This is a genomic window from Roseburia yibonii (assembly GCF_014297335.1).
Lineage (GTDB): Bacteria > Bacillota > Clostridia > Lachnospirales > Lachnospiraceae > Roseburia_D > Roseburia_D yibonii.
This window is the reverse complement of record NZ_JACOQH010000006.1, coordinates 1-115343: the sequence shown is the minus strand read 5'-3', so window position 1 is coordinate 115343 and position 115343 is coordinate 1. Positions and strand designations below refer to the sequence as shown.

Genomic DNA, 115343 nt, shown 5'->3' with positions numbered 1-115343 from the left:
CCACTCCTTTTGCGCTTTATTTTCCTCCGTTTTTTCTTCCGGCTCTTCCTGCCGGTATTCTATGTCCTCTGCAACCATCGAGACCGTATCCTCTGTCAGCTCCGGTATCTCTGCAAATACTTTTTTTACATCTGAAAAATCAAAATGATCCGCGAGCACGATCTCGTAAATTGCATAGATTGCTTCTACCGCCTGTCTGTCCTTGTGATCCACGTTGGGCAGGATCTGTTCGATCAGATTTTGAAACTGTCTTTCCGGTTCCACATTTTCTCCACTGTGATAACAAAAATACAGCTGTCCTGTTTCCGGGCGAATCCCGATCCGCTCTGTCTGCATGCTGATATTTTCCTGCAAAAGCAGATATTCTGCCGCAAGTTCCAGGCAGGCGTCTATCTGTAACACGATTTTTTTAAGTAGCGCATAATCCACCGCTTTCTGTTTCATGTATTCATCTAACATCTGCAATCCGGTGATCTCATACCAATACTGCCATGTTCCATCCGCTTCCACCATCTTTACGGCAAAAAATCCGGGCAGCCGGTTTCTGTTCAGCATCGTCATATCATAACCACCATAAAAGGAATCCTCGATCACCATATAACTTTGCAGCAGATTTCGCTTAAAATATACTTCCATTTTTATTCCTCCAACAACTTTTTCCATCGTTTGATCTGTTTTATTTCGCCGACCGCGTCAAACTGCTGCACCTGTTCGTAATGGCATGCCGCCTCCTTTACTTCGGTATACATGGAGATCCCGGTCCGTATGGAAATGAGGATCAAAAACAGTGCAGCCGGCAAAATAAGCGCAGCTTCTATGGTATAACTTGCTCTCATACTTTTTTTCATCCCCATAACAGCATCCCCACATATGCGATCAGCAAAAAAGGTACAAAAGGAAACGTATCCTTTCTTTTTTTATGAAAAAACACGCAGCCAACCAGCGCAAAAATCCCGGCGAAAAAAAGCGCCGTAAAGAAAAGCTCCAGATTATCGGGTGCCCCAAGCAGGATGCCGGTATCGATCAAAACCAGCCCGTCCCCATATCCTATGCTTCCCTGAAAGATCCTTCCCAGAACGAGAAGCGCCATTCCGACCGCTGCGCCCCCGAGAATACTGTAAATTCCGATCGTACCACGGAGTAAATGCACCAGTATTCCCGCTATTCCGGTCACACACAGCTTGTATACTCCCACTTTTTTTCGTCTGACATCCTCAATCGAGCACACCCCAAGCAGCCCTAATGTCATACATGTTTCAATCATATCCTCTCTCCTTTCAGCTTCCTGCACATTTCTGACACGCATGATAGCCCTGTGCTTCCGAAAGCCTTATCAGATAAACCATTCTCTTTAGCCCACCGCAGGTCAGGCTTGAATGATAACGGTTTCCATAACTTGTAATGTAAACGGTGCCTCCTTCCATCCCACAGGAAGCACACCTCGTATAACGCGCTCCATCCGCATTTCTCAAACTCCCTACCATGGAATAACTCACACTCTGTATACTCAGATCCAGATAAGCGCAGTCCATGGTGGCATGATACGCATGTCCATGCGGTGTCACATAAACAAAACGATCCTGTTCCATCCCCGCATCATCTTTGCTGTACCCCGTCCATTTCCTTGTTTTTACCGACTGGACAATTCTGATTTCCTGCTTTCCGAAAAAGCCGATCGGAAGCGGAATCTCATAGGTGGTGTAAAGTTGAATATAATTTCCGGTAAAGGATGACCTCACCGCGTCCAGACTGACCGTTCCACACCCCTGGTATACCGATGCGTCGCCCGCGTCTTTTTTCGCTCCATGAAAGATCGCTTCCGCCTCCGCCAGACTTAAAAGTGTTCCTTTTTCCTCACTCTCCCAGGCAAGCACCGCCATCTTTCTTCCGGTGTACTGCAATGCTTCTTCCACCGTCTGCTGCACCATGAGCACCCGGAAAAAGAATAGGATCGTGACAAGAAGTCCGGCAAAAAGCGGAAATATCACTGCTGCCTCTATCGTAAATGACGCTTTCCCGGAGGCACAAAACGGTGCCCCTTTGGCAAAGAGAGAGCTTTTTTTCTTTTTTCGAAAAGAGGTAAAGAGACACCGCTTCGCACCTCCTTTCTCAGGTATCCAGATAGGATATTTTCTTTTCATAGGTAAACTGATATGTTTCATCACTGATATCTCCGATCCTGACAAGCCGCAAAAACAATGGTTTCGCCTCATAGCAGACAGTCACTTTCATTCTTTGTGCCATAGAATCCATGCGCAGATTCTGATTCCCGGACCAGACCCGGACATTTTTTTCGATCAGATCCATCGCACGGTAATTCAATTTCTCCTGTGTTTCAAAATAGAGCATTTTCTGCAGATAATCTTCGTAAGAGAAACCGTCTTCGCTTTCTTTTACTTTCTGTGTTCCCGAAAACGCCCCGGAAAGATTGGACAGCCCAAGTGTCCAGTTTTCCGCTGACTTGATGAGCGCTACCTTTCCTCCCGCAAGCAGCGTGCGCAGATCGAGAATGCTCTCCGCGTATGCCCATGCTACAACGATCCCCATCTTCGCCAGCTCTATGATCCCCGGATTTCCGGTGAATCCCACCAGCGCGGTCGCTGCCGCAAGTGCTTCTTCCATCTTTGCCGCATCCCCCAAAAGGTATAAAATGTTTGCCGCAAGGCGTATCGCAAGAATCCGATGTACCACACTTTCCAGATTTTCCTGATCGGAGGCTTTTCCAACCAACAGATATTCCAGTTCATAATCCAGAACACGGTTTTCATTTGACCTGGTATAACATCCAAAATGATCCTGTAAATATTTCTGATACAAAATTTTTTCGTAGAAGCCCGCATTGTAATACCCAGGACTGTTTCCCTCCTGTTTGGTCCGGTTTTCCACAGTGTCCGTCAAATTTAAAGCCTTTACCGACAGTGCATCCGGGTTTTCCACAGTCTGGGCAAGAATCGCGGATGTCTTATGCGCACTCACCGTTTCCACCGGATTCTCGACCTCCTCCAACGGCTGCACGATCTCTCCCTGCTCCTGCCTTTGTCTGTTTTCTTCTTTCTTGCGGTTGCGTTCCTCCATGATCGTCCTTTGTGCCTGATTCATCGTCTCTTCCGGATGATCCGCGCTCTCTTCCACATTATTTATCCCGGTTATCTTTTCATACAACGCTTCCGCCGCCTGATAAGGCACTTCATTTTTTACTGACTCCACCGCCTGTGAAAAGAACGCCATGCCGCCGTCATCGGTTGCAAGTTCATACTCATCGATCACACACTGTGTCACATTCATTCGATAAAAATTGGCACTTTTGTTGATCCATCCCTCCGTCTTTGGATTCAGATTTTCCTGATTTAAGGCCAGTATGCGTTCTTTCAGTTTCGTAAGATCCATAAGCTGCTCTCCGTAACCAAGATCCAGAAACAGAAGATCATACTGATCCCAGATCTCTTTCTGATATTCCGCAAACGCCGACTCGACCGACAGCATCGCATTCATATCCGCCTTTGCATCCAATCCCGGAAAACGCGCCGCTTCTAATAAGGTAAAAAGTACCGAAGCCACCAGCAGCATGACCAGTGAAACAAATATTGTCATGCTGCCGTCTCTTTTTTGATCCTTTATTCTCATACTCTCTGGGACTCTGTCGTAATGGTCTTGAATATATTATTGACCAGCACGGTGAGCTGTTCTTTAAAGATCAAAACCAGTCCGATCAAAACGACAAGGATCAGGATCACCTCCACAACGCCAACTCCGTCTTCTTCTGCCATAAATTCCTTCCATTTTTCCATGAAATTATTCCTCCTTCTTTTTTACAGTTGAAATGATATGCATGCAGGCACCAGTATGACCGCCATCACAAGCATAAGCATCAGCATCATCGGAAGCAGAAGTTTTGTCCCCGCTTCCTCACCTGCCTTTTTTGCCAGTTCCCTGCGGAGGGCATATGCCTCCTGTGCTTCCTCTTCTAACAGTCTGGTCAGTTCCTGCTGCCCCTTTCTTATGTTCTGCGTAATAATAGAAACCATTTTTCGATACTGCGTCAGACCGCACCGCTCACCAAAACGCAGATACGCGTTCCGCTCGCTGACTCCGTCCCGCATTTCATTGCAGGTAAGGAGCATCTCCTCATATACCGGATCTTCTTTCGTCAGATGCTGCTTTCTCTGCGCTTTGTATGTACCAGCGATCTTTTCCCAGGCAGACGACACTGACATTCCCGCACCGAGCAGCAGCGTAAGCTTACTTATCATCTCGGGATAACCGGCAAGCAGCAGCTTTTCTCTGCGCTCATATTCTTTTTTCTGATCTTCCCGCTCCTTCATAACCACTGCTGCCGCAGCAATAATGCCAAGAAACGCAAAGTTTACCGCATCCCGGCTTTTCTTTTCCTGCCACTTGATGGCATAGCCTTCCACCTGCTCCGGCAGCGCAATGTAATTTTGAGATGCCGTCTTTTCATTTGCCTCCGCCACTGCCGCATCCAGTTGTTTTTTTATATATTCCGTCTGCGTCAGTTTCTGTGGCAGCACTTTAAAATAGAAACTATAGACCAAAATACTGTCCTGACAGGTCATCTCAAGTTTTGCCTGCACATAAATGCCGCTCTCCGGCACCGCATCCTCTATGATCGTTCCATCCGGCTGCATCACTTCGTAATTATCAAAGCTCCACTCTGCCTGCACCAGCCCGTCGGCAAGCGTGGCAGGCAGCACAACATTTTCCCGTATTTCGTCCGTTGAATCGTTATCCCCGATAAAAATCTGTTCCGCTTCCTCTTTCGCATTTTGAAACACCTCCTCCTTCTCTTCTGCGGTGAGCTGCCGCTCTGCGATGACCGCCTGATACGGTTCTTCCTCGCTTCCCGGAAGCGTCACCTCAAGTGCCTCCGTCCGATCTCCCTGTCCGGGCGATTTTCTCTCAATGCGGTTTCCGGCGTCTAAGACCGTTTCATTTCTGGCACGGATCGCTATCACAATTCCCAGTGCCGCGATCACAAGCAGGATCACCGGTGCCCTGCGGCGGCTTCCGGTCTGCTTCTTTTTTACGGCAATGACCAGCCAGATAACCGCCATCACCGCCTCTGCTATGCAAAATACCACTTTTGCCCTCTCCTCTCTTATACTGATATATCTACAATCTTTTCCGCGATCCGCATGGCAGCCAGATACAAAGCCAGACATCCGGTCATGAACAAAATGCCGACTGCATTCCCATACAGCACCGACAGAAATCCCGGTGACGTCACATCCAGATAAAACAGGATAAAAACCGGAACCGCCTGCATGACTTTCTGCTCCAGACGTTTTGCCGCCATAACAGTCTCTATTTCCCGTTTCACCTCTATCTTGTCCGCGATCTTTCGCACTGTCGCCTTTATGATCTGTACAAAATCTCCTCCACCGCGCTTTGCAAATACCAGCACCTGGCAAAAGCTTTCCACATCCTCCATGCCGCTTCTCTTTGAAAAATCTAAAAGAAGCGGTTCCAACGGCTGATTGCATGCCGTCTTTACATTGATCTCTTTTAATTCGCGCACCATACAGGACTCGGTTCCATATAGCTGGGTCATTTCTTTTTCCGCTTCCCGGAACGCATTTTCCATGGAATATCCCGCTAACAGCGCACCTGCCACCGCCTGAAGGCTCTCTTTAAATTCCACCCCGAGCTTTTCCCTGCGTCTGCGGATGTATTCCTGTTTCTTTCTCTTTGCCAGAAACAGATACACGGGAATACATCCCGCCATCACATACACCGAGCGGTAACACAGAAACGCTATGACCGCAGTCACCGCAATACTCTCAAAAACAATAAGGATCCGCTCCTTCGCGCAAAACTGATACTTTCGATAATCCATACCCTGTCCTCTCTGTCATTCTCCGGCAAAATAAAGCTTGTCCTTGTGTTTCAGTTCCCCGGCTTTTTCCCAGACTCCTTCTACCCGGCTGTTGTCATGACCGGTTTCCCGGAACAAAAACAGCGGTTGCAGGACGATCTCCCCGTCTTTTATGCCATCCACCTCCGCGATCTCAAGTACTTTCCGGCTTCGGTCGCGCATTCTTCCAAGATGGACAAAAATATCTATTCCGGACGCGATCTGTCCGCGGATCGCCGCAAGCGGAAGCTCCATCCCCATCAACACCATGGTCTCCAGTCTGCTTAACATATCTCTCGCTGAATTGGCATGACCGGTGCTGAGGCTTCCATCGTGACCGGTATTCATCGCCTGCAGCATATCAAGCGCTTCCGCCCCACGGCATTCGCCCACGATAATTCTGTCCGGACGCATGCGCAGGGCTGTTTTTATCAGGTCGCGCATCGATACCGCATTGGTTCCCTGCGCATTCGCGTTTCTGGTCTCCAACCGCACCAGATTGGGGATCCCGGTGATCTTTAACTCGGCGGAATCCTCGATCGTGATGATACGTTCCTCCTCGGGTATAAATTCTGACAGCGCATTTAAAAATGTGGTTTTCCCGGAACCTGTTCCACCGGAAACAAAGATGTTGTATCCCGCCCGCACCAGCTTCTTCAAAAAGTCTGCCGCTTCCTCGGATATGGAATGATACGCCAGAAGCTGCCGCATACCTAACGGTTCTTTGGGAAATTTCCGGATACAGATCATGGATCCGTCGAGTGCGATCGGATGCAGAACGATGTTTACCCTGGATCCGTCCGAAAGACGTGTATCCACGATCGGGCTGGACTCATTCACCATCCGGTTGCTGTTTCCGGCGATCTGCTGAATGATATCTTCCAGCTTGTCGACGGAGGAGAACTGCTTGTCCCACTGATACAGCCCGCCCCGTTTCTCATAGAAAATCTTTTCCGGGCCATTCACCATGATCTCTGTAATCTCCTCATCTTCTAAAAGCTCCTGTAAGACATCCAGCTTGCGCAGCGAATTAAATACACGCTCCGTAAGCTTTTCCCGCTGCATCAGCGAGATCACCCTGCCGCGCCTGCTCTCTTTCATCTCTTCCTGGATGAGATCGCACAGTTCTTCATCTGCGAGATCCCGTGAAACATCCATGCGTTCCAGCACGTTTTTGCGGATCTCATCCCCCTGCTCCTTCGACATTTGCTCCTCCTTTCAGCTGCTTTCGGATATAATCACCGAATTCTCCCCATTCGAGTTCCTGCATCAGACTTTTTCCCTGTGAAATGACGCACTGCCCGGACACCGGGATAAGATGCAGACGCTCTCTTAACGCCGCGCCTCCGTATTCCTCCACGCACTGCAGGAACTGGCCGAGCCGCTGCTTCGCCCCCTGATTTTCCCTGGTCAGGCAGTAGATCTCCGCGCACTGTTCCAAAAGATCAAAGAAACCTGCAAACATGCCGCCCAGATCCCAGACGATCACATCATAGTCTGTTTCGACAAGAAGCCACACAAGCAGCGCCTGATAGTCCTCTTTTCCTGCCTCCCGCAGGATCTCTCCAAAGAAGACCGGCGGCAGATAATCCACATCCCCAAACTGATGCAGCATACTTTCAAAACGTAACCGGAGATTCTTTTCCTGTCTTCTCAGATAAAAGAGGAAATCTCCGATGTTTTCTTTATATTTTTCTTCAAAAAGCTCTTCAAACCCGGCGCACTCCATCAGGTTTAAGTACAGCACCCGCTCTTTCGCCGCGCAGATCTTCGCATAGCCCATCGCCAGATACATCTGGGAAAACTCCTGATGCGGCGAATAAAACGCCACACTCCGCTTTTCTTTTCCAAGAACGGAAACCATTTTTGTGTCATCCAGTCTTTCTCCCGCCAGCCTGCAGATCCCCCGCAGGATCTCCGGCGCTTTCTGGTATTTTAAAATACATGGATATTCCCGGTATTCCTCCGATACCATTTCATCGCCCAGAAGCGCAAATATGACACCGCCATACGAAAGGATATCGGGGGCAAAAAAATCTTCTGTCATTAAAACCACATCCACACCGGATTCCAAAAGTAATTTTTTCAGCTCCTTTTTTTGCGAGCAGACGCAGGCCTCCACCATCTCACTCTGATTTGCCTGCAAATACTCGACAAGCCTGCTGCAATAGAGTTCTTCCTCGTCACAAATTGCCGCCCTTATTTTTCTCAACACATCACCTCCAACAGATAGCACAGATATCCCATCAGGATCGGAACCGAAAAACAGATGGTATCAGCCGCATTCCGACTGCTCCGATAAGATGTAACCTGTCCTGTGTGGACCGTGCGCTTTGCGTAATCCATAAGGCTTTTCATTCTCTGCCGCAGACTTTTTTCTTTTACCATACGGAAAAGAGAAATGCCCGCGCCGAAAAGAAATGCAAGAAATACGCATCTGCACAATCCACTCATATTCAAAAAAACACCAATTACGGAAAATAATTTGATATCGCCTGCGCCAAGCGCATGCATCAGAAATAACAGATAAAATACGATAACCGGAATAGAAATATAAATGAAAAAGTATAGGATTCCCACTGCTCCGTGTTCCTTTAACTGGAAAAAAAGTCCGATTCCAATTCCGAAAAAGATCAGCCGGTTACTGATCTTTTCCGTACACAGATCCATCCACGCCGCCGCAAAAAGGATCATAAGCAGCGTAAGATATTTTAACACCTCTGTCTCATCACCTCGCTTTGATACCACGAATTATACGGTACATTTTCTTACTTGTACATGTCGTTTCGCGAAAGTTTGAAATTTTTTTATTTTTTACAGGAACTGGCAAAACGCGATCCCATAAAGCAGGGCAAAGCCTCCCGTCCCGAGACTTCCCAGTGTGATCGCGCTAAGCGGATTGATCCCGACTGCCACCGCCACTCCGTTTGCCTGTAAAAAACTGTTCAGGAAATATACGCAGACCAGTCCAACCACCATGCGCACGAAAAAATTTAAGATCATTTCTGCTTTTTTCTTCATCATTCCAATGAGCAGTACAACGACGCACATTGAAAGAATGATGACTGCTCCGTATTTTTGCTCCATATGTTGTCCGCTTCGTCTGTTTTCCCTACAATATATACGGATTTTTATGATTTATTCTTATTTTTGTATAGAATGGAGATTTTTGCTTATACTTAGTAAAAAGAGGATTTTTCCCATAAGAAAGCGGGGGATATGATTGTTTCAGTTATTGAAGAACAACCGAAAAACAGACCGGCATTATATGCTTTTATTAGATGATCTCGCCCGTACCAAGAGCGAGCTTGAAAACGCCTATGCCACTTTTGAAAATATGGTGGAACCGGATCTGATCGATGCTTCCATCTACGAAGTCAAAGCGGTGCAGATGAGATATCAGTTCTTGCTTGCCCGGGTAAAACAAATAGAGGATTCTTATACAAAGAATCCTCTGGATGCCTCCGACTGAAAGCTTTCGTTTAAATTATTTTTTCCATAAGTAATGCCCGCGTATACCTGCTCGGTGTTGTGCATAAGCGGTTCTGATGTGTCCTTTGCCGCAGCTTCGGCGAAGCCTCCGCGAAGTCCGCAAAGAACCGTCTGTGCATGTCCGATCCCGGTAAGATCCTGCTTTGCCATTGCAAGCGCAAGCTCTTCCCTGCAATATACATAGAGTGCGTATAAAGTATCCGCCGGACTGTATTTGAAATTTAAAGAGTCTTGAAGCTGTACCAGTACCCGGTCCGCATGGCGCAGACCAGCTTTAAATCCTTCCCGGTCTTCTGCCTCAAGTGCGGCTTTTGCCTCATCCAGGTAGGTCAGCATAATGTCATACATCGTAACAATCAGCGAAGTACGGTTATCCTGACTGACCCTTCTTGTAAATTCCTGTATTTTTTCTTTCTGCATTGCTCACATTCCCTCTTTACTGTAAGAGCTGTAATACCTGCTGTGGAATATCGTTCGCCTGTGCAAGCACGGACGTTCCTGCCTGCTGTAATACCTGCTGGTTTGCGTAAGTCGTCATCTCTGTCGCCATATCGATATCCTTAATACGGGAGAATGCCGCCGTCAGATCTTCATCTGTCTGTGCAAGACTGCTGCTTGAATAATCCAGACGGTTGGTGTAAGCTCCGATCTTGGAACGTGCGTCAGATACCATGGCAATCGCGTCATCTAAGGTATCCATTGCCTTATCCGGTCCAGCCATCGTTGTCACGTCAACGGTATCCAGATACAGTGTCTCGGAAGAGATCTTCGGGATACGCGCTTTGACAAGCTGATGCTCATTAGCACCGACCTGAACCTCCATGGTTCCCATGTCGGTCACTTCAAGTTTTACCGGATTGTTCTGTGTAGTATCAAAATTGTCATCCAAAAGGAAATCAATGGAAAATCCGTCTTTGTCGGTTACTTTGATGCGGTTTCCGCTTGTCGTAACGGTAGCTGTCTTTTCGAAGTTGGATCCCGGCTCTGCCGCATCATTCTTAAATACCAGTGTCACTTCCGCATCTTTACCGAATACCGGAGTTCCCGTGATCTGTGTCTCTGTAAATTCCTCGGATTCAATGTTGGTAACTTTATAGGAAATATCCAGTTTTTCCAGGCTGCCGTATGCAGCTGATGTAAATTTCACCGTTCCGTCTGCCTGAATATCCGCAACCGCGTCACCTTTTTCTGCGCAGGTACGGATCTTTTCTTTGATCGCTTCATCGGTATCGGTCGCTTCGATCGTTACTTTGTAACCATTAATATTTAATTCTGTCTCTTCGCCGTCTGCCGGTCTTAATTCTGTGACAAGATCTGCCGCGTAATCAAATTCCGCTTTCTCACCGGTTGCTGTGACATTTACCTTGTAATCGCCGGTTGCGACATAATCGGAAATATTGATCCTTCCGACATTTTTTCCATAAACTCTGGTATCCATCGTTCCATCCAACAGGGACTGTGAGTTGTATTCGGTGTCCTTGGAGATACGATCCACTTCTTCGACCAGCTTATCGATCTCTGCCTGGGATGCCTGCTTGTCCTCCTGGGTGTTCGTATCGTTTGCCGCCTGAACGGAAAGCTCACGCATTCTCTGAAGGATGCTTGTAACCTCGTTTAAGGCTCCGTCCGCCGTATTCAATGCGGATGTTGCATTCTGCGCGTTGCGGTTTGCCTGCTCGATACCATTGATCTGCTGCTGCATTTTATTTGAGATCGCAAGTCCTGCCGGATCATCCTTCGCGTTGTTGATCCTGAGTCCGGAAGATAAACGCTCAATAGAATCTGTCAGGTTGCTCTCTGTACGAAGCAGCTGACTGTTTGAAATTACTGCTGAAATATTATGATTGACTTTCATATATGCACCTCTTCATCTTCTTTGTAAGCCCCGCGTCCATGCGTTCAAGTGACAGTCCGTGTCAGATATCTATTTATTATATCGGCTCTTTTTTATTTTTCTTAATGGTTAAAGTGATTTCGCTGTTTCAAGGAATTTCCGCGCGATGGTATAAAGCGTCGTTGTCTGCACTTTGGAAAGTTCCTTTTCGCCTTCCTGCTTTACGGCTTCTTTCTGCTCAAAGTGTGTAAGATCCAGGCTCTCGCTCGTCACAAACGAGATCTCCGCCGCGGCCGCGCCTTCGGTATTCTCAGAAAGCTCCGTCTTTATCGCTTCCTGTAACGCATCTGCGTGCTCGCTTAAAAATTCTGTGGTTTCTTTTCGGTCGGAAGCAATGTAACCGGACACGGTATTTCCGGATGCCTTTAACTCCGCCGCTACTTTCCCAAGATGATCCGTCTCAAACGTGATATTGACGAGTCCCTTTTTGGCATCATCACGGATGACCCGAAGATGTACACTTGTGATCTCATTCTGGATCAGAACCGGGATCGCGTAGGTTTCATTTTTTGCAAGCATACCGCCGAGTTCGATCTGCGTGCGCATCAGCTTCATTTCTTTTACCTGCATGCTGGTCACATTCGCGTGATCCACAAGCATGGTATCCATCACACTTGCAGCCCTCTTTTCCAGTTCTTCCTCCGCTGCCTTCATCTCTTCCGGTGTCTTTACTGCTTCACCGTATTTTTCAAGCATTTCGGCTTTTGCGGCTTCGATATCCGTATCTGCCTCCCGCTCCGTTTCGGATGCAAACAGCTTTCGGAACGCACCGTTTCTGTTTTCCATGTATTCCTGCGCCGCAAGCACATTGTATACGGTATTCGGGACATCATAATCCGCAAGCATCTGGTAAACCTCGTCCGATGCCTTCATGCATGCCGCAATATCCGCCTGCTGTCCGCGCACATATCTTTCCTGTTCCTCGTCCTGTACTTCGGCTTTGGCGTTTCTGAGCTGCTCTAAAAGCTGTTCCGGTGTCAGGTCTTCCCAGCCGCTTTCTTTCACCGCAAGCCGTACCGCCTCCGGAGAGATCAGTTCCTTCGCCATCTTCGCACAGTCGGTCTGATATGCTTTTTCGATCTGCGCTGTGATCGAATTGTTGTTTCCGGTCAGCTCCGATATCGCTCCGAAATTGTCATCCACCGTAACATCCATATTCTGATGCTTTAAGGAACGCACACCGGTCAGAAGATTCCGCATCGTGACCTCGGTGCCCTGCTCGATGAGCGCTCCGATGACTGCACCGTCTGTTTTTTCCACCTGGTTTAACAGGCGGTAGATCCCGATATAGGCATCCCGCTCCTCATCAGAAATCTCATTGTTGTTTTCCAGCTTCCACAGATATTCGCTGAAGTGCTCGCTTCCGTCATCATCCAGACTGTTTTTGATCTCTTCCGCAGTACGGTTTAATTCCGTAATATCCATGTCCAGCGGATTGATGCCCTTTTTTATCATCTCGCGCACAACCGCCGGAGAAAGGTTCGCAAATGCGCGCTGTACCTGTGCGTCCGCCTCTTTCATCTGCGCGATCGACGTTTCATTGATATCAAGACGGTTATAGGCAAGAATCCGCACCGCACGCTCATTGCTCTCACTGGTCTCAAGATTTAAGTCTTCCAGAATATCATCCACATTCTGAAATGCCTTGGTGATCGAATCTCCAAGATCCCTGCGCGGTTCCGTCATAAGCGTCTCGTAACTCTCATTCGCGCGCTTTAAGCTCTGCTCTAACGCGCTTCCCGCGTCATGCAGTCCCTGAAGCGTGGACAGATCCGCGCTTTTGATACCGAGCGTATATGCCGGCATCGTCTTTAAGGATGTGACTACATCCGTCGTATCCGCAAACAGCTTCACATTCTCCGCTGTCGCTGCCGCGCCGCCCTGCTCCAGGAGATTTTTATAGTAAGTGTTTTCCACGTTTATCAGTTCTTCTACAAGTTCCGCCAACGGCACGGTGTCGATCGAAATGCCCTGCTTTAACAGGGAATAGTTTGCCTCTGCCGTCATCGCAAGCCTTGTCTCCTCCAGCTTACGCTTTGCGGTCACAAACGCGATGTCCGTATCGCTAAGATCCACCGGTATCACCGTTTCGTCTGCATTCTGCATTTCCGACCACGCAAGATTCTGGATGTTAAGCTCCAGTCCCGCTCCGACCACAGTCTTTACATCCTGATCAGTCGCGCTGTCTACCACCGCTAACGCGTCTTTTGCCCGGTCTGCCAGAGAGTATCCGGAAATCAGCATCGCGTCTTTGGGACGTTTTCCCTCCGCTACCGCATCCGTGATCGCATTTAATACTTTCTCCTGATCGAGCGGTGCGTCCATCTCTTTTAATTCTCCGAGATAGGTGAGGTTTTCCGGTGTCAGCGCTATGTCGTTTTGCAGCATAAAGTACGCATTTCCAAGTGTTTCCTCATTTACCGGAAGTCCCGCTTTTTTTATCACGTTTTCGATCTGATCCTGCATTGCGGCATAATCATCCGCCGCTTTTGCCGGTGCACTGTAGCTTGCGCTTCCACTGTACTCTGCCTTGTAAATATTTTCGATGGTCGGCGGAAGTTCGTTATCCAGCATATATTTCATCGCGCCGTCCGACAGTCCGTTGATCCCTTCGGTCTGACTTACCGCCTCCATGGACTCCGTAAGATTTTCTTCCGTCACCGGCAGATCCGCCTGTGTCAGGCTGTTTGCGATCTGCGCCGCAAGCGCCGGATTTCCGGTCATCTCCGTCAGCACTTCTTCACTCAGCCCGTCGCCCATGCAGCTTACATCTACGCCCGCCTTTGCGAGCTGCATCTTCATCTTATCGGTCTCGGTCACGATCGTCTCCACATCGGTTCCGCCCAGCGAAAATCCGTCTTTTCCGATCCCGACGCAGTCTTTTGTGGTCGCCGAATTTCCCGCAAACAGCATTTCATTTTTTATTAAGGTCGCATCCAGTGCGCCCGCCTGCGCCATCACATCGGCTATCGTTCCTTTTCCTTCCTCCGCCGGATTTCCATATGTCACCTGTGTGGTCTTTTTATCTTTCACAAAGAAATCTGAAGCCACATCGGTCCCTGCCGCTGTACCCTCAACTTTTCCCCTGATCTCTATCCCATCATTCTGGGTCACATCAAAAATACCTGATTTTTCAATTCTCATCGCTTTTATGCCTCCGCACCCTCTGCTTTTTTTGCCGAGCAGTCTACTAATATTTATGTCGGTGAAAAACGGAAAAAACTTTAGGAGATTCACGCAATTCCTGCCTAAAAAAGGAAGGCGCTTATAATTTAAGCGCCCTCCTTTAAAAAATCCTTTTTTATTTGTAGGAAAAAACTGCCACTCCATATCCCGGAAGCGGATACGCAATGGAATACTCTCTTCCGTCACATTCCGAATGCTCTGCCTTGATCGAAGCCGGTCTCTTTTCTCCCGATCCGCCAAATGCGGCATCATCACTGTTTAACACCAGCTTGTAGGTGCTTGCCTTTGGAACTCCGACCCGGTAATCTTCCCGCGCTACCGGTGTGAAATTGCATACAAACAGGAGATTGTTCTTTCCGTCCTTGCTCTTGCGCACAAAACTGAAAATACTCCGGTCGGCATCATTGGCATTGATCCACTCGAATCCGCCCCAGTCATGATCGTTTTCATACATGCACGGATTCTTTTTGTACAGATGGAGCAGTGCCTTCACAAAATCCTGCAGATGTTTGTGTCTTGGATCTTCCAGCAGATACCAGTCCAGTTCCCGCTCCTCGCTCCACTCTCTGCTCTGTCCGAAATCCTGTCCCATAAACAAAAGCTTCTTGCCCTGATGTCCTAACATAAACGCATAACCGACCATAAGGTTTTTGAATTTCTCATCCTCAAGTCCCGGCATCTTATTTAACATCGAGCATTTCAGATGTACCACTTCATCATGCGATAACACCAGGATATAGCGTTCGCTGCCGTTATAACTCATTGCGAATGTCATCTTGTTGTGGTTGCCTTTTCGGAAATACGGATCCAGTTTCATATAATCGAGGAAATCATGCATCCAACCCATATTCCACTTGTAGCTGAAATTGAGCCCGCCGTTTTCCGCCGGTCCGGTCACCATCGGCCATGCGGTGGATTCCTCCGCGATCATCACGGTTCCGTGGTTTCTGCCTGTGATCAGTGTGTTGATATGACGGAAGAACTCAACCGCCTCCAGATTTTTGTTCTCGCCAAACTGGTTTGGCACCCACTGTCCCGGCTGCTTTCCATAGTCCAGATACAGCATGGATGCCACCGCATCCACACGCAGTCCATCCACATGATAATGCTCGATCCAGAGCAGAGCGCTTCCGATCAGGAAATTTTTGACCTGTGCCTTGCCATAATCAAAAATCTTTGTTCCCCACTCCGGATGCTCGCCTTTTCTCGGATCCGCATACTCATAAAGCGGTTCGCCGTCAAAGTCCGCCAGACCGTGCGCATCTCTCGGAAAATGCGCCGGAACCCAGTCTAAGATGACACCGATCTTGTTTTTGTGCAGATAATTGATCAGGTACATAAAATCTTCCGGCGTACCGTAACGTGAAGTCGGCGCAAAATATCCGGTCACCTGATAGCCCCAGGAACCGTCGTACGGATACTCCGCGATCCCCATCAGCTCTACATGTGTATAGCCCATTTCTTTGACATATGCTGTCAGCGAATGTGCCAGATCCCGGTATGTGTAAAAGCCTTCATCTTCCCTGCCCGGATGACGCATCCAGGAACCCGGATGCACCTCATAGATCGTCATCGGCTGCGCGTAAATATCTTTCACCGCAGCCCTTGCCTTCATCCACGCATCATCCGACCATTTGAAATGCATGATATCCGCGACCGCCGACGCCGTACCCGGTCTTTTTTCCGCGTAATTGGCATACGGATCTGCCTTGTATAACTTTGTCCCATCCGACGTCACGATAAGATACTTATAAAGCTCCCCGCATTTCACTCCCGGAATAAAGCATGCGTAGATCCCGGCTTCTTCCGGTTTCAACCGCTCCATTTCATTGGCATTTTCATTCCAGCCATTGAATGTTCCTATGACGTACACCTGCGCCGCATGCGGTGCCCACACCTGAAACAGTACACCCTGCACCCCGTCTTCTTCTGCCGGATGTGCCCCCATCTGTTTGTAAATTTCATAATGTGTTCCCTGTCCGAAATAATACATATCCAGTTCTGAAAACTTACCCGTCATATAAAAACCCCCTTATCGCTTATTCGTCAAAATCTTTTTCGCGCAGTGCGATATAATCATCTTCCGTATATCTACGGGAAGTAATGATGTCAAACATTTTCTTGAATCCGACCTTTTCCGCTCTCGCAACCGCTTCATCCACGATCTCCTTTACCTCCGTGAGGTTGGTCGGCTCATCCAGTCTCTGAATATTACTGATCCGGTTATAGAGCGCGAGCGTTGCCATTTCATCAATATCGTATCCAAGCTCATTCGCGTAAACTTTCGCGAACGCAACCAGCTCATCGCTTGTAAAGATCGGGATCACGATCTTTTCCTTAAATCTCTCCGCAAATTTTTCATCTCTGCCAAGTGCCTTGCGCAGTCCCTCTTTGGTATCCTCCATGATAATGAGGATATCACTCGCGTCACTTTCCAGACAGAGGGAAAGGCGTACCGCTGTTTCCCTGGAAATATCCCCGGCGCTTTCAATGATCAGGCAGCCGCCTGCCACCTTACGCAGCAGCATCGCGATATCTTTTTGATTTAATGATTTTCCTTCGATCTTTCCGATCCGTCCGTTTGGTCTGCCTGTCTCTTTTTGCAGAGCCTTGATCAGATTGGTCGCAAGAACTGTCTTTCCGCTTCCCCGGATTCCCTGGATCAGAATATGTCCGAATCCATTTCCTTTTTTTAACGGTCGGCTGCATCCGAACAGTGCTTTCGCAACCTGTTCTTCCATCCCATTGACCGGCATGAAATAGGTAAACAGTTTCTTTATCTCCGGCGTCAGCTTTTTCGGTGCTTCTTCCGGCACTTCCTCTTCGGCCTCTTGCGGTGTTTCCTGCTCTTCTTCGTCCGGCTCTCCGTCTGCATACTCCGTCACGAGCGCCTGCTCTAACTTCTGGTGCATTCCCTCAAGATCCGGCTCGACTGTCTCGGTCTCCTCAAAGATCTCCTCCGGCACCTCATCGGTTTCCGCCGCGTCGCTTTCCGGTTCTTCGACCTCTGCTTCATCCGGCTCGTATTCGTCAGTCTCTGTTTCTTCGAAGAATGCTTCGTCGGTTTCCGTTTCATCCGGCTCGTATCCATCAGTCTCCGCCTCTTCGAAAAATATTTCATCGGCTTCTTTCGGATCAGCCTCTTCCGGTTCGGATTCCCCGGTGAGTTCTTCGGACGCCTCCGCAGCCTCTTCCATCGGCTCTTCGACCGGTTCTTCCATATGATCCTCGTTCAAGTCTTCCGGATCCTCTGTCTTTTCCGGTTCTTCGAAATCTTCATCCAAAAGATCATCATCATGGAAGAATGTGCGCTTCATGAATTCTTCCAGACTCGGGATCCGCTTCGTCGGCTGCACCATCTTTCTCTTCAACTGTTCTTCTCTGGACTCCCTGGTCTCTTCTTTTTTCTGTTTTAAGATCTCATCGAGATCTTCGGTCGTATTTTTTACTTTATCGATCTTCTGCTGCAGGATCTGGTTCATATTGGCAACGATCTGACCTGCCGCTTCCTCTTCCACCGGTGTGCCGGTCTGAAAAGAAGTATGCGCCGCCTCAAGTTCCGGAACGATATCCTTAAGCCGATCCATAATCTCTTCTGTCTCTTTTAACGCTTTCTTCCGGGCTGCCTCAAGTCTGCGCTTCTCCGCCTCCTGCATGGCAGCCTCTGCGGCGCGCTTGGTCTTTTCCCATTCACCGAGCACATCGGAAATGCTCATCTGACCGCCCGGTTCCTCGCCAAGCATTTCCTGAAAATTGATCTTTAAGGAACCATCGATCTCCTCATCCGTCTCAATATGTCCGTATTTTTTTTCCTGCCGCTCTCTTTCTTCCGGCGTTTCTTCCCTGGGCATCTGAAGATAAGGGATATCCTCGACCATCTTTTTGATATTATCCATGGTGTCAGAGACGGTCTCTTTCTCTGTCGCATCCATGATCTGCTGCATGCTCTTCGCAAGCTCTTTCTGGAGGTTCACGGTATTGAATTTTTCCGTGTTCGTTTTTACTCTCGGGATCTGCACGGTCTCCGCCACGATCTCACCGGAGGCGAGGTCTTCATCCTGACGTACCTCCATGACGCCTTCCCGCTCGATCTTTTCTCTTGTGATATTGCGGTACTTCTCCTCCTGCTGCGGAGTGAGCGGCTGATACAGCATTTTTAATTCCAGTGCTTTTTCCACATAAATGCCATCGCCAAACCAGAGCACCAGCTCATCACAGGCATCGATGCACTGGTCGCTCATGCCCGCCCGATGATAAAGCTCGGCCAGTTCAAACGCCCATTTTTCCGTGTATTCCTGCTCTTTTAATTCTTCTAATATCGCGATCTGCTCCGTAATCGGTTCGCCTTGTTCCCGGCTTAACTCATAGCGGAGCACATATTTCAAATTGTCATGCGGCGCGATCTCCACAAATTCCTCGTAGTAATCTTTGGCTTCATCAAAATTATGTGTATGTATCGCAAGCTCTGCCAGACGATAGATGATCGTTCTGCCGATCGGTGACCGGTCATATGCCATAAGAAGCACATCCCTGCTGTCCTCGTAACGCTGCATATGACTGTATATCTCACTGGCAAGCACCAGAGAATTTACGTTTTTTACTTTTCTCCAGTTGATCGTGTCCGCAATCTCTTCTGCCTTTTCGTAATCTCCCTGTCCCACCAGACTTTTCATCTCGTCCAGCTTCAATTTATATTCATATTTATCCAAAATATGTCACCTCAAAATCTGCTATTCAACCAGAAAATACCATATGGTGAAAGTACCCCTGATTATTGATTTCAGTGTAACATAACAGGTGCCTTCTGTCAAAAATATCTGCGCCCGAATCCGACAAAATTTCCGGCTTTTTCCGCGGTCTGCATCTTTCTCGTCGCTATTAAAATAAAGTGTGCGCTTACCGCACACTTTCGCGCGCGAGCGGTATGTTCAACATAAACTTCATCTCCGCGAGCTGCGCATCCCCGCGGAGCGTTTTTGAATCATAGGAAGGAATTTCCTATGATTCAAAAAAAGATGAAAGCCTTATTCGGCTTTCACCTTTTCATCCTCAGATGCCTCTTTCTTTGCCTCTTTTTCTTTATAATTCATCGCATTCGTTTTTGTGTCAATATCTACCAGCATGATGTATTCATCGGTTTTATCCGGCAGACTTCTTTTCCGCAGGAAATAATTTACAATATTGCGGACGATGTAGTAAATTACTGCAAATGTCGGCACTCCGAGGATCATTCCCGGCACTCCGAACATTCCGCCCCCGATCAGGATTGCAAACACAACCCAGAAGGAAGACAGCCCCGTGGAATTTCCGAGGATCTTCGGTCCCAAAATATTCCCGTCAAACTGCTGCAGGATGATGATAAAGATCAAAAAGTAAAGTCCCTGCAACGGATTTGCCAGTGCGATTATGATAAAACTCGGGATCGCCCCGATATACGGTCCGAAAAACGGGATCACGTTCGTCACTCCGACGATCACGGAAACCAGTACCGTATACGGCATATTCATAATAAGGAGCACCACATAACAGATCACACCGATGATCACCGAATCCAGGATCTTTCCTGTAATAAATCCGCCAAAGATCTGATTGCTCTTGCGCACGGTCCGCACAATAATATTTCCGCGCTCCGGTTTAAAGATCGCATATATGATCTTCTTTGACTGACCGATAAATTTTTCTTTTTCCATCAGTACATAGACGGAAACGATCAGTCCGATGATCGTATTGAACAACAGCTTCACCATCGAGATTACGCCGCTCGTAATGGATGCCAGATAGGTCGTCGCCTGCGGCAGGACATCGGTCTGCACCCAGTTCTCAAAGTAGCTTGCCGCCCGGTCGAGCGTATCATTCATAAACGCCGCCGTCTCCTTATCTCCCTTAAACTGCGTGTCTATCCACTTGGAAAGCTGTTCCACTTCGTCCGGCAGGGAGGTGAACATCCCCGTAATACTCTGTATGAGCTGCGGAATCACCATCATAAGAAGTCCGTACACAATCAGAACCAGGAGTAACAGCGACAACGCGATCCCGATCCCTCTTGACATTTTCCATACTTTCTTCTCGTCGTGGATCTTTTTGCTAAAAAGCGTTTTTAAATGACTTTCTAAAAACATCATGACCGGGTTCAGCAGATAGGCGACCACCAGACCGATGATGATCGGCTGCAATACCTTCATCAGCTTCCGCCAGCCGGACGCAAAACCGTTATAGCGGTAGATCAAGAAGAACACAAGGATACAGCAGCAAAATACAACAAAGACTAACAGCGCTATCATCAGATAGGACTTCAGATTGGAATCCAGTTTATCTTTTTTCTCCTGTTCCTGTGGAACTTTCTTTTCCTGCTCTGCCATGTGCTCTTCCCTCCTTTAACCTCTGTAATAATTGATGAGACATCCTTTGAGAATGATCGTTCTCTCATCCTCTGTCAGTTCACCCATCTGAAGCGTGAACGGAACCAGCTTTCCATCCTTTACCACAAATGCGTCGATCTCTGTCTTTTTCTGCTCGATCGCTTCCCGGATCTCCGGTACAAACAGATAATCTCCATTCCGGAATGGCAGTTCCCCTTCCGGGATCAGAAATGGAAGCATACCCCAGTTGATCAGGTTCGAACGATAACGCTTGGTCGCATATTCATTGGCAATGTTTGCCCATCCACCAAGTACCTTCTGACATGACGCAGCCTGCTCACGCGCAGAGCCGTCTCCCGGTTTTACCGCGAAGATCGTGCTTCCGACACCAAGATTCTCTTTTGTCACATCTGTATATTCTTTTTTGATTGTTTCAATAACCGGTGCAATTTCAGCAAATCCTTCTTCCGGATTCTTTCCTTCTTCGATCGCTTTCTGTGCTTTCTGTACTTCCTTGGCACGTCCAACGTAAGCCGGATCTTTTCTGGAAAGCGCAAATTCTGCCAGTCCAAGCGGATTGGAACGGAAAGAAGATGTCTCACCGGACGGGATCAGCTCATCTGTCGTTGTGACCGGATCGTGGATCTCGGAAACAACTTTTAATACCATATGCTCCGGAAGCGCACTCATTGCCGGCCAGTCTTTGATGTTCGGTCCAAACTGGATCTCAACCGACGGATCTGCAACTCCCTTGGAGTCAAATACACGGTTCTCATAAATGGTCTTGTCAAAGAAATATTTCGGCTTTGTATAATTTACATCCATATCTGCCGCAGAGGTAAGAATACCCTTGTTGGCCGCAGTTGCCGCGATCGAACGGGCATCCATAAGCGCAACGGAAGCCACCTGTCCGTTCTGCACCTTAGAACCTTCACGGTTCGGGAAGTTTCTGGTGGAATGACGGATGGAAAACGCGTTGTTTGCCGGTGTATCGCCGGCGCCGAAACATGGTCCGCAGAACGCAGTCTTTACGATCGCTCCGGTCTCCATCAGAGATGCCACTGCACCGTTCTTTACCAGTTCCATGTAAACCGGTGTACTTGCCGGATATACACTTAACGTAAACTCATTCGCTCCGATGGATTTTCCTTTTAAGATATCCGCCGCGTCGCAGATATTTTCAAATCCGCCGCCCGCGCATCCTGCAATGATACCCTGATCCACATAAAGTTTTCCGTCTCTTACCTTGCTCTTTAAGTCCAGTTTGACTGCCCCGTCGAAGCTGACCTCGGCGCGCTTCTCACAGTCATCCAGAATATCCATAAGGTTCGCGTTCAGTTCATCAATCGTGTAGGTGTTGCTCGGATGGAACGGCATTGCGATCATTGGCTTGATCGTGCTAAGGTCGATCTCGATCATTCCGTCATAATATGCTACTTTACCCGGATTTAACTCTTTGTATTCACCGACTCTTCCGTGAATATCATAAAACTCTTTTACTTTTTCATCGGTTCTCCAGATGGAAGACAGGCAGGTCGTCTCTGTCGTCATAACATCCACACCGATCCGGTAGTCCACGCTCAGATTGGAAACGCCCGGTCCTACAAATTCCATAACTTTATTTTTTACATATCCACGGTCAAATACTTCTCCGATGATCGCAAGCGCGATATCCTGCGGACCTACACCCTTCGCCGGTGTTCCGGTCAGATATACACCAACTACGCCCGGCATATTGATATCGTATGTCTTACTGAGCAGCTGTTTTACCAGCTCTGGTCCGCCTTCCCCGATCGCCATGGTTCCAAGTGCCCCGTAGCGGGTATGGGAATCGGATCCAAGGATCATTTTTCCACCGCCTGCAAGCATTTCGCGGGCGAACTGATGGATAACTGCCTGATGAGGCGGTACATAGACTCCGCCGTACTTCTTTGCGCAGGTCAGTCCAAACATGTGGTCATCTTCATTGATCGTTCCACCTACCGCACACAGACTGTTGTGGCAGTTGGTAAGGACGTAAGGAATCGGGAATTTTTCCAGTCCGGATGCCCGGGCTGTCTGAATAATACCGACAAATGTGATATCGTGGGATGTCAGCTTGTCAAATTTGATCTGAAGCTTTTCCATGCTGCCGGATGTGTTGTGCTCTTTTAAAATACCGTAAGCGATCGTATTTTTCGCCGCTTCACTGCTCGTTATCGTCTCACCGGTCCGGCTCTTTATGATATCCGCGGCATCTCTGCCATCTTCCACAAGCTCAGTGCCGTTCAACAAATATGCGCCTTTGTCGTATAATTTCATATTTTTCCCTCCTGAATATGTAAGCAAAATCGGCGGTAAAACGCGTCACCGCCGACATCAGTGTTCCTAGTCACACATTATATATGAACTTTTTTCACTTGACAAGTACTTTAGCACACTAATCTGTTGCATTTTGATCCTGTCTGCCGGAAATGCGCGGGAACCGTACCGACGCTGTAAAAAGGTCGCCATCCAGCCCGATCGTAAACGATCCATCCATCAGTACCGTAAGATTTTTGGCGATGGAAAGACCAAGTCCGCTTCCTTCGGTGGAACGCGATGTATCTCCGCGGATGAAACGCTCGGTCAGCTCGGTCGTATCCACATGCAGTTCCTGCTCCGAAATATTTTTTATGGAAAATTCCATCTCGGTCTCGCCCGCTTCCACCGTCACATACACTCTGGTATGCGCAAGCGCGTATTTTGCGACATTATTGTACAGATTTTCCACCACACGCCAGATACGCCTGCCATCTGCCATGATATATACCGGTTCTTTGGGCAGCTTCGTGATCGTAGTCAGATCCTTTGCCTCGAATTTTTCATTGAATTCTCCGCCGGTCTGATAGATCAGCTCCACAAAATCGATGCACTGCATATGAAGCTCGATATTGCCGGAACTGATTTTCGACGCTTCCACAAGATCCTCCGTCAGCTGCTTTAACCGCTGTGCCTTGGAATCCAGGATGTCCACATATTCACGCAGATGTTCATCCTCAATGTGCTCCATTTTTATAAGGTTTACATAATTTATGATCGAAGTCAGCGGCGTTTTGATATCATGCGATACATTGGTGATCAGATCCGCTTTCATACGCTCATTCTTGGTGTTTTCATCCACCGCGCAGTACAGTCCGTCACCGATATTGTTGACGGCGTCCGCCATCTTTTTGTTTGCCTCATAAAAACCTTCGGTATCGATCTTGAACTTGAGGTTTCCCTCTGCAATCTTATTTACCCCTTCCAAGAGCCGCATCTTCTGGATGGCATTGCGCAGCTGATAGACAAAAGCGCCCAACATAATGCCCGCCACGCAGATTAACGCAAGGAAGCTCTGATGCACAAATACCAGATACAGCAACAGAAACAATATCACGCTTCCGCCGGCAAAGCAGACAAAGATCCGTCCCGCCAGGCGGATATTTTTTATGATCTTTGTGATCCCGCAGATCAGCCAGTAAAGCAGGCTGCTCTTCCAGAGCATTTCCGCTTTTACCCGCCGCACAAGACTTAAATAGAGCGCCAGGAACACACTGTCACACACATAGGTCATGGTTCCCGCCATAATGAGCATTCCCGGTATCTTCCATTCCCCGTACACGATCTGCATCGCCGCCACCGTAGTTAAAACCACAAAAAGGAGCTGCGCCACAAAGATAACCTCTGTCTTTACACGGTCGATCCAGTACAGGCGGATCTTTGTCTCCTCTCCATCCACACGGCCTGCCGCCATGGTAATGAGCACAAGCGTCATGATAAATGAGATAATGCTGCCCGCCAGCAGAAAGATCCCTCCGATGATCCACGGATGATACTGTCCAAATTCCCGGTTGGCAGACGCAAACGAGTCCGCATACGGAAAGTCCGTATCCACCGTGATCAGAACCACCGTATTTTCTCCGACCGCTCCCGCCATATGCTCCAGCTGGTCATAAAAGTATTCTTCCATGCCATCCACATTCGTGCGCATACGCAGCGAGACATTATCGTAGTAGAAGTAGCTGCCAAAATCCTCCATGGCATTTTGTAACTCGTCCTCTACTTCTTTGTCCGTCATATTGGTATATACATCCTCAGGATCACTGGTCTCATAATCACCCGTTTTGCTGATCCAGTACCGCACGTTGGAGTCGTTTACATCATATTTGTTCAGATAACGTTTATAAAGTCCAAGATCCGTACTAATGGTATCAAGTACCTGTTCTGTCATCTGCGAGATACGTCTCGCCTCAGCCTCATCCATAGTACCATCCGAAAGACACTGGTGCAGGCTCTTCCCGGATAACGGCGTGTATTCCTCCTCCAGGATCCCGGATTCATCTTCCGAATAGCCGGCAGCCGCCCATTTTAAGAGATCTCCAAGCCGATAGTACGATCGGAATCCGGTCTGTTCCTCAATATCGTCTTCCTCCGGCTCCTTTAACGCGCCGATCCTGCCACTGGCATATGCCATAACGTCAACGGTTTTGTCTTCGTCATAGACACCGTCTTTTTCAAACTGTTCTTTCAGCGTCACATACTTGATCAGTTCCTGGGCGGTCTTTTGAAACACATCCGTATAATAACCCGAATTCACAAACGAGGTATCTAAGATATCGTTGGTATTCAACATCCTGCGGTCAAACAGCGCACTGAGCAACACAATAGAAACTACAAGCAGCACCGCAAAGATCTGCTGTAATATCACAAGCCATATTTTTGTTCCCGTGGTATACCGGAATTTTCTCATGGAGTACCTGCCTTTGTTTCGTTAATTCTTATCAATTTTGTATCCAACGCCCCAGACAACCTTCAAATAGCGCGGTTCTTTCGGATTGATCTCGATCTTTTCGCGGATGTGCCGGATATGTACCGCCACAGTGTTATCTGCGCCTATGGCATCTTCATTCCAGATATTTTCATAGATCTGATTGATCGAGAAAACTTTTCCCTGGTTTTTCATCAAAAGCAGCAAAATATTGTATTCGATCGGTGTCAGTTTCACGATCTCGCCGTCTACGGTGACTTCCTTTAACTCATCATTGATGGCAAGACCACCGACCTGATAAACCGCCTGCCCGTTTTCCGCAGCGTTTCCAAGCTTGGTGTAGCGGCGCAGCTGTGACTTCACGCGCGCCACCAGTTCTAACGGATTAAACGGTTTGGTAATATAATCGTCCGCCCCGACGTTTAACCCCAGTATCTTGTCCGTATCCTCTGATTTCGCTGATAAAATTATGATCGGAATGCTGCTCTCCTCGCGGATCTTTAAGGTCGCGCGGATACCGTCCAGTTTCGGCATCATCACATCTATGATCAAAAGATGTATCTCTTCTTCTTTTAAGATCTTTAAGGCATCCTCGCCATCATACGCGCGGAATACCTGGTAGCCTTCCTGCTGTAAATAAATCTCGATCGCTTCTACGATCTCCTTATCATCATCACATACTAAAATGTTCAATTTCTTCCCACCCTTCTCCCTCATTTTATCAGTTTTTCTTAAAAATAGCTTTTGGTAATTCTTAAGCTTTTTTTAAGATTCCTCCTTCTCCTCTAAAAGTTTCATGAACTCTTCACCGGTGATCGTCTCCTGCTCATAGAGATATTTCGCGATCTTATGAAGTTTATCCATATTGGCGGAAAGCAGTTCCCCGAGTCCTGCGAAAATGAGGATCGGCAGGATCCAGGTCAGGAGAAAGGAAAGGAGCGGGCTCATCTCTTTTTGTACAACACGGTCAAACGAGCATCCCGCGTCATATAAGCGTTCCACCAGATCCGGGTCTTCAAATGCCGCCGTCTCGTAATAATTCGGCGTCTCCTCCTTATCCTGGAAATAGATCATATCATCTTCGATCTGGACTTTGGACACTTCCTTTTTATCCACCATACTTAAGAATATTCCATAATCCACTTCTACTCCATAATACGAACTTTTCTATTTTGATTCATGTTAAATCCTGGCTTTTTATTTGTCAATGCAATTCATATTTTTATTAGAAATTTTATTTACATTTTAGATTTTGATCGGTTGACATTATTTTTTTCACATCATACAATATTAGCATCGAAAAGATTTTAACCGGAGGTTTAGGATGAAAAAACATTATACTTTTGTTCCTCTAAAAGACAACGAACTTATGCTGTTTCGCAAGGCCTTAATGAGCAGTCTGTGGTTTCGTCCCGTATTTTGTATCCTGGCACTTCTTTTCCTTGGCTGGCTCGGTTTTTCCTACCGTTTTGTATTAACGGCATCCCCGGTCTGTCTGATCTGGTATACACTTGCCGTTCTTTTTGTCCTGTCCGAAGCCTATGGCGAGATACGCAGGCTCTCCTTTATCTCCCATTTAAAGAAATCTGCCCTCCTGCCATATATCCATGCAGCCAAGGCGGATGCGTCTTTTTACAATGAGGAGATCCCAAACGGTTTTATCATTCAGACGGAGCCCGTCCGTTTTCCGGACATTACCTGGTGCCGGACGGAACTTTCACACATTTTGGAACAGTTCGCGGACAGTCTGCCTCTGCACGATTATTTAGAAGGCTGCCTCGACAGCAATGACGCTTCCCTGATCAACAAGGCGGTGATCTATACCGAGATTATAAAAGACCAGCTTGCGAGCGGCAATCACGCGATCCTTGCCACCCATGACAAACTGGTCAATTATGTAAACTATTCTGAGAAGACTTCCTAGTCTTCTCCTTTCTCATCACTCTGTTGTTGTTTCCACTTAAAATATTCCGCGTCCAGATTCACTTTGATCTCCGGCGCTTCTTTTGGCAGCTCACTCTCTTTTTCCTGATCTTTCATCAGTTCGGAAACTGCCTGCCCCAAAGCAGCCTCGGTTTCCTCTTTTGTATCGGAAACTTCTTCCCCTTCTTCTTCCAGCGGAATACCGTTTTGGATAAAGTATTCTTTGTTGATCTTGATCTCCGGCTCCGGATAAGGGCTCTTCTTTTTCTCAGTCTTTGTCCAGGTCTTTTTCTTCTGGCGTTCCTTTTCCAGCTCTTTGTTGCGTTCTTCTATAATCTGCAGATATTTTTTCGTATCCGCAAGGTCGTGCAGCTGTCCCTCAAGTTCTAACTGGTTTTCACGCACCGTATCTTTCCGCTCTTCCAGTTCATTTTTCATCTGCGCAAAGACCTCATCCATCGAATCCGAGGCATTCTGGATAATCCGCTGAATATGGTTTAATGCTTCGTTTGTATACATTACAGATGCCGCATAAACATCTTCCGCCATTTTTCCGGCGTCTTTTACGATCTTTTCGCCCTTGCGCCTGGATTTGCGCTCCGCCTCATCATGGCTCTGCTGCGTCATTTCATACTCATCCATGATATTGTATACACAGATATTCAGATCTTTTAACAGGCCGAGCAGTTCCTGTTTGCTGACGATCACCCTGTCGCGCGACTGTCCTGCCGGCTCCCCTTTCGCGATCAGCACATGCATACTTCTTAAAATTTTTTCCAGATTATCCTGTGTACTCATCTTTCCGTCTCCCTGCGTCTTTTCCCCATTCTCTATTCTATATTTCGATCAGCTCGTACTGATCACTGCCAAGCCCGATCTTTACCGCATGCTCAATGCAGGATTTCCAGTTGGTGTCCGGATGTACCATATGAAAATGGTCTCCCTCCTCATGATGATGTCCTTCCATATGATCGCTTAACACGCTTCCCAAAATCACCGGCTGGCGGTTGCACGCATCCGCACAGGCCACATCGAGGGCTACCGGATCAAATGATGCAAACATACCTACATTCGGTATGATCGGAATATCGTTTTCCGCATGGCAGTCACAGTTCGGTGATACATCACAGATCAGCGAAATATGAAAGCACGGACGGTCCTTACAGACTGCAAGGCTGTATTCCGCGATCTTATAGTTTAAGACATCATTGGAATCGTTGCTGTTGGCATACACAGCGTCCTTCGGACAGACTCCGATACATCTGCCGCATCCCACACATTTGTCTATGTCGATGCTTGCCTTTCCATCTGTAACAGACGGAGCGTCATGCGCGCATATCTTTTTGCATGCGCCGCATCCCACGCATTTTGTCTGATCTACATGTGTCTTTCCGTCACTGTGCATCTCCATTTTTCCGGCGCGGGATCCGCATCCCATTCCGATATTCTTTAAGGCTCCGCCGAATCCGGTCGCCTCATGCCCCTTAAAATGGGTCAGCGTGATAAAAACATCCGCATCCATGACCGCGCGTCCGATCTTTGCTTCTTTTACATATTCTCCATTGACCGGCACATATGCCTCATCTGTCCCCTTTAACCCGTCAGCAATGATCACATGACATCCGGTTGAAAAAGGTGAAAATCCATTGGCATACGCTGTATCCATGTGATCCAGCGCATTTTTGCGGCTGCCCACATAAAGCGTATTGCAGTCTGTGAGGAATGGCTTCCCCCCACATTCTTTTACCACATCCGCAACCACTTTTGCGTAATTCGGACGTAGGAACGCAAGGTTTCCCATTTCTCCAAAATGTATTTTAATGGCCGCATAGCGGTCTGTAAAATCAATGTCACGAATTCCCGCAGTAAGGATCAGCCGGCGCAGCTTTTGCAGGAGATTCTCATTTCCAGTCGTTTTGAAGGTCGTAAAATATACTTTTGATCTTTCCATGTCACATCCTCCTTGAAGTTTCCCTTTTTTTTCTTTTCTCATTTTACTATGACACTGTTCAATCCGCAAGAATGGGTTTCGAAAACTGGCACTTTCTTCTTTTCTTTGTTGTGGTATAATGTTTGAAAACATTATAAGAAGGATGGTTTTCTGCATGAACGCAATAAAAACTTACGGAAATTACATCAAAAAGTATGCCGAACCGCACCCTGCCGTATCCCGGAAAATGATCGACATCGGGCTTCACTTGGAGCAGTTCCGCACCGAACATTTTGCCGCCAAAGAGATGCCGAAGGCTTACCGGAAACTCAACACACTCGGCGTAAAAAACACGCTGTCCGCTCTGGAGCACCCGGATCAGACCGTCTGGTCCAATCTCTTCGCTCCGGTCGAGATCTTCCAGTGTTTCGGCTTAAATGCCCTCTCCATGGAATGTCTTTCCTCGTTCTTATCCGGTTTTACCTGCGAGGATTATTTTATCGACCGTGCCGAGCAAAAGGGGATCGCCTCCACGCTCTGCTCCTACCACAAAAATTTCATCGGTGCCGTAGACTCCGGCGTCATTCCGCCTGCCGCTTTTGGCGTCACAACTTCCATGATCTGTGACGGAAACATCAACACGTTCCGCTACATCGAAAAGAACCATTCGATCAATACCTATGTGATCGATGTGCCAAATACCTATTCCGAGGATGCTGTTTCCTATCTGGTGTCCCAGTTAAAGGAACTGATATCCACACTGGAAGGGCTGACCGGCAAAGTTTTCCACATGGACGATCTTTCTGAAGTCCTTTCCCGTGAAAATGAATCCAAGGCCTGCTATAAAGAATTCTTAAAATTGCAGCGTGACCGCTACTACCCGTCTACGCTGACGCTTCAGATGTACATGCTGTTTGCCACGCACTTAAATATCGGCACACCGGAAACGCTGGATCTGTTCCGCAGTTTTGCCGAGGACATCAAAAGCTATCCCGAATTTCACGGAAAGCGCATTGTCTGGGTACATCTGCTGCCGTTTTATCAGGAAACGTTAAAGCATTATTTCAATCTTGGAAAAGATTATCAGATCCAGGTTACGGAAATGAACCTCGACTATATGGAACCGTTGGATACCGACCATCCGCTTGAGGCGCTGGCGACCAAGATGCTCAATAACCTCTACAATGGTCCTTACGAGCGCAAGGCGTCCATGGTCACAAAGCTGGCAAAGGACATGCGTGCGGACGGTGTCATCAATTTCTGCCACTGGGGCTGCAAACAGTCTTCCGGCGGTGTGTTCCGGCTGCGTGAGGCACTGCGCGAAGCGGATATTCCGCTGCTTGTGATCGACGGAGACGGCATGGATCGCAGAAACAGCCATGACGGCCAGATCAAGACAAGACTCGAAGCATTTTTAGAAGTTGTAAATCAGAAAGGAATGTGAATTTATGCTGGGTTATGTATGTAAATATACTCCCATGGAGCTGTTTACCGCCATGGATACCGATATCAAGCGGCTCGAACCGTCTGTCACGGATTTTAACCATGCGGACACGCTGATGCATGCGAATATCTGCTCTTACACCAAAGCCGTGCTCGAAGATGTCATGGAAAATGACTACGAGGGTGTGATCTTAACGACCTGCTGCGACAGCATCCGCCGCCTTTACGATACCTTAAAGAGCCAGTTCCCGGACAAGTTTTTCTTTTTACTGGATATTCCACGCAAGGTCAATGATTTCGCCGTGACACTCTATGAAAGACAGCTGCGGGAAATGATCTCCTCCTATGAAGCATTTTCTGGGAAAACCTTTGACGAAGCCCGCTTTGTTTCCATGATGCAGAACAATGCAGCACTGGAAAAAGCCCAAAAAACGAAAGAGAACGCCTGTCCATCAAAAAAGATCTCCGATGCAAAAGCTTCTGCCCTAAACATCGGCATCATGGGTGCGCGCTGCAACAATGAGATCCGTCAGCTTTTAACGGACCACGGCGTAAATGTCCTGTTTGACTTGACCTGCACCGGACTGGGGCGAAATTTTTCCGTATCAAAGGAAGCACCGCTCACCTCCTATGCAGCGGCGCTGCTCAACCAGATCCCGTGTATGCGCATGTTAAAGGCAGCTTCAAGGCAGAATCTGGTAGATGGCTTTACCGACCGGCTTGACGGCATTTTATACCACACGGTAAAATTCTGCGATTCTTATTCTTATGAATATGCGGATTTTAAGGAACATCTGGATGTTCCGATCCTGTTAATTGAAACGGATTCCACCAAACAGTGTGCCGGACAGGTGCGCACGCGTGTGGAAGCATTTATCGAAGAACTTCAAGTGAAGAAAGGTCTGTCGCTGACCGGAAAGAAAATAATCTCCAAAAGAAAGGGTGATACTTTGTATACATTAGGCATTGACAGCGGTTCTACTTCAACAAACGCTGTGATTTTAGATGAGAATCAAAAGATCCGGGCATTTTCTGTCGTCCGCACCGGCGCAAAATCTTCCCAGAGCGCAGATGCCGCGCTGGCTGACGTATTAAAGAAAGCAGGGCTCACGAGAGATGATATTTCCCTGATCGTATCCACTGGATATGGCCGTGTCAGCATCCCGTTCGCGGATAAGACTGTCACCGAGATCAGCTGCCATGGAAAGGGCGCACATCTGCTGTTTCCGGATGTCCGCACGATCTTGGACATCGGCGGTCAGGACAGCAAGGCGATCCGTCTGAACGAAAACGGGGAAGTTGCCGACTTTGTCATGAACGATAAGTGCGCTGCCGGAACCGGACGCTTCCTCGAAATGATGGCGCGCTCCCTGGAGATCAGCCTCGACGAACTGGGACCTGTTTCCCTGCAGTCCAAAGAGGAAATTGAGATCAGCAGCATGTGCAGCGTATTTGCCGAATCCGAGGTCATTTCGCTGATCGCGCAGAATAAGGAGATCGCTGACATTGCACACGGCATCCACAAAGCCATTGCCGGGAAAGCCATGTCTCTCTTAAAAAGAGTCGGTTTAAATCCCGCCTATATGATGACCGGCGGTGTAGCCAAAAATCCGGGGGTTGTCGCCGTTTTAGAGGAGCAGCTCGGCGAAAAACTTCATATTTATGAAGAACCGGAAATCGTTGGCGCACTCGGCGCCGCGCTCTACGGTCTGGAGGAACTCAGTTAATCGTTCTCCCACTCCGCACGCTCCGTCAGCACCGTCACACGGTCTTTTAAGATCGTGGCAAATCCGTTTCCGACCGATGCAGCTTTCTTTTCTCCCTGTCCGGCGACTTCTACGCGCCCGGGATCAAGCACGGTCGTGAGCGGAATGTGCTCCCGGTAAACACCGATCCGTCCGCTTATGGTCGGAAGCTCCAAAAAAGTCACCTCTCCATCATAAAACACGCCGTCCGGTGTGACAATCCACGCATGAAAACAACTGTTTTTCTCTGCCATACGATCACTCCTCTTTTGCGCGTGCGCGCACATCATCGATCGTTCCCGCATTTAAGAAACAACTCTCCGGGACATCATCCAGTTTTCCCTCTAAGATCTCCGCAAAACCACGGATGGTCTCCGCAACCGGAACATAAATGCCCGGAAATCCGTTGAACTGCTCCGCGACATGAAGCGGCTGCGAGAGGAAACGCTGTACTTTTCTGGCGCGCCCTACGACACGCTTGTCCTCCTCTGAGAGCTCATCCATACCGAGTATTGCAATGATATCCTGTAATTCCCGGTATTTTTGCAGGATTTCCTGTACACCGCGCGCCACACGGAAATGTTCTGCTCCGATGACGTTTGGATCTAAGATCCTTGATGTGGACTCTAAAGGATCGACCGCCGGATAAATACCGAGTTCCACGATGGAACGGCTGAGCACGGTCGTGGCATCGAGATGCGCAAACGTGGTTGCCGGGGCAGGATCCGTCAGATCGTCCGCCGGCACATAGACCGCCTGCACCGAGGTGATCGAACCGTTTTTTGTTGAAGTGATACGCTCCTGCAGTGCGCCCATCTCCGTCTGTAAGGTCGGCTGATACCCCACCGCGGACGGCATCCGTCCGAGCAGCGCACTCACCTCAGAGCCTGCTTGGGTAAAACGGAAGATATTATCGATAAACAAAAGCACATCTTTTCCACCCTGATCTCTGAAATATTCCGCCATCGTAAGACCGGAAAGCGCGACACGCATCCGGGATCCCGGCGGCTCATTCATCTGTCCGAACACCATGCAGGTCTTGTCAATAACACCGGACTCCCGCATCTCATGGTAAAGATCATTGCCCTCCCTGGTACGCTCTCCGACACCGGTAAAAACGGAATATCCGCCGTGCGCGGTCGCGATGTTGTGGATCAGTTCCTGGATCAGCACCGTTTTTCCGACGCCCGCACCGCCAAAAAGCCCGATCTTTCCACCTTTCTGATACGGACAGAGCAGATCGATGACCTTGATCCCGGTCTCAAACATCTCCGCGTCCGTCGCCTGCTCGGCAAACTCCGGCGCTTTCCGGTGGATCGGCATGTACACCGCATGTTCCGGCGGTGCCTTCTCATCGATCGGCTGCCCTAACACATTAAACATTCTGCCAAGCGTACACTCCCCGACCGGTACACGGATCGGAGCACCGGTTGCCTTTACTTCCATGCCGCGAATGAGTCCGTCGGTCGGCCCCATGGCAATGCAGCGGACGATCCCGTCCCCCAGCTGCTGCGCGACTTCGACTACCAATCGTGTCCCGTCGGCACGCACGATCTCCAGTGCGTCATAAATCTGGGGCAGCTCCCCTTCTTTATAGCGGACATCCAAAATCGCTCCGATGACCTGTGTGATTTTTCCTGTTTTAATCTGTGCCATTTCCTGTTACTCCTTATTTCTATTCCAGACTTTCCTGTGCTCCTGCGATAATCTCGGTCAGCTCCTGCGTAATGGAGCTCTGGCGCGCGCGGTTAAACTGCAGCGTCAGATCCTCGATCATCTCCTCCGCATTTCCGGTCGCCGCCTCCATTGCCTGCATCCGCGCGGCATTTTCACTCGCCGCCGCGTCCATGAGCGCACCATAGATCAGGCTGCTTAGATAAAGCGGAATGATCTTTTCTATTACTTCTTCCTCATCCGGCTCATAATTCATAGGCGTTACGTCATCCGCTTCAGCCTGCCCACAGTCCACCGGAAGCAGGCGCATCCGCACCGGTTCCTGCACCACTGTATTTTTAAAATGTGTGTATACAAGATCGATCCCTGCGATCTCGCCGGATGTAAAATCGCCAAGGACGTGTTTGCAAAACTCTGCAGCATCGGCATACGCCGGCGCGTCAAACATCTCAGATGCATCATGGCGCACCGGATAGCCAAAGTGCTCTAATGCATCCCGCCCTTTGGTTCCAATGGTATAAAGCAAAACTTCATCCTTTTTTCCGGTATCGCCGGTGACCATGCGAACCAGATTCGCATTGTAGCCGCCCGCAAGCCCACGGTTTGCCGTGATAAGAATGATCCCCGTTTTGTTTTTCCTTCCATCTGCGGACTCTGGGATACTTACTCCTCCTCTTCCCATCAGATACGGGTGATCGATCTGCGCCGACCGCGCGAGCATCGCTTTCACGGTCTGATACATACAGGAAAAATAGGGATTTGCCTCCTCCGCACGCTCCTTGGTCTTTTGCAGCTTCACCGTTGAAACCAGCTTCATCGCCTTTGTGATCTGTTTTGTGCTCTCGATACTGCCCTTTCTCCGTTTGATATCGCGCATGGATGTCATCTGTTTTTACCGTCCCTTTCCTGAAAAGCTGCCCTGCACACTAAGATCCTTTCGACCAGCTTTTTCTCCGTCTCTTCATCCAGCTGCTTTTTCTCGCGGATCGCGCTTAAAATTTCCGGCGCGTTTGTATCGATCTCCGCAAACAGGGCTTCCTCAAATGGTAAGATCTCATGCACCGGTATCTCTAACAGATATTTTTTTGTCGCCGCATACAGGATCACGATCTGCTTTTCCACCGGCATCGGCTGATACTGCGGCTGTTTCAACACCTCGCGGATGCGCTCTCCCTGCGCCAGTTTTTCTTTGGTCGCCGCGTCAAGCTCACTCGCGAACTGCGCAAAGGATGCAAGCTCCCGGTACTGCGCAAGTTCCACACGGATCGGCGCCGCAATCTTTTTCATCGCTTTGATCTGTGCGGAACCACCGACACGGGAAACCGACAGCCCCGCATTGATCGCCGGACGGATACCTGCGTTGAATAATTCCGTTTCCAGATAGATCTGACCATCCGTGATGGAAATGACGTTGGTCGGAATATAGGCGGATACATCTCCCGCCTGCGTCTCTATGATCGGAAGTGCCGTGAGCGAACCGCCGCCAAGCGGATCGGAAAGCCTTGCCGCGCGCTCCAAAAGTCTCGAATGCAGATAAAAGACATCTCCCGGATACGCTTCACGCCCCGGCGGTCTTTTGAGCAGCAGCGAAAGTGTACGGTATGCCGCCGCATGTTTGCTCAGATCATCATAGACGATCAGCACATCCTCACCGTTTTCCATCCACTCTTCGCCGATCGCGCATCCCGCATACGGCGCAATATACTGAAGCGGCGCAAGTTCGCTCGCCGTCGATGCGACCACTGTGGTATACTCCATCGCTCCGTGGTTTTCTAAGATCCTTACGATCGATGCGACCGTCGATGCCTTCTGCCCGATCGCCACATAAATGCATTTTACGCCCTGTCCTCTCTGGTTTATGATCGTATCCAGCGCGATCGCTGTCTTTCCGGTCTGGCGGTCTCCGATGATCAGCTCACGCTGCCCACGTCCGATCGGCACCATCGCGTCGATCGCCTTAATCCCGGTCTGAAGCGGTGTATCCACAGACTTTCTCGCAATGACACCGGATGCCACCCGCTCGATCGGACGGTAGCGCTTTGCCGCCACCGGTCCCCTGTCATCGATCGGCTGTCCGAGCGCATTCACCACACGGCCGAGCAGCGCGTCTCCCACCGGAACCTCCGCCACACGACCGGTCGCCTTTACGGTATCGCCCTCGTTGATATTTTTTGCATCACCGAGTAAAACCGCACCGACATTGTCCTCCTCAAGGTTTAGCACCATTCCGTAGACCTCTCCCGGAAACGCCAGAAGTTCTCCCTGCATGGCGCCGGAGAGTCCGTAAATACGGGCTATTCCGTCTGCCACCTGAATGATGGTGCCTGCCTCTTTCACTTCCAGCTGCACATCATATTTTTTCATCTGCTCCCGGATCACGGAGCTTATTTCTTCCGGTTTTAAATTCACGAAGCGTTCTCACCTGCTTTCCACTGTATTTTCGATAATTCCCTGCTAAGCGTCTCAAGTCTTGTCCGGATACTGCCGTCACAGATACGGTCTTTGATACGCACTATGATCCCTCCGATCAGATCCGGATCCACCGTGACATGCAGTTCCACTGACCTGTAATCTGTCGTTTCGAGGATCCGTTTTTTTAACGCTGCGCGCTGTTCTTCGTCCAGCTCAGCCGCCGTCTGCACATACACCACACCGATCTTTTCAAATTCCTTCACCTTGTCCAGAAACTCTTTTAAGATCCTTTCCATCTCATTCCAATGCCCTTTTTCCGCAACAAGCTCTAAAAAGCAAAGCATGTCATCCGCGATGCGCCCCGAAAAAACTTTGGTAAGCACCGCTTTTTTTTCTTCCTTTTCCACACCCGGATGCAGCAGGAACTGCATCAGTTCTTTTTCTTCCTCAAAGATGTTCAAAAGGGCTTCCACTTCTTTTTGATACGCATCGATCTGTCCACTCTCGCGTGCCGCTAAAAACAGCGCCTGTGCATATCTTTCTTCTACTAACTTCGCCATGTCCGCTCACCCATTTCGCGCAGTGTTTCCTCCACCAGCTTATTTTGAACCTCCGGTGTCACCGATGCCGCAGCCACTTTTGCAGCCATCATGGCGGCAACTGCGATCATTTCCCGTTTCATCTCATCCGCCACACGCGCCCGTTCCAGCCCGGCTTCCTCCTTTGCGCGTGCCAGTATCCGCTGCCGCTCCGCTTTTGCTTCATTTATCATCTTTTCTTCCTGTTTTTCCGCCTTACTTCTTGCTTCACTTAACAGACGCTCTACTTCCTTATCTGCCTCCTGTAAATGTTTCTCATAGGATGCGCGATATTTTTCTCCCTGCTTTTTTTCCTTTTTTGCCATGCGAAGCTCGTCTCCGATGTGCTCCGTGCGTTCCCGCAGAAGTTTCCGCGCAGGCTCAAACAGCAGATAGGACAGCGCCACACACAGAAAAAATACGGAAATCGCAAGAAGTACCGTATCGTGGAGCAGCTGAAAATCCAGTTCAAATAATCTTGTCATCGCAACAACCGATCTCCTTTCCTTTACTGCTTGTGATCGCTCGCTTTCCTATACAAAAGGTTTTACGAACATTAACAGCATAGCAACCAGAAGACCATAAAGACCGGTCGTCTCTGCTACCGCCTGTCCAAGCAGCATGGTTGACATAATATCTGATTTTGCTCCCGGATTGCGCCCGACCGCAGATGCTCCATAACCGGCTGCAATTCCCTGTCCAATACCGGGTCCGATACCCGCGATCACCGCCAGTCCGGCTCCGATCGCCGAACATGCCAATATCAAATCTGTTCCTGTAATATTCATTTTTTTGTCCTCCTGATTTCTTATTTTCTTAATCGTTTCATTGACTCTTTTGGTCAGATTTCCAGCCTCCGCTAGGATTCCGCTTCGTAATTCTGTCCGATATAAGTCATCGTCAGCATGCAGAATACATAGGTCTGGATCGCACCCGAAAACAGATCAAAATAGATATGAAGCGCCACCGGCCAGATAAATGCCAGCCTGCCAAGCAGCCCGTAAACCAGCGCCAGCATGACCGTTCCCGACAACACATTTGCAAACAGACGAAGCGACAACGAGATCGGTACGGCTGCCATACTGATCACATTGATCGGAACCCAGAGTGGCAGCCACGGCGGCAGCGGGGAACAAAGTTCTCTCCAGATAAATCCGCCGCTCCGGTTCTTTATTTTTGTAATGTGGATCAAAAAAAACGTGATGAGTGCAAGCGCAAGCGTCGTTCCATAATCCGCGGTTGGCGGCCTTAATCCAAACAGTCCCGCGATGTTGCTCAAAAGGACAAACAGAAAAACCGTGCCAATATAGTTCGCGAATCCTGCTCCAACCTCTTTTCCCATTGTGCCTTCCACCATGCCATCGAGCTTTTCCACGACAAGTTCCGCCACATTCTGAAATCCTGTCGGCACATTTTCCCCATGCGCAAGGCTTCGGTTCGCCACGATCGCAAAGATCAGAAGTGACAACATAACGATGAAAATGCACACATGAGAAGTTGTGATCCAGACGGTATGTCCAAACAGTTCATAGGAAAAGATCCCATGTATCATAAAATCGACATCACCTGTCAAACGGCTCACCTCCCATATTCTGCCGCACTACTGCATGCCCGGTAACCCGCCACATGACCGGTTCTAAATAGGCGGACACTTTTAAGCCGAGCAGACCGATAAACGCTGCAACCAGATTTCCAATACCGGAAACATACATCCACACAAACACGCCGATCACCACCACATAGCGCAGGATCGATTTTGCGATAATGCGCCCGCCTGCCCTTCGCGCGTCCGCGAAATCCACGACATCCCGTAACACCCACGCCATATGGACTGCCATCCCGACCGCCAGCGCAAGTCCGATGAGAAGTCCCACTGTAAAGGATATCCCATCATTTACAAACCAGACTCCGACTGCCCAGACAACCGCTCCATAAAGCAGAATGCCGCGAACGAGACCGGGCAGCGCATCATTTAATTTCTTAAACATATGATTTTTCCTCGTTTTTTGAATTTACTATATTTTTGCGCTGTTGGAATGGAAATTATACATGAAATGGGAAATAAGACGATTTTATTTTGCCGATACTATATTCTCTGTCTTGTGTTACGATATCGTCCGCCATCTACGCTATACTCTAACAGACAAACAAATGATAAAGGAGAAACCTAATGAACGAATTACAAACATCTATCAATGACTATCTAAATTACTGTAAAACGCAAAAACGCCTGGATGAAAAGACTCTAAAAGCTTATCGCATCGATTTAAGACAGTTTTCTGAACAAATCTCTGTCCAAAAAAATGCAGAGATCGATTCTGCTGTAATTGAAAAGCATATTGCCGTGCTGCATCATAAATACCAGCCGAAAACTGTAAAACGAAAAATTGCTTCCTTAAAAGCTTTCTTTCATTTTCTGGAATATAAAGATCTGATTGAAAAGAACCCGTTCACTCGTATAGAAATCCACTTCCGCGAACCTGTCAGACTGCCGAAAACCATTCCCCTGCATACGGTTGAAACTTTGCTGGCCACGATTTACACCTGTCAAAAGAATGCCAAGACCACTCATCAAAAAAGATGTTCTCTGCGCGATGCCGCTGTGGTCGAGCTGTTGTTTGCAAGTGGCATGCGAATATCCGAACTTTGCACACTGCATGCCAAAGACGTAAACCTGTTTGACGGAATCATTCTCATCTATGGCAAAGGCAGCAAAGAACGCCGCATCCAGATTGGAAACGAATCGGTACTCTGCACACTGAAAAAATATCGGTCTGATTTTCAGTTGGAAATTGAACAATGTGGTCATTTTTTTGCCAATTCAAATGGGAAAGCGCTTTCCGATCAGTCTGTCCGCAGAATGATCAAAAAATATGCCGCGCTGGCTGGTATTGATATGCATATCACTCCGCATATGTTTCGTCATACTTTTGCCACCAGCCTGCTTGAAGCCGATGTGGACATCCGTTATATTCAGGAAATGCTCGGGCACAGTTCCATCCATATAACCGAGATATATACGCATGTTGCCATTGCGAAACAGCGGGATATCCTTGTGGCAAAACATCCAAGGAAAAATTTCAGAATATGATTTAGATTTTAGACAGGGCACCCCCTCGCGAAATGCTGTGGGGGTGTTTTTTGAGGATAATCCTATATTATCTATTGAAAATAGAAAGGATATAAACATGAATGCCATTATTTTAGCCGCCGAAAAAGTTCACGTATGTTTCAAGCTGGCGGAAGTATACATTGTTGCCTATTCAGAATATTTCAAATATAGAGCGAACAATTTTAATGCTACATTATTGTAACATAACAGAAATAATTATAGCCGTTCCATATAACAATCCGAATTTTGATTATCTAACGAAAAAATATTCTTGTAAAATTGTGTATAGCCATCAAAATTGTGCCAATACACTATATACGCTTAAACCGCTTATAAAAGACTTTGATGATACATTTAGAATGAGAGGTCGTTCTTGCGAAAAACATTTTTACAATTTTTGAGAGTAGTACCTACTATGTAATAAAATATCCAAATCCAGGAGTAGATTCTTTGGATCCTATTTTAAATCCCAATGGAACTATTTCATCTGAAATCCTAATTTAGATAAAATAATGAGGTGAATTACAATGCATAAAAATAAAATAATTTTGTCCATTTTAGATTACTATAAAGAAATTAATATAGACTTTGATGTATATGTCATAGCGGATGCCCAAGCAAAAACCTGTAAATATATGCCTGAACGAATTATTCATGCTAATGAAGATGAATTTTTTTCTCGTACGGAGTTCGCGGAAATAATGTCTGCGATCTTTAATTGTTTTGGCTTTGCAAAAGTTTTCTATTCTGAAATAGAATTTATTCAATACATATTAAATCATTGCATTAATAAATCCGAATGTATTGTCTATAATTTTTCTAGAGATGGACGTGCAAATGGAAAAAAGTCATTAATTCCTTCTTTTTGTGATTTAATGGATATAAAGTACACAGGTAGTAATGCATTTGTTATTTCTCTTCTTCGAAACAAATATATATATACAAAATTTCTGGAACAAAATGGAATTAGTGTTCCTAAAAGTTTACTTTATGATAAAAAAACTACTGAGTTTTCATCCCTATTAAATGAATTTAGAAATCAATATGTAATCGCAAAAAATAAATGTGAATCTGCAAGTATTGGCTTGACAACTGAAAATATTTTTGAATTCAAAAACGAATCCATAAATTATTTAAATGACTTATTAACAAAAATGCATACAACTTCTTTATTAGTTCAGGAATATATCGATGGAATCGAATGTGAAATTCTTGTTCTCCAATACAAAGGAGATTATTATGCGCTAGATCCAGTTCAAATTTTATTTAAAACTGAGACTAATATTATTGATACTGATACCTCTAATTTATATAATTATAATTTTAAAGTTATTGATTCACCAATAAAGTCAGTAATTCAAGAGACTGCAAAAAAAATTGCCGAATTACTTGGAATAAAAGACTATGCTAGATTTGATTTTAGAATAAAAGATGGGATTCCATACTTGTTTGATATAGCAGGAACCCCTTATACTATATATCATAGTTCTATAGCTTATTTATTTACACAATATTACCATCTACCCTATGAGTCCATTTACAAAGTAATTGTTGCTTGTATGTTGTCAAATTATGCTTTTATAAATCAAACATAAGACGTATATTGTAAATCCGATAACATAAGACCTCGATAAAAGAACTTTGATAAAGATTGTTCATTACGTCTGGTTTCCACAAGATTATGGCAAAAATCGTAAGGACTGACTTTTTTCCGAGATGCAATAATTGCTTTCACAGCATCATTTTTTTTCAACCAAAATACTTCTTGCTTTCGAAAAAGGGCAGGGACAAAATTATCTAATTGCTCAATTTGTTGTAATGCATCTTCCCAATTTTCACAAACTATCTTTCGATATAATTCAAACCACGAAAAATAGTATCGATAAAAGTCATCAATATTTTGATCTGTTATATCAGATATATCTTTACACCCATACAACTTTTCTAATCTTTTTTTGTAGATGGTATATTGTTTATCGTTTTCCGTATATAGATACAAAGAACAAATATTTGTATACACAACAAGCTGAGTTGTATTCTTTTCTTTATTAATAAGTTTTTTCAGCTCACGAATAGCAGTTCTTGCAAAAGTAATTGCTTTATGAGGCGTTTTCACCCTCTGCTCGTTCAACAGAAATTCAGCTATAATTCGGTTATTGTATAGCTTTTCTATTTGAGGTATTTCTATATTTTTTTCTTTAGCTTCCAACTCTGCCTGATTACATAAATCAATAGATTCACCAAATTCTTGAATTACAATATCCGTTCCAGCCTGACAAACTAAAGTTATATAATATTCGATCCATATTTCATTGTTTTCAAAATATTTTTTAGCTTTTTCGTAATAAATACTACAAGCAGCTGGATTAGCAAATAAAAATGCTTTTCTATTAAATACATTTTCTATATATTCTCCAATTCCGTGTTTTTTTGCATTGCCATTATAGGATAATTCTTGGCTTTTATGATATAAGCGATTAAAACAATCATAATCATTGAGTAGATCAAGGACGCATGGTGAAATTCCATATATGATTTTCAAACGAAGTATTGTTTCGTCTACAGGTTTTATAGTTGTTATATCTTGAGTGTCAATAATTAATGCATTCATCACATAATTGATGCATTCATCTAATGTATTACGATATGTTGCTTTGTTTAAATCCGTGTTTTTATAAATATAAGAAAAATATTCGTATGTTATTTCGGCTTTTACTGGCAGTTCCCAACTATATTTTTGAACTATATTTCTGTATACCTGTTCTACTTCTGCTATAGATGATTGGCCAAATAATATATCATAATAATCACATATTACCTCATACATCTCTTTATAGTTTTTATCAATCTGTGATTGCTTTATAATATTTTCGATTTTTTCAATCTTTATATCATCTGCAAGTTGTCTTGCTGATGAATATGCGAGAATAAATAAAGAAAATGCATGTGAACACATTTGACCACAATATCTATATATGTAATATGCTCTAAGATAGTATTCATCTTGTTCATTTTGTGTATAGAAATTGTAATATGAAATCAGCAAACTTTCATGTTTTTCTAATGTTATTTCTGCAATGTACTTTTGAATATCAGCGGAAATAAAATCATAATAGTTTTTTAAATCTTTTTTTACTAATGACTCCTGTCTAGCGATATTCAATCCTGTTTCAACATCTATTATCTTTTCGTTAACAATGTCTTTTATAAATTGAGCAGAAAATTTTTTTAAAGCCAACGATGCAGAAAAAACAATTTCCTCCATTTTTTTTCCACTTATCTCGCACTTTTCCCCTTGACTTTTTATTATTGATATCCTTCTTTCAACAACATCTTTTAACGTCGAAATATAATCCTGTTCATTTATAAGAATTTCTTCAAATAAAAAATCTACTGTATCGAGATTTCCCTGACTTAATGTCCAAATAAGTTCAATATTTTCTTCTGAAACTTCAGACTTTTTCATTTCCAAGAAAGTTTTTATATCTTGTTTAGTATATGTAGATAACTCTATTTTTTTGCACAAATTAGTACATTTATAAACGGTTTCTTGGTAAGATTCCTGCGTATCGGTAATTAATAAAAATATTCTTTTATGAAATTCTTTTTCCAATGCTGGAATATTTTTTATAATGGAAGTTGTAAAAAGTCGCACTTCGTCTGAAACATCGCTAATGTTCTCCACACAAATCAAAATATTACTTTTTAATTTTGTAGATAGTAAATTACGTATTTTCATATAATTAGAATTGTTATTATTCCATCCTAAACCAAGTCCAATAGAAAATCCCAAAGCTCCTCCTGAAATACTTAGTGAATTTATCTTCGAAACGAAGCTTCTGAATTCAGGAATAAATTCATTATCAACATTACGATATGCTTTAATGCTCTTCTCATCTTTCAATTTATTTAATACACATTCTATAATGTATGATTTTCCTTGACCATAGCCTGCTTGTATAAATATAACGCTTGGAGCGTCCTTCTTAATATATTGAGTTACTAGCTCATCTGCCATATTTTTGCGATCTTCCAAATTATTTTTAATGTCCGTACTCAATTAACAAAAACTCCTTTTTTACATAACACTTATTTTGTGTGTTTAAATTATTAGCAAAAACATATTAAAATTATCATAAAGTAACGGATAATATAGGATTATCCATTAATTATTATATCCTCCCATCTTCCTTTTTTCACCAATTTTTTTACCTACTTTTTCGTACTTCTATTTCACATCTATTTTATCAATGCAGGAAACAAACATTTCGTAACTTCGCGAATATGCTTTCTATTTTTAATTTTCATACTAATATCTGACTGGTTCACTCAAAACCCCAACAGTGATTCATTGCACTAACATTCATGCCTTTTCACTTTCTTCCACAAAAACTGCCCCGTCACACGAACATTTTATAAAAGTAATACCCCGGAAACACCCTGCGCAAAACGCCCACCGCGGGCACATAAACCGAGAGATCAAAAAATACCGGCGTAAACAGCACACTTAGGATCAGCACACCGAGCATCCCGCAGAGATATTTTTGTTCACTGCGAAAACAAAACGAAAAGAGAAATGCCCACAGCGCAGATAGTATCACAAGCAGCGCCATCGAAGGGATCAGCGAAAGTATAGATTTATTCTGCATGACCGCAAAAATAACCGTAAGTGGAACAGATAACAGAAAAAGCGGGATCAGGATCTGCAAAAAGCGGATCATTTCCCTGCTTCGTCCCGGCAGTTTTCGCCCGATCGTCTCATACTCTGTTCCAAACCGGTATCTGCCGTAGAGAAGTGCCGCCGCAAAAATGCAGCTTCCAAGCACACCGGCCGCCGTATCCGCGCCGCTTTCTTTCCCGCTTTTTGCTGCATCTGTACTTTCTGCCGCATCTGCATTCCCTGCTTCCACAAAATTTACCGTAAAGATCTCATCCCCGCCAAGATAACGCTCATTTGCGGCAAGAACAGCCTCTGCCGCTTCGGTACTGCTTTCTTCAAACAGTGTGCCATTTTCCGATTCCGCCTTTAATAGTTCACTGCTTAAAAACCGGAACAACACCGCATATACGCTCTCTTTTGCGACCATCCCTTTGGTCGTGGCAGTACTGTAAATATAAGTCACGCTGTCTGTAAGATCCCGATCCGCCATTGCCTCATCGAGGCTCTGCGGCAAAACAAATCCGCAGTCATATTCCCCCCGGTAAACAGCATTTTTTAATTCTTCTTCGCCGGAAACTTCCACAAACGCAAGCCCGCCTTCCTGATGAAGCAGTGCTTCTTTGGTCTTTTCCGCGTAGATTCCATTCTCCGCAAAGATCCCGATACGTGTATTTTTCGCACTTGGCAGAATCATATTCTGCACCAGATACAGTAAAAACAGGACACCAACAAGAAACAGATAAAAAGAGGACTTTTTTAACTGCCGTTTCCCTGCCATCCGGATCCATTTTCCATAAAAAACAAAGTTATCGTTTTGTTTTTTCATATAACACAAAAGCTCCCGCCCCTCCAAAAAATATGCTGCCAAAAATGAGCACAAGCATCGTTTTTATTTCCACCTTCGTCCAGAGAAGTCCGGTCAGATATTTCTGCCACCACGCAAGCGGAAGTACACCGGAAAGTTTTTGCATCCATCCCGGGAAAGCCGCCATCGGAAACAGCCCGCCTGCGCAGATGATCAGAAATACTGCTATCAGAAGATAGATGAGCCCTCCGTTTTCCGAATCTCCCAGTAACGCGAAAACAAAGTGAAAAAACGCCGCAAGCGCCAGTGCATAGAAGAAAAATCCCGCGATCTGCCTTGGGAAGATCATTGCAACGGATCCGATCATTTTTGCATACACGATGTTAAAAGCGACATAGCAGCCGGTTAAGACCAGCCAGAGGTCAAGCGCCATCACAAAGATCCGCATCACCGACTGAAGCGGCGCATTCACGCCGATCCTGCGCAGACACCGCATAAAATCCCGGCTCTCTGACCGATACAGCGACAGAAAACAAACTCCAAAAACGAGACTTAACACCTCTGCCCCGCACACGATATAAAATTCGCCCAAACTTACAGCTCCAAGCGGAGTCTCTTCCTGCTCCGCAAAAGTGCTGTTTCTCGCAAAAGCATAAGAAAGATAAAGATAGGAAAGTTCATATTCCATATCACTTTTGGACATGAAAAGCCGGTATTCTCCCGCTGCTTCATCCACGGCATAGACCGCCGCCTGCGCAGTCTGAAGCATGGAAACTCCCGCGCGCACGAGTTCCGTAAATACCGCTTCATCAAATGGGCTGTCCGGCGCAAGCAGGATATCCACCGGCGTGTTGACACCGTCATTTACGTCATCATAAAAATCCTCCGTCAGAAGGATCACCGCCGCGAGTTTCCCATCCGCCAGCTCCTCTCTTGCTGTCTCCTCATCCGGATAACTGAAATTGCAGATACTGTCCACGCTGTCCATTGCGGAAACAAGCTTCATTGCCATTCTTGTATTCGTCTCCTGATCCGGCACGACAACTCCGATATTCATTTTTACAAAGGTCTGCGACTGTAACATGAAATGGCAGATCAACGCAAGCGCCAGTCCAAGCACAACGGTCGTGACCAGAAACGATTGTATAAAAAAAGGGATCACTCGAATCCCTTTTTTTAATTCAATTCGCAAATATGCAAATATTCTCTTCATCTTTTTATCCTAAAACAGACCTCTGGTAAGATCCTGAATGTCATAGACCAGATCATAAAAATCATCCTCAGAAGCCGTTCCGATATCAAAGACATCGCCCTCCGGTTTCTTGATGTTTGAGCCACGCTTTAAGGTAAGCTTTAACGTGGATGCACTGTACAGATCTTCCATGTCAATGACGAGTCCCTTGTCAGAATTGTCGATGGTCGCCATGATATCCCCGTCATCCGTTTCGATCTCCAGTTCCTTATTCGCATAATCATAATTAATGCTTGCAAGTGTTGTCTTTTCTCCGTCATAGACCTCTACGATCTTGGTCTTTTCCACGGAATCCTCTGTCTTTCCAAGGATTTTGAGCGTACCGCTATCCCCGTTTAAGCCATAGGTAATAAATGTATTCTGAGTCGGTGTGGTACCTCCGCGGAATTCCACATCAAGTTCCATATCACCAGTTTCATCGGTTCCTGTCACAACAACTGCTGCCAGTCTGTTTTTGTAAATATAAAATGTCACATCAAGATCCGGCATTCCATCGATCTTATCCTTTAAAGAATCAAACGCATTGCAGTCGAAATCTTTCAGGTCTTCATCATCCAGTCCAAGCTCTTTGCACATGGTCTTGACATCATCGATCGTGTTTTTATTATAAGTATCATAAACTTCAGAAAGTTCATCCAGGCACGCATCCACATTTTCTTCTGTGAGCGTAGTGGTATAACCCTTGCAGGACACATCCTTGCCTTCGATCTGGAACGTTGCCTTCGGAGCGTTCACAAACTCCAGCGCATCATAGTTTTCTTTTAACACCTGCAGATAGTCCGCACTCATCTTTGCGCTTGCCGCCATATCATTCATGGAGGTCAGGCAGAGATCATCAAACGCGTCAAAGAACTTGTTGCCAAGTATATCTGCCGCATATCCGTCTTTTTCTTCATTAAAATAGTAACCAAATACATCCGGATAAAGCTTCGGAACACTGATGAGCAGTCCATCTTCATCCATATATTCATGAAAATCCACACTTACACCGGAATATTCCACTTTTCCGTTGACACTGTGCATTTTCTGCTCTGCATTCTGCTGATAGGATGCCTTGATCCCGATATCTTTCCCGTCTGTCTCGCCTGCCAGTTCCACTGCCAGTGTATAGTTTCCGCCGGCGATCAGGGTTGTTCCCGGATTCAGATCCTTCATAAGTTCATTTGGAACAAATGTATTTTTTGCTGCTTTTAAAACCTTTTTATTTTTGCTTGTAAACACGCCGCTTGCCGCACAACAGATGATGGCGATCACGATCACCGCGATCACGCCAAAAATAACGCCAAGCAGTATCTTCATATTCTTTTTGTTTGACGGCTGAGGCGCTGCCAGCGGATCATATGGATTCTGCGGCGGTGGTGTCTGTGTCGTATTCTTTCCTGCCACATATGGATTTTCCGGCTGTGGTGCCTGTGCCACATTCTGTCCGGTCACATATGGGTTTTCCGGCTGTGGTGCCTGTGCCACATTCTGTCCGGTCACATATGGGTTTTCCGGCTGTGGTGTCTGTGCCACATTCTGCCCGGTCACCGGGTCAAATTTTGTTTCATTGTTCTCACTCATGCTTGTTTCTCCCTTTTTTAATTTTTTCCAGAACATTTCCGGTATCTGCTATCTCTTCGGTTCGTCCTTCTTCCATATAATAAATGCGGTCACACAGCGCAATTTCCGACGCATCATGCGTTGCCATAACGACAATGCCGTTCCGCGCAGTAAAATCACGGATAAATTCATGGATACTCTCCTTAAAGAAAATATCAAGCGCCGCCGTTGGTTCATCCAGTACCAGGATCGGCACATCATCCGCTGCCGCACATGCGATACTGAGCCTGCGTTTCATGCCTCCGGACAGTTTTTTCACCGGAAGATGAAGCATCTCTGTAAGTGCAAAACGGCTGATCACCTGCTCTAACGCCTTTTTATCCTTTCGGCTCCAGAGCGCAAGGTTATCACGCACACTCAAATCTTCCAAGAGAGGATTTCCCTGCGGCACAAATCCGCACATGTGTGTAAAAACTCTGTGATCCGTAAGCGGTTTTTTCTGGAAAAACGTAAGATCCCCGTCATCCGGTTTCTCTATTCCGGCAAGAATGGACAAAAAAGTACTCTTTCCGCATCCGTTCGCACCAATAATGCCGATACATTCCCCGGGTGCCCCGAATATGGAAACATCTTTTAATATCTCACGTCTGCCAAGTTTTTTCCTAATATGCTCCGCTTTTACCATAAGTCTCCCGTCTCGCCAAAAAATAGCACTTTTATTATATGGTATCCTGCTGTCTACTGTCAAACATTTCCCGTTTTATCTCGGCGATCAGCTCCCGCTCATCCATCGGATACTTCTTTCCCTTGATCTCCTGATAATCTTCGTGGCCTTTTCCGGCAAGGACGATCACGTCCCCTTCCTTCGCGTTTGCCATGCAGTAGGCGATCGCTTCTTTGCGATCCGGGATCGCGACATATTTTCCACCGATCTTTTTTACCCCGACCAGAATATCATTAATGATCGCGATCGGCTGCTCAAAGCGCGGATTGTCTGATGTCACCACCGTAAAATCCGCAAGTCTCGCGGACACCTCTCCCATCTCATAACGCCTTGCCTTTGCGCGGTTCCCCCCGCAGCCAAACAGGCAGATGAGACGTTTCGGCTCATACTCCCGCAATGTGGTAAGCAGGCTTTCAAGCGCCATTGCGTTATGCGCGTAATCGATCATTAACGTATAGTGTGAGGACACCGGTACGATCTCGATCCTGCCTTTTACCGCCACATCCGCCAGTGCTTTTTTGATCTCAGGCACAGTGACTGCAAAATGACGGCAGACCGCGATCGCCGCAAGCGAATTGTATACACTGAAACGCCCGGGCACGTTGATATCCACATCAAAATCCATAACTCCGCCCACATGATAACGAACCCCGATCTTTCCCGGTTCATGCACAAGTTCCATCTGCTCCGCCCGCAGATCGGCATCCGCGCCAAATCCAAAGGTTTCCACACTGCAGGTGCGTCCCTCTAAAACGCCGGACACATGCTCACTGTCCACATTAAACAGACCAACTTTGCACTGTTTGAACAGGAGGCTCTTGCAGTACATATATTCCGCAAAGTCCTTGTGCTCATTTTCCCCGATGTGATCCGGCTCGAGATTGGTAAATACCCCATAATCAAACTGTATTCCCGCCACGCGGTCGAGTTTTAAACCCTGCGAGGAAACTTCCATGACCACTGCGGAAAGTCCCGCCTCTGCCATCTTTGCAAAAAGTTCCTGAATATCATAGGACTCCGGCGTTGTGTTTTTCGCGTCCTGCCGCCTGTCTCCTATGATGACCTCGATCGTGCCGATCAGTCCTGTTTTGATTCCGCCCTGTTCCAGAATGGATTTTATCATGTAGGAAGTTGTGGTCTTTCCCTTTGTCCCGGTGATTCCGATCGTTTTCAGTTTTTCTGCCGGATAGTCAAACCAGGCAGCCGACATGAGCGCAAGCGCCAGACGGGTATTTTTTACCCGGATGACCGTAACGTCTTCCGGTGCTTCCACCTCTTTTTGCACAACAAGCACTTTTGCGCCTTTTTTTACCACCTCAGGGATAAAATCATGCCCATCCTGCATACTCCCCGAAATGCACGCAAACGCAAATCCCTCACTCACTTTTCTCGAATCATAGGCAAGACCCTTCACTTCCTGATCCGTGCTGCCCTGTCTTACCTCATATTCCGTTTTTTCCAGTAACTCAGCCAGTTTCATGGAACTCCACCCTTTCTCTATCTGATTGTTTCGATTTCTCCTTCATATACTGTGACTGCCGGCCCGGTCATAAAGATATGATTGCTCTTTTCCTCATACTCTATGGTCAGATCTCCGCCAAGGAGATGTACCAGCACCCGGTGCCCGGTCCGTCCGGTTAAAATACACGCCATCACACTTGCGCAGGTTCCGGTTCCGCACGCCAGTGTCTCTCCCGATCCGCGCTCCCAGACACGCATGTTGATCTCTTCACGGCTTAACACCTGCACAAATTCGGTATTGACCCGCTTCGGAAACATTTCATGGTGCTCAAAAAGCGGTCCGTAAGAAATAAGATCAAGCCCTGCGGTATCCGGCACAAACACGACCGCATGTGGATTTCCCATGGAAACGCATGTCATCTCCCATGTTTTTCCTCCAACCTCGACCGGAACCCCGATAACTTCCGCTTTGTCCGATACCACCGGGATCTGTGCCGCTGCAAGAACCGGTTCGCCCATATCCACACGCACCTGCACCACTTTTCCCTGTTCTGTGAAAAGATCCAGCTGTTTGATGCCGGCTCCGGTCTCAACCGAAAGCCCTGTCTTTTCTACGATATGATGATCGTACACATACTTCGCCACGCAGCGGATGCCATTGCCACACATCTCACCCTCCGAACCGTCCGCATTGAACATGCGCATGCGCACATCCGCCCGATCGGAAGGACAGATCAGGATCAGCCCGTCGGAACCGATGCCAAAATGACGGTCGCTCACACGTCTGGCAAGCTCTGCCGGATTGTCTACTTTTTCTTCCAGACAATTTATATAAACATAATCATTTCCACAGCCATGCATCTTTGTAAATTTCATCATCCATTCTCCCATCCTTTTATTTTATGCAACACACTGCCGCCGCGACAGCATTTCTTCTTATTTTATAAAAATATTATACATGGCACTTTTTGAAACAAATATATATTATGTGCTAAATACATTGCAGATAGTGCTTTTTCGAATATTGCTTGAAATTTACCTCTATGCATATTATAATGAAGTCACAAAAAGAAGCAATCGCCCACAAAGTGGTTCGCTTCCCGTTTAAGGCTAAAGCCTACCTCGGACCGCCAAGTACAAGGTAGGCTTTTTTATTTTCGCTTATTATTCCTATCAATGTAGGTAAGCAATGCTATCAGGAACGAACCGCCCAAAAACAATAACTCCAGGATCTGGTATGTATCCATCCGCATCACCTCCCTTCTTTTGCAAGTCCGGGAGGGTATCCACCTTGTAACACGATGCTTCTTGTCTGAAAGTGTAGCATAGTTCTTTTTCCCCAACAACGCATTTCATAAACTTTTAATGTTTCCTTTATCCCCATTTTATATCTTTTTGTTATAATGATAAATGTAGAAATTAAACGGGGGATTTTACATGAAAGGAAAAAACAATTCAGAATCAAACACATCAAATATTACAAACATAGAAATCAACAACCACATCGAGGTCAATCAGTATGTAACCGAACAGAACAATGTCTTTTCGGTCAATGAGCTCGTGCCGATGCAGCGCGGTGTAGATGACAGCATGGAAAAGATCGCGGATATCACCGATGAATTTTCCCAGACGATGGAACCGATCTTACGGATGTACAACGCCGCCATGTGTGTGACAACGGCAAGGCTTGATATCATCAAGGATGAATTCAAGTTCCGCAAACAGCGCTGTCCGATCCACCATATCGACACGCGCTTGAAATCCGCGCAGAGTATTCTTGGCAAGTTACAGAAAAAGGATCTGAATCTGACCCTTGGCTGTGCCTGCAACAACATTTTTGACATTGCGGGGGTGCGTGTCGTGTGCCCGTATATCAAGGATGTCTATCTGATCCGTGACCGCATTATGGCACAGGATGACCTTTACATCATTGATGTCAAAGACTACATTGAGAATCCGAAACCGAACGGCTACCGCAGCTTACATATGATCGTACGCGTTCCGGTCTATTTCATGAACAAAAAACAGCTGGTTCCGGTGGAGCTTCAGATCCGCACGCTCGCCATGGATCTCTGGGCAAGTCTGGAGCATGATATCAAATATAAGACCATCAGCAACGGCATTGTAAATACCGAAGATTTTTCCGATGAGCTTTTAGAATGCAGCCGCCTCATTTATCAGGCAGAGGAAAAAATGGAACACATGAATTCCGCACTGGAACCTTAAACCGTCATCTCTGCTCCGTCCTCTTTTCCGCCGTTTTCTCCGCCGCAAGCGGAAGCAGCACCCGGATATCCGCACCCTTTTTTGCCGCCCTGATCTCAAATTTTCCGCCATGGGAGAGAACGATCTGCTTTACCACAAAAAGCCCCATGATATGCGGTCTGCTGACGGATTCCTTCTCAGTCTGCGGCTGCCCGGCTATTTGCCCGCTCTGCTGTCCGCTTCCCATCTGTTCTTCTTCCAGTCCCTGTATCACGTTCTCCGGTATCCCGCAGCCATCATCCTTCATCTCCGTCACAAGCCAGCCCATCCCGCTTCCATCTGTGCAGGTATTCATAGTTATGTCAACCGTGCAGCCATTCTCATTATGGCGGATGCTGTTCCCGATCAGATTTTCAAACGCCCGCGTCAAAAGGCTCACATCCCCTGTGATGAGGATCGGCTCCACTTTTCCCGCCGCATCGAAATGGATCTCATAGCACCCGGCAAGTCCGTTATTATAATACGAGGTAACGATCTGCCGCATCAGCTTTGCGGGATGAAACTCCTCCTGCCGCAGCGGCTGCATCTGATACTGCAGTTTTGATGTCAGGTTCAGATCCTCGATCAGATGCTTGATCTTCACGCCCTGATCCCGTATGATACCAAGCTGTTTTTTCTGCTCGGCGTCCATATTTTCCGCAGAAAGAAGCTGCTCGGCATAGCCCATGATCATCGAAAGCGGTGTACGGATATCATGCGACACCCCAGCGATCCAGTTTGTCCGCGCTGTATCCCGCGCCTCGATCACGGCTTTCTGCCGCTCCAGACGTTCTGATGTCTGATTTAACTTTTCCGCCAGTTCTCCCGTCATGCCCTTTTCCTGCAAATAAATACTTTCTTCTTTTGCAAGATCTTCGATCCCCGCAGCCAGCGGACGAAGCGAACGGTAAAAATGCAGTCCGAAGAAAAAACAAAATAAAAGGATCAGCCCTCCGTTTGCCAGAAGTATGGTTCTAAACATCGATCCGATCTTTTTCATAAACGGCATTCCAAACTCCATCTGGTGTTTCCAGACACTGTCCTTTTCCTCTCCGACTACAAGCAGCTTTTCACCCTGCTTCCAGCACTGCACCGGGTAGTCGTCCAGATACCACTTGCTGAACGCCGCAACATCCGCCGCTGTATACCTCTCGGGGAAATCCTCCGGTGTGTCATAGCTCCAGATGACATTTCCCCCGGCATCCAGCAGAAATGCCCATGCATAACCATTTAAAAGCGTTTCTCCCTGATCTGTAAGGACATAACCGTCCCCGCTGTTTTGGATCTCCCGCGCGATCTGCGAGATTTTTCCCTTTGCTTCGCTCTGCGTTCCATAATGCAGGGTCAGTCCTGCTAACAGCATGAAATTCAGCACTAAAACCATACAGGTGATGAAAACTGCCGTGCCGACGTAATTTCGCATAATCTTAAATAGACTTTTCATTCCGCCACCTCTTTTGCCAGCCGGTAGCCGAGTCCCCGCACGGTCAAAATATATTCCGGTTTCGACGGATTGTCCTCGATCTTTTCCCTGAGATGCCTCATATGCACCATCAGCGTATTTTCATAGCCATAATAGCCATCCCCCCAGACTGCCTCGCAGAGCATGTCAAAAGTCACGATATTGCCCCGGTTGTCCGCCAGCTTCTTTAAAATAGCAAGTTCCTTCGCCGTAAGCGCACTTTCTGCGCCATCTTTTTTTATCGTTGCGCTCCGAAAATCCACCTGGGCATTTCCAATCTTTATCCCGGCAGTCTGCACGGGATTTAGCACCGTGCGGTAAGTCCGTTTTAGGATCAATGAGACCCGAAGCAGCAGCTCCTGCGTCAGAAAAGGCTTTGTGATATAATCATCGGCACCAAGCCCAAGTCCGAACAGCCGGTCCTGATCCTCATCGCGCGCCGAAAGAAACAATGCCGGAACATCCTCTTTTGCCCGGAATTCCATAAATAAATGAAATCCGTCGCCGTCCGGCAGATTCACATCAAGGATCATAAAATCCGGTTGTTCATTCTCAAAAAGCTCCCTTGCCTCCCTGCAGTTTTTTGCGGGAAACAGCCTGTTATAACCTTCCCCGGCCAGTATTTTTAACAGCAGTTCCAGAAGTTCTGCATTATCGTCCACCAGTAATATTTTTGCGTCCTGTATCCGTTCCATAAAATCTGCTCCCATCTCTTTTCTTTCCACAATTATAGCGGTTTTCTATGCTTTCCAAAAGAAATCCGGGCAAAATTTAAGGCAAATTTAAGGCAGCGCAGATTTTCAATTTATTTTTCAGTGCGTCTTGCTTTTTTTTACAGAATGGTGTTATAATAAACTTCGTCAAATGGGGATATAGCTCAGTTGGGAGAGCGATACGTTCGCAACGTATAGGTCAGGGGTTCGAGTCCCCCTATCTCCATTTTTTCTATACCCAAATTTAAGCTAATCTTAATGGGCACTTCAGTCAGATCTAAGACCTCTGCTTTATCTTAGACTTATCGCAGGACAGCGACAACACATCTGTCCCGGCTAAGAAAGAGAGGTATCCATCATGAACTACGCAATCCAGACAAAAAATCTATGCAAGGAATATAAGGGTGAACTGCGTGTTTCCCACTTAAATTTAAACATACCATCCGGCTGTGTTTACGGTTTTTTAGGTCCGAACGGTGCCGGAAAAAGCACGACCATGAAAATGATGCTAGGACTTGTAAAACCGACCGACGGAGCTGTGCGCATCCTCGGCAAAACCATGAATGAGAAAAACAGACTTACCGTTCTTTCCATGATCGGTTCGCTGATCGAATCACCTGCCTACTACGGACATTTAAGCGGACGGGAAAATCTTGAGATCGCCGCAACGTTAAAGGGCGTAAACAAAAAGTCCGTCTCCCATGCCCTTGAAATCGTACATTTAAACGACGTCGGGAATAAGAAGGTAAAACATTACTCGCTCGGCATGAAGCAGCGTCTCGGCATCGCCTGTGCCTTACTCGGAAATCCGAAACTGATCCTGCTTGACGAACCGACAAACGGTCTCGATCCTGCCGGTATTCAGGAGATCCGCCAACTGATCTGCCGCCTCCCGAAACAGTATGGAATGACCGTACTCGTTTCCAGCCACCTGCTGTCTGAGATCGACCAGATGGCGGCCGAAATCGGCATTATCGATCACGGAGAGCTCTTATTTGAAAATTCTCTCCATGTACTGCACGCCCACAGCCAGGAAAGTCTGCATCTGCGCACCTCCGAACCGAAACGCGCGCTTGCCCTGTTAAAGGAGAAGCATGTTCCGGCATCACTTTCCACCTCCGGGCCGGATCGCAGAGATACTATCCTTTCTCTGCCAATGCTTTCCGACTCTGAGCTTTCCGGCGTTCTACGTGCACTGATCACGGATCACATCGAAGTTTTTCGGATCGAAGAATCCAAAAAGAGTCTGGAAGACATCTTCTTAGACCTGACCGGAAGGAGTGTGTGCTTATCATGATCGCAGCTTTTCATACAGAATTGAAAAAAATGCGGCGGCGCCATTTTCCACTGCTGATGCTCTGCCTGTACGGCTTTCTGTTTTTGTGGTGCGCCATGGATTTTCGAAATGTGGATGATGCTGCCCGTGCAAGTGGTTATTTTTCCATGCTTTACAGCCTTCCTACCATCAACACGGTCGTGTTTCCTTTATTTCTCGCGGTACTTGCGAGCCGCATCTGGGACACCGAGCACAAGGGAAACACACTGAAGCTGTTATGTACACTGGAAAAGCGCGGGAATATCTTTTTTGCCAAATCCCTGATCGGAACCCTGCTTTTTGCGGTAACTGCGTGCTTTGAATGCCTGCTTATCCTGTTCTTTGGAAAAAAACTTGCATTCACACAGCCGCTTCCGGTCACACATCTGATCAGCTTTTTTGTGACCACTTTTCTGACCGGCACATGCATCTATCTGTTTCAGGAAATCCTTTCGTTTTTCTTTGATAACCAGATCATTCCACTTGCGCTCGGTCTGATCGGCTCCTTTTTCGGACTGTTTTCACTGTTTTTTTCGGAAACATTTGCCCAGTTTGTCATCTGGTCCTATTTTTGCCAGCTCGCGACCGTCCACATCAACTGGGATCCTGCGGCGCGCACGGTTTCCTACCTGGAATCACCGCTCTCCACCGGTCATCTGCTCGTTATCCTGATCCTGCTTGTTCTGGCAGGTATCATCGGAACCGCTTTATTTGAAAGAAAGGATGTTTAATATGTTAAGATCATGCATACGCGCAGAACGAAAGAAACTGAGATCCTCTGCCATCTGGCTCCTGTTTCTGATCGTACCTGTTTTTCCCGCCATTATGGGAACCTTTAATTACCTCGGCAATCTTGCCGTCTTAAAAAATGGCTGGTACAGCCTGTGGACCCAGCACACGCTGTTTTATACGGACTTTTTCTATGCTCCTCTGATCGCCGCCTATGCCGCGTATCTCTGGCGCATGGAACATTTAAACCACAACTGGAACTTTCTTATGACCGCGCCGGTTCCATTAAAAGATCTGATCCTGGCAAAATTCATCGTCCTGTTTCAGATGACCGTTTTCACCCAGATCTGGATCGGCATCCTGTTTTTCGTTTGCGGAAAACTCGCCGGTCTGCCCGGTCTGATGCCGCTTTCCTGTATTTTCTGGCTGTTTCGCGGCTGTATCGGAAGTCTCGGGATCATTGCGCTGTCCCTACTACTTTCCATGGTCATCCGGAGTTTTTCCGTTCCGGTCATCCTTGCCCTGTTCGGCAGCATCGTAAGTCTTGGCATAGTTGCAAAGGGCGCCGGCTATTTCTGGCCTTATGCGCTTATGATGCTCGCAATGAACGCGAATTCCGCTACGGATAATATGGCAGGCACTTATGTGCCGTTTCTGTTTTCTGCCGCGCTTTTCCTGTTTTTATTCCTGGAAACCGCCATTTTCCTGTTAAAAAAGAAAGATGTTCACAGCGTTTAACTGCTGCGAACCCCTTTCCCTCTCTTATATGCTCTATCTTTATGCTGTTTTCCAGCTCTACTGCGCCAGATTTTCGTTGCAGAACAGTTCAATGTCATTTTCGATCATTGTGCTGTCGCAGTCTGTTGCAATACCGGATGCAAGCCAGTATGCATACGGATCAGCGTCCTTACTTCTCCTCACCCCGCCGGAATACTTCCATCATCTCCGCTGTCAGCGAGATATCATTGTCGGTCGGCGGCATATTTTCCCTGGTAAACCAGGTCGCCTCTCCGAGCTCGTCCTCCTCTAACGTGATGTCATCCGCTCCATCCAGTTCCGCGAAAAAGCCGACTAAAAGTGTTCCCGTAAATGCCCACGGCTGGTTTTTGTAATAGCGGATGTTCTTGACCGAAAGCCCGACCTCCTCTTTTACTTCCCTTGCCACGGTCTGTTCCAGTGTCTCTCCGATCTCCGAAAAGCCGGCGATCAGCGCGTATTTTTTATAATCACGGTCCGCATATTTTGTAAACAGGATGCGGTCTCTTTCCGGATCGATCAGACCGATGATGACCGCCGGTGAGATCACCGGATAGACGATCTCTCCGCACTTCGGACAGCGCATTGCGCGCTCCTTTTCATCCGGCTCTAACTGCCCGCCGCATCTTCCGCAAAACTGATGACTCTCCCGCCACTGATACAGATTAAATGCCGTAATGCCCGCAAACGCAAGATGACGCGGCGCGTAGGTACGGAAAATGTTTTTCCTGCACCTGCAAAGCCCCGGTATTTTGTCCACATCCGCATTGCGCAAATAGAAAAATCCGGTGTCATCGATCTGAAAAAGATAGCGGTACTCTGCCTCCTGTTCCCCGATCCGCGCTTTTACCTCCTCAAATGTGAGCATCCATTTATTCTTTTCATCTAACAGCACCTCATTTCCGTCAAAGATCAGCACGATATCCTGCGCCTTCGGTGCGTGCGGTGTAAATTCATTGTGATAAACATGCGGAAAAATATCCTGTATCATATCTGCTTCCTTTCCTCGTCCCCATTACAGAGCCGAAATGCTTCCCGCATCCCGCTCTGATCCGTGGCCGTCAAATAAAAAAAGTATAAGACCTGCATCATCAGCCAGTGTCTTATACTTCTGTACTCTTTTTTATCGGGCATCCCGCTTTGAATCCGGACCACAAACGTTACCTCCGTAGTTAGCTCGGCCCAGGCGACCTCACGGCACATAAGAGCTCTTACTTAGTGCTGCTTTGTTCCCAACCTGACACGGTTCGTAAGTTCCTATTGCGTAAGACCCAGACTTCAACGCCACTTGCGAAGGGCAGCTTTACAACCCAAAAACCCGCGGCGGGATATCACCCCAGCTCTAGCGGATTGCTGGTACAGGGTACCGCTACTCCCCCGGCTGCCCGAGTTCTTTTAGTATAACGGTTTTTCATGGGGTTGTCAATTCCTGTTTCGCCTTTTTGTTGCGCACACGCAGCTCCTTAAAAAAGCGGCTTAATATCTCTGAGCACGCTTCCTCAAGCACTCCCCGCTCAAGCTCCACCTGATGATTAAACTCCTGCATCTGAAGCAGATTTAACACCGAGCCGGCGCAGCCCGCTTTGGGGTTCATACATCCGATCACGACCTTTTTCATGCGCGACTGCACGATCGCCCCGGCACACATCTGACATGGCTCTAAAGTCACATACATCGTACAGTCCTCCAGCCTCCAGTCACCGGTCTTTTTGCTGGCTTTTTTTATCGCCGCGATCTCGGCATGCGCCAGCGTGACCTTGTCCGTATTTCTGCGGTTGTAACCACGGGCAATGATCTTTCCGTCCTGCACGATCACGCAGCCGATCGGCACCTCTCCGATCTTATACGCCTTCTTTGCCTGTTTTAGCGCTTCGCGCATGAATTTTTCCTGTTCTTCCACCGGCTCATCCTTCCTTCCCGCACATATTTTTATTTCGCATCGGTCAATATCTGCTATAATAATAACATAGAATTCAAATATAGCAAAATTTACGGAGTAGACCAAACTATGAACCTGATTTATGAGACTGACCGACTGATCTTAAAAGTACTGCGCCCGGAGGCCGCAAAAAAAGTCCTCTGTTTCTATCTGGACAACAAAGAACTTTTTGAAAAATATGAAGCCAGCCGGCCGGACAATTTTTATACCGTAAAATACCAGAAATCCGTTCTGCTATGCGAATATAATCTGACCGTGCAGCTTTCCGCCGTGCGCTTTTATGTGTTTTTAAAAGACGATCCCGACCGGATCATCGGAACCATCTGTTTCCGCGACATCACACGCTCTATCTATGACAGCTGTGAGGTTGGTTATAAATTTGACGAGCGCTTCTGGCACCATGGCTATGCGACGGAAGCTCTGATCGAGGGCATTGATATCATGTTCGGCGATCTCGGTCTGCACCGGATCACTGCATGCGTCATGCCCGGAAATACCCCGTCCATCCGCCTGCTCGAATCCCTCTATTTCAAGTGCGAGGGACTGCTCCGGCAAAACGCCCGGATCCAGGGCGAATGGGCCGACCATTATCTTTACAGTCTCATTCATCCATAAAACGATACCAGTAGCCAAATTGCCCGGTCTTTACCCCGGTGTCCTTTTCCTGTCGGAATTCCGGGAATCCAAAGACCGCCGCAAGCACTTTTTCCTGGTTCTGGTAAATGCCCGGCACGCCGATAAACCACTTTCTCCCGCTCTCATTTTCCACTTTCCCAAGGAGCAGATGGCGGTAATTGAAAAAACCGTGCAGCAAAAAACTGTTGCTGCCGAGATACCAGTATTTCTTTGGCAGTTCCCGCAAATCCTTTAATTCCATGTGGATCCCGGAGATCTCCGGCATATTTTCAAACAGGTTTTTTGCTCCGTACATCCCGTTAAGCTTTTCCCATAAATCCATCCACATATCCCCGGATCGCTGCGCTTCCGGCTGCAGTTCCTCCGTCTGCTGTTCCCGGGATTGCTGTGCCTGCACGCTCTCGACCTGCAATTTCTCCATCTGACCGGATTCCTCCGGCTCCTCTGCTGCGTCCTCCGCCTGCTCCACCGGGATCTCTTTTGTCTCCTCATAGGGCTTAAAGTTTTCCCGGTAGATTGCCTTTTCATCCCACTGGCTCGCAAACATCACCGTATTATCCAAAAAGATGAGAATCCCTTTCATATCCTTCATGCAATAGGGTGTCTCGCCCACTCCATTACAGTTTAACTGGCGCACAAAATCGCCGCAGCCGTTTACCAGCGCGATCTCGCCGATCTCCACGCCGACGATCACCTCATTTTCCCGCACAAAAAGATAGACCGGACACTTCACATTGGTATATCCGGTTCGTTTCAAATGGATCTCCACCTGACAGTAATCGCCCCGGATATCCACCTTGGCAAACCCGACATTCTGATTTTTGTTATTATTCTCATAAGCATAGATATATGTAACAAATCGCTGCATAAAAGGCCTCCCTGTATCTACTATGTTCTATCCTATTCCGAAAATATTTTATTCATACCTACAATTATTCACTTTTGCACATGGCAGTTTTTTCCTTACGGTGCTATAATAATTGCCAAAAAGAACGGAGCGATCACATGAACATTCATTATACCATCCACAAAGTCGCAGACCTGCTTGGTATTTCCGCCGACGCGATCCGCCTTTACGAGCGGGAAAACCATACCGTAAAATCCAATATGACCGCACTTCACGACCACACCAAGGATATGCAGAAGATCATCGGTATCATCCAGCAGATCTCCTCACGCACGAATCTGCTCGCGCTAAATGCCACGATCGAGGCAGCCCGTGCCGGGGAAGCCGGAAAAGGCTTTGCCGTTGTCGCGGAGGAGATCCGTATGCTTTCCGAACAGGCCAAAGACTCTACGGAAAATATTGAATCGATCATCACCAAGTTAAATGACAACGCGACCGATACCATCACGTCGATGGATACCGTGATGAATGAGATGGAAAAATCTGAGGATATGAATGAAAAGACCAGACTTTTGACAGAGACCAATAAGACGCTCATCGATGACACCAACACGCTTTCCTCAACGAGTGAGGAGATCAGCGCTTCCTCCGAGGAAACCTGCGCGATGTGCTCCGATAACGCAGAATGATTTAAGACGGTAAACAATGTGATCGCAGAACTTACGGCAGACGCCGGTAAGACGAATGTGTTTATTGAGGAATATGACCGTATGCACGCTTCCGGCACAGAAGAAATTCACGAAACCGTAGAACGCACAGCCTAGTTCTTTACTGTGTTTTAGCGTTTTTACACATTGTTCTTTTATATTTTTTGTATTTTTTATGTTTTTTGCACAAAAAGAAGTTGACTTTTCTTAAAACCTGTATTATATTATATGCAGAAACACAAACAAGCCAAACTCCTTAAAAGGATACCTTCCTTTTATTTTATCCTAAACTCCCCAAAAAGAGAGGACGTCACGTCCTCTCTTTTTACTGTCTTTTTTCTTTTTTATTTACCGGGAAATCTTTGTTATGAGATCATTGGATAAAAAGTACGGCGCGTCATCAAACGGATTGATCACGATCCCGTCATTCCCGTTTTGACTGAGCGCAGCTGCTTCCCCAAAGGTCTGCACTGCCGTCTTCTTCGGATGTTTTTCGTCAAAGACATTCTGCCATCTAAGCAGCGCTTCCGGATCCGTAAAGACCGGGATCGCAGAGGTTCCATCCGTGTTTGCCACCGTTGGGAAGGACAGGTTTGTTCCATCCGCAAACACCGCCATCATAAATTTGGCATGCGCGATGTTGTAATGAAACAACCGCAGAAACTCCGGCTCCTTTTCAAACTTCGCGTAACCCGAAAGCAGTCCGCGCAGCTGTGGATTTTCCACCGTTTCCTTCTGCTCCGCCATCTGATCCGGACGGATATTGCTGAGCACGGCAAATCTCTGTATATTTTCCCGCCGCATATTTTCAAAATGCAGAGAAACCATGCAGTTTTCCGCTTCCTCTGCGCCTCTTCCCGGAGCAAGCTCTAACTTATCTACTCTCACCGCAGCAAGCGGAACGCCGGGATGATACAGATAAACGGCATCTCCCACATGCACCTTTCCGCTCACGGTTCCGACTGCCGCGATCCCGATCTGCCCCATGGAAAAGATCTGCTCTGTCAGAAATATAAACTGTCCCGCCTTCTCACGGTCTTTCTTTCCAAATAATCCCATGTTTCTTTCCCCCCGTATCTTATTTGCTGTTTGCCGGTTCGATACTGATCGATTTTCCTTTGATCTTTACGTTTTTCATCGCCTGAAGCACTTCTTTTCCATATTCACACGGAACTTCAACGAACGTATATTTATCATACATGTCGATCGCGCCGACCAGTTTACCCGGCATTCCAGATTCCCCTGCAAGCGCTCCCAAAATATCGCCCGGTTTTACCTTCTGTTTCTTTCCGATATTGATAAAGAGACGTACCATACCGTCTTCCGCGCCGGTATCACCAAAGTTGTAGTTGGCGTCATCCGCCTCGCTGCTGTCGCCCTCGCCCAGTGCCATTTTAAGGAATGCCGCCGCAATATCCATCGAAGTATAATCCGACTCATTGACCTGTTCATCGATCAGATTGATCATATCTGTCAGATCTTCCTCATCAATGATCTGCTCGATCTTATCCATGATCTTTTCCATCTTGATCTGCGCGACATCTTCGCTGGTCGGGATCGGCTGTGCAAGGATCTTGGTCTTGCAGTAGCGCTGGATATCCTTTAATTTGTATACTTCTTTTCCACGCACAAACGTAAACGCGCGTCCGGTACGGCCTGCACGTCCGGTACGGCCGATACGGTGTACATAGTACTCGTCATCCTGCGGAATGTCAAAGTTGAATACCGCCTCGACATCGTCAACATCGATACCACGCGCCGCCACGTCCGTCGCGATCAGGATCTCGGTCTTGCCGTTTCGGAAACTGTTCATGACACGGTCTCTCTGGGACTGCTTCATATCTCCGTGCAGTCCTTCCGCAAAATATCCCCTGCCCTGCAGTTCGCTCGCGAGCTCATCTACCATACGCTTGGTGTTGCAGAATACGATGGAAAGCTTCGGATCGTAGTAGTCTAACAGTCTGGTCAGCACATCCACCTTATCCTTGCGCTTTACATCATAGTAATACTGATCGATGCTCGGAACGGTGAGTTCCTTTTTTACCACCTTGATCGTCACTGCGTCTTTCTGGTATTTCTTTGTGATATCAAGGATCGCCTTTGGCATGGTTGCGGAAAATAAGACCGTCTGGCGTTCCTCCGGGATATAGGAAAGGATCGTCTCGATATCCTCACGGAATCCCATGTTTAACATCTCATCCGCCTCATCCAGCACAACAGTATGCACATGTTCACAGCGGATCGTTTTTCTGCGCAGATGATCCATGACACGCCCCGGTGTACCGATGATGATCTGTGCGCCGCCTTTTAAGGAACGGATCTGCTTTGTGATATCCTGTCCGCCATATACCGGGAGGATCTTGATCCCGTGCATATATTTGCTCAATTTGCGGATCTCATCCGCCACCTGGATCGCAAGCTCTCTGGTCGGGGAAAGGATAATGACCTGTGTCTTTTTATTGTCCGGATCTACTTTTTCAAGCATCGGGATCCCGAATGCGGCTGTCTTTCCGCTTCCGGTCTGTGCCTGGCCGATCACGTCTCTGCCGCTTAACACAACCGGGATCGCCTGTGCCTGGATCGGAGATGCTTCTTCAAATCCCATATCTTTGATACCGCGCAGAATCTGCGGGCTTAATTCCAATTCATCAAACCTTAATGTCTCCATTTATTTCCTTTCTTTCATCAAAAAAAGCTGCTATACAATCTACAAAGTTACCAAGGATTGCACAACAGCCCATAACTCTACATGTCGTTGCTATCATAGCAGAGGTATCTTTAATTGTCAAACGGTATTTCTGTGACCTGACGCACCAGCGCCAGGGATTCCTCCGTCTGTATCAGCGCCTCTTTTTCCCTCCGCGTCAGCTTTTTTATGGCAGCCTCCCGTTTCATTGCCGCCTCTTTCGTATCCGAGATCTCCAGATACACCAGCTTTAGCGGCCCACGGCCTTTCGTGTATTTGGCTCCCTTTCCACTGTTGTGCGCCCGGATGCGTTTGCGGATCTGATTCGTCCATCCAGTGTAATACGTCCCGTCCGCGCACAAAAGCATATAGGTATAATTTTTTATTTCTTCTTTCATAGACTTTCCAAAACCTTCATAAAACATACGGGCATACGATTTTATGTACACGGGATTGCATCTGCCATCCCGCTCTATAGAAAGCAATCGATAAACCGGCAGTTAAACCTGATCTTTCCTGTTGTACTTCTTCTGGTAAAAAGAGATTCGATTGCGAATTTTTAAATCCCGTCTTACCATATTATACGAAAGAATCGCTTTTCGGTTCCTGTCCGTAGATCGTTCCTTCTTTTTCTCCGAAAGCGCCGATGCTTACGTTGCTTCGCTGCTGCTTTTTCACCTGATACAGCATTCCATCCGCCGTATGTAAAAAATCCCAGATCTTTCCATCCTCGCGCGGGACATCCAAACAGATGCCCTGTGAGATCGTGACATACTCCGCCGCCGGGAAACAGCTGTGCTCCAGTCTCAGATTTATAATGCTTTCCCGCAGCTGAAGCGCCAGTTCCAGTACTTTTTCCCTGGTGCAGCCCTCGTAGATCAATATAAATTCGTCCCCGCCGTAACGCGCACCGAAGATACCGCTTTGCCGCATCAGATCCCGGATGCAGTCGGCGATATGACGGATACAGTCGTCCCCTGCCTGATGTCCGTAATGATCGTTATACTGTTTAAAGTAATCAATGTCAAGAATCTCCACGGCAAGCGGCGTCCGCTCCCGCATTGCGCGCTGAAATGCCTCTTCCGCGTAATCGTTCAACCGGAAACGGTTGTACATGCCGGTCAGCGCATCCGTCTCCGAGCGTTTCTGCAAGATACGGTTCTGCTCTTCCATGGCTTTCCGCTGTTTTGCCGTCTCCTCTAAGGATTTTCGGATATTTAACATGCTGAGCACCGTGTAACGGTTTTCGTTTTCCATCAGTTCTGCCAGCTCAAAATATTGCGCCGCCGCCTCTTTGTAATGCTCCGTCTCACCCTTTACCTTGTAATAACGGATCTTTAACGCCAGAAGCTGTCTGCGGATATGGGTGATCCCCGCTTTTGTCGCAAGCTCCTCCATGGAAGAGAGCACCGCGAGGAAATCCTCACTCTTTCCGATCAGGAAAAGCATTTCACAGTACGCGTAAAGATCATCAAACACCGAGAGAAATTCCATCGGCTGCTCCATCATCCCACGGATCTGTTCAATGCAGTCGTCCCTGCTTTTTGTGTGTCCCATGGAATTGTAACAGCGCGCCTTAAAGCAGCAAAGCGCGATCTCCTCGATCTTTCCGAGTCTGTCTTTGCAATCCTCCTCGGCTTTTTGGATGTAATACGCCGCTTTTTCCGGAAACTCCCGGTACAGGTAAGTATTTCCGATCCCAATATAATAGGTAAGAAGATAACTGAAATACTCCGGTGACATCTTCGTCTTACAAAGTATCTGATAGCCAATCTCATAGTACTGCTGCGCCTGACTGTACTCCCCGAGCCGGTTGTAGAGCGTGCCGATGTTCATATTCACGATGATCCCGACATCCTGCATGTGATATTTTTCACAATAGGAGAGCGCGCTTAAGTAATAGTCCATCGCAAGCGGCGCATTTCCACGGTTTGCGGATGTGATCGCAAGCAGATTGTAACTGCGCGAAAGAAGCTCCCACTGTCCGCTCCGGTCGAGATACGCAAGCGCGACAGACAGACTTTCAAAGAGTTTGTCCACGTTGTTCAATATGTAATAGGCTTCCCCCATGTAATAGGCGGAGAAGCCGAGTAATGTTTCATCTTTGGTCTTTCTTGCGTACTCATATAAATTTTTACAATAGTATAATGTTTTTTCCGCATCAATCCCACGGTTTCCAAGTGCGCTGCGGATCCAGTCCTGCACCTGTCCGTTCTGACTGAGTGACTCCATATGTCCCTCCTTATTCTATATCCTGATGTCGTTCATTATACTATAATTTTTCGAAAATCAAAATGTTTGTACCTAATTTTATTCAAAAAACGTGATCGGATCAATGGTCTCTTCCCCGTGGCGCAACGCGAAATAAAGGTTGCTGCCCTCAACGGAATAGTATTTGGTCGGCTCACTGACATAGCCGAGCACATCGCCCGCCTCCACATAAGCGCCCGCATGGAACGGAACTTCTTTTAACTGACCGTAAACGGCGGAATAGCCGTTGCCGAGATCCATCGTTACCGTGCATCCGGTCTCCTCGTTTGTGGAAATATCCGTAATGATGCCGTCAGCCGCGCAGGTCACCTTGTCATTGACCTCACCGGCAATGATGACCGCCGGATTGTAACGATAGGAATCGAGCGTCGCGTAATAGACGGTCTGATCCATACTGTAATTCATGATCACATTTCCCTGAAGCGGCCAGAGCAGTTCGGAGCTCTCCGAGAAATTTAACTCTGCCGTGGTCGTTCCGGTCGGAACCGCCGCCTCTGCCTCTTCTTCCACAGACTCCGTCTCCACGTCCGTTTCCACGGAAGGCATGACCTGCTCGGTCTGTGGTTCACTCACTTCCGGAAGCAGGATATTGGAAACATCCTCTGCCGGTTCCACTTCGGTTTCTTCCTCTGTCACATATTTTTCGCCATCCGGCTCTGCCTTCTGCTCATACTGCTCATTCCGATTCGTCTGCTCCGAAACGTAAATTCCTGTCATTCCCGCCGCCGCAACGACCATAAGCCCCGCCGCAAACATAAACTGTTTCTGTTTTAAAAATTTTCTCCATTTATCCTTTCTCATATCATCACCATCCATAGTCTTATTTTCTATGTATAGTGTTGACGTATTTTTACTTTTTATTCTGTTATTTCGATATTTGGAAAATAATATTTTAAAATTTCCACGCAGTCCTTCCCGTCCTTCGCGAGTTCGTTGGCTCCCCACTGGGATAATCCGTAGCCGTGTCCGAGACCTTTCGTGACAACACGCACCCGTCCGTCCACTTCCGCGATCGTAAAACACGCCGAGGCAAGCCCGAATCTGTCCCGGAACTCATCCCCGGATACCATCGTGCCGCAGACTGTCACCGAGGTCACATAACCGCCGTCATCCCTGCCGTCGATCGCGATCTGTGAGACCGGATCCGTCTCCTGAAATGCCGCATCCGGAAATATCTGCTCTAATTGTGCCAGAAATTCTGTTTTTTCAAAATAAATCACTTTCAGATAATCTTCCGACGGAAGATCCGCCTGACTGTCCACCCCGGTCAGATAAGGAAGTTCTCCCGCCGTCCTTGTCTTTCCCGCGCTGACTGCATGGTAGGGCAGCATCAGCGTGGTATTGCCGCCGTATGATACCGTGATATCTGCCGTGTCATCCACTGCATCCGCAAGGATCTGATAATCCGTGGCAAAGTTTTTCTCGCCGAACGCCGCCATCATCTCCTGGACGGAAAGTCCGCCCTCCGGCTCTCTGCCCGCCGCCACGGCATAGTCATAATTTGCGCGCGCGATCACTGCCTGCGCACGGATTGCCTCGCGCTCGCTGTCTACATGGATCTCTTTTGCCAGAATGGCGATCAGCTGTTCCCGTTCCTTTGGCATACTGCCCTGTGCCATCACCGCAGTCTCGGTAGCTGTCTCATAGACCGACTCCCCCGCAACCGGTGTCCCCTGAAAAAACACGGTCACGATATAGGGAAACAGAAATAAAAAGATTACGAGCGACAGCATGATTTTTATTTTTTCTTTCACTTTATGATCCCACCTTGTCCGTTTATTTTATGCATGGGATCTGTTTTTATGCTGTCGCTCTGCCAAATTACATTTTCTTTAAGATGATATTGCTCAGTTCGGCGAACTGTGCGAGTGAGAGCGCTTCGCCGCGGATCGTGACCGGAACGCCAAGCTCTGTGATACTCTCTTCGATCACTTCTTTGGAAAGCGTGAGCTCCCCGGAATTTTTCAGTCCGTTCGCGAGCGTTTTTCTGCGCTGGTTGAACGACGCGCGGATAATACGGAACATCAGCTTTTCGTCCTCCACCTGTACCGGCAGCTCCTTGTGTCTGGTCAGACGGATGACCGCGGAACCGACCTTCGGGCGCGGCATAAAGCAGTTTGGCGGTACGATCGCAACGATCTCCGGTGCGGCGTAATACTGCACTGCCAGCGAAAGCGCGCCATAGTCCTTGGTGCCCGGTCCGACCTGCATGCGGTCTGCCACTTCCTTTTGCACCATGACGGTGATGGAATCGATCGGCACATGGCTTTCAAACAGTCCCATGATGATCGGCGTCGTGATATAATAAGGAAGATTCGCAACGACCTTGATCGGTCTGCCTCCATTTTTCTCATCTGCCAGTTTTCTAATATCTACCTTTAAAATATCCTGGTTTATGATCTCCACATTGTCATACGCCCCCAGCGTATCGCCGAGGATCGGGATCAGGTTTTTGTCGATCTCCACTGCCGCCACTGCCCGCGCGTGCTCACACAGATACTGTGTCATCGTGCCGATCCCCGGTCCGATCTCAAGGACAAAATCATCCTTTGTCACATCTGCCGCCGCAATGATCTTTTCGAGTACATGCGTATCGATCAGAAAGTTCTGTCCAAATTTTTTCTGAAAATTAAAATGATATTTCTGCAGAACCTCTATCGTATTCTGCGGAATCCCAAGTGTTGCCATACGTTTTCCTTCCTTATTCTTCTATACCAAGCATAAATTTGTTCACAACGTGACAGACGCCGTCCTCATCATTGGAATAGGTGATAAAGTCTGCCGCTTCTTTTACCTCTTTTTGCGCATTTTCCATTGCCACGCCAAGCCCGGCGAACCGGATCATGGAGAGATCGTTAAATCCGTCGCCACAACAGATCATGTGGGACTTGTCCTCGCCGAGAAACGCGAGCAGCTTTCCAAGGGAGTATGCCTTGTCGATCTCCGGCGGCATGATCTCAAGGAAAAACGGTTCGGAACGGAAAATATTGAGCCGCGCGCCAAACTGTTCCCGCAGCTCTTTCTGTGCGTCAAAGATCTGTTTCGGTTCCCCGGTCATTAAGAATTTGTTTTCCGGGAAATCAATGTACTCCACAAAATTGTGAACCTCCTGCATCGGCAGATGGTTGATCCTTGCCTCAAGCTCGTTGTATTTATCTTTTCCATTTCCGAGCACGATCCCGGATTCCGTGTAGGATAAGATACCGATATTCATTTTTACCGCGTAATCATAGAGATGCTTTACATACTCTTCCGGAACGGTCTTATTGTAAACGACTTCTTTTGTCCTGCAGTTGATGATCTTTGCGCCGTTAAAAGAAAGGATATATCCGCCGTATTTTTCCAGCTCAAGCTCCTCCGCCAGCGGCAGTACGCCGGGTGTCGGTCTTCCGCTCGCAAGCACTACGGTCTTTCCCTCTTTCTGGATCCGCATCAGCGCTTCTTTTGTTTTCAGTGTGATCTCTTTTTTTGAATTGGTCAGTGTTCCGTCCAAATCCAGCACTATAATCTGATAAGCCATATTTTTTCTCTCTTTCGGAATTTCCTTATTTTATACCTGATTTTATTTCATATTTTACCATGTAAGTAAATATATCATACTCTGCGGCGAAAAGGAATCATTTCCCGCGCGCATCCTGTTTTTCGTACTGCGCCGCCGCCTCCACAAAATGCCGCGCAAACGCCGGGTTGGACGGATAGTACAGATGTGGGAAGCCCATATAGCAGGTGTCCGTCTCATGCACACAGTCCCAGCTTTTGCCGGAAACCGGCTTTTTCGCCACACAGTCCGCTCCATTATCCTCACTGTCGTAATAATGAAATTCATGACCGAGGATACGCGCGCCCTCATTTAGAAAATGCGGCTGTCTTTCCCGGACTTCCACATAGCCGAACCGCACGAGCTTTCCCTTGTATACACATTCTTTTGGCAGGACACCGCACATCGCATGGGAAACGCCATTTTCATCGACCAGTGCGCTGTGCAGATACATAAACCCTCCACATTCCGCGATCACGGGCATCTTTTTTTCCACGGCGTTTTGAACCGCCTTTCGCATTGCCGCATTTTTTTCCAGATCCGCCGCGAAAAGCTCCGGATAGCCGCCGCCCAGGATCAGTCCCGCGATCCCCTCCGGCAGTTTTTCGTCTGAAAGCGGGGAAAACGGGATGAACTCCGCCCCGTATTCCTCCAGCAGCCGCAGGTTGTCCTCATAATAAAAACAGAATGCCGCGTCTTTTGCGATCCCGATCCTTACCGCCTGCTTTGCCTTTTCCCTTTTGGCTTCGCGAACCGGAAACGCCTCTGTTTTTTCCCGCGCTGCGGCAAGGATCTTTTCTAAAGAAATGTGCTCCGAAAAAAGTTCGCCCGCCCGCTTTGTCTGCGCCTTTAAATCGGCGATCTCCTGTGGCATTTTAAGCCCAAGATGGCGGCTCTCGATCTTTAGATCTTTCACATTCGGGAAAAATCCACACACCGGGACGTTTAATTCTTCCTCGATCACCGGCGCGATCGTCTGATAAAAGCTCTCCGACACGCGGTTTAGAATGACACCGCAGATCCATTTTTCCACATCATAATGCAAGAATCCGGCTATGAGCGGAAGCAGGGAACGCCCCATACCGTGGGCATCCACGATCAGAACGACCGGCATTTTTAACGTACACGCGAGATCATAGGCACTCCCCTCCGCCTTAATGCCGCCAAGTCCGTCATAAAGTCCCATCACGCCTTCCACGATGGAAATGTCACAGGTTGCTTCACCTGCCGCAAAAAGCTCGCGCACCCCGTTTTCATCCGAGAAAAAAGTGTCCAGATTCCTTGATGGCACACCGATCACTTTCTGGTGGAACATCGGGTCGATGTAATCCGGCCCGCACTTAAACGCGCGCACGGAAAGCCCCCTGCTTTTTAACGCTTCCAAAAGCGCGCAGGTAAGCGTGGTCTTTCCACTGCCGCTCTTCGCCGCGGCGATCAGGATCCTTGGCGGATTCAGTGTTCTAACGTTTTCTTTTCTCATAAAACCTCTTTCTTTTACATCCAGTGGATTTTTGTAAAAATTCCACCCTACATCTGCATCGTACATAAATACACCGGATTTTCCGCCTGCATCAGATGGTAGTTCCCGACGACTTTCGCGCGGCTCACCTGCAGTGCCACGACCTCCGACTGTGTGACCTCCGTTTCTTTTAGGAGTGCTGTGATCTCCGAAACGGTCTCCAGACTGATCGCAGTGATGACAATGCGGATATGCGGATTTTTTTCTCTTAATACGTTTATGATCTCACGCAGGTTTCCACTGCTGCCGCCGATAAACGCATGGGTCGGCACCGGCAGTTCTTTTAATGCGTCCGGCGCTTTTCCGTGAACGACCGTGATATTTTTTAAATGAAATTTTGCCCGGTTCTGTTCGATCAGCGCCACGGCTTCTTCCTTTTGTTCCACTGCAAAGACGCGGAGCTTTGCGGAACGTGCGGCTGCCTCCACTGCAATCGAGCCGGTTCCGCTTCCGATATCATAGACCACGGAGTTTTCCGTCAGATGGAGCTTGCATATCGCGACTTCACGCACTTCCTCTTTTGTCATCGGTACTTTTCCTCGGATAAACATATCATCCGCCTTTTCCGGCGCAAGGTATCGATCCGCACAGGAAGCATTCTGCACCGCGCAGATATAGAGCCCTTCCTCCGTCACCTGTTCACACGCTTCCGGCGTGAGCGTGTCGATCTTCTGTTCCGGATAAGAGAGCTGGTAGCCGACTTTTACCGTACAGTCAGAAAGACCTGCCTCCTTTAATACCGCTCCGATCTGCCGGATGTCTTTTGCTCCGGAGACTAAGAGGATCGTTTTTTCATGGCAGCGCACAGCCTCTGCCACTTCCGCTTCCCATACATCCCTGCCGCCTTTTCCATGAATGCTCAGTATCTTGGCGTCCTGCCAGTTCATGCCGCAGGCAGCCGCAAAACAGGACACCGACGAGATCCCGGGCTGTATGCGGATTGAGATTTCTTCCGTTCTCTCTTTCTTCCACGCAGTCAGCTTCTGATACAGCTTTTCACATCCGCTGTAAAATCCGCTGTCACCGGAAAAAAGGATGACTGCGCGCACGGTCTCTCCCGCCGCCTGATCCAGCGCATCGGAAAGCACCGGGATGATGTCTTCTGCCAGATAATACGGAAGCGTTTCTTTTTTCGCATGAAGTCCGGCGAGCAGCCGCTTCGCGCCAAAGAGATAATCCGCCTTTTCCATGGCATCCTGCGTCTCCACGGTGCGCGTTCCCATTTCTCCCATGCCCGCTCCCGCAAGCACAATATCCATTCTGTTTTTAACCGGGATCGATACTCCCGTCAGTTCTTCCAGCTTGCGGCATACCGCAAGAAATGTCATCCCCGGCTCTTTCTCCGGGTTTCCGATCACGCAGAGTGTGATCCCGGCATGCGCTGCCGCCTCTGCTTTTTCCTGGAATCCACCCGTGATCCCACTCTCTTTTGTGACCAGATAGCGGATATCATACGCATGGATAAACGCCAGATTCATTTCCTCTGAAAAAGGCCCCTGCAGCGCAAGGATCTGTCTGCCTTCCAGTTCTTCCTTTTTGCAGAGCGCAAGGCTTTCCATCCCCGGCAGCACCCGCACATAAAGTCTCTTTTTTAATTCCGGATCCACACAGTAGACGGAAAGTTCCTTGCTTCCGGTCGTAAGCAGGACGTTTCCCGTTCCGCCATTTTTTATCTCTTCCTGCAATGCCTTCGCGCATGCGTGGCTGTCCGAAAACCAGAGCTCACGCTCCCCTCCATCCAACGCGGGAACCGCGGCTCCTTTGGTTTCCCGCTTTAACCGAAAATAAGGCAGCCCACTTTCGCGCGCACTGCCTTTTATATTTTTGGAAACCTCCGTTGCAAACGGATGTGTCGCATCCACGACCGCAAGAAACGCGCCGCTTTCCATAAGCCCACACATTTCCTCTGTATTCATTCTGCCCTGACGCACCGTAATGCCGCAAAGCTCCGGCATCACTTCTTTTCCATACTCGGTCGCCACGCAGACCACTGCCTCGATTTTTGCCCCGGAAAGCGCCATTGCCAGTTTTCTGCCTTCGGTCGTCCCGGAAAAGATCAGCACCTTTTTCATAGGCGGTATCCCCGCTTTGTCACCAGTTTTCCATCCATGATCTGTGACTGTGAATTGCCGATATAGACCGTTGTAAACATGTTGACCTCGCGTTCCCGCAGTTCTTTTAGGGTACACACCGAAATCTTCTCGCCCTCACGCCCGATATTTTCCACATAACCGCAGGCGCGCGTCTCCTCCATATGCGGCAGGAGAATGTCGCAGGCGCGCTTCAGATAATCCGCACGCTTATGGCTTGACGGATTGTAGATCGCGATCGCGAAATCTCCCTGTGCCGCCGCGATAAGACGCTTTTCGATCTGTTCCCACGGTGTCAGAAGATCACTCAGACTGATGACGCAGAAATCGTGATTGAGCGGCGCGCCAAGTCTCGCTGCCCCGCTGTTTGCCGCTGTGATCCCGGGGATCACGGTAAGTTCGCAGTCCGGATATCCGGCTCCGATCTCATACATCAGCGATGCCAGCCCATACACGCCCGCATCTCCGCTGCATACAAGCGCCACCTGTTTTCCCGCCATGGCGTTTTCAAAACACAGCTTGCAGCGCTCGATCTCCTGCTTCATCGGTGTCGATAATAATTCTTTCTCTTTAAAACGCTCGCCAAGCAGCTTTAAGTACACCGGATAACCCACGATCACATCGCTTTCTTCCAGCGCGGCGATCGCCTGTCCGGTCATCTGCTCCTCCGCGCCCGGTCCCATCCCTACGATATAAATATTATGCTTCATCTGTCCGCTCCTTTATTTATTCCATACGCACATTATACCATAGTTTTGCTTAAATTTTTCCGAAACATCCAGATTCCCATGAAAACGACTGTTCCGATGCCTTACCGCAGTTCCGGCGCCGGAGCAAGATTTTTGTCATATTCTTTTAAGTATGGGATTTTTTCTCTTACACGCGCGATCTCGTCCATATCGATCTCGCAGACCAGCACTTCCTCACTGCTGTCTGACGCCTGCGCGAGTACCTCTCCCATCGGAGAGACCACTTTGGAGCATCCGCCGGCTCCCTCCTCGATATTGTTGATCCCCATCACAAAGACGGTATCGTCCAATGCACGCGCCGGAAGCTGGATATGCCAGCGGTTCATTGCCGGAATGCTCCAGACCGAAGGCACAAGGATGATCTCGGCTCCTTTTAACGCAAGGATGCGGCTCGGCTCCGGAAATTCAATATCGTAACAGATGAGTGTTCCGATCTTCCCGACCGACGTTTCTAACGGTTCATACGCTCTTTTTCCATGCACAAAATAGTTCTGCTCTCTGCCCCACAGAAATGATTTCTGATATTCCGCAAGAATGCGCCCGTCACTTTCGATCACATATAAGCCGATATAAAGATCCTCTCCCTTTTTCTGCGGAAGCGGCAGTACCGTCACGGTATGTGTCTCCTTCGCAAGTGCCTGGAATTTCTCTAAGATCTTATCATTTTCCTTTACCGCGGCAAGGAAATCAAACGTTTCCAGATAATAGCCGCAGGTCCAGAGTTCCGGGAAAACGACAAGATCCGCTCCCTTTTCCACCGCGTCTTTAAACATCTCTATTCCATGTTCCACATTCTTTTCGACCTCCGTCGGAATGGAATGTATCTGTATCAGTCCTGCTTTCATTGATATCCTCCTGCCTTTATCTATAATACGCTTGATAAAAATTTCTTTGTTCTCGCGTTTTTCGGATTCGCGAAGATCTCTTTCGGATCTCCCTCTTCCACGATATAGCCGCCCTCCATAAAGATCAGGTGGTTGGATACTTCGCGCGCAAATCCCATTTCATGTGTGACTACGACCATCGTCATGCCTTCCTCTGCCAGATCCTGCATGACTTTTAACACTTCACCGACCAGTTCCGGGTCAAGCGCTGATGTCGGCTCGTCAAAAAGAAGGACTCTCGGTTTCATCGCCAGCGCCCGCGCGATCGCGACACGCTGCTGCTGTCCGCCGGAGAGATTTCCCGGAAATTCGTCCGCCTTGCTTTTCAGTCCGACCTTATCCAGCAGTTCCAACGCCTGCGCCTTTAATTCTTCTTTCGTTCCACGTTTTAATTTGGTCGGCGCGAGCATGATATTTTCCAGAACCGTTTTGTGCGGAAACAGGTTGAATTTCTGAAACACCATACCGACCTCCTGGTGCAGCTTTCTCTTATCATAAGCCGGTTCATTCACCACCTGGCCCTCATAGGTAATAGTTCCGCTGTTTGGTGTCTCTAACAGGTTGATGCAGCGCAGAAACGTGCTTTTTCCGGAGCCGGAAGGTCCGATCACGCTGATCACTTCCCCTTCCTTGATCTCCATATTGATATCTTTTAACACTTCCAGTTCTCCAAAAGATTTTGAAAGGTTTTTTACCGTTAAAATCGTCTCTCCCATTATTTCATCCTCCTTTCAAGCTTTGACAGTGCAAATGACAGGATGGTATTTAATACGAAGTAAAGCAATGCCAGTGAGGTATAGATCTCAACCGTCCGGAACGTGGACGATACCGCCTGTGTTGCCTGATGCGTCATCTCCGCCACACCGATGACTGTGAGGATCGAAGTATCCTTTACACTGATGATGAACTGGTTACACAAACTCGGCAGCATGATCTTTAATGCCTGCGGCAGAATGATACTGGTCGTGATCTGGAACTTGCTGAGCCCCAGACACACACCCGCTTCATTCTGTCCAGCATCGATCGACTGGATCGCCCCACGGACGATCTCCGCGATATACGCGCCGGAATTGAGTCCGATCGCCGCAATACCTGCAGTCAGCGCCGATACATCAAACTGAAACAGCATCGGAATCGCGAAATACAGGTACAATGCCTGAACCATAAGCGGCGTTCCCCGGATGATCGCGATATAAACACCCGCGATCCGATATAATACATTGTGTTTTCCAGCTCGAATCAGACCAACGAGAAGACCTATGATAAATCCCATCAGTATTCCCACGACTGCTATCAGCATTGTTATTTTTAAGCCTTTCATCAGAGTCGGAATTACATTTATTGTGTAGATCCACTGCATATCCATACTATGTCCTCCCTGTCTCTTTCTCTGCTATCCGCGCATTTTTTTATTCTTCACCGAACCATTTTTCATAGATCGCGTCGTAGGTTCCGTCTTCTTTAAATGCCTCAAGCGCCGCGTCGATATATTCGGTGTAATCCGAACCTTTCTGTAACATGATACCGTACTGGCAGCCATCCATCAGATTGCCCTCTACCTTGCATCCGCTGTCCGGATTCTGTGACAGATAATATTTCATATTCGGTGCGTCATAAACGACTGCATCCGCCGCTCCTCTCTGTACCTCAAGGTAAGCACTTTCGATATTCGGGAATGTTGTTACCGTACAGTCTTTTACGTTCTCATTTACATAATCGATCGATGCGGTTCCCTCTTTTAACGCAATCTTCTTTCCTTCGAGATCGGAGATCTGTGTGATGTCCTCATTGTCATCTTTGACAAAGATCTGAAGACCTGCGTCATAATAAGGATCTGAGATATCCATCACCTGTGCGCGTTCATCGGTGATCGTGATTCCCGCCATCGCCATATCCAGCTTATTGGTCTGTACCGACATCAGCAATGCGGTGAAATCCATCGGCTGTAAATCATATTCAAATCCAAGATAATCGCTGAGTGCCGCGAGCATATCAATATCAAATCCTACATAAGTGTTGCTGTCATCCGGGAAGCAGAACGGAACGAAACTTGTATCACATCCGACCGTCAGCTTCTTTCCTGCCAGTGAATCTTTGTAATCTCCACCGGTTACCGCTGCTGTCGTATCTGCCTGGGTATCTGCTGCTTCCGATGTTTCTTTTGCTGTATCTGTCGTCTCCTTCGCTGCGCTGTTGTCTGTACTGCTGCCGCATCCTGCCAGACAGGTTACTCCAAGTGCCGCTGTTAATAACATTCCAATCATTCTCTTTTTCATAAGAATTCCTCCTTCATCCTCTTAGTAATAAAATAAGGCGCAGATGCTCTTTGCACCTACGCCTTTGTAGTTTGTTCTGATGTGATTATCATAGCCTCTTTAAAACCATTTGTCAATACAAAATGTAATTTTTTTTTCATTTTTTATTCTGTTGCTCATTATTTATTCAAACAACTGAAAGCGGCTGCTGAACGCATCCAGCTTGCCGATGCGGTTTGTAAGCTCTATGCTGCGGTTTCTTCCGATCTCCACGAGGATTGCATTGATCAGCGTGAGCGGTGCCGTGAACGAATCAATGTAACTTGGCATGGCTGTTTCTGTCAGAAAGCAGTATGCCGCGTCCTTTACGATCGGTGAAACCGCCGAGTCCGTGATTGCGACCGTGACCGCGCCGCGCTCTCTCGCATAGGAAAACATTTCTTCCGTCACTTTGGAATACCGGCTGAACGTGATCCCGATCACAACATCCTCACCCGACACATCACAAAGCCTGTCCGCATGGCAGTCAAGGCTTGTGATCAGCTCGACATTTCCGAGTGTCATATTAAGATAATACTGAAAGAACTGTCCGAGCGCCGACGCGCTTCGCGCCGCAAGGATATAGATCTTTTTTGCCAGTATGATCTTCTGGCAGATTTCAAAAAACATATCCATGTCTAACTGGTCGAGCGTATGCTCAATGCGGTTAATGTCCTGTCTGAAGATCTCCGCGATCCCCGCTTCCTTCTCATCATATGCCTTGCGTGAGATCTCAAGTCGGTCTTTCATCGTCAGCTGTTCCTTCGCCGCCTTCTGCACCTCGTTTTTAAACTCCGGAAATCCCTTATGACCAAGGAAGGTGCAAAATCTTAATATACTTGCCTCACTCGTTCCCACCGCTTCCGCGAGCTGCTGGATATTATAATAAGAAACCGCGGTTATATTCTGAAGTACAAAATTTGCGATCTTCTTTTGTGTTTTACTCATTTTTTCATAATTATCTGCAATCGTTTCTTTTATCATAGGCGACTCCTCCTTTTTTTCTTCTTCTCTATCTTACCACAGATTTTTAAAATGATAAAGTATTTTTCATTTTTAATTTTTATGAAAAATATATTGACATTTGAAAAAGTGAGAAATATAATGACCATAAAAACAGAGCAAAGGAGCGATCGTTATGACACTAGAAGAATTAAAAGAAGAATACGCCACCAAAAACCCGTCATCCAAAAAGGCGTTTGACAACGCATGCAGCGATATCCCGGGCGGGATCACCGCAAACGTAAAATTTTTCGCGCCCTTCCCATTATTTATGAAAGAAGGACACGGTGCATGGCTTACCGATCTTGATGACCACAAATATGTAGACTACGTTCTTTCCTACGGTCCGCTCATCCTCGGTCATGAGCGAAAGGAAGTGCTTGATTCCATCCAGGATTATTTCGCGAAACACGGAACCATGCTCTATGGTACCCCGCATGAACTCGAAGATATCTTTGCAAAAAAGATCAAGAAACATTTTCCTTCGATCGAAATGTTACGTTATACAAACTCCGGTACCGAGGCAACGCTTTTATGTATCCGTACTGCTTTCGCCTACACCGGAAAATACAAACTCGCAAAATTTGAAGGCCACTACCACGGCGGCTATAACGAAGTATTAGTCAGCGTAAACCCGGATGTAAGCAAAGCCGGTGATCCCACACATCCGACTCCGCTTCCGGAATCAAAGGGAATTTCCGACCGCATGCTTGATGATACGATCGTACTTCCTTTCAATGATCTTGAAGCATGTACGGAGATCCTGACCAAGCATCAGGATGAAGTTGCCGCGATCATCATGGAGCCATTGTTCAGCGGAACCATTCCGGCTACCAAAGAATTTATGACCGGGATCCGTGCCCTCACCAAAAAGCTCGGCATCCTTATGATCATGGATGAGGTAAAGACCGGTTTCCGCATTACGCTCGGCGGCGCACAGCAGTATTATGATGTAAAGCCGGATCTCACCGCACTCGGCAAAGTCATCGGCGCCGGTTTCCCTGTCGGCATCGTCGGCGGACGTAAGGACATCATGAGCATGGCGGCTCCGCAGGGCTCCGACATCCTCGACAATTCCAACACCCGCTCCGCTGCGGATATTCTTTATCACAGTGGAACCTATAATGGTCATCCGATGATCTTAAACGCCGGACTTACCACGATCGGCATTCTTGAGCATGAGTTTGACGGTCTCTTAAAACGTACCGAACGCTTAAAGAACGGCATCCGCGACATCTATGCCGCACACGGGATCCACATCCTGACTCCGGGACTCGGTTCCATGTTCAACATCGCAGTCACTGAACTCTCCGACATCAAGACCTACCGTGACCTGCAGAAATCTGACTTCGCACTGCGCAAAAAACTCGATTACGCACTGCTTTTGGAGGGTATCTACAACAAACCGTGCAACCGCTACAACATGTGTACCGCGCACACGGATGAAGTCATTGACTTTACGCTCGAAGCCTATGAGAAAGCATTCAAACGCATTTAAAAAGGAGGGGTTTTATGAACAATTATGTCATTACCATCAACCGCCAGTTCGGCAGTCTCGGACGTCCGATCGCCCGGAAAATGTCTGAAATGCTTGATATTGAATACTATGACCGTGACATTGTAGACAGTGTCGCAAAAGAGATGGATCTGCCGGTCTCCGTGGTAAGCGATGAGGAAGAAACCGCGAAATCAAACTACTTCAGCATGAAGTTCCCGCTCGGAAACGGCACCACCGCCATGCAGCAGGATATTTTTGAAGCACAGCGGCGCATCATCTCAAACCTTGCGGATCGCGAGAACTGCATCATTGTCGGCCGCTGCTCAGACTACATTCTGCGCAACCATCCTTCCCTGATTCGCGTCTTCATTTACGCGCCGAAGGATGTCCGTTTTAAAAACTGCGTGGAAAATCTGCACATGTCCCCGGATCACGCGAAAAAGATGATCACCGACGTTGACAAGGCAAGAGATGCCTATCACATGCATTTCGCCAGATATCTTCCGAGTGATTTCAACCACAATGACATCATGATCAACAGCAGCTTCCTCGGTATCGACGGCACCGCCGCCTATCTCGTGGATCTTGTAAAACAAAGACTCAGCATACGATAATAAAAAACGACAAAAGGGAGCCGGAAATTTTCCGGCTCCCTTCTTCTATGTGCCATAACATGGACTTTCCTTGTACGCAATCATTTGAATTTAAGCATGAAAAGACTGCCTTAAAACGTATAAGCTCATTGTTCTGTATATAAATTTAACGGATTGTCAACATCCCGACCAACATACATAATCCTAAGAATTGTTACCACTTTTGTATCTGTATCCGGAATATAAAACACTGCATAATTATCTACAGGTAATACACGAAGACCGCGGCTTTTCCACGGTTCTTTTGTATATCTCCGATGCCGCTCCGGCATGGTATCCAGACTTAATATATGTTTTTCCAAACGTTCAAGCTGTCCGCTTGCATTTTCCGGTGATTGCAATTCAAAAGCAATATATTCAAAAATCCCTCTTAAATCACTGTCAGCCTGCTCAGATACTTCTACTTCATATATCATAAGCCATAGTCTTTACGAATGTCAGCAAAGGCTCTTTTCGCATTTTTTGTCTGTCCAGTCTGCATATCCGCATATCCTTTCTCCAATTCTTCATGAAACTCTGCCTCGGATAATGTGCTGATATCAACCGGTCTTGCAGATGGGAGTTTTACTTCAAACGGAAGTCCTCTCTGCAAAATGATCTGTTTATAAAACATATTGATAGCACTGGATGCCGGGATACCAAGCTTCGCCAGAATATTTTCTGCTTTTTCTTTGACATCCGGTTCAATTCTTGCATATAAATTTGCTGATTTCGTAGCCATGGATCATCTCTCCTTTCGAAAATAGTATTTCCTTATATTTTTATTATATGCAAATGTCCATACAATAGCAATACCGATTTTTCAACCAACCAGTACTCATTCTGCGCATACTCTGCTATAATAATCTCATCTATTCATCCAAAGGAGCATACACAAAATGAACGTTGTTATCGCAATCGATTCTTTCAAAGGAAGCCTGACATCCATGGAAGCAGGCAAAAGCGCCGCTGACGGAATAAAGAAGGTCCATCCGGACGCCGAAGTTGCGGTCTGCCCTCTTGCGGACGGAGGCGAAGGAACGGTAGAAGCCCTCACCGCCGGATGCGGCGGAATATTCACCGAGGTTACCGTTACCGGCCCGCTGGGGAAACCGGTCTCCTGCCGCTACGGCATTCTCGAAGAAAGCCAAACCGCGATCATCGAAATGTCCGGTGCCGCCGGGATCACGTTGATCTCCTCGAACGAGCGAAATCCGCTTGCCACAACAACCTACGGTGTCGGCGAGGTCATCCGGGATGCGGTAGGACGCGGATGCAGACATTTCGTCGTCGGGATCGGCGGAAGCGCCACCAACGATGGCGGGATTGGCATGCTTCAGGCACTTGGATTCGGATTTCTGGACAAAAACGGCAGACAGATCCGCCTCGGTGCCTCCGGTCTCGCCGACCTTTGTACGATCACCGATGATAACGTTCTCCCGGAGCTTTCGGAATGCACCTTCCGCGTTGCCTGTGATGTGACCAATCCGCTCTGCGGCGAACATGGATGCAGTGCCGTGTTCGGGCCGCAGAAAGGCGCTACTCCCACGATGATCGACCAGATGGATCACTGGCTCTCCGGCTATGCTGCGCTCGCCGGGAAGAAATACCCAAAAGCCGATCCATGTCATGCAGGCGCAGGCGCTGCCGGCGGTCTCGGCTTCGCGTTCCTCACCTTTTTAAACGCGACCCTGGAATCCGGAATCCAGATCGTCCTGGATGAAACGCATCTGTCCGACCACATCAAAAAGGCTGATATCGTGATCACCGGCGAAGGATGTCTGGACGGGCAGACCGTCATGGGAAAGGCTCCGATCGGCGTGGCAGGGATTGCAAAATCCTTCGGCAAACCGGTCATTGCCTTTTCCGGCTGTGTCACCCAAGAGGCTTACACCTGCAATGCGGCAGGGATCGACGCCTTTTTCCCGATCCAGCGGGGCGCAGTCTCTTTAGCGGATGCCATGAATAAAAAAAATGCCGCAGAAAATCTCTGCGACACTGTAGAACAGGTCTTCCGGCTGATCAGGACTTTTTCCGTTTAACCGTCTCAAGCCCGGAGCAGACCTTATCCGCATAGCAGACCAGCCAGCTCTCCCGGTACTTTGGCGGTCTGATATTTAACGGAAACATATGGCATGCGATGATATCACGCTCGATCTCGTTCAGTTTAAAATCTTCGAGCGCGTTTTCAAGCGCTTTTCTCGCGTGATGAAATCCATGCCATTTGTGGGAATCATCCTTTTCATGCCAGTCATACAAGAAATGATCATGGAGCAGCGCTCCGCGGATCAACGCTTTCTCATCGACCGGAATATGCATTTTCCACGCAAGATAAAAGCTGTAATGGGCAACCGAGACACTGTGCCGGAAAACACTCGTACAGCCGTGCTGCATATATCTGCCCGATTCGAGCATCCTCGAATTTTTACACACCTTTTCCAACTCCTGTTTAAAAAACGCTTCCTTCTCCGCCGGCAGCTTCTTTGTCATCTGACCACCTCATTCCCATAGAACCGCTCCAGCACTGCATGAAACTCCTCCGGCACATCCATGTTGACGCAATGGCCGGCTCCCTTTAAAATCACCACTTCCCCCTGCGGTTCATCCGCCTTCCAGTTCCAGACCGCCTGTTTCTCCATCGGGATATCATATTCCCCACACCCGATGATGAGCGGATAGTTTCGCTCCCTTTTCGGATGCACATTGACCATGTGTCCGAGCCCTGCAAGATAGCGGAAGGAACTTTTCGGAAAATGACTGTTCATCTCGTAAAACGCGTCCTGCGCCTCTTTCGTGTACGCGGATACCTTCTTATTCTCTTTCGCGAACCATCTGACCGAGACGAGCGCCCGGAGCATCATGCGCATCTGTTCTCCCGCGTTTTCCTTTTGCATGGTCATATCAAAATTATTGATATTATAGCCGCCAAAACAGGCGAGGGAACTTACATACTCCGGGTAATAGTTCGCAAAATCCTGTGCAAGCACCGCCCCAAGCGAGATCCCGACCAGATGTATCTTTTCGATCTTTTCCGCATCCAGTATTTCCCGGATCCAGACAGACATCTTCTCGATGCCGTCGCCTTTTTTCGTTTTCCGCGACTGTCCATGTCCGATGATATCCAAAAGAAGAATATTATACTGCCCTCCGAAATCTTCCACCTGCCGCGCAAACATATTGTGATCGACAAACGCCGCATGCAAAAACAGGATCCACTCCCGTTTTTCGCCGCCGCTTATATAATATACGATCGGTGATTTTTCCAGTTTCCGTTCTTCCATGCGTCTCTCCCTCTTTTGCACACGCCATGCTCTTTTCCAGGCTGTTTTTCCGTTTCCATAAAAAAACAGAGATGATAAGGATCTCTGCTTCCTGTCATCTCTGTCATCATAGCATATTTTTACTTTTCCGGGAACATCTTTCCAAAGATCATGCGCACCAACGGGCCTGCAAAAAAGATCTGCCAGCAGAGCGCCATCGGGAAATTGAGCGCCGTGGTCTGGATCCAGTTCGGGATCAGGGACGCATTCACTCCTTTAAAAAGCGCGGTCGCCACAAAGCTCATCATCGGGCACATCACACAGACCGTCATCGCAGAGATCGCAAGGATCACGAAGATCAGCTTATCCTCGCCCGGTGTCACAAAGCGGAACGCGAGCTTCTTTGCGAGCGGGCCTGCAAGAAACATTTCAAGCACAAATGCGACAAGCCCCATAAGCCACAGTTCACCGAACGCGAGCACAAATGCTTTTCCAGTCACTCCGCCCATGTCCATGGAAATATTGTATACCACCATCGCGTATACCATCACAAGTACCATCATAATCGTAAAAATAACATCCTGAAATTTTGTCTTTGGCATTTTTCCTCCTCTTCTGGCACAAAAAATAGTGAGACCTACGCAAATTTATAACTTTCATTTGATTATATGCGTATAATCTCACTACCATTTTCATCTGAGCCATTATGTAATTTTTTATTTCGTAGGTCATTATAGCGCAGATCTTCCGCGCGCGTAAGCCCTTTTTTCTTTTTCTACAAACGTGTAGAACAGCCGCGTATGATCGAACGGTTCTTTGGTCAATTTAACCTATTTTCATAATAATCTTCACACATTCATTGCAATTACTGCTTTTATCTACATTAGAAATATGACACTGTACATTTTTTCCCTGGTCTAGTAATTCCGAAACTCCCTTGCTATAATAACGTGGAATATATCCAAGTAATGTTCCTTCCAGATCCACAATCTTTATCGCATAAACGTCAAATTTATTTCCAATATCCTTTTGCAGAAAAACTTCGTCTCCTCTAGTAACTGTTATTGCATTTGAACAGTCTTCTCCTTGACAGCCTATATAATGTCTAGTTCCTGCCATAAAAAAACTCCGTGAAATATGGTCTTCTTCTGTACTTAAAATGGGGTCTATAAATTCAAGATTGTCAATTGGTAGTCTTGCACCACTGCGTTTCAACAATGTATATTCATCGTATTCCTGCATCCCATACTTTTTTAAAATATCCTTTATATTTTTCCTTTTTCTATCCGGCAGACGACTTGCAAAAATCGGAAATAATTTATTATCTTCATAGGATATGTTTTTATCTGGGAAGCAAAGTAAGAGCGAAAATCCGTCATCAACTGCTTCTTCAATTTCTTCACCATATTGAAATTTATATCCGCCATTTTTTATTAACTGCCCCACAATATACTGTTTCCTAGATCTCTCGGATTTCCAGATCAGATAGAGATAATCCTTTCCATCTTTAGCTGACATCTTCTCCCTCCTTATAAACTGTTTCCAACAGCTGAACCTTTGACAACAAATATCGTTTTATCAATTCCTGCCGTTTTGGAGATAAGATTTCTCCATATTTATTTAATATATCACAAACCGCTGTTTCTGTCACAGTAGTTACTGTCATTTTTGCAAAATCTTTTGTTTGCAAATAATAGTTATCTTTTAGATACCGCAGGACTTCCAAATGTGTTGGTTGCTTTTGATCTTTGCAAGAAATTCTTATAATTGATCTTGATTTTGTTTCTATCAGCGATTTCCACATTAATCTATCTTTTCCTAAATACTGCGATACCTTTTCTTCTTTTACATACGCACAAAGAGATGAACTGTTATCATACAAAGGGCTCAATTTCATATTTCCTTGTTCCAGTATTAATGCCCAGTTACTCTGATGCCTATCCGTATTTCCTATCAGAAAATCAAATATTAAAACCGGCAGAAAATCCTCAAACAAATGTAATGTTTCCAATGCTGTTTTTATCATTTCTATTGAATACCTATCACCTGTTTCCACATCTATAAGCCGGTCTGCGTCAAAACTACGGTATATCGTACTGATACAGTAAATGCCCTCAATCAGAACCATGCCCCTCCGATCCACAATATTATAACTCATAGATCCTTCTCTCCCTTTATAAGTTCCCAGTTCGAATTTTGCACATGGAATGTTTAATAACTGTGCCAAATCACACGCAATACATTCTGAGACATGATCTGTCGTTGCAACATCTTTTTTAAATTTAAACAAACCAACCTGTTCCGTATCCGGATTCATCAACCAAATCTTTTCACTTCTACCGCTACCTTCTGATGCTCCTTCGTATTCTGTCCAAAACGAAAAATCCTTCATTTCAATACATCCCCTCATCCTTGTATAAAAGTGTTACCTCTTTCTTCTCTTTGCCCCTCTATGTGATAAATATATCAAATATCGGTTCTTTGGTCAATTTGCCTTTTTCTCCATCACCTTGCAAAAAATGACTGCCGCCACGGTGCTCGCTATGGTCGCCACCATACCAGGTCCGACGATCGCCGCCGGATTTCCGCTTCCGTACTGGCTGCGGTACGCAATGATGTTTACCGGAATGAGCTGCAACGAAGATATGTTTAAGATCAAAAAAGTACACATCTCCTTTGACGCCACGCCGTTTCCGCTTTTCTTCTTTCCATTCTGAAGTCCCCGGAGCTCTTCCATCGCCTTTAACCCCGCCGGTGTTGCCGCCCAGCCAAGCCCGAAGACATTCGCGATAAAATTGGTCGCTATGTACTGAAATGCCTTATGTCCTTTCGGAATCCCCGGAAACAGAAAACGCAGATAGGGCATGAGACGTTTTGCCGCATTCTCAATGATGCCCGCCTCCTCCGCGATCCGCATGAGGCCGACCCAGAAAGACATGACTCCAACCATCGTGATCCCGAGCGCGACCGCTTCTTTTGCCGAGCTTAACGCCGCATCGGTGACGGACGGGAGCGTGCCGCTTAACGCCGCGTAAATGATACCGGTCAGTATCATGAATCCCCACAGATAATTCAGCATACCTGCCCCTTTCTTTTTTTGTTCATTTTATGTTGCATAATACCGGTTTGTTCCAACATATGATAAAACCAAGCACATTCCTTAGGATCTTCCATGAAAAAAATCTCGTTTCACCATATGTTCCAGAAAAAATATCTTCCCATATACGGCATCTTCGCCACCCTGTCCGCCTTTTCCTTTCTTCTGCTCTCCCAGCCGGCGGATGGCAGCTTAAAGAAAACTTACACAAGTTTTGACTGTTTCTGCACCGATCTGTTCCGGGAGAGCATCACCTCAAACACCATAAACCTGCATTATACGCTTGCCAATCCCGCTTCCTACGGGATAAAGGACTACAAGGTATCGCTTGGTTCGATCGGAAAGAAAAGCCATGAGCGGTCGCTTCTGGAATTGGAAAACGCAAACCACATCCTATCCGGTTTTTCCAGGGAGCAGCTGTCCGTTCCCGAGCAGATGACCTACGATGTCCTCTCCGACTTCATCAATGCAGAGCTGTCCGGTTCCGCCTACTATTACTACGACGAGCCACTCCGATCCTCCACCGGCACACAGGCAGAACTCCCGATCCTGCTTGCGGAGTACACCTTTCGCAACGAGAAAGATGTGACCGATTATCTGGAACTTCTTTCCGGGCTGGATACCTATTTTGAAGGGATCTGCACATTTGAGCAGGAAAAATCCGAGGCAGGGCTTTTTATGTCCGGGTTTGCCGCAAAAAATATCATTGCCCAGTGCGAGCAGTTTTTAAACAGTAAAGATGACCATTATCTGGTAAACACGTTTACCACACGGATCGATGCCGCAGGCTTTTTAACTTCTGAACAGAAAGATGCCTATAAGGCAAAAAACAGCCAGATCTTCACGGAGCATGTCCTTCCTGCCTACGAACATTTGAAAAACTGCATGAATGAGCTCTCCGGCACCGGAAACAATGAAAAAGGGCTCTGCCATCTTCCGGATGGGAAGAACTATTATACCCTGGTGATCCGCTCCTGCGCCGGCACTTCCGACTCCATCCCGGAGCTGGAAGCACTGGTCAAAAACAGACGTGATTCCGACCTTTCCGGGATCGGCGCCCTTTTAAAAAAGAATCCGTCGCTTGCCGTGGCATCCGAATCATATGACCTTTCAGACAGTGATCCGACCGCGATCTTAAACCATTTAAAGGATGTGATCACCGAGGATTTTCCTGCCCCGGTCGAAACAACGTTTACCGTAAAATATGTCGATGACGCCCTAAGCGACTATCTTGCTCCCGCGTTTTACCTGACCGCGCCGATCGACGACATTTCACAGAACTGCATTTACATCAACCCGAAAAGCAACTACACAAAAATGAAACTGTTCACCACACTTGCCCACGAAGGTTATCCCGGCCATCTCTACCAGACCGTCATGACCTCCACCTACGGCATTCCCACGGTGCGTTCGATCTTAAACTACCCGGGCTATACCGAAGGATGGGCTACCTATGTGGAAATGCAGTCTTACCACTATGCCGGTCTCGATGAGGATCTCGCCACACTCCTGCAGCTAAACCAGTCCGCCATTTTAAGCCTGTACTCCACCGCCGATTTTGGCATTCACTACGAAGGCTGGTCACTGGATGACACCCGGGACTTTTTCGCCAAATACGGTTTTACCGATCCGTCCACCATTCAGGAAATTTATGAACTGATCGTGGAGGAACCCGGTCACTACCAGAAATATTACATCGGCTATCTCAAGTTTCTGCAATTACAGGAGCAGGCAAGATCCATCTTAAAAGACGATTACTCCAATGCCCGTTTCCATGAAGCCATCCTGCGCATGGGGCCTGCACCTTTTCCGATCCTCGAAAAGTATCTGCCGGTGTATCTTTCCGCAGAAAATCAAAAAGGTACAGTCAGCTGACCTGACTGTACCCTGATCTTACGGATACCTCTTTACATTTCCTCAATGATCCGTCTTGCATCTTCTTCGGAAACCATTCTCGCATAGCTTCCGTTTTCAAATTCCATGACTGCGCCGATCCCTTTCTGGAATACGAAACGCAGCTTTCCGTCGCGCACCTTTTTATCGGTATAAAGTTTATGGATCAGTTCCTCTCTGTCGATATAATCCGGGATCTCGGTCGGCAGTCCTGCCTTTTTTAGCAGTGATACCACACGATCCACATCCGCTGCGCTGATGTAGCCATAGCTGTTTCCAAGGCGTACCTCCGCGGTCAGTCCGATGCCGAGTGCCTCGCCGTGCAGAAGCTGATAGCCGCTGACCGTCTCGATCGCGCGTCCTACCGTATGTCCGAGATTTAAGATCTCACGCAGACTCTTTTCCAGTTCATCCTTCATGACAACTTCATATTTGATCCTGCAGTTCTGCTCTGACACATGCTCAAGCACCTCCGGTTTAAACGCGAAGATGTCATCCATATGATCTTCCAGATAGGCAAAGAACTCGATGTCCGCCATGCACGCGTGTTTGATCGTCTCCGCAAGTCCGCTCACAAGCTGACGCTTCGGCAGTGTCTTCCATGACGCGATATCGATATACACCTTTTTCGGCTGATTAAAAAGCCCGATCAGGTTCGTTGCAAGCGGTGTGTCCACCGCCGTCTTTCCACCGATCGACGCATCCGCCGCCGCAAGCAGTGTCGTCGCGTAATTCAAAAACGGGATTCCCCTTCCGAATGTTCCCGCCACAAAACCGGCAAGATCTGTCACAACGCCGCCGCCGACCGCAATGATACAGCAGTCTCTGCGAAATCCAGCCGCAAGCATCGCGTCTTCGACTTCTTCCTTGGTCTTTCTGACCTTGCTTTTCTCTCCATTCGGAAATACAAAAAGCTGCGCCGTAAATCCCGCTTCGGTAAGCAGGTTACAGATCTTTTCCGCATGCAGATCCTTTACGATATCATCGGTCACGACAGCAAACTTATGCAAACCGCCAACCAGGCCATTCTTTAAGTCATTGACCAGTTTCTCTTCGAGTCCGTATCCGATCTCGATATCGTAGGAATCATCCACGACTTTCTTTAATCCAACGTGAAAATTGCTCATAAACTCCTCCTTTTTCCTTTATCTTTTATCCTTACCGCTCCAAAAGCGCCTGATAGACATCACGCTTGCTGATCCCCCGATCCTTTGCCACAAGCTTCATCGCTTCCTTACGGTCTGTTCCCTGATCTTCATAATACGCCATGTGTTCCTGTAACGTCATGGCCTCCCATTCTTTCTGCTGCTCTATTTTAAGCTCCGCGCGGCTTTTTCCTTCGATCACGATCACATATTCCCCGCGTGGCTCATTTTCCTGATAAAACGAAAGCGCTTCCGCAAATGTCGTCGGAAAAACTTCCTCATGTTTTTTGGTCAGCTCTCTGCAAAGCCGGATCCTCCGGTCACCCAATACCGCGTAAAGCTCTTCAAGTGTCCGGATCAGATGATGCGGTGCCTCATAGACAATGATCGTGCGGGTCTCTTTTTCCAGTTCCTTTACGATCTCCGCCCGCTCTTTTTTCTCGCGCGGCAGAAATGCCTCAAAGCAAAAACGTCTGGTCGCAAGCCCCGACATCGTGAGCGCCGTAATACAGGCGGCAGGTCCGGGCAGCGATGTCACCTCGATCCCCTCTTCCATGCAGATACGCACCAGATCCTCTCCCGGATCGGAAATGCCGGGCGTTCCCGCATCGGTGATGAGCGCGATATTTTTTCCCTCGCGCAGCTTCTCAACCAGCTGATACGCCTTCTCGATTTTATTGTATTCATGATAGCTCGTCATCGGCGTTTTGATCTCAAAATGATTCAAAAGCCGGATAGAATTTCTGGTATCCTCCGCAGCTATCAGATCCGCTTCCTTTAATGTGCGAAGCACCCGGAACGTGATATCCTCCAGATTTCCGATCGGTGTCGCACACAAATATAATTTTCCTGCCATAATCTGACTCTCTGTCAATCCCTCATCCAATTTTAATATCCGTAAATATCAATGATCTCGTCCGTATAAACGCCCTGCTTTTCATATACGATCAGCGGTTTTTCCACGGTCATCCTCGGATTTCCTCCACGGATCCCACCGATCAGCACCATATTCGGCTCTTTATCCACAAACGGATACACCAGTTTCATGCGCTTCGGCTCGATCTTATACTTTGTCATGGTCACCATGATCTCCGCCAGACGAAACGGACGGTGTACCATATAAAAGCGGCCGCCCGGCTTTAAGAGCTTCGCGCTCTGTTTTACAACGTCATCCAGCGTGCAGAGCACCTCATGCCTCGCGATATATTTTGCCTCTTCGCTGTTCTTTAACCCATGCTGTCCGATCATATACGGCGGGTTTGTCGTGATCACGTCAAACGAAGACGGCGGAAACAGCATGGATGCCTCTTTGATATCTCCATCCACGATCGATACCCGCTCCTCCAACTGATTATAGGCAACACTTCTGCGCGCCATATCCGCGCTCTCTTTTTGGATCTCAAGCCCGGTGAAATGTCTGCCCTCGGTTTTCGCTTCCAAAAGGATCGGTATAATGCCGGTTCCCGTTCCGAGATCCAGCACCTCATCCCCTTTTCGCACCTCGGCAAAACCGGAGAGTAAGACCGCGTCCATGCCAAAGCAGAAACGCTTCGGATCCTGGATGATCGAATACCCGTTGCGGTTTAGATCATCAAACCGTTCTCCCGGATGTAAAAAATCACTTTGCGTCATCGAGTTTCGATTTTCCTCCCTTGTCCTCCAATGCGGAAAGTTCCTTTAATTCCTGCGCGGACAGCTTCAGATTCTCTTTTCTTCTGCGCGGGCGGAATTTCAGTTCCTTTACCTTATACTCGCGCAGTTCCTTCTCATCGTTGACCTCAACGATCACCTTGACTAACTGGCGTAAAACATTGACGCTTTGCACTTCGCCCCTGACTCCGTCTATCGTTGTTACGGTATCTCCGATATTCGGCAGACGGCTGTTTAGGTACTCATAGGTCTCTTCCTCATTCTTCAGACAGCACATCAGTCTGCCGCAGACACCCGAAATCTTGGTCGGGTTTAAGGAAAGGTTCTGCTCCTTTGCCATCTTTATGGATACCGGCGCAAACTCGGACAGATAGGATTTACAGCAGAGCTCCCTGCCGCAGATACCGATCCCGCCGAGGATCTTGGTCTCATCACGGACACCGATCTGGCGCAGCTCGATTCTGGTGCGGAATACCGAAGCCAGATCCTTTACCAGCTCACGGAAATCGATTCTTCCATCCGCCGTAAAATAAAACAACAGCTTGTTATTGTCAAAGGTATACTCCGCCTCTACCAGTTTCATCTCAAGCTTGTGCTTTGCGATCTTTTCGAGACAGATCTTAAACGCGTCCTTTTCTTTTTCTTTATTGCGCCGTTCCTGTTTTTCATCTTCTTTGGTGGCAACACGGATCACAGACTTTAACGGCTGTACAACCTTGTCATCCGCAACCTCCCTGGGTGCGATCATGACCGTTCCGTACTCCACGCCTCTTGCGGTCTCGACGATCACATGCGTCCCCACCTTCATATCACATTCCGCAGGATCAAAATAATATATTTTTCCCGCGCTGCGGAATCTGACACCTACTACTTTTACCATCCTAATTCTCCTTTATCGTCAACAGCAGCAATTCAATGACCAGATCAAAATTAACATTTGCGTTTAAGCGGATCTTTGCCTTCTCAAGCGCTTCTAAAATGTTTTCGATCCCGCCATAAGAGCTTCTGCTGGCTTCTTTCTTAATCTCATAGACCTCTTCTTTAAAAATCAGTTTATTTACATCGGCAGTTGCCTTATAAAGCAGCACATCCCGGTACCAGATCATGATCAGGTCAAAATAATCGTTGATCTTAAGCTTGTAATTTGAGATCTGCTTGACTGCCTCAGTCATCTCATAAAGTTCAATATCATCCAGACGCTTGATCAGCTGAAGCGCCGAATTTTTGATCTCGTTAAAATCTTCGGACTCCGCGAGCTCGATCGCCTTGCCCACATTTCCCTGCGCAAACGCCACGCACACATCTGCCTTGTAATCCGGGACTTCGTAATTTTCCATCAGATATGCCTTGATCTTCTCATCCGGAACCGCTTTTAAGCTGAGACGCACGCATCTCGAAAGGATCGTCGGCAGAAAGATCTCCGCGTTGTTGGTCAAAAGAAGGATCACCGCGTAAGCCGGCGGTTCCTCGATGGTCTTTAACAACGCGTTCTGCGCCTGCACGTTCATCTTTTCCGCCTCGTCCACGATATAAACCTTGTATGGGCTGCTGTACGGCTTTACCCCGATGTCATTGTTGATCTGGCTTCTGATGTCATCTACAGAGATCGTATTCGGTTTTTCATGCTGCAGATAAATGATGTCCGGCTGATTTTTGCCAAGTGCCTGCTTGCAGGAATGACATTCCATGCAGGGCTCCGTTCCTTTCTTTTCACACTCAAGCGTCATGGAAAACGCGTCCGCGATCATCTTCTTTCCGCTCATATCCGGTCCGTCTAAGATATAAGCATGAGATACCTTATCTGTTTTTATCGCGTTCTGCAGATGCTCAATGATCTGCTCATGTCCTAAAATATCCTGAAATCCTGCCATTTGTCTTCCCTCCTGCCTGCTTGTTTTTATGTCAGTATATCGAGCAAAAGTCCCTCGATCTCACCGATCTTATTTAGTATGGCGATATGATCTGTCTCATCCTTGATCAGTTCTTCCGCCAGCTCATTTAAATTCTCGTCAACCAGCCGGATGATGCCGTACACCCGGTGTCTTCCCTTTCGGTCGAGGAAATTCTCCCTCGAAAATTTGTGGGAACGGTTCACGATCTCATTCATGAAATCCCGGATCAGCCCGCGGTATTTTTTCATATCACGGATATCCATATGCCTTGCGATCAGCTGCCCCTGCACCGAAATGTTGTTGAGCAGCAGATTTAATTTTTCTTCGAGACTCGCGTCCGCGATCGCGCTGGTCAATGTAAACTTGAATGTTCCATCGTCCTGCTGTACCGGTGTCGTTCCCTCCACCGGCGCGGAAGATGTTGTCTGATTTACTCTGATATCCATGATATCCCACCCCCGTTGCCTATTGTTCTATATCGGCTTTTATGTAGGAAACCAGTTCTTTGCAGGTAGTGTTTTTCTCCGTATTTTCAAACCATCTGCAAATTCCTGCCGCCTTTAATCTCTCTGCGGAAAAATCCACGCTGTCCGCGAGGAAACGTCTGCAAAGCTCCGCGTAATTCGGCTCCTTTTGCGCCCTTTCCCTTGTAAGCGCCCGCAAAAGACGCTCGCCGTCCTCTACTTCCACATAAAGCGGAACGAGCTTTTCCGCTCCAAAATAATCCCGCATTTTCACATAAGATTCCAGTGTCCCGATGACCAGATAATTGTCCGTGGCAAGATCGATCTGACCATCATCCACCGTAAAATACTTCCAGATGCCGCAGATCGTATCATAAGCCCGAAGCTCAATGATCTTTCCCTCCGCCTCCAGTTTCTTTTGCGTTTCTTCCGTGACGAAATGGTACTCCACACCTTCCTGTTCCCCGACACGGATCGGTCTTGTGGTATAAGGCACGATCGTCTTCAACGCCAGCCCGCTCTCTTCCAAGAGCATCTTAAAGAGCGTATCTTTCCCGGATGAACTTTTTCCCAACAAACAGTATATCTTTCCCATATCGTTTCTCTTTCTTAATTATAATATAGTCTTTAAAAATTGACAACGTTTATCCAACCGTCTTCCACAGTTCCCTGGACATTGAGCCCCAGTTTTCCACAATTTTTCATGTTTTCCACGACCTGTCCGGTGATCTGCTCGCCCGGCACCAGCATCGGTATCCCCGGCGGATAAAGATACACATACTCTGCTGCGATCTTTCCCTCCGCCTGATCGAATGAAACTTTGCGCACTCCCCCGTCCACCGCATCCGCGATCTCCATTTTCTTTTCGTTTTCCCGATAGACACGTTTGATGAAATCACCGGAAGCATCTTTTTTAGATCCGAGTGTCCCGTCCACTGCAAGAAGCGCCTCTGCAAGCCTGTCAAATCCCTCTTTCCGGTCCATGATACTTGTCATCGCGGTCACATAAAACCCGGATGCCATCTCCATCTGGAGCCCGTAACGCGAAAGCAGAATATCATAGAGCTCCTGCCCCGTCATATCCGTATCTCTCACCGACAGGATCAGTTTGGACGGGTCAAAATCAAAGGCTTCTTCCGTGCCAAAATCTGATCTCTTTAAAATTTTGATCTTTTGCAGTTTTTTCGTTTTTTCAAAAAATTCCCGCAATCTCGCTTCGTAATCGGAAAAGAGCCGCCCGCCGTCCTTTTCCAGCATACGCACACACTTCTCGATCCCCGCCATAAAAATATAAGACGGCGAACTCGTTTCGTAGATCCCGAGGAATTTCCTCATCTCTGCTTCCGAAACCCAGTCTGACTGCAAATGCAAAAGCGCGGTCTGCGTAAACGCCGGAAGCGTCTTGTGGATGCTCTGGATCACAACATCCGCGCCAAGTGCCTTTGCCGACACCGGAAATGCCTCCGAAAAGCCGAAATGCGCGCCATGCGCCTCATCCACGATGAGCGGGATCCCGTGTTCATGCACGATCCGCGCGATCGCTTCGATATCCGAAACCACACCGTCATAAGTCGGAGATGTAATGACAACGGCATCGTGCTTTTTTTCTCCCGCCAGCGCCAGGCGCACCTCATCCGGCCGGATCGCTCCCTGTATCCCCACCTCTGTGATCTGCGGATACAGATAGTCCACCGAAAGTTCGCGCAGATATGCTGCATGATAGACCGCCTTATGGCAGTTGCGCGCCATCAGCAGCCTGCCGCGTTTCGGGACTGCGGCGCTTACCGCTGCGAGCAGTCCGCAGGTGCTCCCGTTCACGAGATAAAAGGTCTGTTTCGCGCCAAACACCTTTGCCGTGTGCGCCATGCCATCTTTTAAGATCCCTTCGGGATGATGCAGGTTGTCAAATCCGTCGATCTCCGTGATATCGATCTGATAAGGATTTGGGAAGAAAAGTCCGGCGCGTTTATGTCCCGGCATATGAAACGGATAGGTTTCGCCCGTTGCGTATTTCTCTAATTTCTGATCCAGCTGCTCCATATTTTCCCTTATCTTCTTCTCCGTCTTCTGCGCTTCTTCCATTTCTTCGACGCCTTGATCGTCTTATACGGGCTTCGGTTATTTCTGTCGATGGAAACCCTTCTTCTCCAGATCTGGAATTTGGAGAACGCAAAGAGTGCAAGCAGCACAACTGCCACTACCGCCACAATGCCAAGAAGGATGCGTAAGATCACACGGAAATTGATCCGAAATGTCTTTTCCTTCGTCTGCTCCGTATCGGTAAGCGTCTCGGTCTCCTGCTCTGTATCGGTCTGTGCATCGACATTTCCAAACGCGAACGGCTCCACGGTCGCGCCGGTCTTTACGATATCCGCGCCGCCAACGACACGATCCGCATAGGTATAGCTGATCCTGCCCGCCACATTTCCGCTCGCGTTGCTGTCATCCACCGTCGGGACCGCGTCGGTAAACGTGGCTGTCTTCGGAATGACGATCGCTCCATTTGTATCTATATTCACGAATTTTTCGTTTGTATTAAAATCTCCGGTATCCACATCACCGCCGGACAGTCTTGTCTCATTATCCGCAATGTTTAGGATCTGGAAATTGTCAAAGCAGTAGTCAAACAGCGCACGGCTGTCATCCCACTGTCCCGGGGACTGCACATCCATCACCACACAGATCAACGTCATGCCGTCCTTCTGCGCATAGGTCACAAGTGTGGAGTTTGCGGCTTCGGTGTATCCTGTCTTTCCGCCGACACAGTATTCATACACATGCTTCGCCGTGCGGAACGGATGCAGCATGCAGTTGTGGTTCTGAAGCGGCGTCTCGTCCACATGCTTATTGGTCGGCGGTATCATATAGGATGGCGTTCCGGTGATGATGCGGAACATCTCATTCTGCCATGCCGCCTTTGCGATCAGCGCCATATCGTAGGCACAGGTATAGTGATTTTCATCCTGAAGCCCGTGCGGATTGTTAAAATGCGTATTCTGGCAGCCCAGTTCCGCCGCCTTCTGATTCATCATGGAGACAAAGTTCTCCATGGTGCCGCCGATGTGCTCCGCCACCGCATATGCACACTCATTCGCGGATTCGAGCATGACCGCGTAAAGACACTGCTCCAAAGTCATCTGCTCTCCGACATCACGGGCGATACCGGACCCCTCTGTCTTGTATACCGCGTCACTGGAAAAAGTGACCGTATCACTTAAGTTTCCGTTTTCCAACGCCAAAAGCGTCGTCATGATCTTGGTGATACTCGCCGGATAATGGGCATCCATGCTGTTTTTCTCATACAGGATCGTGCCTGTACTTGCCTCCATCACGATCGCGGACGCGGACTGCACGTCCGGCGCCTCCGGCCAGAAATCTGCCGCCTGTACTTTTCCCGGATTTATAGTAATAGAACATACCGCACACACGATCGCAACTGCCATGCATGCAGCTCTTTTTATTTTCTTCATGGTAATAACTCCTTTAAAATTCCGTCTCAAACCTCAAACGATACAATTTCTAGTATAATATTGAATTTTGCCTGCCGCAACACTTTTCCCATATTTTTTCCCGTCCAGGGGAAGAAAATACTTTTTTTCACCCTGTAGTTATAGTAAAATGAAATCTGGTATTAAAATTTTGATAAAGAGGTATTCGATGAGACTTAGAAATATTAAAGGTGCGACAGAAGCGATCGAAAGCAGTCCTTACTGTATCCAGGCACCGGCTGAAATGAAAAATCACTGGAGAGAATTTTTCGGAAACGACAATCCGATTCATATTGAAGTGGGAATGGGCAAGGGGCGCTTTTTGATGAACCTCGCCGCATTACACCCGGATATCAACTACATCGGTATCGAACGCTACACCAGCGTTCTTTTCCGCGCGATCCAGAAAATGGAGGAGGCGCCCCTGCCGAATGTCCACTTTATCTGTCTGGACGCAGATGCACTTCCTGAGGTTTTTGATGAAAAGAGCATTGATAAGATCTATCTGAATTTTTCTGATCCGTGGCCCAAAGACCGTCATGCCAAGCGCAGACTGACTTCCAGACAGTTTCTTGCCCGCTATGACCAGATCTTAAAGCCGGACGGTGTCCTGGAATTCAAGACAGACAACCGGGATCTTTTTACATTTTCGCTCGAGGAAGTTTCCGAAGCCGGCTGGACGCTAAAGGCATCCACCTTTGATCTGCACAACGATCCGGTTTTAAACGAGGGCAACATCATGACCGAATATGAGGAGAAATTTTCCTCCAAGGGCAATCCGATCTGCAAAATGATCATCTGCCGTTAAAGCGGAACATCTGCTCCGTCACTGCATCTCCGGGATTTAAGACGATAAAATTATCGTCATAATCTCCGGAGATGATTCTTTTTAAGATATCGCACGAACCCGTGATCTTTTCTTTCTTTAGCGGGAGATAACGGCATATCTCCTCCGCGTTTTTTTCTGTTTCTTCTATATTATGTGCACCGGTGTCGATCACATCCATGGTATGATACCCTCCGTAGATCGCATCTAAGATCTCCGGCGCATTTTCTCCGTAAGTTTCCGTGATCTCCTTGCACTGCCCCAGTACAGATTTTTTGTCTTTGATCCATCCACCGGTCAGGTACAGATGCCCTGCCTGTATTTTCGAGCGGCAGGTGCGCCCCTCTGTTTCCCGGTACAATAGCTGGCTGATACAGTCATCAAATCTTGGCAGAACCAGTCTGGTGTTTTCACTTATGAGCCCGACCGTGCCGTATCCACAAAGTCCATATGTCAGAACGATCTCATCCACATTCTGATGTTCACTTATCAACACCGAGAGCCTTTCTTTTAACTCTTTTGGATGTTCATGCATACCGCGCGGCTGCTCTATGATCTCCGGAAGCACACTTTGCCCCGCGCAGGCTTTTTTCAGTTCCTCTGCAAGCATCCCGCAGGATACGATCAACCGTTTCATTTTTTCCCTTTCCGCATATACTCTTATTATAAGGAGGATTTTCCATGAAAATGACCAGAATGATTTTCTACCGTCTTTACAAACATGATCTTTACCGAAAAGGCATCCCTACGATCAAAAAGTCGTTCCGTGAAGTAAAAAAATACTTCAATTCCAAATAAGCACTGGACTTTTTCTGTTTGGCATTGTAAAATGTCTTTTGGCAATAAATTTCAGGACAAAAAAAAGCACCGACCCTGTAGCTACCTACAAAACCGATACTTTAGTATGCGCCTTCAGGGGTTCGAACCCTGGACACCCTGATTAAGAGTCAGGTGCTCTGCCAGCTGAGCTAAAAGCGCTTGTTCTTGTCGAACGCAAGATATATTATATTATAGGTTTCTAAAAAATGCAACACTTTTTTTTAGAAATTTTTAAAAAAAATTTAAGGAGACATTTATGAAGGTACAAGAGAGATTATTAAACTACGTTTCCTGCCATACGACATCCGAAGACGACCAGGAAAACATTCCAAGCACCAGCCGTCAGTTCACACTGGCGCACATGCTGGAAAAAGAACTGACGGACATGCATCTGTCCCAGGTAACTGTAGATGAGCACTGCTACGTCTATGGGCTTCTGCCTGCGACCCAAGGCTATGAATCCAAAAAAGCGATCGGCTTTATTTCCCATATGGATACTGCCCCGGATGCTTCGGGCGAAAATGTAAAACCTCAGGTAATTCCTGATTACGATGGAAAAGACGTTCTGTTAAAGGGAACCGGTGACCTCTTAAAAGTCAGTGATTTCCCGGAACTGAAAGATTTTAAGGGCCGCACCCTCATCACAACGGATGGAACCACGCTGCTCGGCGCGGACGATAAAGCAGGGATCGCGGAGATCTTAACCGCAGTGGAAGAGATCATCCGTGAGGACATTCCACACAGCGACATCTGGATCGGTTTCACCCCGGACGAAGAAGTCGGACGCGGGGCGGATCTTTTTAACCTTGATTATTTCAAGGCAGATTACGCTTACACGGTTGACGGCGATTACGAAGGCGAGATCGCCTATGAAAACTTTAACGCCGCCGCCGCTTCTTTTAAGATCAAGGGCGTAAATGTCCATCCGGGTTCCGCAAAGGACATCATGGTAAACGCAGCCGCTGTTGCCTGCGAGATCCAGAGTCTTTTGCCGGAAGCAGAAACCCCGGAACACACCGAAGGACGCGAGGGCTTTTTCTCGCTGATGCATATGTCCGGCGAGATCGCGCACGCAGAGCTTTCTTATATCATCCGCGATCATGACAGAAAACGGTTTGAGGAACGCAAGGCGCTTCTTACTTCCATCGCGGATCAGATGAACCAAAAATACCATGCGGACACCGTATCTTTAACCGTAACCGACAGCTATTACAATATGCTTGAGGTCATGAAGGATCATATGTATGTGATCGAGATCGCAAACGAAGCGATAAAAACGGTCGGCATTCCGCTTGTTTCCACTCCGGTGCGCGGAGGTACCGACGGTGCCCGGTTAAGCTATATGGGTCTGCCGTGTCCGAACCTCGGAACCGGCGGCTACGGATTCCACGGCCCGTATGAACACATTACCGTAGAAGGCATGGAACATGCAGTAAAGATCATTAAGGAAATTGTAAAACATCCGGTTGAAAAATAACAGCGACAGAGACGGGATGCGTTCCTCGTCGCCATTACAAAAAACGATCGCAGAGATTTCTCTCCGCGATCGTTTTTATTTTAACATTCTTTACATATTCGCAAATAATGCCGCGATCTCTTCCGGTGTCATTTTCCGGTTTGGATCTGCATCTGCCGTCGGTGTCGGTTCCGGTTCTGGCATGACTTCCGGTTCCGACTGAACTTCGGCTTCTGGCGCAGATGCCGGCTCCGGCTCATTCTGCATACTTGCAAGCAGTGCCGCGATATCGTCAGGCCCCATCATCTTGTTCGGATCATCGGCTTCCGGTTCCGGTGCCGAATGTTTTGCAAGTGCCTCAAGCGCTGACTTCGGATGCGGTGCCTCTTCCTGAACCGGTTCCGGTGCTGCTTCCGGTTCTGGCTGAGTTTCCGGCTCTGGTTCGGCTACTGGCTCTGCCTCAGGAGCTGGTGCTGCTTCCGGTTCCGGCTGAACTTCAGCTTCTGGCTCTGGTGTCGGCTCCGGCTCACTCTGCATACCTGCAAGCAGTGCCGCGATATCATCCGGGCTCATCATCTTGTTCGGATCATCCATTACAACCGGTTCTTCGGTCTGTCCCGCATCTGCTGAAATTTCCGGCTCTGCCATCGGCTCCTCTTCCTCGATCACCTCAGATACTTCGTCTTCGGCAGGGATCAGTTCCGGCTCGGTGATGACATCTTCATCCGCGTCCTCGGTCGGAATGATCTCCGGCTCCACCTCGTCAACATCCGGCATGATGTCCGGTTCGCTTATTACCTCTGCTGCTTCCGCGAGCTGCTCCGGCAGTTCTTTTTCCATCTTCCGGAACAGATCCGCCAGTTCATGGCTCATCTCGTCCAACATCTCTTTCTGCTGTGCCAGCAGCTCTTTGTTGGACTGCTCTAACAGATTTTCGAAACCATATACTTTCTCCATCATTCTGTCATTGCTGTTCATAAGCGCATCTGTGTTTTCCTTACTGCGGCTGATCGTGATCTTCGCGATCGCCTTCTGGATCGAGATGATCTCATCCTTAGGTGCTTTCACTTCTTTTCTGACTTCACCGATCTGTTTTTCTATTTCCGTAAAATGCTTCCGTAACAACAGATAGGATGCCTTCTGCGATTTAAAAACATCCTCATAAAGTTCTTCCATTTTTTTCTGACGTTCCTCGCTCTGCCGCAGGATCATATTCACAAGAAGATATACGAGCACCAGCATGATCACCGCTACGATCGCCATGTTAATATAACTTTGTGAATCATTGATCATAATGTACAATTCTACGACCAGTAAAGCAGTAAGTGCCATTACTGAAAAAAGAATTGCGAATTTCTTACGATTCTTCCCCATGAGACGTTTCCTCCATCTAATGTAATATTCATCCATTTCTTTTCTCTAATATAGCACAAAAGCCGCTCTGCGACAACCACAGAACGACAAAATGTGCGCTTCGGTCCAACCGGAGCAGATGCTTTATTTTCTTATGATTCTTAACTGTTTTTTATATCCCGCACGCTTTGCAAACTTCCTTTGTCCACCGTTTTTCATCCAACAGCAGTTCCTCATGCTGCAGGTCAAATTCCCGGATGTCCGGATTCGCAAAATACTTGAAATACCGTTTCAAATATTTCTCTCCCATTTTCTTTGCGTAAAATACATGAATGACGGTTCCCGGCACCTCGATCTTGGTGCCGACTTTCGTATAGAGATCCGTGCAGAACTGATTTTTCATCGATTCCCTGGAAATAAAGGAAAAATCCATCCCGCTGTTTATTCCCATCATTTTCATAAATTTCTTTATGTACTCGGATCTGTCGCTTTCCTCGTTCATTTTCTTCTCCAGTTTCTTTTTCAATCCGGAGCTTCCATTTCCGGTAATCAGCGGATAAAACACCGGTATCATGAGCGCTGTCTCTAATTTTGCCAGCCACTTTGGCGCCTGATCCATGTCACTGGAACCGATCATCGCATGATCGATGTGGACATTCTGCCGGCTCACCAGCAAAGATACGACCGAACCTCCGAGTGAGCAGCCGTATGCCGCAAATATTTTCCCGTCAAACCGTTCTTTGATAAACGCTTCGATCTTTTCTGTCTCATCCAATTCGGAAACAAATGTCGTGTTCTCTGTCTCATCAAATCCGCTGTAGCTTACCACAAGCGTGTAAAAGTGCTGCTGCAGAAGGTCGAGAACATGTCCGAAATTATTTTTCCAGTAACAGCAGGTTCCCGGAAAGAGCATGATAACCGGCTTCTCCTGATCTCCAAATTCATATACTTTCATTTCTTCCACTCCCAGTCCGTACATTTTCTACGATATATTTTTGTTCTTTGGTTAGTTAGGACTAATGTATATTTTAACACACTGCATATTGAAGTGCAAATTGAAGAAACCGCAATCTTACGAAAGTGTAAGTTTCTCCCCCGAAAATGTAAGCCAATTCGATGGTAGATCGTTTTGTCCCCCACTACTCGGGAGTTTGACAGTTGAATATTTAAAAAAGTTATCGCAGGTCGCATAAAACCTACATTTTTTCGTTTTACTATGTACCTGTTCGTAATAGTGTTATATGCTTAAAAGAAAAAGGATTTTGTGTTATGTATATTGCAGTTACAGGTAGTAAAAACAATAAAGATGTTTACATTTATCAGTCATGCCGAAAAGAAGACGGGAAATCATCTTCTCGTATCTATAAAAAGCTCGGAAAATACAACTCTTTGTTGGAACAGTTCAATGGTGATGATGAAAAACTTATGGCCTGGGCTAAAAGCGAAGCCGCCAAAGAAACCGAACTCTACAATGAGCGCACTGGGAAAGTTACGGTTGAATTCTCGCAGGCTGCCTGCATTCCTATGAACAAGGCACGTTCCTTTCATGCTGGTTATGTCTTATGATGGAACAGAAAAAGAGCCTGCAAAACGCATTAAAATAAAACGATCTCTCGTTATATTTCCGTTTTGCAGGCTCCTTATAGTCTTCTGCTATATTCAGCTCGTTTACAAACTCTTGCGCTGTGGGATCATCTTTAAGGATTCTCGGTGTTACCGGAATCAAGGTTCCGGCTCCTCTGTCCAGTCTGATAGTCCGCCCACTAGCTCATTTTATTCAGTTATCGTATCTGTTCAGAACCCCCGTTAGTTGAAAATGATATCCGGGGTTCCGTTCAGTGCTTCGCGGATAGCTGTGAAAGCATTTATTCCATGCTTACGGGCTGATCCGATATAGCTCATGATTGTAAGATATTCCTGTGCACCTTTTTCACTCCGGAAGCATCCAGAAACCTTGGTTTTTACTTTTACCATTCTCAGATCACGTTCCGCCTGATTGTTATCAAAGGGTACACAGAGATTCTTTAAAAACAGGCAGACTGACTCCTTGTAATTATCCAGTCTGCAGATCAAATTTAATACTTTGCTTTTTTTCTTCCGACCGCGCTTTTTAGCTGAAGTTTCAGGAAGTGGATTTTCCCCATATGCAGTTTTGATGATGGAATCATACTCCATATCAAATTTATAGCGGTGATAGCAGCTGACCTCATCCTTACCGGAAAGAAGTGCTTTATCATGTACCTTTTTCATATCGAGCAGAAGCTCCTTAAACCTGACTGCCCATGTCTGCTCCGGATGGTTTTTCCATCTACGCGGGTGCCGGTTTCATCACAATGGACCAGTCCAAGCGTGATCATTTTCAGACGGATCCGCTCATAAGTATCTTTCAGCGCTTCCGCACAGCGGGTTACCATGTTTTTGATGGTTCCTGTTGCCAACGGGATGTTAAACACGCTGGACAGGATTTCATGCGTACGATTGATGCTGACGGCACCAACAGTGTTGAAAGCTACAACCATCGCCTGAAGATTTTTGCCATACTGGACAGCTGCCTTGATGTTTTCAGGAAATGATCCTGTTTTTACACCGCCATGCAAAGGACATCCGGTACAGTCAGAATGCATATGCTCCCTGATGTGGTCTGGATTGGAAATGACAGAGAGATGAACCCCTTCATGACCTTCCTGGGCACCCTGTTTCTTCCCTGAGGATTCGCGGAGACTTCGGTGATTTGGTGCAAAATCTGTCCGGCAAAATGACGGTGGATAAGTATTAAATTTGAAGGTACAAATGCTTATAAATATATCTGAAATCGTCTCAAAAGACGAAAATGAAACGGATAAAATGCCGATGTTTGAGGATTATCCACAAGTTTGGTATACAGATAAAAAATCAGCATTTTTGTCCACAAAATAATAGCAAATCAGGGTAGAAAAAATTTTTTAATTCTCTGTTTTGCACAACAGCTGACAACGACCCCGAAGGGGGTTCTGAACAGTTACCATATAATTTAAAATGTGCATTATCAGTTTAAAACCAATAACGCACATTTCCTCATTGCATCCTTTTCCCGCATTTATATATGTCACGAGTCAAATTATAGTTCCTACCTGCGACAACTTTATATGTAAATTCAACATCAATAATTTTTTGCACCGTTTTTAATTTCTATTTTCTGCAACTTTAAATTTCCGGATCATTTCACGCAGATTTTCCGCTTCACTGCTCATCTCCTGACTGGCTGCTGCACATTCTTCAGATGTTGCCGAATTCGTCTGTACGACATCATTGATCTGTTCAATTCCATCATTAATCTGTTGGATTTCTGTTGTCTGTGTCTCTAACGTTTCTGCAATATTTGTGACTTCTTTTGTAATGATCTGGGAATTCTTAGCGACCTCCTGCAATTGTGATGCCGTCTGCCCTGCAATCACCATACCCTTTTCCACGGCTTTCACAGAGGTTTCAATCAATGTTGCGGATTCCTCTGCTGCCTGGGCACTCTGGTCTGCCAGCACATTTACCTGATTCGCTACAACTGCAAATCCCTTTCCTGCCTCCCCTGCTCTTGCAGCCTCAATGGAAGCATTCAATGCAAGCAGATTCGTCTGGGACGCAATTTCATTGATTGTTGCAATGATCTTGTCAATCTCTTTTGATGCCCCGTTGATCTCATTCATAGAATCAACCATATCCCTCATTTTACCATTGCTTTCCAGAATGGCATTTCCAAGTTCGTCTACTCTTCCACTGATTTCTTTTGCGGATTGTGAATTTTTTCCTACCTGTTCAGAAACACCTGCGACTGTTGCGGTCAGTTCTTCTACAACTGCTGCCTGATTTGTTGCTCCATCCGCAAGGTCATTGGAGCTTGATGCCACCTGATCTGCGGCACCCGAAACTTCATCTGAAACATGCTGGATTCCCTTTATTGTCTCTGCCATGCTTTCTTCAAACAACATAAAGGAGTTTAGAATTCCAACGAAATCCCCTTTCCACTCTACTTCCGGCTGCACATCAAAATTTCCTTCTGCAAACATCTTCATTGCACGTCCAATATCATCTACATAGCTTCCCAGAATGCGGATGGATTTGCGCATATTGTGTGCCAGTCTTCCAATCTCATCATCTGAACGGTAGTCCAGCGTGCTGTGCAGGTTTCCATCTGTTAATTCCTGTGCAACGGCTTCCACTTCACGTAATGGTACTAAAATTGACTCAAGTACTTTTTTGCCTGTTTTTATTGTCAGTTTCCATGCCAAAACCAGACAAATAATAATACACACAATTCCTGCCACTGCAAAAATAACCGTAATTCTGACTGCCTGGCTGCTTACCTCATCGGTCATTTCATCTAATCTTATTGCAATTTTTACGGCGTCATTTAATGCCGGGGTACAATCATTCAGAATTGAATCAACTGCCTTATCCTTGTCACCGCTTTTGATTTCTTCCATGATGGAATAACCAATGTTTCCCCAGTCTGCAAGGGCAGATGCGTATTCTTCATAATCCGCATCCGGAACAACTCCGGAGTTCTTTAAATTTTTCAGTTGGGTATCAACTTCTCCAAGCAGTCTTTCTACCGTCTGCTCATAACCGTCATAAGAGGATGCATCATTTTCTAGTGCCATTTCCCTGATATTTCTCGCTGCTGCGTTAACATTTATCCTGCAGGTTTTCACCGCCCGGTCTGCAACAGTAACATTTTGTACATAATGCATCATATTGGCAAATAGCATACCTATGACCACAATAGAAAACAGACCTGAGACTAACATCATAATAATGACTTTTCTGTAGCCATAGTTTATCCTTTCCTGCAGATGCAAATTTTCCAAGTTCTTTTTCATCATATTTTTCTTCGACAACATAGTTTGCTATTTCCTTTCTCTTTTATTCGACTCTTATATATCAAATTTTTTTCTCAAAGTCAATAAATTTCAGGAACAATTTTATTATTCTATTTTTCACACAAAATGTTGTACCCATCCCCCGAAAAATACAGCGCTTTTACCATTTTTTTCTAACTATATACTTATTTTTCAGTCTTCTTATTTTTTCCCTTTTTCACAACTAATACACACCGTTTTGTTATGTCTCAGCCTGTCTACCATAGATCTTAGGATCAGTTCCCTGCTCATGGTATTTACCAAAGACACCTCTATCGCTGATAATTCAATGTTAGCCGGGATAAGGTCTACGCCTTCTTTATGGTGTAAGATTGTCTTTTCTATATTCAGTTTTTCATCATTCACAATGTTCATCATCAGTGTTGCCAGAGAATACTCCATTTCATCCGGCTCCTCATAACCAAGGCTGATTGTAAGACTTCCCTGTGGATCTGCGTCTATCAGAAGCACTTTCTTTCCTTCCTGTGCCAATCCTATTCCAAGATTTACACATGATACTGTTTTACCTACTCCACCTTTTTGATTTGATACTGCTATTACTCTACACATAATCCGTTCCTCCTTTCCTAAATCCAGTTACTATTTCTCCATGATTTCAATATTTCCAGTATTTCTCTCCGCATCGGTTCCGATGTATAGGTTGGTGGGAAGAATCTGTATAACTGTTCATTCTTAAAAACTACTCTGTCTGCTTCCTTTTGTTTTATCTCTCCAAGGATTCCTTCCGCTTCGCTTTCTGTAAGCTTTCCAGCCTCACTTAATTTCTTGATCCTGATTGCCTGCGAAAGTGATGGCGTACACTGGGTTGCCTCCATTGCATCAATAATTTCCTGCTGTTCTTTCTTTTTAATGGCATCCTATTTCATCTTGTAGGCATATGCTTTCTCACTTGGTGTAATCTGCTCTCTCTGTAAATTAGAATCCACCATAGTCACTACAGCCTCATCATCCTGCATCATGCGGATAATGACAGGAATTTTCTTATACCCCAGTCGCTCCGCTGCATATTTCTTAATACTGTCCTGTAGTTCAATCATCTGACTGTCACCGATCACCTTGTATGGATGATTCGTAAAAGTTCTTAACCGCTCCATTTCAATTTCAACTACTTTTTCATCCGAATCTCTGATATCCGTCTTTTCTGTCAATGACATTTCCTCCTTTTCCCTGAACGAAAAAAATCGCCCATACTAGAATTTTTAATCTAATCTGAGCGATACTTCGTCAGGCCTGTTTTCTTCAAGCAATGTTATCGTCGGAGAGTATATGTGTCAGGGCAGAATGCCGCAGTCTGTCCGGGAACGCTACTTGAAAATGAAGGAAGCTCCTGATCATCCGGCAAATCTTGATGTATTGATCCAGAATTTTGACTGTGCATTGTCTCACCCTGATGCCAATGACCTGGAAAAACTGGAAGAAGCCGTTATGGATCCATCCTTCTGATAAGACCATAAAATAAGGCAGCCCCACATAGCTGAGTCTGCCTTACTCTCTTTATTTAACGTTGATGCCACTGGCATATTGCTGCAGAAACTGTTTCTTTCCACATGGTCTTCCAAAATAATATCCCTGCAGATAATCAACCTTCATTTCTTTCATTTTCAGAAGCCATTCTTTTTCCTCGATGCCTTCTGCGCATATCCTGACGTTAATACTATGTACCATGGGGATGATATTTTTATATAATTCATAATCCCTGTCACTGTTCATCGCCTTGGCAGTAAAATCCCTATCCATTTTCACGTAACTTGGATTCATATCACGGATACAATGAAGATTCGAATATCCTGTTCCAAAATCATCAATCACAAAGGGAATCCCGTTCTTGTCCAGAGTTTTACGGAATTTACAGAACGAAGGTGTCATATCCATAAATCCGCTTTCTGTCATTTCAACACATAAGCATTCCGTCTGTAATGAATATTTTTGAATTGCATCCAGAATATCCCGCTCCACATTGCCTTGCAGGATCTGAACATAGGATACATTTACATTCATCCGGAAGTCAGGAATATATTTCTGCATTTCACAGCACATTGCTGCAGCTTCGTTCAAAATATATCTTCCGGCTGGAATGATCAATCCGGTCTCTTCCAATAATGGGATAAACTCCATCGGTGAAACAAACTCCCGCCCTTCTTCCGTTATCATGGAAAAACGCATCAGTGCCTCTGCTCCAATGATCTGTTTGGACTGACAGTCCACGATCGGCTGGTAGTATACTTCAAAGCCATCATAATGGTTTACAATAGCATTACGAAGTGTTGCTATGATTCTTCCTTTTCGTAAAAAGACCTCATAGTCATCCTGGTCAAAAATATAGAATCCATTTTTACCCATGCTTTTTGCCTGTTTCAAGGCAAATTCAAACTTTTTGCGGCATTCTTCGGTTCCCTCACAAAATGTTGCTGCATCTATAACACCAATAGAAATAGAAAATATAGCTTCATAATTTTCGGCTACTATGAAATTACGAAGTTTATCTGTAATCTTTTCTTTCAGTGCCACAGCGTCTTCTGCGGAGGAAGCTTCCAGATCCACGATCACATACTGATCCGCTACCAGATGGTAAATTCTCTGCTTGTCTGAAAGGCATTCCTTCATACAGCCGGCTACGCTTCTCAGGATATAATTACCATAATCAGCTCCCCTGGAGCTATTGATCGCTCCAAAATCATCAATTCCTACATGCATAAAAAATCCCTTGGTAATGGGTTCTTTTTGTCCACGCAGGTAAGCAAGGAATTCCGGACCGCCAAGCAGTCCTGTGACATTATCGGCTCTTCTCTTGTTGCCGGTCTCATTCAGACACCCGACCAGATACTCTGCCTTTCCCTGCTGATCAATGATCACGATACCACGGCTGTTAATCCAGACCGGCATACCTTCTTTATCAAGCCACCTGTAATGAAGATTATGTACATTTTCTCTTCCTTCGCATATATCCGCAAGATGCTTTGCAAGCATCCTGCGGTCTTCCTCATATACTACCTTCATAACTTCATTTGCAGCATCTGTCAGAACATTTTTCGACATATTAAACCGTTCCACAGCTGACTGTGAAATCTCAAAGGTATCATTCTGCAGATCAAATATATACAGGTAATCATCCATACAATCTTTAATGATCTCAAATAAGATTTCTCCTGTCTGCTCTCCAAACACTTTAAATATATCATTAATCACAACAAGAACCTTCCTTCCGACAGCTTCACTCTATTCCTGCCATTTTTCTAGAATAGCTTAAAGATATTCACGCGGTCATGCATCTTGGCTGCTCCCTCTGCCAGATTAATACTGATCGCGGTATTCTCTTCTGAGGATGCTGCATTACCCTGTACCACGCCGGACAGCTGTTCAATTCCCTGGCCGATCTGCTCCAAGGACTCTGCCTGGGAGTTGGCTTTCTCCATGGTGTTCTCTGCAAGCTCTGCAAAGGACTCCATATCTGCAATGATCTGATTGAATGCGTCTGCTGTTGTTCTTGTAATCGTATTGCCCTTTTCGATTTCCACTAAGGTCTTATCGATCAGATCTCTTGTATTTACAGCAGATTTTGCACTGTCTGCTGCCAGCTTGCCGATCTGATCTGCAACCACCGCAAAGCCTTTTCCTGCTTCTCCTGCTCTGGCAGCTTCAATGGAAGCATTCAGGGATAACAGGTTGGTCTGGGAAGCAATATCCTCGATATCTGTAATAATATTACCGATCTCCTTGGAGATTTCTGTAATGTGCTCCATTTCCGTGAGCAGCTCGTTCATCTTTTCTTTTTCTTCGTTCGCTTTGTTTGCAGAGGCTTTTACACGTGCCGATGCGTTCTGTGTTTCTTTCGCTGTATCTTCAGCCATATCCACAACCGTGTCAATGGTGGCATTCAGTTCCTCGATGACTCCTGCCTGCTCTGTTGCACCATCCGCCAGGGATTTTGATGCATTTTCCACCTCGGATGAATTCGATGATACCTGTTCTGCCAGATTGCTGATCTCGGTCAGGGTACTGTTAAACCGTTTCAGAATATACAGCAGTGATGTCTTCAATTCCGAGAAATCGCCCAGGAAATCTGTAATATCATCACCATTTCTGGTCAGGTCACCCTGCGCTATTGCCTTTACCTCCACAGAGATCTCGCTGACATAATCTGCCAGAATACCCATGGCTTCTTTCAGATTCCTGATGGTATCGCCAAGCTCATCCTCAGACTCATAGGTAAGCATTTCTACATTAGACAGTTCGCCCTTACGCAGGCTGGCAACTGCTGCCGCTATCTGTTCTACCGGCTCGGTAATGGAATTGGTAATGATCCTTCCGATCAGTGTCGTCACTACAGCAATCGCAAGACCCGCTGCCACGATCACAATAAATATGATTACAGTGCATACATTAGCCATGGTCTTTGCCTGATCTAATTCTACCTGGTACTTGTCACGTAATATAGTTAATTTCTCAGCAAAAGCCTTATATTCTTCATACACCTGTCCCGTCATCAGCTTCGATGCTTCCTGCTGTTTACCTTCACGGCTCAACTGCAGAATTTCATCTGAAGCAGCCCTGTATTCTTCCCATGCAGTGCTTGCTACTTCATAATCATCCTGTCCTTTTTGAGCTTTGCTGTCTGCAGAAATTATTGCATCCAGCTTCGCATCGGTATCCTGGATCTGACTCTCCAGCTTCTGGATTTCTTCTTCGCAGGAGTTCATGACTGCTGCATCTGATTCTACCAGATGCTGATACTGTTTGATTCTGTATTTCGCAGTCATTGTCTCTAAATCCTGCAGATATTCCAATGACGGAGACCAGACCTTCGTGATCTTCTCTATATTTGAACGGATCACTAATGTCGAGATCAGTGCCACCAACACTAAAAATAATGTCATAACAAGCACTGTCATTCGATATACTTTTAATTTTCCTTCAACCTTTAAGTTAGTTATACGCTTTTTGATCTTTTCCATGATAGTTTTCCCTTCCTTTGTAAATTATTGACTCAAACTTCACACATTAAAATGTGCCTATGCACCTAATTTTGCAACAGATACCGTGTATCGTTTCATGAAGATGGTTCAAATTAACTGGATGCGTTTTACTACAATCCTTGCATCCAGAATCATAAACAACGCTATTCTTCCACTGGATTCGGAAGACCGTGCCAATGTTCTTATTATAGACGATTCCATGTTTGAACGTAACCGTTCTAAAAAGGTAGAGCTTCTTGCAAAGGTCTATGACCACGCAAAACATAAATATCGCTTCGGATTTAGAATGCTTACTCTTGGATGGTCAGATGGGAGTACATTTTTGCCGGTAAACAGCATTCTTCTTTCTACAGAAAACAAAAATATACGACATGATTTCGGGCATGTCAAGAGCAGACGTCAAAAACGTCCTTCTCATCATGCATACAGATTCTGTTATTCTGGGAGTCGTCCCTCATACATAATGCTGAGTTCGCCGTAGACCTGTCCCCAGTTCCGAATGCTCATAGTCCATTTTTTAGTAACACGATCCAGAGCCAGTCCAGCATTCAACGGATAAGGGAAATGAAAACCATTGATGATTATATTCTCTGGACACTGTAAAATCCAAATCTTTTGCGGATAATATCAACCGTCTCATCCATTTTCACCTGTTTTTCTCTTGCCTGCGGATCCATGAATATATCCAGCTGCTCCCAGAAATAATCTGTCACAAGATCCGTTGCGCGTATTCCTATGCTCCGCAGTGGCTTTTGAAAGAACTCTGGCCGGTTGCTTTTCAGTTCCTCATCATCTGCCGGTAGTCTGTAGTTATCTTTGTATAGCCTGTATCCAGCCTCTGCAATCTCTTTGGTGATATTGCTCGCATTCTGTAACTTTACCTGTTTTGAAAAATGGAACAGTTCTTTGTCACGGACACTGATCTCAACAGTCCGGCACCATATAGTTACAAAAAGACCAGAACGTTTTCTGTTCATAGTAGCTTGTTTCAATATTCCAGCGTAACGAATATAGCAACAGTGGAATGTATTTCATACGGTCACTTCCGGTCTGGTTCAATGGTGCTTTTTCCTGCCATGCACAGAAAATCTGCAGATCTTCCGGGAAAATGGTACTGAAAAACGGTCGTTTTGTACCATGTTCTTTTTCTGTGGCAGTGGCATAGGCAAGGACTTCCCCGACGACCGGTCTGTGCAGGTGCAAGATCATACATGACAGAATCAATCCTTGCATTGTCAATCAGATCCAGATTCGGATATTCATCAACGATGGATACCAGATTCTGTTTTGTATACCAGCTGTCACAAAGGATGATGATATGATCTTTGCTGTGAAATTCAGGCATAACCTGCCGGATCATGGAGGCTGCCAGTTCCAGTTTAGATTCTTTTTTTTTCTGGATGTTTCTGTGATATACTTATACGCGGTCGTATCAGACCGGAAAGGAAATATTATGTTACAAAAATTATATGTTTTTTTCAGGAAAGAAACCGTTTTGTCAATTGCAGTGATCCTGGCGCTTCTTTCTATGTTCTGGGTCAGACCGGATAAGGCTTATTTTACTTATATCGATTTCAGGACTCTCGGGCTCCTCTTCTGTTTGATGGCAATTGTAGCTGGTTTGAAGGCTGTTGGTGTTTTTGATATACTTGCCAAAAAATTGCTGATGGGAACATCGGGAACTGTGGGTGTGATCAGGCTGTTGGTACTCTTATGTTTCTTCCTGTCAATGGTGATCACCAATGATGTGGCATTGATTACTTTTGTTCCTCTTGCACTGATCATTGTGCATAAACTGCCAAAGGAACTGGGCAATTACTGGCTTCTTAAAATAGTAGCCATGCAGACAATCGCTGCTAATCTCGGAAGCATGCTCACACCAATCGGAAATCCGCAGAACCTTTATCTATATGCCAGAGCAGGGATGTCCGCGGCAGAATTAATAACCCTGATGCTTCCCTATTCCGCCACAGCACTTATCCTTCTTCTGATATGGATACAGGTAGCCGATGCCAAAGCACCTCACGTATGCGGTTCCGAAAAAGATAAAACTCTTTTGGGATTCTCTGACAGAAAAGAACTTAACATGGAATACCTGGCCGCTTACCTGATCTTATTTACAATCTGCCTGCTCACCGTTGCACGTATCATTCCATACCAGATTCCTCTTGTATTGGTTCTTATATATATGCTGCTAAGAAACAGGGAAAATATAAGCAGGGTGGATTACTCCCTGCTTGCCACCTTTATCGCATTATTTATTTTTATCGGCAACCTTGGAAGGATTCCGCAATTCAGCAGTTTTCTGGAAAGAATCATGGCAGGAAGGGAAACACTTACTGCTGTTCTTGCCAGTCAGATTATGAGCAATGTTCCCGCTGCGCTTCTTTTATCCGGCTTTACAGATAATTACCGGGCTTTAATTGTCGGAACCAATATTGGAGGTCTCGGCACTCTGATTGCATCCATGGCAAGCCTGATAAGTTTCAAATATATTGCAAAAGAAAACAGGAATCTGAGAGGGAAGTATTTGGGAATATTCACAGCCTCCAATATTATATTCATGATATTCATGTTAATATTGTATTTTTTTCTTAGATAGTGTCTGCTGATCAAGCCGCAAACACTTGATTTTACTGACTTTTGCCCCACTTTCTGGTATAATGATAGCAAGGATTTTGACGAAAACAAATCGTTTTTCTTGCAGTTTTTTACAGATTTTGAGCATACGAGGGACTAAAACAATGTACAAACCGATCGACAAGCTACAG

The 115343-nt window shown here is 46.8% G+C and carries 109 protein-coding genes, 2 tRNA genes, 1 other RNA gene and 5 pseudogenes (1 of these 117 running past the window's edge); 23 read left to right on the top strand and 94 right to left on the bottom strand.

Annotated features, from left to right (window positions below):
- The 12 genes from H8Z76_RS09540 to H8Z76_RS09485 form a co-directional block, all read right to left on the bottom strand.
- A protein-coding gene (locus H8Z76_RS09540) for a DUF6382 domain-containing protein (protein WP_186982343.1) crosses the window boundary here: on the bottom strand, positions 1–636 show its 5' portion. It extends 444 nt beyond the left edge of the window; only the first 636 of its 1080 coding nucleotides appear in the window; it begins with the start codon at positions 634–636; its stop codon lies beyond the left edge, outside the window.
- A 2-nt stretch (positions 637–638) separates the two neighbouring features.
- Positions 639–836 (bottom strand): hypothetical protein, encoded by a 198-nt coding sequence (locus H8Z76_RS09535; protein WP_186982342.1) that lies wholly within the window; start codon positions 834–836, stop codon positions 639–641.
- Positions 837–844: 8 nt separating this feature from the next.
- Complete coding sequence (locus H8Z76_RS09530; protein ID WP_186982341.1) at positions 845–1264, bottom strand: prepilin peptidase; 420 nt, start codon at positions 1262–1264, stop codon at positions 845–847.
- A gap of 13 nt (positions 1265–1277) precedes the next feature.
- Positions 1278–2141 carry a TadE/TadG family type IV pilus assembly protein gene (locus tag H8Z76_RS09525; RefSeq protein ID WP_243240526.1) on the bottom strand — a complete coding sequence of 288 codons (864 nt, stop codon included), beginning with the start codon at positions 2139–2141 and terminating at the stop codon, positions 1278–1280.
- Complete coding sequence (locus H8Z76_RS09520; protein ID WP_186982339.1) at positions 2110–3591, bottom strand: DUF5702 domain-containing protein; 1482 nt, start codon at positions 3589–3591, stop codon at positions 2110–2112. The genes H8Z76_RS09525 and H8Z76_RS09520 overlap by 32 nt, the downstream gene beginning before the upstream one ends.
- A 29-nt stretch (positions 3592–3620) precedes the next feature.
- A complete protein-coding gene (locus tag H8Z76_RS09515) occupies positions 3621–3788 on the bottom strand; it encodes a Flp1 family type IVb pilin (RefSeq protein WP_186982338.1) in 168 nt (55 codons plus the stop codon).
- Positions 3789–3809: 21 nt separating this feature from the next.
- Entirely contained in the window at positions 3810–5099 is a 1290-nt protein-coding gene (locus H8Z76_RS13890; RefSeq protein ID WP_186982337.1) for a type II secretion system F family protein, read from the bottom strand.
- Positions 5100–5116: 17 nt separating this feature from the next.
- Positions 5117–5854 carry a type II secretion system F family protein gene (locus tag H8Z76_RS09505; RefSeq protein ID WP_022515554.1) on the bottom strand — a complete coding sequence of 246 codons (738 nt, stop codon included), beginning with the start codon at positions 5852–5854 and terminating at the stop codon, positions 5117–5119.
- A gap of 15 nt (positions 5855–5869) precedes the next feature.
- Positions 5870–7078, bottom strand: a complete 1209-nt coding sequence (locus H8Z76_RS09500) for a CpaF family protein (protein ID WP_186982336.1) — start codon at positions 7076–7078, stop codon at positions 5870–5872.
- Complete coding sequence (locus H8Z76_RS09495) at positions 7056–8084, bottom strand: P-loop NTPase family protein (protein WP_186982335.1); 1029 nt, start codon at positions 8082–8084, stop codon at positions 7056–7058. The genes H8Z76_RS09500 and H8Z76_RS09495 overlap by 23 nt, the downstream gene beginning before the upstream one ends.
- Positions 8081–8590, bottom strand: coding sequence for an A24 family peptidase (locus H8Z76_RS09490; protein ID WP_186982334.1), 510 nt, complete (start codon positions 8588–8590; stop codon positions 8081–8083). The genes H8Z76_RS09495 and H8Z76_RS09490 overlap by 4 nt, the downstream gene beginning before the upstream one ends.
- Positions 8591–8686: 96 nt before the next feature.
- Positions 8687–8959, bottom strand: coding sequence for a pro-sigmaK processing inhibitor BofA family protein (locus H8Z76_RS09485; RefSeq protein ID WP_186982333.1), 273 nt, complete (start codon positions 8957–8959; stop codon positions 8687–8689).
- A 136-nt stretch (positions 8960–9095) separates the two neighbouring features.
- On the opposite strand from H8Z76_RS09485, the gene H8Z76_RS09480 reads away from it, so the two are divergent.
- A complete protein-coding gene (locus tag H8Z76_RS09480; protein ID WP_022515559.1) occupies positions 9096–9344 on the top strand; it encodes a DUF2508 family protein in 249 nt (82 codons plus the stop codon).
- On the opposite strand, the gene H8Z76_RS09475 is transcribed toward H8Z76_RS09480, so the two are convergent.
- From H8Z76_RS09475 to H8Z76_RS09430, 10 genes are all read right to left on the bottom strand, one after another.
- On the bottom strand, positions 9311–9784 hold the full coding sequence (locus H8Z76_RS09475) for a flagellar export chaperone FliS (protein ID WP_022515560.1): 474 nt from the start codon (positions 9782–9784) through the stop codon (positions 9311–9313). The genes H8Z76_RS09480 and H8Z76_RS09475 overlap by 34 nt on opposite strands.
- A 16-nt stretch (positions 9785–9800) precedes the next feature.
- A complete protein-coding gene (locus H8Z76_RS09470; protein WP_186982332.1) occupies positions 9801–11219 on the bottom strand; it encodes a flagellin N-terminal helical domain-containing protein in 1419 nt (472 codons plus the stop codon).
- Between the two features lie 108 nt (positions 11220–11327).
- The gene (locus tag H8Z76_RS09465) at positions 11328–14402 is read right to left on the bottom strand and encodes a DUF6240 domain-containing protein (protein ID WP_186982331.1); all 3075 of its coding nucleotides are present in this window, start codon (positions 14400–14402) and stop codon (positions 11328–11330) included.
- Between the two features lie 157 nt (positions 14403–14559).
- Positions 14560–16464 (bottom strand): 1,4-alpha-glucan branching protein GlgB, encoded by a 1905-nt coding sequence (glgB, locus tag H8Z76_RS09460; RefSeq protein ID WP_186982330.1) that lies wholly within the window; start codon positions 16462–16464, stop codon positions 14560–14562.
- Between the two features lie 19 nt (positions 16465–16483).
- Entirely contained in the window at positions 16484–19153 is a 2670-nt protein-coding gene (locus H8Z76_RS09455; protein WP_186982329.1) for a hypothetical protein, read from the bottom strand.
- A 315-nt stretch (positions 19154–19468) separates the two neighbouring features.
- The gene (locus H8Z76_RS09450) at positions 19469–20803 is read right to left on the bottom strand and encodes an AI-2E family transporter (protein ID WP_022515566.1); all 1335 of its coding nucleotides are present in this window, start codon (positions 20801–20803) and stop codon (positions 19469–19471) included.
- A gap of 15 nt (positions 20804–20818) precedes the next feature.
- Positions 20819–23104, bottom strand: a complete 2286-nt coding sequence (locus H8Z76_RS09445) for a hydratase (protein WP_022515567.1) — start codon at positions 23102–23104, stop codon at positions 20819–20821.
- A gap of 118 nt (positions 23105–23222) precedes the next feature.
- Positions 23223–25553 (bottom strand): sensor histidine kinase, encoded by a 2331-nt coding sequence (locus H8Z76_RS09440; RefSeq protein WP_186982328.1) that lies wholly within the window; start codon positions 25551–25553, stop codon positions 23223–23225.
- Positions 25554–25574: 21 nt separating this feature from the next.
- A complete protein-coding gene (locus H8Z76_RS09435) occupies positions 25575–26264 on the bottom strand; it encodes a response regulator transcription factor (RefSeq protein WP_243240512.1) in 690 nt (229 codons plus the stop codon).
- Positions 26265–26336: 72 nt separating this feature from the next.
- Complete coding sequence (locus H8Z76_RS09430) at positions 26337–26714, bottom strand: ATP-dependent metallopeptidase FtsH/Yme1/Tma family protein (protein ID WP_330595050.1); 378 nt, start codon at positions 26712–26714, stop codon at positions 26337–26339.
- A 181-nt stretch (positions 26715–26895) separates the two neighbouring features.
- Between H8Z76_RS09430 and H8Z76_RS09425 the strand changes: the two genes are divergently transcribed.
- A complete protein-coding gene (locus tag H8Z76_RS09425) occupies positions 26896–27495 on the top strand; it encodes a hypothetical protein (RefSeq protein ID WP_022514482.1) in 600 nt (199 codons plus the stop codon).
- Here the strand turns inward: H8Z76_RS09425 and H8Z76_RS09420 are convergent.
- Together H8Z76_RS09420 and H8Z76_RS09415 are read right to left on the bottom strand one after the other, a co-directional pair.
- A complete protein-coding gene (locus H8Z76_RS09420) occupies positions 27492–28292 on the bottom strand; it encodes a hypothetical protein (RefSeq protein WP_186982327.1) in 801 nt (266 codons plus the stop codon). The genes H8Z76_RS09425 and H8Z76_RS09420 overlap by 4 nt on opposite strands.
- A gap of 37 nt (positions 28293–28329) precedes the next feature.
- Entirely contained in the window at positions 28330–29445 is a 1116-nt protein-coding gene (locus H8Z76_RS09415) for a DUF362 domain-containing protein (protein ID WP_147619295.1), read from the bottom strand.
- Positions 29446–29599: 154 nt separating this feature from the next.
- On the opposite strand from H8Z76_RS09415, the gene H8Z76_RS09410 reads away from it, so the two are divergent.
- Together H8Z76_RS09410 and H8Z76_RS09405 are read left to right on the top strand one after the other, a co-directional pair.
- Entirely contained in the window at positions 29600–30868 is a 1269-nt protein-coding gene (locus H8Z76_RS09410; protein WP_022514479.1) for a 2-hydroxyacyl-CoA dehydratase family protein, read from the top strand.
- 4 nt (positions 30869–30872) lie between these two features.
- Positions 30873–32594 carry an acyl-CoA dehydratase activase gene (locus tag H8Z76_RS09405; RefSeq protein WP_186982326.1) on the top strand — a complete coding sequence of 574 codons (1722 nt, stop codon included), beginning with the start codon at positions 30873–30875 and terminating at the stop codon, positions 32592–32594.
- Here H8Z76_RS09405 and atpC read toward each other — a convergent pair.
- From atpC to H8Z76_RS09360, 9 genes are all read right to left on the bottom strand, one after another.
- The gene (gene atpC, locus H8Z76_RS09400) at positions 32591–32866 is read right to left on the bottom strand and encodes an ATP synthase F1 subunit epsilon (RefSeq protein WP_186982325.1); all 276 of its coding nucleotides are present in this window, start codon (positions 32864–32866) and stop codon (positions 32591–32593) included. The genes H8Z76_RS09405 and atpC overlap by 4 nt on opposite strands.
- A gap of 4 nt (positions 32867–32870) precedes the next feature.
- On the bottom strand, positions 32871–34268 hold the full coding sequence (gene atpD, locus H8Z76_RS09395) for a F0F1 ATP synthase subunit beta (protein ID WP_147619292.1): 1398 nt from the start codon (positions 34266–34268) through the stop codon (positions 32871–32873).
- Between the two features lie 19 nt (positions 34269–34287).
- Positions 34288–35172 (bottom strand): ATP synthase F1 subunit gamma, encoded by an 885-nt coding sequence (gene atpG / locus H8Z76_RS09390; RefSeq protein WP_186982324.1) that lies wholly within the window; start codon positions 35170–35172, stop codon positions 34288–34290.
- Positions 35169–36695 carry a F0F1 ATP synthase subunit alpha gene (atpA, locus tag H8Z76_RS09385; protein WP_186982323.1) on the bottom strand — a complete coding sequence of 509 codons (1527 nt, stop codon included), beginning with the start codon at positions 36693–36695 and terminating at the stop codon, positions 35169–35171. Before atpA ends, atpG begins: the two co-directional genes overlap by 4 nt.
- Positions 36692–37258: an ATP synthase F1 subunit delta gene (gene atpH, locus H8Z76_RS09380; protein WP_186982322.1), complete on the bottom strand. Its 567-nt coding sequence runs from the start codon at positions 37256–37258 to the stop codon at positions 36692–36694. The genes atpA and atpH overlap by 4 nt, the downstream gene beginning before the upstream one ends.
- On the bottom strand, positions 37246–37761 hold the full coding sequence (gene atpF, locus H8Z76_RS09375) for a F0F1 ATP synthase subunit B (RefSeq protein ID WP_186982321.1): 516 nt from the start codon (positions 37759–37761) through the stop codon (positions 37246–37248). The genes atpH and atpF overlap by 13 nt, the downstream gene beginning before the upstream one ends.
- A gap of 48 nt (positions 37762–37809) precedes the next feature.
- Positions 37810–38064, bottom strand: a complete 255-nt coding sequence (atpE, locus tag H8Z76_RS09370; RefSeq protein ID WP_177306384.1) for an ATP synthase F0 subunit C — start codon at positions 38062–38064, stop codon at positions 37810–37812.
- A gap of 71 nt (positions 38065–38135) precedes the next feature.
- Positions 38136–38828 (bottom strand): F0F1 ATP synthase subunit A, encoded by a 693-nt coding sequence (gene atpB / locus H8Z76_RS09365; protein WP_186982388.1) that lies wholly within the window; start codon positions 38826–38828, stop codon positions 38136–38138.
- Between the two features lie 10 nt (positions 38829–38838).
- The gene (locus H8Z76_RS09360) at positions 38839–39264 is read right to left on the bottom strand and encodes a hypothetical protein (RefSeq protein ID WP_186982320.1); all 426 of its coding nucleotides are present in this window, start codon (positions 39262–39264) and stop codon (positions 38839–38841) included.
- A 182-nt stretch (positions 39265–39446) separates the two neighbouring features.
- Between H8Z76_RS09360 and H8Z76_RS09355 the strand changes: the two genes are divergently transcribed.
- Together H8Z76_RS09355 and H8Z76_RS09350 are read left to right on the top strand one after the other, a co-directional pair.
- Positions 39447–40367: a tyrosine-type recombinase/integrase gene (locus H8Z76_RS09355; protein WP_186982319.1), complete on the top strand. Its 921-nt coding sequence runs from the start codon at positions 39447–39449 to the stop codon at positions 40365–40367.
- A 548-nt stretch (positions 40368–40915) separates the two neighbouring features.
- Positions 40916–41983, top strand: coding sequence for an ATP-grasp domain-containing protein (locus H8Z76_RS09350; protein ID WP_186982318.1), 1068 nt, complete (start codon positions 40916–40918; stop codon positions 41981–41983).
- Here H8Z76_RS09350 and H8Z76_RS09345 read toward each other — a convergent pair.
- The 8 genes from H8Z76_RS09345 to H8Z76_RS13650 all read right to left on the bottom strand — a co-directional run bounded on the left by H8Z76_RS09345 (position 41974) and on the right by H8Z76_RS13650 (position 52079).
- The gene (locus H8Z76_RS09345; RefSeq protein WP_186982317.1) at positions 41974–44448 is read right to left on the bottom strand and encodes a hypothetical protein; all 2475 of its coding nucleotides are present in this window, start codon (positions 44446–44448) and stop codon (positions 41974–41976) included. The two genes, H8Z76_RS09350 and H8Z76_RS09345, sit on opposite strands and share 10 nt — an antisense overlap.
- Before the next feature lie 340 nt (positions 44449–44788).
- A complete protein-coding gene (locus tag H8Z76_RS09340) occupies positions 44789–45874 on the bottom strand; it encodes an ABC transporter permease (RefSeq protein ID WP_186982316.1) in 1086 nt (361 codons plus the stop codon).
- On the bottom strand, positions 45855–47066 hold the full coding sequence (locus H8Z76_RS09335; protein ID WP_186982315.1) for an ABC transporter permease: 1212 nt from the start codon (positions 47064–47066) through the stop codon (positions 45855–45857). Before H8Z76_RS09335 ends, H8Z76_RS09340 begins: the two co-directional genes overlap by 20 nt.
- 9 nt (positions 47067–47075) lie before the next feature.
- Positions 47076–48668 (bottom strand): hypothetical protein, encoded by a 1593-nt coding sequence (locus H8Z76_RS09330; protein WP_186982314.1) that lies wholly within the window; start codon positions 48666–48668, stop codon positions 47076–47078.
- Complete coding sequence (locus H8Z76_RS09325; RefSeq protein WP_186982313.1) at positions 48661–49332, bottom strand: ABC transporter ATP-binding protein; 672 nt, start codon at positions 49330–49332, stop codon at positions 48661–48663. Before H8Z76_RS09325 ends, H8Z76_RS09330 begins: the two co-directional genes overlap by 8 nt.
- A 34-nt stretch (positions 49333–49366) precedes the next feature.
- Positions 49367–50851 carry a UDP-N-acetylmuramoyl-L-alanyl-D-glutamate--2,6-diaminopimelate ligase gene (locus H8Z76_RS09320; protein WP_186982312.1) on the bottom strand — a complete coding sequence of 495 codons (1485 nt, stop codon included), beginning with the start codon at positions 50849–50851 and terminating at the stop codon, positions 49367–49369.
- A 17-nt stretch (positions 50852–50868) separates the two neighbouring features.
- Complete coding sequence (dapF, locus tag H8Z76_RS09315; RefSeq protein ID WP_279287699.1) at positions 50869–51708, bottom strand: diaminopimelate epimerase; 840 nt, start codon at positions 51706–51708, stop codon at positions 50869–50871.
- A gap of 275 nt (positions 51709–51983) precedes the next feature.
- A complete protein-coding gene (locus H8Z76_RS13650; RefSeq protein WP_243240510.1) occupies positions 51984–52079 on the bottom strand; it encodes a putative holin-like toxin in 96 nt (31 codons plus the stop codon).
- 190 nt (positions 52080–52269) lie between these two features.
- On the opposite strand from H8Z76_RS13650, the gene H8Z76_RS09310 reads away from it, so the two are divergent.
- The gene (locus H8Z76_RS09310; protein WP_022515735.1) at positions 52270–53058 is read left to right on the top strand and encodes a GTP pyrophosphokinase; all 789 of its coding nucleotides are present in this window, start codon (positions 52270–52272) and stop codon (positions 53056–53058) included.
- Between the two features lie 4 nt (positions 53059–53062).
- Here H8Z76_RS09310 and H8Z76_RS09305 read toward each other — a convergent pair whose 3' ends face one another.
- Complete coding sequence (locus H8Z76_RS09305; RefSeq protein ID WP_186982310.1) at positions 53063–54520, bottom strand: sensor histidine kinase; 1458 nt, start codon at positions 54518–54520, stop codon at positions 53063–53065.
- The gene (locus H8Z76_RS09300) at positions 54517–55233 is read right to left on the bottom strand and encodes a response regulator transcription factor (protein WP_022515737.1); all 717 of its coding nucleotides are present in this window, start codon (positions 55231–55233) and stop codon (positions 54517–54519) included. The genes H8Z76_RS09305 and H8Z76_RS09300 overlap by 4 nt, the downstream gene beginning before the upstream one ends.
- Before the next feature lie 171 nt (positions 55234–55404).
- Here H8Z76_RS09300 and H8Z76_RS09295 point away from each other — a divergent pair.
- From H8Z76_RS09295 to H8Z76_RS09280, 4 genes are all read left to right on the top strand, one after another.
- Positions 55405–55477 (top strand) — tRNA-Ala (locus tag H8Z76_RS09295).
- A gap of 132 nt (positions 55478–55609) precedes the next feature.
- Positions 55610–56548, top strand: coding sequence for an ABC transporter ATP-binding protein (locus H8Z76_RS09290; RefSeq protein ID WP_186982309.1), 939 nt, complete (start codon positions 55610–55612; stop codon positions 56546–56548).
- Positions 56545–57297: an ABC transporter permease gene (locus H8Z76_RS09285; RefSeq protein WP_147619591.1), complete on the top strand. Its 753-nt coding sequence runs from the start codon at positions 56545–56547 to the stop codon at positions 57295–57297. Before H8Z76_RS09290 ends, H8Z76_RS09285 begins: the two co-directional genes overlap by 4 nt.
- Position 57298: 1 nt before the next feature.
- Entirely contained in the window at positions 57299–58033 is a 735-nt protein-coding gene (locus tag H8Z76_RS09280; RefSeq protein WP_147619594.1) for an ABC transporter permease, read from the top strand.
- 57 nt (positions 58034–58090) lie between these two features.
- Here the strand turns inward: H8Z76_RS09280 and H8Z76_RS13780 are convergent, their stop codons facing one another.
- The 4 genes from H8Z76_RS13780 to tadA all read right to left on the bottom strand — a co-directional run bounded on the left by H8Z76_RS13780 (position 58091) and on the right by tadA (position 59951).
- Positions 58091–58216: a hypothetical protein gene (locus H8Z76_RS13780; protein ID WP_279287695.1), complete on the bottom strand. Its 126-nt coding sequence runs from the start codon at positions 58214–58216 to the stop codon at positions 58091–58093.
- On the bottom strand, positions 58203–59042 hold the full coding sequence (gene nudC / locus H8Z76_RS09275; RefSeq protein WP_147619596.1) for an NAD(+) diphosphatase: 840 nt from the start codon (positions 59040–59042) through the stop codon (positions 58203–58205). Before nudC ends, H8Z76_RS13780 begins: the two co-directional genes overlap by 14 nt.
- A gap of 135 nt (positions 59043–59177) precedes the next feature.
- Positions 59178–59440, bottom strand: an RNA gene (ffs, locus tag H8Z76_RS09270) — signal recognition particle sRNA large type.
- Positions 59441–59462: 22 nt separating this feature from the next.
- Positions 59463–59951 (bottom strand): tRNA adenosine(34) deaminase TadA, encoded by a 489-nt coding sequence (tadA, locus tag H8Z76_RS09265; RefSeq protein WP_022515741.1) that lies wholly within the window; start codon positions 59949–59951, stop codon positions 59463–59465.
- Positions 59952–60059: 108 nt separating this feature from the next.
- Between tadA and H8Z76_RS09260 the strand changes: the two genes are divergently transcribed.
- Positions 60060–60605, top strand: a complete 546-nt coding sequence (locus tag H8Z76_RS09260) for a GNAT family N-acetyltransferase (protein ID WP_147619598.1) — start codon at positions 60060–60062, stop codon at positions 60603–60605.
- Here the strand turns inward: H8Z76_RS09260 and H8Z76_RS09255 are convergent.
- Positions 60592–61494, bottom strand: a complete 903-nt coding sequence (locus tag H8Z76_RS09255) for a DUF6128 domain-containing protein (protein ID WP_186982308.1) — start codon at positions 61492–61494, stop codon at positions 60592–60594. The genes H8Z76_RS09260 and H8Z76_RS09255 overlap by 14 nt on opposite strands.
- Positions 61495–61631: 137 nt before the next feature.
- On the opposite strand from H8Z76_RS09255, the gene H8Z76_RS09250 reads away from it, so the two are divergent.
- Positions 61632–62162, top strand: coding sequence for a methyl-accepting chemotaxis protein (locus H8Z76_RS09250; RefSeq protein ID WP_186982307.1), 531 nt, complete (start codon positions 61632–61634; stop codon positions 62160–62162).
- Positions 62163–62528: 366 nt separating this feature from the next.
- Here the strand turns inward: H8Z76_RS09250 and H8Z76_RS09245 are convergent, their stop codons facing one another.
- From H8Z76_RS09245 to H8Z76_RS09170, 16 genes are all read right to left on the bottom strand, one after another.
- The gene (locus H8Z76_RS09245) at positions 62529–63239 is read right to left on the bottom strand and encodes an SseB family protein (protein WP_186982306.1); all 711 of its coding nucleotides are present in this window, start codon (positions 63237–63239) and stop codon (positions 62529–62531) included.
- A 19-nt stretch (positions 63240–63258) separates the two neighbouring features.
- Entirely contained in the window at positions 63259–64848 is a 1590-nt protein-coding gene (locus H8Z76_RS09240) for a DEAD/DEAH box helicase (protein ID WP_022515747.1), read from the bottom strand.
- Positions 64849–64958: 110 nt separating this feature from the next.
- Positions 64959–65264, bottom strand: a complete 306-nt coding sequence (locus tag H8Z76_RS09235) for a GIY-YIG nuclease family protein (RefSeq protein ID WP_022515748.1) — start codon at positions 65262–65264, stop codon at positions 64959–64961.
- A gap of 181 nt (positions 65265–65445) precedes the next feature.
- The gene (locus H8Z76_RS09230) at positions 65446–67098 is read right to left on the bottom strand and encodes a GGDEF domain-containing protein (RefSeq protein ID WP_186982305.1); all 1653 of its coding nucleotides are present in this window, start codon (positions 67096–67098) and stop codon (positions 65446–65448) included.
- 78 nt (positions 67099–67176) lie between these two features.
- Positions 67177–67938, bottom strand: coding sequence for a M23 family metallopeptidase (locus H8Z76_RS09225; protein WP_022515750.1), 762 nt, complete (start codon positions 67936–67938; stop codon positions 67177–67179).
- A 56-nt stretch (positions 67939–67994) separates the two neighbouring features.
- Positions 67995–68891: a SpoIID/LytB domain-containing protein gene (locus H8Z76_RS09220; protein WP_186982304.1), complete on the bottom strand. Its 897-nt coding sequence runs from the start codon at positions 68889–68891 to the stop codon at positions 67995–67997.
- 67 nt (positions 68892–68958) lie between these two features.
- Positions 68959–69825 (bottom strand): 16S rRNA (adenine(1518)-N(6)/adenine(1519)-N(6))-dimethyltransferase RsmA, encoded by an 867-nt coding sequence (rsmA, locus tag H8Z76_RS09215; RefSeq protein WP_186982303.1) that lies wholly within the window; start codon positions 69823–69825, stop codon positions 68959–68961.
- A 13-nt stretch (positions 69826–69838) separates the two neighbouring features.
- Complete coding sequence (locus H8Z76_RS09210) at positions 69839–70657, bottom strand: Cof-type HAD-IIB family hydrolase (RefSeq protein ID WP_186982302.1); 819 nt, start codon at positions 70655–70657, stop codon at positions 69839–69841.
- Between the two features lie 97 nt (positions 70658–70754).
- Positions 70755–72155 (bottom strand): cobyrinate a,c-diamide synthase, encoded by a 1401-nt coding sequence (locus H8Z76_RS09205; RefSeq protein ID WP_243240508.1) that lies wholly within the window; start codon positions 72153–72155, stop codon positions 70755–70757.
- 47 nt (positions 72156–72202) lie between these two features.
- A complete protein-coding gene (cobK, locus tag H8Z76_RS09200) occupies positions 72203–74266 on the bottom strand; it encodes a precorrin-6A reductase (RefSeq protein WP_186982301.1) in 2064 nt (687 codons plus the stop codon).
- Entirely contained in the window at positions 74263–74994 is a 732-nt protein-coding gene (gene cobJ / locus H8Z76_RS09195; RefSeq protein ID WP_186982300.1) for a precorrin-3B C(17)-methyltransferase, read from the bottom strand. The genes cobK and cobJ overlap by 4 nt, the downstream gene beginning before the upstream one ends.
- A gap of 101 nt (positions 74995–75095) precedes the next feature.
- Positions 75096–75878, bottom strand: a complete 783-nt coding sequence (locus H8Z76_RS09190; RefSeq protein ID WP_186982299.1) for a nitrilase-related carbon-nitrogen hydrolase — start codon at positions 75876–75878, stop codon at positions 75096–75098.
- Positions 75879–75898: 20 nt separating this feature from the next.
- Entirely contained in the window at positions 75899–76633 is a 735-nt protein-coding gene (locus H8Z76_RS09185; RefSeq protein WP_207723122.1) for an amino acid ABC transporter ATP-binding protein, read from the bottom strand.
- Positions 76633–77283 carry an amino acid ABC transporter permease gene (locus tag H8Z76_RS09180; RefSeq protein ID WP_186982298.1) on the bottom strand — a complete coding sequence of 217 codons (651 nt, stop codon included), beginning with the start codon at positions 77281–77283 and terminating at the stop codon, positions 76633–76635. Before H8Z76_RS09180 ends, H8Z76_RS09185 begins: the two co-directional genes overlap by 1 nt.
- 43 nt (positions 77284–77326) lie before the next feature.
- On the bottom strand, positions 77327–78193 hold the full coding sequence (locus H8Z76_RS09175; RefSeq protein ID WP_186982297.1) for a transporter substrate-binding domain-containing protein: 867 nt from the start codon (positions 78191–78193) through the stop codon (positions 77327–77329).
- A 162-nt stretch (positions 78194–78355) separates the two neighbouring features.
- Positions 78356–79195: a MurR/RpiR family transcriptional regulator gene (locus tag H8Z76_RS09170; protein ID WP_186982296.1), complete on the bottom strand. Its 840-nt coding sequence runs from the start codon at positions 79193–79195 to the stop codon at positions 78356–78358.
- Between the two features lie 154 nt (positions 79196–79349).
- Between H8Z76_RS09170 and H8Z76_RS09165 the strand changes: the two genes are divergently transcribed.
- Together H8Z76_RS09165 and H8Z76_RS09160 are read left to right on the top strand one after the other, a co-directional pair.
- Positions 79350–80711, top strand: a complete 1362-nt coding sequence (locus H8Z76_RS09165) for an aspartate aminotransferase family protein (RefSeq protein WP_186982295.1) — start codon at positions 79350–79352, stop codon at positions 80709–80711.
- 14 nt (positions 80712–80725) lie between these two features.
- Positions 80726–81325 carry a cytidylate kinase-like family protein gene (locus H8Z76_RS09160; RefSeq protein ID WP_186982294.1) on the top strand — a complete coding sequence of 200 codons (600 nt, stop codon included), beginning with the start codon at positions 80726–80728 and terminating at the stop codon, positions 81323–81325.
- 125 nt (positions 81326–81450) lie between these two features.
- Here H8Z76_RS09160 and H8Z76_RS09155 read toward each other — a convergent pair whose 3' ends face one another.
- Together H8Z76_RS09155 and H8Z76_RS09150 are read right to left on the bottom strand one after the other, a co-directional pair.
- The gene (locus tag H8Z76_RS09155) at positions 81451–81780 is read right to left on the bottom strand and encodes a type II toxin-antitoxin system RelE/ParE family toxin (protein WP_186982293.1); all 330 of its coding nucleotides are present in this window, start codon (positions 81778–81780) and stop codon (positions 81451–81453) included.
- Positions 81777–82085, bottom strand: coding sequence for a type II toxin-antitoxin system RelB/DinJ family antitoxin (locus H8Z76_RS09150; RefSeq protein WP_186982292.1), 309 nt, complete (start codon positions 82083–82085; stop codon positions 81777–81779). The genes H8Z76_RS09155 and H8Z76_RS09150 overlap by 4 nt, the downstream gene beginning before the upstream one ends.
- A 157-nt stretch (positions 82086–82242) precedes the next feature.
- Between H8Z76_RS09150 and H8Z76_RS09145 the strand changes: the two genes are divergently transcribed.
- Positions 82243–83385, top strand: coding sequence for a glycerate kinase family protein (locus tag H8Z76_RS09145; protein WP_186982291.1), 1143 nt, complete (start codon positions 82243–82245; stop codon positions 83383–83385).
- Here the strand turns inward: H8Z76_RS09145 and H8Z76_RS09140 are convergent.
- The 6 genes from H8Z76_RS09140 to H8Z76_RS09115 all read right to left on the bottom strand — a co-directional run bounded on the left by H8Z76_RS09140 (position 83366) and on the right by H8Z76_RS09115 (position 87682).
- On the bottom strand, positions 83366–83833 hold the full coding sequence (locus H8Z76_RS09140) for an HD domain-containing protein (RefSeq protein ID WP_147619382.1): 468 nt from the start codon (positions 83831–83833) through the stop codon (positions 83366–83368). The two genes, H8Z76_RS09145 and H8Z76_RS09140, sit on opposite strands and share 20 nt — an antisense overlap.
- On the bottom strand, positions 83830–84624 hold the full coding sequence (locus H8Z76_RS09135; RefSeq protein WP_147619381.1) for an alpha/beta fold hydrolase: 795 nt from the start codon (positions 84622–84624) through the stop codon (positions 83830–83832). Before H8Z76_RS09135 ends, H8Z76_RS09140 begins: the two co-directional genes overlap by 4 nt.
- Positions 84625–84743: 119 nt before the next feature.
- Positions 84744–85205, bottom strand: coding sequence for a DUF2798 domain-containing protein (locus H8Z76_RS09130; RefSeq protein WP_022515118.1), 462 nt, complete (start codon positions 85203–85205; stop codon positions 84744–84746).
- 223 nt (positions 85206–85428) lie between these two features.
- Positions 85429–86121, bottom strand: a complete 693-nt coding sequence (locus H8Z76_RS09125; RefSeq protein WP_147619380.1) for an HIRAN domain-containing protein — start codon at positions 86119–86121, stop codon at positions 85429–85431.
- Positions 86111–86995 carry a HipA domain-containing protein gene (locus H8Z76_RS09120; RefSeq protein WP_147619379.1) on the bottom strand — a complete coding sequence of 295 codons (885 nt, stop codon included), beginning with the start codon at positions 86993–86995 and terminating at the stop codon, positions 86111–86113. The genes H8Z76_RS09125 and H8Z76_RS09120 overlap by 11 nt, the downstream gene beginning before the upstream one ends.
- 93 nt (positions 86996–87088) lie before the next feature.
- Positions 87089–87682, bottom strand: coding sequence for a nucleoside recognition domain protein (locus H8Z76_RS09115; RefSeq protein ID WP_022515117.1), 594 nt, complete (start codon positions 87680–87682; stop codon positions 87089–87091).
- A 93-nt stretch (positions 87683–87775) separates the two neighbouring features.
- On the opposite strand from H8Z76_RS09115, the gene H8Z76_RS09110 reads away from it, so the two are divergent.
- Positions 87776–89575, top strand: coding sequence for a DUF885 domain-containing protein (locus tag H8Z76_RS09110; RefSeq protein WP_243240507.1), 1800 nt, complete (start codon positions 87776–87778; stop codon positions 89573–89575).
- 32 nt (positions 89576–89607) lie between these two features.
- On the opposite strand, the gene aroB is transcribed toward H8Z76_RS09110, so the two are convergent.
- Genes aroB through H8Z76_RS09065 form a run of 9 tightly spaced genes read right to left on the bottom strand, consistent with a single transcriptional unit; the run spans position 89608 to position 98214 of the window.
- Complete coding sequence (gene aroB / locus H8Z76_RS09105) at positions 89608–90720, bottom strand: 3-dehydroquinate synthase (RefSeq protein ID WP_186982290.1); 1113 nt, start codon at positions 90718–90720, stop codon at positions 89608–89610.
- A 31-nt stretch (positions 90721–90751) separates the two neighbouring features.
- Positions 90752–91594, bottom strand: coding sequence for a 16S rRNA (cytidine(1402)-2'-O)-methyltransferase (rsmI, locus tag H8Z76_RS09100; RefSeq protein ID WP_022515114.1), 843 nt, complete (start codon positions 91592–91594; stop codon positions 90752–90754).
- A 32-nt stretch (positions 91595–91626) separates the two neighbouring features.
- Positions 91627–92370: a tRNA1(Val) (adenine(37)-N6)-methyltransferase gene (locus H8Z76_RS09095; protein ID WP_186982289.1), complete on the bottom strand. Its 744-nt coding sequence runs from the start codon at positions 92368–92370 to the stop codon at positions 91627–91629.
- Positions 92357–93268 (bottom strand): PSP1 domain-containing protein, encoded by a 912-nt coding sequence (locus H8Z76_RS09090; protein WP_022515112.1) that lies wholly within the window; start codon positions 93266–93268, stop codon positions 92357–92359. The genes H8Z76_RS09095 and H8Z76_RS09090 overlap by 14 nt, the downstream gene beginning before the upstream one ends.
- 1 nt (position 93269) lies before the next feature.
- Positions 93270–94259, bottom strand: coding sequence for a DNA polymerase III subunit (locus H8Z76_RS09085; protein ID WP_186982288.1), 990 nt, complete (start codon positions 94257–94259; stop codon positions 93270–93272).
- Positions 94260–94285: 26 nt separating this feature from the next.
- Complete coding sequence (locus tag H8Z76_RS09080; protein WP_022515110.1) at positions 94286–94726, bottom strand: YaaR family protein; 441 nt, start codon at positions 94724–94726, stop codon at positions 94286–94288.
- 19 nt (positions 94727–94745) lie between these two features.
- Positions 94746–95339: a nucleoside/nucleotide kinase family protein gene (locus H8Z76_RS09075; RefSeq protein WP_022515109.1), complete on the bottom strand. Its 594-nt coding sequence runs from the start codon at positions 95337–95339 to the stop codon at positions 94746–94748.
- A 32-nt stretch (positions 95340–95371) separates the two neighbouring features.
- Complete coding sequence (locus H8Z76_RS09070; protein ID WP_243240506.1) at positions 95372–96826, bottom strand: aminotransferase class I/II-fold pyridoxal phosphate-dependent enzyme; 1455 nt, start codon at positions 96824–96826, stop codon at positions 95372–95374.
- Positions 96793–98214, bottom strand: coding sequence for a D-alanyl-D-alanine carboxypeptidase family protein (locus H8Z76_RS09065; protein ID WP_022515107.1), 1422 nt, complete (start codon positions 98212–98214; stop codon positions 96793–96795). Before H8Z76_RS09065 ends, H8Z76_RS09070 begins: the two co-directional genes overlap by 34 nt.
- A gap of 187 nt (positions 98215–98401) precedes the next feature.
- On the opposite strand from H8Z76_RS09065, the gene trmB reads away from it, so the two are divergent.
- Positions 98402–99040, top strand: coding sequence for a tRNA (guanosine(46)-N7)-methyltransferase TrmB (gene trmB / locus H8Z76_RS09060; RefSeq protein ID WP_186982287.1), 639 nt, complete (start codon positions 98402–98404; stop codon positions 99038–99040).
- On the opposite strand, the gene H8Z76_RS09055 is transcribed toward trmB, so the two are convergent.
- Positions 99027–99695 (bottom strand): DUF1638 domain-containing protein, encoded by a 669-nt coding sequence (locus H8Z76_RS09055; RefSeq protein WP_022515105.1) that lies wholly within the window; start codon positions 99693–99695, stop codon positions 99027–99029. The two genes, trmB and H8Z76_RS09055, sit on opposite strands and share 14 nt — an antisense overlap.
- A 268-nt stretch (positions 99696–99963) precedes the next feature.
- Positions 99964–100036 (bottom strand) — tRNA-Lys (locus H8Z76_RS09050).
- A gap of 97 nt (positions 100037–100133) precedes the next feature.
- Between H8Z76_RS09050 and pepT the strand changes: the two genes are divergently transcribed.
- A complete protein-coding gene (gene pepT, locus H8Z76_RS09045; RefSeq protein WP_186982286.1) occupies positions 100134–101354 on the top strand; it encodes a peptidase T in 1221 nt (406 codons plus the stop codon).
- Positions 101355–101444: 90 nt separating this feature from the next.
- Here the strand turns inward: pepT and H8Z76_RS09040 are convergent, their stop codons facing one another.
- On the bottom strand, positions 101445–102707 hold the full coding sequence (locus tag H8Z76_RS09040) for a hypothetical protein (RefSeq protein ID WP_186982285.1): 1263 nt from the start codon (positions 102705–102707) through the stop codon (positions 101445–101447).
- A 151-nt stretch (positions 102708–102858) separates the two neighbouring features.
- Positions 102859–103641 carry an alpha/beta fold hydrolase gene (locus tag H8Z76_RS09035; RefSeq protein ID WP_022514861.1) on the bottom strand — a complete coding sequence of 261 codons (783 nt, stop codon included), beginning with the start codon at positions 103639–103641 and terminating at the stop codon, positions 102859–102861.
- 314 nt (positions 103642–103955) lie between these two features.
- Here H8Z76_RS09035 and H8Z76_RS09030 point away from each other — a divergent pair.
- Positions 103956–104246, top strand: a pseudogene (locus H8Z76_RS09030) (IS1634 family transposase); the annotation flags it as partial.
- A 246-nt stretch (positions 104247–104492) separates the two neighbouring features.
- Here the strand turns inward: H8Z76_RS09030 and H8Z76_RS09025 are convergent.
- The 5 genes and pseudogenes from H8Z76_RS09025 to H8Z76_RS14010 form a co-directional block, all read right to left on the bottom strand.
- On the bottom strand, positions 104493–104936 hold the full coding sequence (locus tag H8Z76_RS09025) for an IS66 family transposase (RefSeq protein ID WP_022515163.1): 444 nt from the start codon (positions 104934–104936) through the stop codon (positions 104493–104495).
- Positions 104933–105310, bottom strand: coding sequence for an IS66 family transposase (locus tag H8Z76_RS09020; protein WP_243240503.1), 378 nt, complete (start codon positions 105308–105310; stop codon positions 104933–104935). Before H8Z76_RS09020 ends, H8Z76_RS09025 begins: the two co-directional genes overlap by 4 nt.
- Before the next feature lie 537 nt (positions 105311–105847).
- On the bottom strand, positions 105848–107560 hold the full coding sequence (locus H8Z76_RS09015) for a methyl-accepting chemotaxis protein (protein WP_186982284.1): 1713 nt from the start codon (positions 107558–107560) through the stop codon (positions 105848–105850).
- Between the two features lie 225 nt (positions 107561–107785).
- Positions 107786–108148 (bottom strand): annotated as a pseudogene (locus H8Z76_RS09010) (ParA family protein); the annotation flags it as partial.
- A gap of 17 nt (positions 108149–108165) precedes the next feature.
- Positions 108166–108753: pseudogene (locus H8Z76_RS14010) on the bottom strand (ParB/RepB/Spo0J family partition protein).
- A gap of 85 nt (positions 108754–108838) precedes the next feature.
- On the opposite strand from H8Z76_RS14010, the pseudogene H8Z76_RS09000 reads away from it, so the two are divergent.
- A pseudogene (locus H8Z76_RS09000) lies at positions 108839–109042 on the top strand (flavodoxin family protein); the annotation flags it as partial.
- A 51-nt stretch (positions 109043–109093) separates the two neighbouring features.
- On the opposite strand, the gene H8Z76_RS08995 reads toward H8Z76_RS09000, so the two are convergent.
- The gene (locus H8Z76_RS08995; protein ID WP_186982283.1) at positions 109094–110785 is read right to left on the bottom strand and encodes an EAL domain-containing protein; all 1692 of its coding nucleotides are present in this window, start codon (positions 110783–110785) and stop codon (positions 109094–109096) included.
- 47 nt (positions 110786–110832) lie between these two features.
- Positions 110833–112551 (bottom strand): methyl-accepting chemotaxis protein, encoded by a 1719-nt coding sequence (locus H8Z76_RS08990; RefSeq protein ID WP_186982282.1) that lies wholly within the window; start codon positions 112549–112551, stop codon positions 110833–110835.
- 64 nt (positions 112552–112615) lie between these two features.
- Between H8Z76_RS08990 and H8Z76_RS08985 the strand changes: the two are divergent.
- A pseudogene (locus tag H8Z76_RS08985) lies at positions 112616–112984 on the top strand (transposase); the annotation flags it as partial.
- Positions 112985–113153: 169 nt separating this feature from the next.
- On the opposite strand, the gene H8Z76_RS08980 reads toward H8Z76_RS08985, so the two are convergent.
- Positions 113154–113549 (bottom strand): DinB/UmuC family translesion DNA polymerase, encoded by a 396-nt coding sequence (locus H8Z76_RS08980; protein ID WP_330595046.1) that lies wholly within the window; start codon positions 113547–113549, stop codon positions 113154–113156.
- The gene (locus H8Z76_RS14035; RefSeq protein ID WP_186982281.1) at positions 113497–113805 is read right to left on the bottom strand and encodes a hypothetical protein; all 309 of its coding nucleotides are present in this window, start codon (positions 113803–113805) and stop codon (positions 113497–113499) included. Before H8Z76_RS14035 ends, H8Z76_RS08980 begins: the two co-directional genes overlap by 53 nt.
- Before the next feature lie 220 nt (positions 113806–114025).
- Here H8Z76_RS14035 and H8Z76_RS08970 point away from each other — a divergent pair, with 220 nt between their 5' ends.
- Positions 114026–115174 (top strand): SLC13 family permease, encoded by a 1149-nt coding sequence (locus tag H8Z76_RS08970; RefSeq protein ID WP_186982383.1) that lies wholly within the window; start codon positions 114026–114028, stop codon positions 115172–115174.
- Positions 115175–115343: the final 169 nt, after the last annotated feature.

Excerpts from the sequence above, each read along its gene's own strand:
- H8Z76_RS09535 (WP_186982342.1), bottom strand. The coding sequence starts at position 836 with ATGAGAGCAAGTTATACCATAGAAGCTGCGCTTATTTTGCCGGCTGCA.
- H8Z76_RS09530 (WP_186982341.1), bottom strand. The coding sequence starts at position 1,264 with ATGATTGAAACATGTATGACATTAGGGCTGCTTGGGGTGTGCTCGATT.
- H8Z76_RS09525 (WP_243240526.1), bottom strand. The coding sequence starts at position 2,141 with ATGAAAAGAAAATATCCTATCTGGATACCTGAGAAAGGAGGTGCGAAG.
- H8Z76_RS09520 (WP_186982339.1), bottom strand. The coding sequence starts at position 3,591 with ATGACAATATTTGTTTCACTGGTCATGCTGCTGGTGGCTTCGGTACTT.
- H8Z76_RS09515 (WP_186982338.1), bottom strand. The coding sequence starts at position 3,788 with ATGGAAAAATGGAAGGAATTTATGGCAGAAGAAGACGGAGTTGGCGTT.
- H8Z76_RS09505 (WP_022515554.1), bottom strand. The coding sequence starts at position 5,854 with ATGGATTATCGAAAGTATCAGTTTTGCGCGAAGGAGCGGATCCTTATT.
- H8Z76_RS09500 (WP_186982336.1), bottom strand. The coding sequence starts at position 7,078 with ATGTCGAAGGAGCAGGGGGATGAGATCCGCAAAAACGTGCTGGAACGC.
- H8Z76_RS09485 (WP_186982333.1), bottom strand. The coding sequence starts at position 8,959 with ATGGAGCAAAAATACGGAGCAGTCATCATTCTTTCAATGTGCGTCGTT.
- H8Z76_RS09475 (WP_022515560.1), bottom strand. The coding sequence starts at position 9,784 with ATGCAGAAAGAAAAAATACAGGAATTTACAAGAAGGGTCAGTCAGGAT.
- H8Z76_RS09470 (WP_186982332.1), bottom strand. The coding sequence starts at position 11,219 with ATGAAAGTCAATCATAATATTTCAGCAGTAATTTCAAACAGTCAGCTG.
- H8Z76_RS09465 (WP_186982331.1), bottom strand. The coding sequence starts at position 14,402 with ATGAGAATTGAAAAATCAGGTATTTTTGATGTGACCCAGAATGATGGG.
- glgB (WP_186982330.1), bottom strand. The coding sequence starts at position 16,464 with ATGACGGGTAAGTTTTCAGAACTGGATATGTATTATTTCGGACAGGGA.
- H8Z76_RS09450 (WP_022515566.1), bottom strand. The coding sequence starts at position 20,803 with ATGGCAGAGCAGGAAAAGAAAGTTCCACAGGAACAGGAGAAAAAAGAT.
- H8Z76_RS09445 (WP_022515567.1), bottom strand. The coding sequence starts at position 23,104 with ATGAAATTATACGACAAAGGCGCATATTTGTTGAACGGCACTGAGCTT.
- H8Z76_RS09440 (WP_186982328.1), bottom strand. The coding sequence starts at position 25,553 with ATGAGAAAATTCCGGTATACCACGGGAACAAAAATATGGCTTGTGATA.
- H8Z76_RS09425 (WP_022514482.1), top strand. The coding sequence starts at position 26,896 with ATGAAAAAACATTATACTTTTGTTCCTCTAAAAGACAACGAACTTATG.
- H8Z76_RS09420 (WP_186982327.1), bottom strand. The coding sequence starts at position 28,292 with ATGAGTACACAGGATAATCTGGAAAAAATTTTAAGAAGTATGCATGTG.
- H8Z76_RS09415 (WP_147619295.1), bottom strand. The coding sequence starts at position 29,445 with ATGGAAAGATCAAAAGTATATTTTACGACCTTCAAAACGACTGGAAAT.
- H8Z76_RS09410 (WP_022514479.1), top strand. The coding sequence starts at position 29,600 with ATGAACGCAATAAAAACTTACGGAAATTACATCAAAAAGTATGCCGAA.
- H8Z76_RS09405 (WP_186982326.1), top strand. The coding sequence starts at position 30,873 with ATGCTGGGTTATGTATGTAAATATACTCCCATGGAGCTGTTTACCGCC.
- atpC (WP_186982325.1), bottom strand. The coding sequence starts at position 32,866 with ATGGCAGAGAAAAACAGTTGTTTTCATGCGTGGATTGTCACACCGGAC.
- atpD (WP_147619292.1), bottom strand. The coding sequence starts at position 34,268 with ATGGCACAGATTAAAACAGGAAAAATCACACAGGTCATCGGAGCGATT.
- atpG (WP_186982324.1), bottom strand. The coding sequence starts at position 35,172 with ATGACATCCATGCGCGATATCAAACGGAGAAAGGGCAGTATCGAGAGC.
- atpH (WP_186982322.1), bottom strand. The coding sequence starts at position 37,258 with ATGGCGAAGTTAGTAGAAGAAAGATATGCACAGGCGCTGTTTTTAGCG.
- atpF (WP_186982321.1), bottom strand. The coding sequence starts at position 37,761 with ATGACAAGATTATTTGAACTGGATTTTCAGCTGCTCCACGATACGGTA.
- atpE (WP_177306384.1), bottom strand. The coding sequence starts at position 38,064 with ATGAATATTACAGGAACAGATTTGATATTGGCATGTTCGGCGATCGGA.
- atpB (WP_186982388.1), bottom strand. The coding sequence starts at position 38,828 with ATGATACATGGGATCTTTTCCTATGAACTGTTTGGACATACCGTCTGG.
- H8Z76_RS09360 (WP_186982320.1), bottom strand. The coding sequence starts at position 39,264 with ATGTTTAAGAAATTAAATGATGCGCTGCCCGGTCTCGTTCGCGGCATT.
- H8Z76_RS09355 (WP_186982319.1), top strand. The coding sequence starts at position 39,447 with ATGAACGAATTACAAACATCTATCAATGACTATCTAAATTACTGTAAA.
- H8Z76_RS09350 (WP_186982318.1), top strand. The coding sequence starts at position 40,916 with ATGCATAAAAATAAAATAATTTTGTCCATTTTAGATTACTATAAAGAA.
- H8Z76_RS09340 (WP_186982316.1), bottom strand. The coding sequence starts at position 45,874 with ATGAAAAAACAAAACGATAACTTTGTTTTTTATGGAAAATGGATCCGG.
- H8Z76_RS09335 (WP_186982315.1), bottom strand. The coding sequence starts at position 47,066 with ATGAAGAGAATATTTGCATATTTGCGAATTGAATTAAAAAAAGGGATT.
- H8Z76_RS09330 (WP_186982314.1), bottom strand. The coding sequence starts at position 48,668 with ATGAGTGAGAACAATGAAACAAAATTTGACCCGGTGACCGGGCAGAAT.
- H8Z76_RS09325 (WP_186982313.1), bottom strand. The coding sequence starts at position 49,332 with ATGGTAAAAGCGGAGCATATTAGGAAAAAACTTGGCAGACGTGAGATA.
- H8Z76_RS09320 (WP_186982312.1), bottom strand. The coding sequence starts at position 50,851 with ATGAAACTGGCTGAGTTACTGGAAAAAACGGAATATGAGGTAAGACAG.
- dapF (WP_279287699.1), bottom strand. The coding sequence starts at position 51,708 with ATGAAATTTACAAAGATGCATGGCTGTGGAAATGATTATGTTTATATA.
- H8Z76_RS13650 (WP_243240510.1), bottom strand. The coding sequence starts at position 52,079 with ATGGATACATACCAGATCCTGGAGTTATTGTTTTTGGGCGGTTCGTTC.
- H8Z76_RS09310 (WP_022515735.1), top strand. The coding sequence starts at position 52,270 with ATGAAAGGAAAAAACAATTCAGAATCAAACACATCAAATATTACAAAC.
- H8Z76_RS09305 (WP_186982310.1), bottom strand. The coding sequence starts at position 54,520 with ATGAAAAGTCTATTTAAGATTATGCGAAATTACGTCGGCACGGCAGTT.
- H8Z76_RS09300 (WP_022515737.1), bottom strand. The coding sequence starts at position 55,233 with ATGGAACGGATACAGGACGCAAAAATATTACTGGTGGACGATAATGCA.
- H8Z76_RS09290 (WP_186982309.1), top strand. The coding sequence starts at position 55,610 with ATGAACTACGCAATCCAGACAAAAAATCTATGCAAGGAATATAAGGGT.
- H8Z76_RS09285 (WP_147619591.1), top strand. The coding sequence starts at position 56,545 with ATGATCGCAGCTTTTCATACAGAATTGAAAAAAATGCGGCGGCGCCAT.
- H8Z76_RS09280 (WP_147619594.1), top strand. The coding sequence starts at position 57,299 with ATGTTAAGATCATGCATACGCGCAGAACGAAAGAAACTGAGATCCTCT.
- nudC (WP_147619596.1), bottom strand. The coding sequence starts at position 59,042 with ATGATACAGGATATTTTTCCGCATGTTTATCACAATGAATTTACACCG.
- H8Z76_RS09260 (WP_147619598.1), top strand. The coding sequence starts at position 60,060 with ATGAACCTGATTTATGAGACTGACCGACTGATCTTAAAAGTACTGCGC.
- H8Z76_RS09255 (WP_186982308.1), bottom strand. The coding sequence starts at position 61,494 with ATGCAGCGATTTGTTACATATATCTATGCTTATGAGAATAATAACAAA.
- H8Z76_RS09250 (WP_186982307.1), top strand. The coding sequence starts at position 61,632 with ATGAACATTCATTATACCATCCACAAAGTCGCAGACCTGCTTGGTATT.
- H8Z76_RS09245 (WP_186982306.1), bottom strand. The coding sequence starts at position 63,239 with ATGGGATTATTTGGAAAGAAAGACCGTGAGAAGGCGGGACAGTTTATA.
- H8Z76_RS09240 (WP_022515747.1), bottom strand. The coding sequence starts at position 64,848 with ATGGAGACATTAAGGTTTGATGAATTGGAATTAAGCCCGCAGATTCTG.
- H8Z76_RS09235 (WP_022515748.1), bottom strand. The coding sequence starts at position 65,264 with ATGAAAGAAGAAATAAAAAATTATACCTATATGCTTTTGTGCGCGGAC.
- H8Z76_RS09230 (WP_186982305.1), bottom strand. The coding sequence starts at position 67,098 with ATGGAGTCACTCAGTCAGAACGGACAGGTGCAGGACTGGATCCGCAGC.
- H8Z76_RS09225 (WP_022515750.1), bottom strand. The coding sequence starts at position 67,938 with ATGAGAAAGGATAAATGGAGAAAATTTTTAAAACAGAAACAGTTTATG.
- rsmA (WP_186982303.1), bottom strand. The coding sequence starts at position 69,825 with ATGGCAACACTTGGGATTCCGCAGAATACGATAGAGGTTCTGCAGAAA.
- H8Z76_RS09210 (WP_186982302.1), bottom strand. The coding sequence starts at position 70,657 with ATGGCTTATCAGATTATAGTGCTGGATTTGGACGGAACACTGACCAAT.
- H8Z76_RS09205 (WP_243240508.1), bottom strand. The coding sequence starts at position 72,155 with ATGAGAAAAGAAAACGTTAGAACACTGAATCCGCCAAGGATCCTGATC.
- cobK (WP_186982301.1), bottom strand. The coding sequence starts at position 74,266 with ATGAAAAAGGTGCTGATCTTTTCCGGGACGACCGAAGGCAGAAAACTG.
- cobJ (WP_186982300.1), bottom strand. The coding sequence starts at position 74,994 with ATGAAGCATAATATTTATATCGTAGGGATGGGACCGGGCGCGGAGGAG.
- H8Z76_RS09190 (WP_186982299.1), bottom strand. The coding sequence starts at position 75,878 with ATGAAAGCAGGACTGATACAGATACATTCCATTCCGACGGAGGTCGAA.
- H8Z76_RS09185 (WP_207723122.1), bottom strand. The coding sequence starts at position 76,633 with ATGGGAGAGACGATTTTAACGGTAAAAAACCTTTCAAAATCTTTTGGA.
- H8Z76_RS09180 (WP_186982298.1), bottom strand. The coding sequence starts at position 77,283 with ATGGATATGCAGTGGATCTACACAATAAATGTAATTCCGACTCTGATG.
- H8Z76_RS09175 (WP_186982297.1), bottom strand. The coding sequence starts at position 78,193 with ATGAAAAAGAGAATGATTGGAATGTTATTAACAGCGGCACTTGGAGTA.
- H8Z76_RS09170 (WP_186982296.1), bottom strand. The coding sequence starts at position 79,195 with ATGATAAAAGAAACGATTGCAGATAATTATGAAAAAATGAGTAAAACA.
- H8Z76_RS09165 (WP_186982295.1), top strand. The coding sequence starts at position 79,350 with ATGACACTAGAAGAATTAAAAGAAGAATACGCCACCAAAAACCCGTCA.
- H8Z76_RS09160 (WP_186982294.1), top strand. The coding sequence starts at position 80,726 with ATGAACAATTATGTCATTACCATCAACCGCCAGTTCGGCAGTCTCGGA.
- H8Z76_RS09155 (WP_186982293.1), bottom strand. The coding sequence starts at position 81,780 with ATGATATATGAAGTAGAAGTATCTGAGCAGGCTGACAGTGATTTAAGA.
- H8Z76_RS09150 (WP_186982292.1), bottom strand. The coding sequence starts at position 82,085 with ATGGCTACGAAATCAGCAAATTTATATGCAAGAATTGAACCGGATGTC.
- H8Z76_RS09145 (WP_186982291.1), top strand. The coding sequence starts at position 82,243 with ATGAACGTTGTTATCGCAATCGATTCTTTCAAAGGAAGCCTGACATCC.
- H8Z76_RS09140 (WP_147619382.1), bottom strand. The coding sequence starts at position 83,833 with ATGACAAAGAAGCTGCCGGCGGAGAAGGAAGCGTTTTTTAAACAGGAG.
- H8Z76_RS09135 (WP_147619381.1), bottom strand. The coding sequence starts at position 84,624 with ATGGAAGAACGGAAACTGGAAAAATCACCGATCGTATATTATATAAGC.
- H8Z76_RS09130 (WP_022515118.1), bottom strand. The coding sequence starts at position 85,205 with ATGCCAAAGACAAAATTTCAGGATGTTATTTTTACGATTATGATGGTA.
- H8Z76_RS09125 (WP_147619380.1), bottom strand. The coding sequence starts at position 86,121 with ATGTCAGCTAAAGATGGAAAGGATTATCTCTATCTGATCTGGAAATCC.
- H8Z76_RS09120 (WP_147619379.1), bottom strand. The coding sequence starts at position 86,995 with ATGAAGGATTTTTCGTTTTGGACAGAATACGAAGGAGCATCAGAAGGT.
- H8Z76_RS09115 (WP_022515117.1), bottom strand. The coding sequence starts at position 87,682 with ATGCTGAATTATCTGTGGGGATTCATGATACTGACCGGTATCATTTAC.
- H8Z76_RS09110 (WP_243240507.1), top strand. The coding sequence starts at position 87,776 with ATGAAAAAAATCTCGTTTCACCATATGTTCCAGAAAAAATATCTTCCC.
- aroB (WP_186982290.1), bottom strand. The coding sequence starts at position 90,720 with ATGAGCAATTTTCACGTTGGATTAAAGAAAGTCGTGGATGATTCCTAC.
- rsmI (WP_022515114.1), bottom strand. The coding sequence starts at position 91,594 with ATGGCAGGAAAATTATATTTGTGTGCGACACCGATCGGAAATCTGGAG.
- H8Z76_RS09095 (WP_186982289.1), bottom strand. The coding sequence starts at position 92,370 with ATGACGCAAAGTGATTTTTTACATCCGGGAGAACGGTTTGATGATCTA.
- H8Z76_RS09090 (WP_022515112.1), bottom strand. The coding sequence starts at position 93,268 with ATGGTAAAAGTAGTAGGTGTCAGATTCCGCAGCGCGGGAAAAATATAT.
- H8Z76_RS09085 (WP_186982288.1), bottom strand. The coding sequence starts at position 94,259 with ATGGCAGGATTTCAGGATATTTTAGGACATGAGCAGATCATTGAGCAT.
- H8Z76_RS09080 (WP_022515110.1), bottom strand. The coding sequence starts at position 94,726 with ATGGATATCAGAGTAAATCAGACAACATCTTCCGCGCCGGTGGAGGGA.
- H8Z76_RS09075 (WP_022515109.1), bottom strand. The coding sequence starts at position 95,339 with ATGGGAAAGATATACTGTTTGTTGGGAAAAAGTTCATCCGGGAAAGAT.
- H8Z76_RS09070 (WP_243240506.1), bottom strand. The coding sequence starts at position 96,826 with ATGGAAGAAGCGCAGAAGACGGAGAAGAAGATAAGGGAAAATATGGAG.
- H8Z76_RS09065 (WP_022515107.1), bottom strand. The coding sequence starts at position 98,214 with ATGAAGAAAATAAAAAGAGCTGCATGCATGGCAGTTGCGATCGTGTGT.
- trmB (WP_186982287.1), top strand. The coding sequence starts at position 98,402 with ATGAGACTTAGAAATATTAAAGGTGCGACAGAAGCGATCGAAAGCAGT.
- H8Z76_RS09055 (WP_022515105.1), bottom strand. The coding sequence starts at position 99,695 with ATGAAACGGTTGATCGTATCCTGCGGGATGCTTGCAGAGGAACTGAAA.
- pepT (WP_186982286.1), top strand. The coding sequence starts at position 100,134 with ATGAAGGTACAAGAGAGATTATTAAACTACGTTTCCTGCCATACGACA.
- H8Z76_RS09040 (WP_186982285.1), bottom strand. The coding sequence starts at position 102,707 with ATGGGGAAGAATCGTAAGAAATTCGCAATTCTTTTTTCAGTAATGGCA.
- H8Z76_RS09035 (WP_022514861.1), bottom strand. The coding sequence starts at position 103,641 with ATGAAAGTATATGAATTTGGAGATCAGGAGAAGCCGGTTATCATGCTC.
- H8Z76_RS09025 (WP_022515163.1), bottom strand. The coding sequence starts at position 104,936 with ATGAAAAAGGTACATGATAAAGCACTTCTTTCCGGTAAGGATGAGGTC.
- H8Z76_RS09020 (WP_243240503.1), bottom strand. The coding sequence starts at position 105,310 with ATGCATTCTGACTGTACCGGATGTCCTTTGCATGGCGGTGTAAAAACA.
- H8Z76_RS09015 (WP_186982284.1), bottom strand. The coding sequence starts at position 107,560 with ATGTTGTCGAAGAAAAATATGATGAAAAAGAACTTGGAAAATTTGCAT.
- H8Z76_RS08990 (WP_186982282.1), bottom strand. The coding sequence starts at position 112,551 with ATGGAAAAGATCAAAAAGCGTATAACTAACTTAAAGGTTGAAGGAAAA.
- H8Z76_RS08980 (WP_330595046.1), bottom strand. The coding sequence starts at position 113,549 with ATGAACAGAAAACGTTCTGGTCTTTTTGTAACTATATGGTGCCGGACT.
- H8Z76_RS14035 (WP_186982281.1), bottom strand. The coding sequence starts at position 113,805 with ATGCAAGGATTGATTCTGTCATGTATGATCTTGCACCTGCACAGACCG.
- H8Z76_RS08970 (WP_186982383.1), top strand. The coding sequence starts at position 114,026 with ATGTTACAAAAATTATATGTTTTTTTCAGGAAAGAAACCGTTTTGTCA.